Annotated in this window: 114 protein-coding genes, 2 tRNA genes, 1 other RNA gene and 3 other annotated features; of the genes, 96 read left to right on the top strand and 21 right to left on the bottom strand. The window is 46.3% G+C overall.

Going from position 1 to position 112727, the window contains the following annotated elements:
- Positions 1-228 precede the first annotated feature (228 nt).
- Positions 229-301, bottom strand: a tRNA-Glu gene (locus QOS03_RS01945).
- 72 nt (positions 302-373) lie between these two features.
- A complete protein-coding gene (locus QOS03_RS01940; RefSeq protein ID WP_169461203.1) occupies positions 374-703 on the bottom strand; it encodes a hypothetical protein in 330 nt (109 codons plus the stop codon).
- Positions 704-885: 182 nt separating this feature from the next.
- Between QOS03_RS01940 and QOS03_RS01935 the strand changes: the two genes are divergently transcribed.
- A tRNA-Gln gene (locus QOS03_RS01935) sits at positions 886-957 on the top strand.
- A 169-nt stretch (positions 958-1126) separates the two neighbouring features.
- On the opposite strand, the gene QOS03_RS01930 is transcribed toward QOS03_RS01935, so the two are convergent.
- Both QOS03_RS01930 and QOS03_RS01925 read right to left on the bottom strand, forming a co-directional pair.
- Positions 1127-1918 (bottom strand): hypothetical protein, encoded by a 792-nt coding sequence (locus QOS03_RS01930; protein ID WP_283575175.1) that lies wholly within the window; start codon positions 1916-1918, stop codon positions 1127-1129.
- A gap of 18 nt (positions 1919-1936) precedes the next feature.
- Positions 1937-3103, bottom strand: a complete 1167-nt coding sequence (locus tag QOS03_RS01925; RefSeq protein ID WP_240936838.1) for a Y-family DNA polymerase — start codon at positions 3101-3103, stop codon at positions 1937-1939.
- A 193-nt stretch (positions 3104-3296) separates the two neighbouring features.
- On the opposite strand from QOS03_RS01925, the gene QOS03_RS01920 reads away from it, so the two are divergent.
- The 6 genes from QOS03_RS01920 (at position 3297) to QOS03_RS01895 (ending at position 10445) form a co-directional block, all read left to right on the top strand.
- On the top strand, positions 3297-3911 hold the full coding sequence (locus QOS03_RS01920) for a hypothetical protein (protein ID WP_283575174.1): 615 nt from the start codon (positions 3297-3299) through the stop codon (positions 3909-3911).
- A gap of 213 nt (positions 3912-4124) precedes the next feature.
- Positions 4125-4574 carry a MarR family winged helix-turn-helix transcriptional regulator gene (locus tag QOS03_RS01915; protein WP_283575173.1) on the top strand — a complete coding sequence of 150 codons (450 nt, stop codon included), beginning with the start codon at positions 4125-4127 and terminating at the stop codon, positions 4572-4574.
- The gene (locus QOS03_RS01910) at positions 4567-6309 is read left to right on the top strand and encodes an ABC transporter ATP-binding protein (RefSeq protein WP_283575172.1); all 1743 of its coding nucleotides are present in this window, start codon (positions 4567-4569) and stop codon (positions 6307-6309) included. The genes QOS03_RS01915 and QOS03_RS01910 overlap by 8 nt, the downstream gene beginning before the upstream one ends.
- Positions 6293-8143 (top strand): ABC transporter ATP-binding protein, encoded by a 1851-nt coding sequence (locus tag QOS03_RS01905; RefSeq protein ID WP_283575171.1) that lies wholly within the window; start codon positions 6293-6295, stop codon positions 8141-8143. Before QOS03_RS01910 ends, QOS03_RS01905 begins: the two co-directional genes overlap by 17 nt.
- A gap of 371 nt (positions 8144-8514) precedes the next feature.
- Entirely contained in the window at positions 8515-9357 is an 843-nt protein-coding gene (locus QOS03_RS01900; RefSeq protein WP_283575170.1) for a homoserine O-acetyltransferase/O-succinyltransferase family protein, read from the top strand.
- A 68-nt stretch (positions 9358-9425) separates the two neighbouring features.
- Entirely contained in the window at positions 9426-10445 is a 1020-nt protein-coding gene (locus QOS03_RS01895) for a serine hydrolase domain-containing protein (RefSeq protein WP_283575169.1), read from the top strand.
- Positions 10446-10490: 45 nt separating this feature from the next.
- Here QOS03_RS01895 and QOS03_RS01890 read toward each other — a convergent pair whose 3' ends face one another.
- Genes QOS03_RS01890 through QOS03_RS01880 form a run of 3 tightly spaced genes read right to left on the bottom strand, consistent with a single transcriptional unit; the run spans position 10491 to position 12861 of the window.
- A complete protein-coding gene (locus QOS03_RS01890; RefSeq protein WP_169461195.1) occupies positions 10491-10796 on the bottom strand; it encodes a hypothetical protein in 306 nt (101 codons plus the stop codon).
- 20 nt (positions 10797-10816) lie between these two features.
- Positions 10817-11524, bottom strand: coding sequence for a type 1 glutamine amidotransferase (locus QOS03_RS01885; RefSeq protein WP_283575168.1), 708 nt, complete (start codon positions 11522-11524; stop codon positions 10817-10819).
- Complete coding sequence (locus QOS03_RS01880) at positions 11524-12861, bottom strand: Mur ligase family protein (protein ID WP_283575167.1); 1338 nt, start codon at positions 12859-12861, stop codon at positions 11524-11526. Before QOS03_RS01880 ends, QOS03_RS01885 begins: the two co-directional genes overlap by 1 nt.
- 237 nt (positions 12862-13098) lie before the next feature.
- Here QOS03_RS01880 and QOS03_RS01875 point away from each other — a divergent pair, with 237 nt between their 5' ends.
- From QOS03_RS01875 to QOS03_RS01725, 31 genes are all read left to right on the top strand, one after another.
- The gene (locus tag QOS03_RS01875; RefSeq protein ID WP_283575166.1) at positions 13099-13686 is read left to right on the top strand and encodes a thymidine kinase; all 588 of its coding nucleotides are present in this window, start codon (positions 13099-13101) and stop codon (positions 13684-13686) included.
- 8 nt (positions 13687-13694) lie between these two features.
- Positions 13695-14777, top strand: a complete 1083-nt coding sequence (gene prfA / locus QOS03_RS01870) for a peptide chain release factor 1 (protein WP_283575179.1) — start codon at positions 13695-13697, stop codon at positions 14775-14777.
- The gene (gene prmC, locus QOS03_RS01865; RefSeq protein WP_283575165.1) at positions 14770-15630 is read left to right on the top strand and encodes a peptide chain release factor N(5)-glutamine methyltransferase; all 861 of its coding nucleotides are present in this window, start codon (positions 14770-14772) and stop codon (positions 15628-15630) included. Before prfA ends, prmC begins: the two co-directional genes overlap by 8 nt.
- Positions 15631-15651: 21 nt before the next feature.
- A complete protein-coding gene (locus tag QOS03_RS01860) occupies positions 15652-16677 on the top strand; it encodes an L-threonylcarbamoyladenylate synthase (RefSeq protein ID WP_283575164.1) in 1026 nt (341 codons plus the stop codon).
- Between the two features lie 83 nt (positions 16678-16760).
- Complete coding sequence (gene upp, locus QOS03_RS01855) at positions 16761-17396, top strand: uracil phosphoribosyltransferase (RefSeq protein WP_283575163.1); 636 nt, start codon at positions 16761-16763, stop codon at positions 17394-17396.
- A 158-nt stretch (positions 17397-17554) separates the two neighbouring features.
- A complete protein-coding gene (locus QOS03_RS01850; protein WP_283575162.1) occupies positions 17555-18670 on the top strand; it encodes a YibE/F family protein in 1116 nt (371 codons plus the stop codon).
- Complete coding sequence (locus QOS03_RS01845; protein WP_272216439.1) at positions 18667-19440, top strand: YibE/F family protein; 774 nt, start codon at positions 18667-18669, stop codon at positions 19438-19440. The genes QOS03_RS01850 and QOS03_RS01845 overlap by 4 nt, the downstream gene beginning before the upstream one ends.
- A 156-nt stretch (positions 19441-19596) precedes the next feature.
- The gene (locus QOS03_RS01840; protein WP_283575161.1) at positions 19597-20874 is read left to right on the top strand and encodes a solute carrier family 23 protein; all 1278 of its coding nucleotides are present in this window, start codon (positions 19597-19599) and stop codon (positions 20872-20874) included.
- 313 nt (positions 20875-21187) lie between these two features.
- Positions 21188-21901 (top strand): F0F1 ATP synthase subunit A, encoded by a 714-nt coding sequence (gene atpB / locus QOS03_RS01835; RefSeq protein WP_169461184.1) that lies wholly within the window; start codon positions 21188-21190, stop codon positions 21899-21901.
- 24 nt (positions 21902-21925) lie between these two features.
- A complete protein-coding gene (gene atpE, locus QOS03_RS01830) occupies positions 21926-22138 on the top strand; it encodes a F0F1 ATP synthase subunit C (protein WP_006500291.1) in 213 nt (70 codons plus the stop codon).
- 43 nt (positions 22139-22181) lie between these two features.
- A complete protein-coding gene (atpF, locus tag QOS03_RS01825) occupies positions 22182-22697 on the top strand; it encodes a F0F1 ATP synthase subunit B (protein WP_169461183.1) in 516 nt (171 codons plus the stop codon).
- Positions 22687-23229, top strand: a complete 543-nt coding sequence (atpH, locus tag QOS03_RS01820; protein WP_283575160.1) for an ATP synthase F1 subunit delta — start codon at positions 22687-22689, stop codon at positions 23227-23229. Before atpF ends, atpH begins: the two co-directional genes overlap by 11 nt.
- Positions 23230-23255: 26 nt before the next feature.
- On the top strand, positions 23256-24788 hold the full coding sequence (atpA, locus tag QOS03_RS01815) for a F0F1 ATP synthase subunit alpha (RefSeq protein WP_283575159.1): 1533 nt from the start codon (positions 23256-23258) through the stop codon (positions 24786-24788).
- A 31-nt stretch (positions 24789-24819) separates the two neighbouring features.
- Positions 24820-25743 carry a F0F1 ATP synthase subunit gamma gene (locus tag QOS03_RS01810; RefSeq protein ID WP_283575158.1) on the top strand — a complete coding sequence of 308 codons (924 nt, stop codon included), beginning with the start codon at positions 24820-24822 and terminating at the stop codon, positions 25741-25743.
- 27 nt (positions 25744-25770) lie between these two features.
- Positions 25771-27195 (top strand): F0F1 ATP synthase subunit beta, encoded by a 1425-nt coding sequence (gene atpD, locus QOS03_RS01805; protein ID WP_169461179.1) that lies wholly within the window; start codon positions 25771-25773, stop codon positions 27193-27195.
- 11 nt (positions 27196-27206) lie between these two features.
- Positions 27207-27629 carry a F0F1 ATP synthase subunit epsilon gene (locus tag QOS03_RS01800; RefSeq protein ID WP_169461178.1) on the top strand — a complete coding sequence of 141 codons (423 nt, stop codon included), beginning with the start codon at positions 27207-27209 and terminating at the stop codon, positions 27627-27629.
- Positions 27630-27765: 136 nt separating this feature from the next.
- Entirely contained in the window at positions 27766-27996 is a 231-nt protein-coding gene (locus QOS03_RS01795) for a DUF1146 family protein (protein WP_169461177.1), read from the top strand.
- A gap of 22 nt (positions 27997-28018) precedes the next feature.
- Positions 28019-29236, top strand: coding sequence for a UDP-N-acetylglucosamine 1-carboxyvinyltransferase (locus QOS03_RS01790; RefSeq protein WP_283575157.1), 1218 nt, complete (start codon positions 28019-28021; stop codon positions 29234-29236).
- 114 nt (positions 29237-29350) lie between these two features.
- Positions 29351-30349, top strand: coding sequence for a rod shape-determining protein (gene mreB / locus QOS03_RS01785; RefSeq protein ID WP_169461175.1), 999 nt, complete (start codon positions 29351-29353; stop codon positions 30347-30349).
- A 5-nt stretch (positions 30350-30354) separates the two neighbouring features.
- Positions 30355-30606 (top strand): membrane protein insertion efficiency factor YidD, encoded by a 252-nt coding sequence (gene yidD / locus QOS03_RS01780; RefSeq protein ID WP_169461174.1) that lies wholly within the window; start codon positions 30355-30357, stop codon positions 30604-30606.
- A gap of 4 nt (positions 30607-30610) precedes the next feature.
- Positions 30611-30835: a DUF2969 domain-containing protein gene (locus QOS03_RS01775; protein ID WP_006500281.1), complete on the top strand. Its 225-nt coding sequence runs from the start codon at positions 30611-30613 to the stop codon at positions 30833-30835.
- A 67-nt stretch (positions 30836-30902) separates the two neighbouring features.
- Positions 30903-32096, top strand: coding sequence for an FtsW/RodA/SpoVE family cell cycle protein (locus QOS03_RS01770; protein WP_169461173.1), 1194 nt, complete (start codon positions 30903-30905; stop codon positions 32094-32096).
- Positions 32097-32108: 12 nt separating this feature from the next.
- Positions 32109-32399, top strand: coding sequence for a glycine cleavage system protein H (locus tag QOS03_RS01765; protein WP_283575156.1), 291 nt, complete (start codon positions 32109-32111; stop codon positions 32397-32399).
- Positions 32400-32533: 134 nt separating this feature from the next.
- Positions 32534-32768 (top strand) — a binding site (T-box leader).
- 129 nt (positions 32769-32897) lie between these two features.
- Positions 32898-33746, top strand: a complete 849-nt coding sequence (locus QOS03_RS01760; protein WP_283575155.1) for a MetQ/NlpA family ABC transporter substrate-binding protein — start codon at positions 32898-32900, stop codon at positions 33744-33746.
- A gap of 29 nt (positions 33747-33775) precedes the next feature.
- Positions 33776-34843, top strand: a complete 1068-nt coding sequence (locus tag QOS03_RS01755; RefSeq protein WP_283575154.1) for a methionine ABC transporter ATP-binding protein — start codon at positions 33776-33778, stop codon at positions 34841-34843.
- Positions 34836-35537 (top strand): methionine ABC transporter permease, encoded by a 702-nt coding sequence (locus QOS03_RS01750; RefSeq protein WP_205882230.1) that lies wholly within the window; start codon positions 34836-34838, stop codon positions 35535-35537. Before QOS03_RS01755 ends, QOS03_RS01750 begins: the two co-directional genes overlap by 8 nt.
- 68 nt (positions 35538-35605) lie before the next feature.
- Entirely contained in the window at positions 35606-36748 is a 1143-nt protein-coding gene (locus QOS03_RS01745) for an ArgE/DapE family deacylase (protein ID WP_283575153.1), read from the top strand.
- Positions 36749-36906: 158 nt separating this feature from the next.
- Positions 36907-37062, top strand: a complete 156-nt coding sequence (locus QOS03_RS01740) for a hypothetical protein (RefSeq protein WP_283575152.1) — start codon at positions 36907-36909, stop codon at positions 37060-37062.
- Positions 37063-37141: 79 nt separating this feature from the next.
- On the top strand, positions 37142-37867 hold the full coding sequence (locus QOS03_RS01735; RefSeq protein ID WP_283575151.1) for a DUF2785 domain-containing protein: 726 nt from the start codon (positions 37142-37144) through the stop codon (positions 37865-37867).
- Between the two features lie 86 nt (positions 37868-37953).
- Positions 37954-39087: a D-alanine--D-alanine ligase family protein gene (locus QOS03_RS01730; RefSeq protein ID WP_169461167.1), complete on the top strand. Its 1134-nt coding sequence runs from the start codon at positions 37954-37956 to the stop codon at positions 39085-39087.
- A 147-nt stretch (positions 39088-39234) separates the two neighbouring features.
- The gene (locus QOS03_RS01725) at positions 39235-40074 is read left to right on the top strand and encodes a helix-turn-helix domain-containing protein (protein WP_283575150.1); all 840 of its coding nucleotides are present in this window, start codon (positions 39235-39237) and stop codon (positions 40072-40074) included.
- Positions 40075-40138: 64 nt separating this feature from the next.
- On the opposite strand, the gene QOS03_RS01720 is transcribed toward QOS03_RS01725, so the two are convergent.
- The 7 genes from QOS03_RS01720 to QOS03_RS01690 form a co-directional block, all read right to left on the bottom strand.
- Complete coding sequence (locus QOS03_RS01720) at positions 40139-40621, bottom strand: universal stress protein (protein ID WP_033934412.1); 483 nt, start codon at positions 40619-40621, stop codon at positions 40139-40141.
- Between the two features lie 86 nt (positions 40622-40707).
- The gene (locus QOS03_RS01715) at positions 40708-40992 is read right to left on the bottom strand and encodes a hypothetical protein (protein WP_283575149.1); all 285 of its coding nucleotides are present in this window, start codon (positions 40990-40992) and stop codon (positions 40708-40710) included.
- Positions 40993-41079: 87 nt separating this feature from the next.
- Positions 41080-41268: non-coding RNA, 6S RNA (ssrS, locus tag QOS03_RS01710), on the bottom strand.
- Positions 41269-41310: 42 nt separating this feature from the next.
- Positions 41311-42570 (bottom strand): replication-associated recombination protein A, encoded by a 1260-nt coding sequence (locus QOS03_RS01705; protein WP_283575178.1) that lies wholly within the window; start codon positions 42568-42570, stop codon positions 41311-41313.
- A 36-nt stretch (positions 42571-42606) separates the two neighbouring features.
- Positions 42607-43077: a YueI family protein gene (locus QOS03_RS01700; protein WP_283575148.1), complete on the bottom strand. Its 471-nt coding sequence runs from the start codon at positions 43075-43077 to the stop codon at positions 42607-42609.
- Between the two features lie 95 nt (positions 43078-43172).
- On the bottom strand, positions 43173-43580 hold the full coding sequence (locus QOS03_RS01695) for a VOC family protein (protein WP_272216431.1): 408 nt from the start codon (positions 43578-43580) through the stop codon (positions 43173-43175).
- Positions 43581-43623: 43 nt separating this feature from the next.
- Positions 43624-44304: a fructose permease gene (locus QOS03_RS01690; protein ID WP_272208668.1), complete on the bottom strand. Its 681-nt coding sequence runs from the start codon at positions 44302-44304 to the stop codon at positions 43624-43626.
- Between the two features lie 648 nt (positions 44305-44952).
- Here QOS03_RS01690 and QOS03_RS01685 point away from each other — a divergent pair.
- Positions 44953-45705: a transaldolase family protein gene (locus QOS03_RS01685; RefSeq protein ID WP_283575147.1), complete on the top strand. Its 753-nt coding sequence runs from the start codon at positions 44953-44955 to the stop codon at positions 45703-45705.
- Entirely contained in the window at positions 45698-47713 is a 2016-nt protein-coding gene (gene tkt, locus QOS03_RS01680) for a transketolase (RefSeq protein WP_283575146.1), read from the top strand. The genes QOS03_RS01685 and tkt overlap by 8 nt, the downstream gene beginning before the upstream one ends.
- 205 nt (positions 47714-47918) lie before the next feature.
- On the opposite strand, the gene rpsD is transcribed toward tkt, so the two are convergent.
- Together rpsD and QOS03_RS01670 are read right to left on the bottom strand one after the other, a co-directional pair.
- Complete coding sequence (rpsD, locus tag QOS03_RS01675; protein WP_283575145.1) at positions 47919-48527, bottom strand: 30S ribosomal protein S4; 609 nt, start codon at positions 48525-48527, stop codon at positions 47919-47921.
- A 193-nt stretch (positions 48528-48720) separates the two neighbouring features.
- Complete coding sequence (locus QOS03_RS01670; RefSeq protein ID WP_283575144.1) at positions 48721-49176, bottom strand: GAF domain-containing protein; 456 nt, start codon at positions 49174-49176, stop codon at positions 48721-48723.
- A 128-nt stretch (positions 49177-49304) separates the two neighbouring features.
- Here QOS03_RS01670 and ezrA point away from each other — a divergent pair, with 128 nt between their 5' ends.
- From ezrA to trxA, 35 genes are all read left to right on the top strand, one after another.
- Positions 49305-51011, top strand: a complete 1707-nt coding sequence (gene ezrA, locus QOS03_RS01665) for a septation ring formation regulator EzrA (protein ID WP_283575143.1) — start codon at positions 49305-49307, stop codon at positions 51009-51011.
- 188 nt (positions 51012-51199) lie between these two features.
- Entirely contained in the window at positions 51200-52348 is a 1149-nt protein-coding gene (locus QOS03_RS01660) for a cysteine desulfurase family protein (RefSeq protein WP_283575142.1), read from the top strand.
- Positions 52349-52375: 27 nt separating this feature from the next.
- Entirely contained in the window at positions 52376-53596 is a 1221-nt protein-coding gene (gene thiI, locus QOS03_RS01655; protein WP_283575141.1) for a tRNA uracil 4-sulfurtransferase ThiI, read from the top strand.
- Positions 53597-53738: 142 nt separating this feature from the next.
- Positions 53739-54245, top strand: coding sequence for a thiol peroxidase (gene tpx / locus QOS03_RS01650; RefSeq protein WP_283575140.1), 507 nt, complete (start codon positions 53739-53741; stop codon positions 54243-54245).
- A gap of 57 nt (positions 54246-54302) precedes the next feature.
- Positions 54303-54521 (top strand) — a binding site (T-box leader).
- 72 nt (positions 54522-54593) lie between these two features.
- The gene (locus QOS03_RS01645) at positions 54594-57251 is read left to right on the top strand and encodes a valine--tRNA ligase (protein WP_283575139.1); all 2658 of its coding nucleotides are present in this window, start codon (positions 54594-54596) and stop codon (positions 57249-57251) included.
- A gap of 141 nt (positions 57252-57392) precedes the next feature.
- Positions 57393-58742, top strand: a complete 1350-nt coding sequence (locus QOS03_RS01640; RefSeq protein ID WP_283575138.1) for a bifunctional folylpolyglutamate synthase/dihydrofolate synthase — start codon at positions 57393-57395, stop codon at positions 58740-58742.
- A 74-nt stretch (positions 58743-58816) separates the two neighbouring features.
- Positions 58817-59455, top strand: a complete 639-nt coding sequence (locus QOS03_RS01635) for a JAB domain-containing protein (RefSeq protein ID WP_283575137.1) — start codon at positions 58817-58819, stop codon at positions 59453-59455.
- 170 nt (positions 59456-59625) lie between these two features.
- On the top strand, positions 59626-60633 hold the full coding sequence (locus QOS03_RS01630; RefSeq protein WP_006500252.1) for a rod shape-determining protein: 1008 nt from the start codon (positions 59626-59628) through the stop codon (positions 60631-60633).
- A gap of 116 nt (positions 60634-60749) precedes the next feature.
- Positions 60750-61601: a rod shape-determining protein MreC gene (mreC, locus tag QOS03_RS01625; protein ID WP_169461151.1), complete on the top strand. Its 852-nt coding sequence runs from the start codon at positions 60750-60752 to the stop codon at positions 61599-61601.
- A 12-nt stretch (positions 61602-61613) separates the two neighbouring features.
- A complete protein-coding gene (gene mreD, locus QOS03_RS01620; protein WP_283575136.1) occupies positions 61614-62150 on the top strand; it encodes a rod shape-determining protein MreD in 537 nt (178 codons plus the stop codon).
- Between the two features lie 68 nt (positions 62151-62218).
- Positions 62219-62449, top strand: a binding site (T-box leader).
- 175 nt (positions 62450-62624) lie between these two features.
- A complete protein-coding gene (locus QOS03_RS01615) occupies positions 62625-63266 on the top strand; it encodes an amino acid ABC transporter permease (RefSeq protein ID WP_283575177.1) in 642 nt (213 codons plus the stop codon).
- Between the two features lie 15 nt (positions 63267-63281).
- The gene (locus QOS03_RS01610) at positions 63282-63923 is read left to right on the top strand and encodes an amino acid ABC transporter ATP-binding protein (RefSeq protein WP_169461148.1); all 642 of its coding nucleotides are present in this window, start codon (positions 63282-63284) and stop codon (positions 63921-63923) included.
- A gap of 17 nt (positions 63924-63940) precedes the next feature.
- On the top strand, positions 63941-64786 hold the full coding sequence (locus tag QOS03_RS01605) for an amino acid ABC transporter substrate-binding protein (protein ID WP_169461147.1): 846 nt from the start codon (positions 63941-63943) through the stop codon (positions 64784-64786).
- Between the two features lie 143 nt (positions 64787-64929).
- Positions 64930-66186 carry an EF-P 5-aminopentanol modification-associated protein YfmF gene (yfmF, locus tag QOS03_RS01600; protein ID WP_272216419.1) on the top strand — a complete coding sequence of 419 codons (1257 nt, stop codon included), beginning with the start codon at positions 64930-64932 and terminating at the stop codon, positions 66184-66186.
- Positions 66186-67484 (top strand): EF-P 5-aminopentanol modification-associated protein YfmH, encoded by a 1299-nt coding sequence (gene yfmH, locus QOS03_RS01595; RefSeq protein WP_283575135.1) that lies wholly within the window; start codon positions 66186-66188, stop codon positions 67482-67484. Before yfmF ends, yfmH begins: the two co-directional genes overlap by 1 nt.
- A gap of 83 nt (positions 67485-67567) precedes the next feature.
- Positions 67568-68590, top strand: coding sequence for a helix-turn-helix domain-containing protein (locus QOS03_RS01590; RefSeq protein WP_283575134.1), 1023 nt, complete (start codon positions 67568-67570; stop codon positions 68588-68590).
- A 25-nt stretch (positions 68591-68615) separates the two neighbouring features.
- Entirely contained in the window at positions 68616-69200 is a 585-nt protein-coding gene (gene pgsA, locus QOS03_RS01585; protein WP_169461143.1) for a CDP-diacylglycerol--glycerol-3-phosphate 3-phosphatidyltransferase, read from the top strand.
- Positions 69201-69309: 109 nt separating this feature from the next.
- Positions 69310-70575: a competence/damage-inducible protein A gene (locus QOS03_RS01580; protein ID WP_283575133.1), complete on the top strand. Its 1266-nt coding sequence runs from the start codon at positions 69310-69312 to the stop codon at positions 70573-70575.
- A gap of 81 nt (positions 70576-70656) precedes the next feature.
- The gene (gene recA / locus QOS03_RS01575) at positions 70657-71751 is read left to right on the top strand and encodes a recombinase RecA (RefSeq protein WP_169461141.1); all 1095 of its coding nucleotides are present in this window, start codon (positions 70657-70659) and stop codon (positions 71749-71751) included.
- Between the two features lie 211 nt (positions 71752-71962).
- The gene (rny, locus tag QOS03_RS01570) at positions 71963-73522 is read left to right on the top strand and encodes a ribonuclease Y (RefSeq protein ID WP_169461140.1); all 1560 of its coding nucleotides are present in this window, start codon (positions 71963-71965) and stop codon (positions 73520-73522) included.
- 98 nt (positions 73523-73620) lie between these two features.
- Complete coding sequence (gene mutS / locus QOS03_RS01565; protein ID WP_283575132.1) at positions 73621-76311, top strand: DNA mismatch repair protein MutS; 2691 nt, start codon at positions 73621-73623, stop codon at positions 76309-76311.
- A gap of 11 nt (positions 76312-76322) precedes the next feature.
- Positions 76323-78314, top strand: a complete 1992-nt coding sequence (mutL, locus tag QOS03_RS01560; RefSeq protein WP_283575131.1) for a DNA mismatch repair endonuclease MutL — start codon at positions 76323-76325, stop codon at positions 78312-78314.
- Positions 78315-78369: 55 nt separating this feature from the next.
- Entirely contained in the window at positions 78370-78969 is a 600-nt protein-coding gene (gene ruvA, locus QOS03_RS01555; protein WP_169461137.1) for a Holliday junction branch migration protein RuvA, read from the top strand.
- Between the two features lie 37 nt (positions 78970-79006).
- Positions 79007-80002, top strand: coding sequence for a Holliday junction branch migration DNA helicase RuvB (ruvB, locus tag QOS03_RS01550; protein ID WP_408612055.1), 996 nt, complete (start codon positions 79007-79009; stop codon positions 80000-80002).
- Positions 80003-80050: 48 nt separating this feature from the next.
- Complete coding sequence (locus QOS03_RS01545) at positions 80051-81142, top strand: tRNA-ribosyltransferase family protein (protein ID WP_283575130.1); 1092 nt, start codon at positions 80051-80053, stop codon at positions 81140-81142.
- 127 nt (positions 81143-81269) lie between these two features.
- Positions 81270-81740 carry a preprotein translocase subunit YajC gene (gene yajC, locus QOS03_RS01540; RefSeq protein ID WP_169461134.1) on the top strand — a complete coding sequence of 157 codons (471 nt, stop codon included), beginning with the start codon at positions 81270-81272 and terminating at the stop codon, positions 81738-81740.
- A gap of 466 nt (positions 81741-82206) precedes the next feature.
- Positions 82207-83151 carry a DHH family phosphoesterase gene (locus QOS03_RS01535; protein WP_272216404.1) on the top strand — a complete coding sequence of 315 codons (945 nt, stop codon included), beginning with the start codon at positions 82207-82209 and terminating at the stop codon, positions 83149-83151.
- Positions 83152-83174: 23 nt separating this feature from the next.
- Entirely contained in the window at positions 83175-84551 is a 1377-nt protein-coding gene (locus QOS03_RS01530) for a DEAD/DEAH box helicase (RefSeq protein WP_283575129.1), read from the top strand.
- A gap of 262 nt (positions 84552-84813) precedes the next feature.
- Complete coding sequence (gene alaS / locus QOS03_RS01525) at positions 84814-87468, top strand: alanine--tRNA ligase (RefSeq protein ID WP_283575128.1); 2655 nt, start codon at positions 84814-84816, stop codon at positions 87466-87468.
- A 324-nt stretch (positions 87469-87792) separates the two neighbouring features.
- Positions 87793-88056, top strand: coding sequence for an IreB family regulatory phosphoprotein (locus QOS03_RS01520; RefSeq protein ID WP_169461130.1), 264 nt, complete (start codon positions 87793-87795; stop codon positions 88054-88056).
- Complete coding sequence (ruvX, locus tag QOS03_RS01515) at positions 88053-88490, top strand: Holliday junction resolvase RuvX (protein ID WP_169461129.1); 438 nt, start codon at positions 88053-88055, stop codon at positions 88488-88490. Before QOS03_RS01520 ends, ruvX begins: the two co-directional genes overlap by 4 nt.
- Before the next feature lie 19 nt (positions 88491-88509).
- Complete coding sequence (locus tag QOS03_RS01510) at positions 88510-88827, top strand: DUF1292 domain-containing protein (RefSeq protein WP_169461128.1); 318 nt, start codon at positions 88510-88512, stop codon at positions 88825-88827.
- 128 nt (positions 88828-88955) lie between these two features.
- Entirely contained in the window at positions 88956-89486 is a 531-nt protein-coding gene (locus QOS03_RS01505) for a CvpA family protein (RefSeq protein WP_283575127.1), read from the top strand.
- Positions 89487-89521: 35 nt separating this feature from the next.
- A complete protein-coding gene (locus QOS03_RS01500; RefSeq protein WP_283575126.1) occupies positions 89522-91900 on the top strand; it encodes an endonuclease MutS2 in 2379 nt (792 codons plus the stop codon).
- A 130-nt stretch (positions 91901-92030) separates the two neighbouring features.
- A complete protein-coding gene (gene trxA / locus QOS03_RS01495) occupies positions 92031-92342 on the top strand; it encodes a thioredoxin (protein ID WP_169461125.1) in 312 nt (103 codons plus the stop codon).
- A 35-nt stretch (positions 92343-92377) separates the two neighbouring features.
- On the opposite strand, the gene QOS03_RS01490 is transcribed toward trxA, so the two are convergent.
- Positions 92378-92941: a YslB family protein gene (locus tag QOS03_RS01490; protein WP_283575125.1), complete on the bottom strand. Its 564-nt coding sequence runs from the start codon at positions 92939-92941 to the stop codon at positions 92378-92380.
- Positions 92942-93182: 241 nt separating this feature from the next.
- Here QOS03_RS01490 and murI point away from each other — a divergent pair, with 241 nt between their 5' ends.
- From murI to cbpB, 4 genes are all read left to right on the top strand, one after another.
- Positions 93183-93980, top strand: coding sequence for a glutamate racemase (gene murI / locus QOS03_RS01485; RefSeq protein WP_272208644.1), 798 nt, complete (start codon positions 93183-93185; stop codon positions 93978-93980).
- A 15-nt stretch (positions 93981-93995) separates the two neighbouring features.
- Positions 93996-94589, top strand: a complete 594-nt coding sequence (locus tag QOS03_RS01480) for an XTP/dITP diphosphatase (RefSeq protein WP_283575124.1) — start codon at positions 93996-93998, stop codon at positions 94587-94589.
- Between the two features lie 47 nt (positions 94590-94636).
- A complete protein-coding gene (locus tag QOS03_RS01475) occupies positions 94637-95158 on the top strand; it encodes a YfcE family phosphodiesterase (protein ID WP_283575123.1) in 522 nt (173 codons plus the stop codon).
- A gap of 82 nt (positions 95159-95240) precedes the next feature.
- Positions 95241-95729 (top strand): cyclic-di-AMP-binding protein CbpB, encoded by a 489-nt coding sequence (cbpB, locus tag QOS03_RS01470; protein ID WP_169461120.1) that lies wholly within the window; start codon positions 95241-95243, stop codon positions 95727-95729.
- Positions 95730-95761: 32 nt separating this feature from the next.
- Here the strand turns inward: cbpB and QOS03_RS01465 are convergent, their stop codons facing one another.
- Positions 95762-96598 carry an HAD-IIB family hydrolase gene (locus QOS03_RS01465; RefSeq protein WP_283575122.1) on the bottom strand — a complete coding sequence of 279 codons (837 nt, stop codon included), beginning with the start codon at positions 96596-96598 and terminating at the stop codon, positions 95762-95764.
- A 23-nt stretch (positions 96599-96621) separates the two neighbouring features.
- Positions 96622-97464, bottom strand: coding sequence for a mechanosensitive ion channel family protein (locus QOS03_RS01460; protein ID WP_283575121.1), 843 nt, complete (start codon positions 97462-97464; stop codon positions 96622-96624).
- 118 nt (positions 97465-97582) lie between these two features.
- Here QOS03_RS01460 and QOS03_RS01455 point away from each other — a divergent pair, with 118 nt between their 5' ends.
- Together QOS03_RS01455 and QOS03_RS01450 are read left to right on the top strand one after the other, a co-directional pair.
- Positions 97583-97999, top strand: a complete 417-nt coding sequence (locus QOS03_RS01455; RefSeq protein WP_272216393.1) for a DUF948 domain-containing protein — start codon at positions 97583-97585, stop codon at positions 97997-97999.
- 21 nt (positions 98000-98020) lie between these two features.
- Positions 98021-98509, top strand: coding sequence for a hypothetical protein (locus QOS03_RS01450; protein ID WP_169461116.1), 489 nt, complete (start codon positions 98021-98023; stop codon positions 98507-98509).
- Between the two features lie 183 nt (positions 98510-98692).
- Here QOS03_RS01450 and QOS03_RS01445 read toward each other — a convergent pair whose 3' ends face one another.
- A complete protein-coding gene (locus QOS03_RS01445) occupies positions 98693-99793 on the bottom strand; it encodes a M24 family metallopeptidase (protein WP_283575120.1) in 1101 nt (366 codons plus the stop codon).
- A 169-nt stretch (positions 99794-99962) separates the two neighbouring features.
- On the opposite strand from QOS03_RS01445, the gene ccpA reads away from it, so the two are divergent.
- The 15 genes from ccpA (at position 99963) to QOS03_RS01370 (ending at position 111529) form a co-directional block, all read left to right on the top strand.
- A complete protein-coding gene (gene ccpA, locus QOS03_RS01440; protein WP_283575119.1) occupies positions 99963-100979 on the top strand; it encodes a catabolite control protein A in 1017 nt (338 codons plus the stop codon).
- 17 nt (positions 100980-100996) lie between these two features.
- Positions 100997-101830, top strand: a complete 834-nt coding sequence (locus QOS03_RS01435) for a hypothetical protein (protein WP_283575118.1) — start codon at positions 100997-100999, stop codon at positions 101828-101830.
- An 82-nt stretch (positions 101831-101912) separates the two neighbouring features.
- The gene (locus QOS03_RS01430; RefSeq protein ID WP_006500211.1) at positions 101913-102656 is read left to right on the top strand and encodes a YebC/PmpR family DNA-binding transcriptional regulator; all 744 of its coding nucleotides are present in this window, start codon (positions 101913-101915) and stop codon (positions 102654-102656) included.
- Between the two features lie 168 nt (positions 102657-102824).
- Positions 102825-103799: a competence type IV pilus ATPase ComGA gene (comGA, locus tag QOS03_RS01425; protein WP_272217770.1), complete on the top strand. Its 975-nt coding sequence runs from the start codon at positions 102825-102827 to the stop codon at positions 103797-103799.
- Positions 103717-104790, top strand: coding sequence for a type II secretion system F family protein (locus QOS03_RS01420; RefSeq protein WP_283575117.1), 1074 nt, complete (start codon positions 103717-103719; stop codon positions 104788-104790). Before comGA ends, QOS03_RS01420 begins: the two co-directional genes overlap by 83 nt.
- A gap of 1 nt (position 104791) precedes the next feature.
- Positions 104792-105100: a competence type IV pilus major pilin ComGC gene (gene comGC, locus QOS03_RS01415; RefSeq protein ID WP_205882227.1), complete on the top strand. Its 309-nt coding sequence runs from the start codon at positions 104792-104794 to the stop codon at positions 105098-105100.
- Complete coding sequence (locus QOS03_RS01410) at positions 105097-105549, top strand: type II secretion system protein (RefSeq protein ID WP_272216386.1); 453 nt, start codon at positions 105097-105099, stop codon at positions 105547-105549. The genes comGC and QOS03_RS01410 overlap by 4 nt, the downstream gene beginning before the upstream one ends.
- On the top strand, positions 105503-105805 hold the full coding sequence (locus QOS03_RS01405) for a hypothetical protein (RefSeq protein WP_169461109.1): 303 nt from the start codon (positions 105503-105505) through the stop codon (positions 105803-105805). Before QOS03_RS01410 ends, QOS03_RS01405 begins: the two co-directional genes overlap by 47 nt.
- Positions 105806-105809: 4 nt before the next feature.
- Positions 105810-106349, top strand: coding sequence for a competence type IV pilus minor pilin ComGF (locus QOS03_RS01400; RefSeq protein WP_283575116.1), 540 nt, complete (start codon positions 105810-105812; stop codon positions 106347-106349).
- Between the two features lie 216 nt (positions 106350-106565).
- Positions 106566-107573, top strand: a complete 1008-nt coding sequence (locus QOS03_RS01395; protein WP_326520882.1) for a class I SAM-dependent methyltransferase — start codon at positions 106566-106568, stop codon at positions 107571-107573.
- Between the two features lie 27 nt (positions 107574-107600).
- Positions 107601-108800 (top strand): acetate/propionate family kinase, encoded by a 1200-nt coding sequence (locus QOS03_RS01390; RefSeq protein WP_169461107.1) that lies wholly within the window; start codon positions 107601-107603, stop codon positions 108798-108800.
- Between the two features lie 63 nt (positions 108801-108863).
- Entirely contained in the window at positions 108864-109469 is a 606-nt protein-coding gene (locus tag QOS03_RS01385) for a metallophosphoesterase (protein ID WP_283575115.1), read from the top strand.
- 62 nt (positions 109470-109531) lie between these two features.
- Positions 109532-110122 (top strand): YutD family protein, encoded by a 591-nt coding sequence (locus QOS03_RS01380; protein WP_169461368.1) that lies wholly within the window; start codon positions 109532-109534, stop codon positions 110120-110122.
- Positions 110119-110904 (top strand): TIGR01457 family HAD-type hydrolase, encoded by a 786-nt coding sequence (locus tag QOS03_RS01375; RefSeq protein WP_169461105.1) that lies wholly within the window; start codon positions 110119-110121, stop codon positions 110902-110904. The genes QOS03_RS01380 and QOS03_RS01375 overlap by 4 nt, the downstream gene beginning before the upstream one ends.
- A complete protein-coding gene (locus QOS03_RS01370; protein ID WP_283575114.1) occupies positions 110873-111529 on the top strand; it encodes a TIGR01906 family membrane protein in 657 nt (218 codons plus the stop codon). The genes QOS03_RS01375 and QOS03_RS01370 overlap by 32 nt, the downstream gene beginning before the upstream one ends.
- On the opposite strand, the gene QOS03_RS01365 is transcribed toward QOS03_RS01370, so the two are convergent.
- Positions 111452-112150, bottom strand: coding sequence for a VTT domain-containing protein (locus tag QOS03_RS01365; RefSeq protein ID WP_283575113.1), 699 nt, complete (start codon positions 112148-112150; stop codon positions 111452-111454). The two genes, QOS03_RS01370 and QOS03_RS01365, sit on opposite strands and share 78 nt — an antisense overlap.
- Positions 112151-112727: the final 577 nt, after the last annotated feature.

Below are 112727 nucleotides of genomic sequence, written 5' to 3'. Positions count from 1 at the left end.
AGCGATTTAATCATACGGGGAAGGCTTTCCCTTTTTCAATTTAATTTAGAAATTTACACAAAATATTTTACACTCCCGATGTTTTGGTCAACAAATCACAAGTATCAATGGAATAGTCGAATCTCAGCTTATTTGGCAGCGTCAAAATAATGGCGCTGCTTTTTTGGTAATAAAAAACCTGACGCAATGCTATTTAAGACATGCGTCAGGTTTAACGTAGATATTGAATCACCCACACGGGGATCGAACCCGTAACTCCGCCTTGAGAGGGCGACGTCTTAACCAATTTGACCAGTGGGCAATAATGATAATGATAACGAACGATTATTAGTTTACGTTATCATTATTGGTTTTGTCAACCATTTACTAAAAATTATTCATAGGAAAGCTCAATTAAATAAACCGACTCGTGGGGGACGTGTGAAGTCGTGATCCAAACGTCATGATAGCCTGGAATGTCACCGCGTGTCTGCTGGTAAAAATAGTCAAGCAGCTCACCGTTTTTGGCAACAAATTCAGGTGCCAGACGATTAACCATCAGTTTACCGTCTGGAAAGTAAAAATCAGAATCGGCAATCTTTAATGAATCCGGAATCGTCATTGAGATCGCATTGGAATAAATTGGCATGCGAGATTTGATTAATTCCGGATGATGATTGATCTTGGATAAAACATAGTACAACGTATCAGAATTACTAGCCATCTTATCGCTTCCTCATCTTTTCTCTCTTAAATATATAGCTATAAAAATCTTTCACTCATTGCTTTCCATTTTAGCAGAAAGCGTCAAATAAGGTTAAATAAATTAATTTTGAAAAAACCATTGACGAAGATGGAGGTATTAGGTATACTAATAATCGTTGTTAAAAGCAATCAACTCTTTATTGGGTATTAGCCAAATGGTAAGGCAGTGGACTCTGAATCCATAATTTACAGGTTCGATCCCTGTATACCCAATCCTAACAACATTGTGCATCTATCAGCGATTCTTAGTCGTTGACAGATGCACTTTTTTTATTTCACAAGCAAAAACACTCAAAAACAAGGAAATTGGGTTGACTTAATGGGGCGAACAATAGCAAGTGAATTACTGATATAACAATGTTTAAGCGGTCTTTTTGTCTGTTTATTCCTGTTTGTCTTTAGTCAACAGCTCGCCATGACTGATCAGCTTGATTGGCAGTGCAAATTGATGCATTTTTTCTGGTTTGATAAATGCAGTCTGTTTGGTAGCACCTAACACTGTCCCGTTGATGCCATGACAGCGGCCACCAAACAGCATTTGTAGATGAACGGGCTGATGCTGTTCAATGGCCAGCTTTAAGAGGGATTGAATGGCCAGCTGACTTTGTCGATTTTGGGGAATCTCAAGCGGCAGTGTGGCAAATTCGTTTTCAACCTGATTTAATTCAACGGTTCGAAAGCCATGCCACTTGCCCATCCCATAGTCGACATACTCGTTTTTAAAAAAGGCGCCGGCAATTCTAGCGGCTTCTTGATCGTCATATTTAGGTAAACGAACGGGGGCATGCATAATCAGGGCGGGCTCGACAGGCTTAAAAGCGGCAGTTTGATTAAAATGCGGTGCCTGATAAGGATGAGCAATAATCCGTCGCTGACTGCCTGGCCAGCGCAGATTGTCAAAGCCACGAAAGTCAACGGTAATTTGTAGGCCTTCTTGTTTTTTTAACTGATGCAGCAGATTTTCCAACTGCCCCAGATCATTATTGGGCATGGAATAAAGCGGATAAGAGTGTGTACGAAAATGTGGCCGATAGATTTCAAAAAAGAAATTAAACTGGCCATCATATTGATCATTAACGACCAATATATGATAGATGGTTTTAGGCAGCCGCTTGAACAGGGGCCAGACCTGATCGGCAATTTGGTGTGCGGCCTTGCTTAATGAATCGTCCATAGATCTTTCCTTATTTGACTAAAAGAGTGCGATCTGCTGTGTATTGGCATCACTGAGGCGGCTGCATGCTACTGAAATATTACGAACGGCAGCACCTGCCCATGCTTGACGAAAAATTCCCAGCAGATGGTTGATCAAAACTTTCCGATCGGCGGTTGGCTCAATAGTAATTTCGTGGCTATAGCTGGTACGGCCATTGCTATCGGTAACGCCACTGGCATAACCGAGCCCTAAGCGCAGCCGGCCGGTCTTCTGATGGTGGCGGCTAAGGCGATCGATGACATCGTTGGCTACTTTAATAATGCCCTGCTCGATGTCTTTTGGCTGACTAAGATCCTTAGGCATAACTTGAGAACTGCTCCAGCTGGGGTTTTTAGGCGTTAAATGCACGGAAAGATCGGTTCGGTCAATGCCCCAGGCCAAGGCATAAAGATGAGTACCCGAAACGCCAAATTCGTGCTTGAGCCAGTGCGGATCAGTATGGGCTAGGTCACCAATTGAATTGATGCCCAAAAGATTCAATTTAGCAGCCGTTTTTTTACCGATGCTCCAGATATTGGTTAGATCATGGCGTGGCCAGATACGAGCGGCAAAATCATGATATGAGAGACGGCCTTGAAAATCAGCCGCATGCTTGGCAAACAAATCTAATGCCAGTTTGGCCTGCAGTGGGTTTTCACCAATCCCAACGGTCGTACGCAGTCCCAGCTCTTTAAAAACGGCTTTTTGGATTTGGGCAGCTGTCTGTTCAGGCGTTTGGCCAAAAAACTGCCAGGTATCGCTAAGGTCAAGAATACTTTCATCAATTGAATAAGGCCACCAGTGATCAGCATCGGCATAGCGGCGAAAAATCTGATTGATTTGCCGATTTTTCTGGCGATAAAGACTCAAACGCGGCGGTACGGTCAGCAACCTGGCATCGCTGGGGACCTTGTAGCCACGATCGACGTTGCGAATGCCAAAATGCTTTTTGGCAAGCGGTGAGGTGGCAACGACCAGGCCGCTGCCGTTATTTTCATGCTCGGCCATGACCAGTAAAACGGAGTCCAGTGGGTCGATGCCACGCTGTACGCTTTCGATGCTGGCAAAAAAAGATTTGTTGTCGATCATTAAATAAACGCCGTGCGGTTCATGGCGGTAGTCAAACATCTGCAGATCGTGTCCTTCCGTATGATTTTTAACCATTATACGAACGTGTGTTTTAAAATGCAAATCAAAGAGCGCTGCCAAGCAATTATCATTGACGAGTTATCATCACACATCCTGATTAAAGTCTGAACGATTGGAATGATCGAACCGAATCTTAAAAATTATTACATTATTGTTGCAAATGAGTTACAATGGTAATGAAAATTGAATTAGAAAAGGGGCGGTTGACATGATGAAGCAGTCGAAGCATTGGCTAACTGGATTGTTGATGACGGCAATGATGCTGAGTCTAACGGGCTGTGCATCACTCAGCGCTCCAACCAGTACGCAGGAAAGCATAAGCCGCTCGGCAGCGGTCTCAAGCAAGACTAAGGCGGCTAAAAAGCATAGTACCTCAGTTAAGGATCAATCTACCAGCGCCAGCAGCGAGGCAGCCCAGAGTTCTAGTACGACAGCTGAGTTGGCATCAGCTGATCAATTGACGGGGGCTTTGGCATCATCGGCTCAAGCAGCCAGTACCCAAAGCCAAACAGCTGCCAGCAACGCGATATCTGCCAGTGAAACAACAAGCAGCCCAGCCAGCAATAAGGTGTCCGCTGCAACATCTTCAACGGTCAACGATCAGGTTGTTGATGGGCTTAACCAGGCCGCCAATCTGCAGCCGGAAAATGGTGATCAGTATATGATTTCTCAGACCAGTGATGGCAACTGGCAAGTCGATATTCGAACCAGCAGTGGTGAAGGTCAGGATCCCAACGTCTCACATCTTAAGGGAATCTACATGTACAACCCAACAACCGGTCAATATCAGCAAATGGACCCAATGACCGGGGAGTTCAATTAAATATTGTCATTGCCAATGGTCATGAACGCTGGACGATTGGCAATGGTTTTTTGCTCAGTGAAGGCATCCGTTTTATGCGGGTGCCTTTTCTATCTCTAAAAAGGCCTCAAATCAGCTAAAAACTGCTTGACGATTCCAAGAATAAGAGTAGACTATAAAATCGTTAGGTACATAACTGTTATGTACCTAACGATTTTTATAGGAGGGAATGAAATGGCAATTAGCGATGAAATGCTGTTCGGACACATGTTTTTAGTGGGCATGGACATTCGAATGGCTTCCAAGCCCAAACAGCGCGGTTTTCATGGCCAAGGACGCGTCTTGTTTTTATTGTCAAAGCATGAGAATATCTCGCAGCGTGAACTGGCCAATCTAGCACAGATCAAACCGGGATCGATGACCGAGATTTTGGCTCGGATGGAAAGAGACGACTTGATCAAGCGCAAGCGAGACGAAAGTGATAAACGTGTTATTCATGTGCAGTTGACTAAAACCGGTGTTGAGCTGGCAAAAGAAAATCACCAACGCCATGAACGATTTTGTAATATGCTGTTCGGCACGCTGAACCCAGAAGAAAAAGAAGAGTTTAATAGACTGCTTTTAAAGATCGATCAAAACATCAAAACACAATTAACAAAAGAAGGTGAAAATTGTCATGATTAAGATTGCCAAACGCAACCTGCAATGGTGGGCCGTAGTCTTAGCATTTTTATTTATGGTCGGCCAGGTTGTCTGTGATTTGACGATTCCCACATTGACTTCAGAAATCATCAATCGTGGGGTGGTCAAACAGGATCTGCCGTTTATTACTCATGAAGGCTGGATTATGATGGGCGTTGCCTTGATTGGTTTGTTGATGGCCCTTGGCAATATTTATTTTGCGGCTACGCAGGCAATGAAGGTCGGCAAGAATCTGCGGGCCCAGATTTATCAGCGCGTCTTTCGTTTTTCGGAGCGTGAGATGTCAGAGCTGGGGACCTCATCTTTAATTACGCGTTCAACCAATGACGTGGTTCAGATTCAAAACGTGATCGTCCAGATGCTTCGAATGATGATTCAATCCCCAATCATGCTGGTAGCGGCTTGTTTTTTGGCCTACCAGCGTGAGCCAAGGCTGACCAAGATCTTTTTGATCAGTCTGCCGATTCTGGCGGTGGTTATCGTGATTATCATGTCGATGGCTACGCCGTTATTTAAGAGTATTCAAAAAAAGACTGACCGGATTAATTTGATTTTTAGAGAAGGTTTGACCGGTGTACGAGTAATTCGGGCCTTTAACCAAGATGATTACGAACAAGAACGCTTTAAACATGCCAATCGTGACTACACGGATACCGGGATCAAGGCCTTTACGCTGGTTTCACTGATGTTTCCGGTTATGACTTTGATTTTGAGCTTGACCAACGTCAGCATCATCTGGATGGGCAGTCATCTGATTGCAAACATGACGATGGAAGTCGGTGATTTAATCGCATTTTTAAGCTATGCCGTAATGATTTTGATCAGCTTCATGATGCTTTCGATGATTTTTGTCTTTGTTCCGCGGGCGCAGGCTTCTGCAGTCCGGGTCAATGAGGTCTTGGAAAAGCCAATCAGCATCCATGATGCACCAAAAGATCAGTTGCTGCCATTGGATCAGACCAAGCCAGCCTCATTGAGCTTTGATCATGTTGACTTTCGCTATCATGGGGCCGAAAGACTGGCATTGGCCGACCTCAATTTTAAGGTTAAGGCAGGACAGACGCTAGCGATCATTGGCGGAACAGGTTCAGGCAAGTCAACCTTGGTAAATCTGATTCCACGGCTCTTGGAGATTGAAAAAGGCGAGATCAAAGTCAATGATCAGCCAATTGAGCGGCTCAGCCAGCACGATTTACACAGTCTGATCTCGATCACGCAGCAAAAAGCCGTCTTGTTTACAGGAACGGTTCGCAGCAATCTGCAGTTTGGCAATGATCAGGCAGACGACGAACAGATGTGGCATGCTTTAGAGGTTGCGCGGGCGGCTGATTTCGTTAGAGAAGCCGGTGGTCTGGATGCCATCGTGGAGCAAAACGGGAGCAACTTCTCGGGTGGTCAGCGGCAGCGACTGGCGATCGCTCGAACAATCATCAAAAAAGCCTCAATTTATATTTTTGATGACTCATTTTCGGCTTTGGACTTTAAGACCGATGCTCAGCTGCGAATGGCATTAAAAGACGATCCTCAGATCAAGCAGGCCGTAACGGTAATCGTGGCTCAGCGAATCTCGACGGTTGCCGATGCCGACTTGATTTTAGTATTGGATGAAGGACACGTCGTTGGTCAAGGCACACATGCTGAATTAAAGGCCAACAACCCAACCTATCAACAGATTTTGCGCTCACAGATTCAGGAAGGGGATGGAGCTCATGCGTAGAGGATCACATGGCGGACCACGCGGCAAGGCTGCCAAGGCTCAGGATTTCTGGGGAACGACCGGTCGTCTGGTTTCTTATCTGCGACCTTGGGCATGGGGGATGATTGCTTCTATCATCTTAGCCATCATCTCAGTTGTTTTGTCGATTATCTCACCAAAGATTTTAGGTCAGGCAACTACGACGATCTATGAAGGAATGATGAAGGGCTATGCCCAAATGAAGGCCGGCCACCATCTGAGTGCTTTGCCAATTGACTTTGACAAGATTAAGCATATTGCCGTAATCGTTGTCTTGCTTTATTTGTTTTCAGGACTTTTCAGTCTGGCTCAACAGGTCATCATGACCAACATCTCGCAAAAGGTCGTCTACAATCTGCGCCGCGACGTTAAAGCCAAGATGAAAGTTGTCCCGGTTAAGTTTTACGATACCCACAGCAATGGTGATCTGATGAGTCGGATGGTCAATGATATGGATAACATTGCTACCACCCTGCAGCAGAGTCTGATTCAAATGATTACCAGTGTGATCACGTTTGTCGGGGTGCTGGCATTGATGCTGACCATCAGCTGGAAACTAACGATTGTGGCGTTGGTCATTGTACCTTTAAGTCTAGGTGTTGTCGGGCTGGTGGCACCGCGAGCTCAGCGATTGTTCAGCACGCAGCAAGAAGAACTTGGTAAGATCAATGCACAGGTTGAAGAAACGTTTGCTGGGCAGACCATCGTGCGCACGTTTAATCATGAGGCTGACGAAGAGGCCAAGTTTGCCCAGAAAAACGAGAAGTACTATCATTCTGCTTGGCTGGCTCAGTTCTTTTCAATTTTGATCTTCCCATTAATGAACTGCATTAAAAACGTTGGCTATCTGTTGGTTGCTGTCATCGGGGCCTTGCAGGTCATTCATGGTCAGATTACGCTGGGGAACGTACAGGCATTTTTGCAGTACACCAATCAGTTCTCCCAGCCCTTGACTCAGATTGCCAACTTAAGCAGCACGATTCAGCAGACGGTTGCTTCAGCTGAACGAATCTTTGAGGTATTGGACGCACCAGAAATGGATGAGCACCTGTTGGAGGATCAACCACTGCCTGGAACTGAACATCCTAAAATTGAATTTAAAGACGTGCAGTTCAGCTATAACGATGAGCCGCTGATCCAAGATTTTAATCTTAAGGCACCTGCCAATCACATGGTGGCAATTGTTGGTCCAACCGGGGCCGGTAAGTCAACGATCATCAACCTTTTGGAGCGTTTTTATGACGTCAAGGGCGGCCACATCTATCTTGATGGTCACGATACGCGCACGATGACCCGCAGTCAATTGCGAACGCACATCGCCATGGTGCTACAGGATACCTGGCTGTTTAAAGGGACGATCTTTGATAACATCAAATATGGCCGTGAAAACGCAACTGAAGAAGAAGTTTATCAAGCAGCCAAACTGGCATATGCCGACAGTTTTATTCGTGAGCTGCCAGATGGCTATCAGACGGTTTTGGATGAATCAGCCTCCAATATTTCACAAGGTCAGCGTCAGCTTTTGACGATTGCACGGGCATTTTTGGCCAACCCAGAGATTTTGATCTTGGATGAGGCCACCAGCTCGGTTGATACACGGACCGAATCATTGATTCAAAATGCGATGAACGATATCCAGCAAAATCGAACCAGCTTTGTCGTAGCTCACCGATTGTCAACGATTCGTAATGCTGAGCAGATTATCGTTATGAATCATGGTCGGATTATTGAAACTGGCAATCACAAGACTTTGATGGCCAAGAACGGCTTTTATGCTGATCTGTACAACAGTCAGTTTTTAGGTAATCAGATCTAGCGCTTAGTACTTGACTTTTGCTTAAAAGATGTTAAATTAATAATCGATTAAAAAATAACACAAAAAATTAGAACATTGATGAGAAGAGTAGATCAGGATGGGTCGTCAAAGAGAGTCCGGTTAGGTGAAAGCGGATCGATCAGTAATGATTGAAGATGAGCTCGGAGTTCGTTCAGGGGTCAAAAGGCTACCTGAGCCGGTAAGCGACCGATATCTCGCCCAGTATATTCGTACTGAATGAGGCTGTCATTGTGAAGTGGCAGTGAAATTGGGTGGTACCACGAAACGCCTTCGTCCCATGATTTCCTAGATTGACCAGGAAATCGGGATGAAGACGTTTTTTATTTACCAATGATTTAGGAGGCATCATCATGACAGTCAATGCACGCAATGGCTTATTAAAATTATCATCACGTTGGCATAATGAAGCAGTAATCAATCCAAAAGAAATTCTGATCTTGAATCTGATGCCGACTAAAGAGGCAACCGAATGGCAGTTTCTCCAGCGCTTGCGTGAAACGGGCATCGATTGCACGGTGACGTTTTTATATCCGGCCACGCATCGTTTTCGGCATGCCGATGGTCAAAAAATCAAGCAGCATTATGTCTGTTTGGATCAGATTCGCAAGCGCTGTTTTGATGGTTTGATTATTACGGGAGCTCCGGTTGAATGTTTGCCATTTGAGGCGGTCGACTACTGGGATGAGTTTAAACAGATCGTCAAATGGGCACATAGTCATGTTAAATCGATCATCTATGAGTGCTGGGCGGCTCAGGCGGGACTTTGGAACGATTTTGGTCTGCCAAAGCAAAAAATCGACCATAAGATTTTTGGCGTCTATCAAGGAATTGCGTGCAATCGTCAGTCGCCGCTTTTAAAGGATTTGGCAACGATCAAGATTCCCCAGTCACGTCATACTGAGGTTCAAATACCTAAAAAGCTGCCAAACGGTCTGCAAGTGCTGGTTGCCAACCAGACCATCGACCCTTTGATCTATCAAGCTGATCATGGTCGCTCGATTTATATTACTGGGCATCCTGAATACAGTGCCGATACCTTGGACAATGAATATCGGCGCGACCAGCAAAAGGGCTTGACGATTCAGCCACCCAAAAATTACTACATCGATCAAAAATGCCACGATATCGATTACTCCTGGCGCCAACCCGGTATTTTGCTTTATCGCAACTGGCTGAACGGCTTGGCCGGCTGATGATTCATTATTAATTGGCAGCTGATGTGTTAGAATAAAAGCCGAATCAAAGCAAAGGGGCTAAAAATATGCGCGCATATCAAAACACGATTCGATCCTTGAATACCATGGTTGAAAGTGGCATTGTGCCAGGCATCAGCTGGGCAATTTTTGAAGGACAGGAAACCTTAAAAAACGTGACTGGATTGGCTCAGCTGCAGCCTCAAAAAGAAGCTTTAAAAGATGGCATGCTCTATGACGTGGCCTCATTGACCAAAGTCGTTGGTACGATTCCCTTGATCATGCAGTTAAAGGATGAAGGACAGCTCGACTGGGATGATCCAGTTGTCAACTGGCTGCCAGAGCTCAATGACGATCGGGCTACGATTCGCAATTTGATTACGCATACGTCCAGCATCGAAGGCTACATTCCACGTCGTGATGAATTACCGGCCGATGAATTGACCAAAGAAATGCTTGATACGCTGCGGGTAGGTCCCAACTTAAACAAACAGATCCGCTATGCTGATGTGGGGCTGATCTATGTGGGCTGGATTGCTGAAAAGATTTTAGGCGAGCCGGTTCAAACTGCCATCACTGAACGAATCTTAAAGCCGTTGCAGCTAAAAAGTGCCACATTTGCTCCAGATCCAAAAAACTGCGTACCAACTGAAATCAAAAAAGATCGCGGACTGATTCGTGGGCAGACGCACGATCCCAAGGCCTATGTCTTAGGAAAACACTGTGGCAGTGCCGGTTTGTTTGCCACGCTGGACGATCTTTTGCAGTTTAGCCATGCACTGTTAGAAACCAATCTCAATGGTCTGGTCAAACCAGAAACGATCGCCAGCCTCTTTTACGATCAAACGCCAATGAATGGTGAACATCTACGCAGCTTTGGCTGGAAACTGTTTCATTCTAAAACCGACGATCGGCATTTTGTCATCTCGCATACCGGCTACACGGGGACATGGATGGTTTTGGACAAGCAGACTGATCAAGGGATGATTGTCTTGACCAATCGTGTGCATCCAAGTGCTGAGAATCAAGCCTTTTTAGATGCCCGAGATCGTCTGTTTGCTACGTATCTAAATGAAAAAGATCTTTAATCATAAAAAGCGCCACCCAGCCAAAAGTGCTGTGTGACGCTTTTTTTATTGGTTTTGCATGGTGCTTTTCAGATTATCCATTCGTTTGATGACCAGTGTCTCAAATAAGACTAAAAGACAGCCAAACGGGAGAACCCAACTGTCGGGGGCGATCAACAATAGAATGATCAAAAGCCAAGAGCCCCAGTTCCATTTGCTTTCAATGCGCATGGTGCTGGCAAGCCGCTGCTGCAGCTGAGGACTGCCAGCCAGGTTTTGGTTGCCGCGCAGCCAGGCGTACAAACGAAACTCCCAAAAGCTTTCAATGATAAAGATAATTGTGATCAAAGTTGCATAAAGATCGGCATTCATTGATTTCATCAGTCCTTTGACTAGAAGGTCGGCTTGATCTTTAGAGCCTCTGCTTGGCTGAGATCAGCTTCGGGATACTTGTGATGCAGAGCCGCCAGCAGAATCTTTTTAGCAATTTCGCCATTACGCGTCAAAATTGGTCCATGGAAATAAGAGCAGTAGACGTTTTTATAGATTGCGCCCTCACTGCCGTCTTCACCATTGTTGCCATGACCGGAAACGACCTTGCCAAGGGGACGCTCGCCTTTGCCCAGATAGGTCTTGCCATTGTGATTTTCAAAACCATGGTATTCTTGACCGGTTTCTTCATTTTTAATGGTAATGTCGCCGATAAAACGATTATGGTCCTGGCTTAAAGTATAGTGATCCAAAACACCCAGACCAGGAATCTTTTCGCCATTGGCCCCAACATAATAGTGCCCCAGCAGCTGATAGCCACCGCAGATTGCCAGCATTGGTTTGCCATCATTGATAAACTTGGCGATCCCAGCCTGTTTATTGGGTAGGTCTTTTGAAACTACCAGCTGTTCGTAGTCCTGTCCACCACCAAATAAGGCAATGTCAAACTCGCCAGGATTAAACTCATCGTCAATACTGATTACCTTAACGGCGATATCAGCATCCATTTGCTTGGCATAGTAGCGCAGGGCGATAATATTGCCAACGTCGCTGTAGGTATTGAGCAGGTCGCCATAAAGATGGGCCAGATTCAAATGGTACTTGGTCATTAGTCCATCCCTCCTTTAATGTATCCTTTTTCGGCCAACAGTTTGCGCAGCTGTAAGACGGCCGTATAGCTGGCTAAGATATAGACGTGCTCGGTTGGCAGATCCTTGATTTTAGTCAGTACGCTGGCAAGTTCTGGTTCTTTCCAGATATTGTCGACTCCGGCCATCGTCAGCCGCGTGGTGATGTCTTTGTAGCGTTCGCCGCCGGTCATGTACTGCTTGATGTCATGTTGAGTCAGCTTTTCAAAGTCGCCGTCCCAAATCCAGCTGGTGTCGATCCCATCTGCATAGTTGGCATTTAATAAGAAGGCAAAGCTGAATGGCTCGGGGTCAGTTTCAATCATGTCGAGTACTTGATTGAGTCCAACCGGGTTTTTAACCAAAATCAAGGTTGTCTTTTTACCATCGATATTAATCTCTTCTTGGCGGCCAAAGACGCGCTCATCAGATTCAAAGGCGTGTTTGATCTGAACCTGACTGATGCCTAAAAAGCGGCCTAAAGCATAGGCTGCCAAGGCATTGTAGATATTATAAAGGCCTCCGATGCCGATGCGGTATTCCTGACCATCGAGCTCAAACGTCGAGCTGGTTGGCGTCAGCTTGCCCAGCTTGGTAACGGCATAGTCAAGCTTGGGCCGCTTAAAGCCGCAGTGTGGACAGAAGTAGTCACCCAACCCAGCATAGGTGATCAAGTGGTAGTGCAGAATATGCTGACACTTAGGACACAGCAGGCCATCAGTATTGGCGGGAGCTCTTAGATCATCATGATGCTCATGATTAAAGCCATAGTAGATTACCGGATTGGGTAGGTCCTGCGTATTGAAGAGCTGTTCGTCGCCATTGGCAATGATCGTGGCCTTTGGTGCCATGCGCACGCCTTTGAGAATCTTTTCGTAGGTCGTATAGATTTCGCCATAACGATCCATTTGATCACGAAAAATATTGGTAAAGACAAATGCAATTGGCGTGATGTAAGAAGTAACGATAGCAACGTTGGCCTCATCGACTTCCAAGACAGCCAGGCCTTTTTGCTTTGGCTTGGGCGCGGTAATAAAAGTCGTGACAATTCCCTGCTTCATGTTCGATCCGGTAGGGTTGGTCAAGACATCATGGTATTTTTCGCGCAGAACGCGGACGCTCAGGGCAGTCGTCAAGGTCTTGCCATTGGTTCCAGTAACGATAACCAGATCATATTTTTTGGCAAATGACTGCAGAATATCAGGATCCAATTTTAAAGTAATCTTGCCAGGCAAAGAGCTGCCGCCGTGCATGAAGGTATGTAAAAACCAGTAGCTTGAGCGGCCAGCCAATTCAGCAAATGAGCTTTTCAGTGACATAAAAAATCCTTTCGAAAAATAATTTTTAACTTATTATAGTACCGGTCAATTTTAAACTTAGAAGGGAAAAAAAGAAAGCCATCCAGCCCAAATCAGCTAAAAGCCCCACAGCGATCATAATCTGTGATAAAATTTTATACTTGTGTCGACTGAATTGCAGCCAACGGTCAGACAGTTTAAAATAGATCTGATTTTCGGTATAATTTAGTTACTATTGCAAAGAAAAGGTGAAAGAGCGTGGCACAGTTATTCTTCAAGTATGGTGCGATGAATTCGGGCAAGTCGATCGACGTCTTAAAGGTAGCTCATAACTATGAGGAGCAGGGTAAGCCGGTTGTTTTATTGACTAGCGGCGTGGATACTCGTTCGGGGCGCGGAACCATCGCCAGTCGAATCGGTCTGGAGCGCAAGGTTTATCCGGTTATGAAAGATACTGACGTCTACGAATATGTCAAAAATATTGATCATCGTATCTACTGCGTCTTGATTGATGAGGCTCAGTTTCTGTCCAAAGAACATGTCTTACAGCTGACCCGGATCGTTGATGAGCTGAATATTCCCGTCATGACGTTTGGCTTGAAGAATGATTTTCGCAATGAGCTGTTTGAGGGCTCCAAGTATCTTTTAATCTATGCGGACAAGATTGAAGAGATGAAGACCATCTGCTGGTTCTGCCCTCATAAGGCAACCATGAACCTGCGCATGCTTGACGGTCATCCCGTTTATGAGGGAGAGCAGGTTCAGATCGGCGGCAACGAGTCTTATTACCCGGTTTGTCGCAAGCACTACTTTCACCCACTGCTGAACAAGAAACAGGAGAAATAATCATGGAAATGGAAGAAATCTTTGACAAGCTTCAAGCGGTTGCCGATCGCTATGATGAGCTCAACGAACTGATCAGTGACCCTGAAGTCATTGCCGACACGGCGCGGTTTATGAAATTGTCCAAGGAAGAGGGAAGTCTGCGTGAAACCGTTGAAAAATACAACGAGTACAAGCAGGTAACGCAAACCATTAAAGATGACGAAGAAATGCTTCGTGAAATTGATGATCCTGATCTAACGGTAATGACCAAAGATGAGATTGCCTCGTCTAAAGAACGTCAGGCTACGCTGGAAAAGGAATTGGAAGTTCTTTTGATTCCTAAAGACCCTAATGATGACAAAAACATTATCATGGAAATTCGTGGGGCTGCCGGTGGTGATGAGGCCAGTCTGTTTGCGGCCGATCTGTATGATATGTACCTGCGCTATGCCGAAAAACAGGGCTGGAAGGTTGAAGTTGTCGATAAAAATGAAACCGAAGTCGGCGGTTTTAAGGAACTCTCTTTGTTGATCACTGGCGATAAGGTTTACTCTAAGCTGAAGTTTGAAAACGGCGCTCACCGCGTACAGCGAGTACCAGTTACGGAATCAGCCGGTCGGGTGCACACGTCAACGGCAACGGTTGGGGTGATGCCAGAAGCTGAAGACGTTGAGATCGACATTGATCCAAAAGACATTCGGACCGACGTTTACCGTTCCTCTGGTGCCGGTGGTCAGCACATCAACAAGACCTCTTCAGCCGTTCGCATGACGCACCTGCCAACCGGGATCGTGGTTGCCATGCAAGATGAGCGTTCACAACAACAGAACCGAGCCAAGGCCATGCGCATCTTAAAGGCACGGGTCTATGACTACTACCAGCAAAAAGAACAGAATGCCTATGACCAAAAGCGTAAAGATGCGATTGGGACCGGGGATCGTTCCGAACGGATTCGGACCTACAACTACCCACAAAACCGGGTTACCGACCATCGTATCGGATTGACGCTTAACAAGCTGGATAAGATCATGGCTGGGGACCTAGATGAGATCATCGAAGCCTTGATCATTGCCGATCAGACCAAGAAACTGGAGCAGCTGCGCAATGAATAGGCCAACCGGCGAATCCTGGACCTACTTTCAGGCACAGCGTTGGGCAGCCGATTATCTCAAAGAGCGGGGACTTGATCCGCATACGCCAGAATTTATCCTCAAGATGATTCATGACTGGAACACCACGACGCTTTTGATGCATAATCGTGATCGTATGCCATCAGAAGAAGTGGTGCGGTTTCGTCGGGCAATTGAGCGCGTAGCTGACCACGAGCCGCCACAGTATGTCGTTGGCAAGGCACCATTTTACGGCCGCATGTTTATTGTCAGCCGCGACGTCTTGATTCCGGAAAGCGAAACTGAAGAACTAGTCGAGTGGGTGCTGGAAACAATGCCTAAAGACAAGCCACTGCGCGTTTTGGATCTGGGAACCGGCAGTGGGACAATCGGTATTACGCTGAAACTGGAGCGGCCGCTTTGGCAAGTGACGCTCAGCGACATCTCAGCTGGCGCCTTACGCGTAGCAACCGCCAATCAGCGTCTGCATGGTACCAATCTACCCGAAATCGAAAGCGACATGTTTGCTCGCCTGGCTGATCAAAAGTTTGATCTGATCGTAACCAATCCGCCATATATCGCGCCATCAGAGATTGCTCTAATGGATAAGGCGGTCTTGGACTATGAGCCGCCCGTTGCACTGTTTGCTGATGAGCACGGCCTTGGATTTTATCATCGCCTGTTTGAAAGGATTGGCGATCATCTAACACTAGGCGGTCAGCTGTTTGGCGAAACCGGTTTTGATCAGGAGCAGGGCATTCAAGATCTCTGCCATCAAGTTGCCCCCAATGCGCAAATCCAAACGCGTCATGATATGGCTGATCGCATGCGGATGATTCATGCATGGAATTTTTAAGTCTGGGAAGGAAGCACGATTTTGGAAACAAAGATTTTTAAGCTAAATGAGATTGATCAAGCGGCGCAGGCCATTAAAAATGGACAGCTGGTGGCTTTCCCAACTGAAACGGTCTATGGTCTGGGTGCTGATGCCACCAATGAAGACGCTGTTAAAAATGTCTACTTGGCCAAGGGACGTCCCAGTGACAATCCACTGATCGTTCACGTGGCCTCAATTGAGATGGTTGAGCGCTATGCAGTCGAGATTCCCGATAACGCACGGCAATTGATGAAGCAGTTTTGGCCTGGTTCATTGACGATCATTTTAAAAATCAAGCCAGGCTCACTTTCCAAAACAGTAACTGGTGGTCTGGAAACGGTGGCCTTTCGTTTTCCTGACTGTCAGCCAACCCTTGATTTAATCTTAAAAGCCGGTGTACCGATCGTGGGCCCATCTGCCAATACTTCTGGCAAGCCGAGTCCAACGACGGCTCAGCACGTCTATCATGACTTAAACGGCAAAATTGCGGGAATCTTGGACAATGGACCGACACGAGTTGGGGTTGAATCGACGGTGCTGGATCTTTCAACATCGCAACCGGCAATTCTGCGGCCCGGAGCTGTTACCAAGGCCCAGATCGAATTAGTAATTGGCTCGATTGATCTGGACCGGCACCACGTTGGCAAAAACGAAACGCCTAAGGCTCCAGGCATGAAGTATCGCCATTATGCACCAGGCGTCCCGGTTGCCATTGTTGATCCGCAAACCGACTGGCAGATGGTTGATAAATGGATTGCTGATCAGCCGTTTAAGGTAGGTGTAATGGCTGAAAAACAAATTTTAGATCAGATTGCCTGGAGTGATAATGCCGTCCTCTACTCGTTGGGGGATGATGTCAGTGATGCCAGTGCGCATCTGTTTGGCGGGCTGCGCTTTTTTGACGATCAAGCCGACGTCAAAGCAATTCTGGTACAGGGATTAAAAGCTGCTGGACTAGGTGCCGCCTATATGAATCGCTTGAATAAGTCAGCGGGCGGCCACCATTTTGATGCATCAGTCAAATAATTGATAAAATTAATTTTTTTGCCTAAGCATAAAGGCACGTTTTTGGTACAATAGTTGAGAAACATTTAAGGAGATATATATTCATGGGCAAGTTTGAAGTTATTGAACATCCATTGGTTCAACACAAATTAACGATGATCCGCGACAAAAACGTTGGGACCAAGTTTTTCCGCGAAACGGTCAAGGAAATCTCAACACTGATTGCTTACGAGGTTTCTAAGAACATGCCGCTCAAGGAAGTCGAGATCGAAACGCCAATCTGCAAGACCACGCAAAAGGAACTGGCTGGCAAGAAGGTTGCCATCGTGCCAATTCTGCGGGCTGGTTTGGGAATGGTCGAAGGCTTTACCGATCTGATTCCAGCTGCCAAGATCGGTTTTATTGGTATGTACCGTGATGAGGAAACGCTTAAGCCACATGAATATTTTGTTAAGCTGCCAAGCGACGTTTCAGAACGTCAATTATTCGTTGTTGATCCAATGCTGGCAACGGGTGGCTCAGCCGTTGATGCCATTGGCGCTTTAAAGAAGCGGGGCTGTGAGGAAAAGAATATCAAGTTTGCTTGTCTGGTTGCTGCTCCAGAAGGGGTTAAGGCAATCCAATCTGCTTATCCAGATGTTGACATCTATACGGCATCACTGGACGAATGCTTAAACGACCAAGGCTACATCGTTCCTGGTCTGGGCGATGCCGGTGACCGCCTGTTTGGTACCAAGTAATTAGCTGAATTAAAAATCCAGTCTGTGATCTAATCATGGACTGGATTTTTGATTTCTTAACATTTATTAATAACCGCACTCAAATGAAGTCAAGTTCGCCAAAAATAGTAAAATAGTAGCTGATTGTAAAAAATAAATCCAATAAAGGATCTGAAAAAATGCAGAAATTAAAGGTTTCATCCAGCTTTATCAGATGGCTGCTGATTTTGGTGGTCGTTGGGCTGGGGGCGATTCTGTTTACGTTTCATAATGAGTCGTTTTATCAGCGTCCCCTGGCCAGGGTCGAGCAGGTGAGGAACGAAAAGGCAGCCAAGCAGACTGACGAGTTTAAAAACGTTGACTGGCAGACTAAGCAATATCTAAAAATCAAGATGCTCAATGGTAAGTATCGTGGAAAAAAGCTGATGGTCACCAATACCTATTCTTATTCGGGTGCAATGGATCAAAGATATCGAGTCGGCAATGAGATCTTTTTAACGCGCGTGCATGAGAAAGATGGATTGCTGCATGCGACGATCGCGGGCTATAAGCGCGATACCGTCATTGTATTTCTGGTTTGGCTGGTAATTTTGCTTCTGCTTTTGATGATGAAAAAACAAGGCAATCTGGCATTACTCAGTGTAGTGGTCAACTCGATTCTATTTGTTTTGGCAATTGAGCTGGATCTTAAAATGCAGGCAGCCCATGTCTTGTTGATTTTTGGCACTTTGGCACTGATCTTTACGATTGTCAGCCTGATTCTGATTTTGGGCTTGACCAAACACATGCTGGCGACGCTGGGTGCAACCGTTTGTGGTACGTTGATTGCAATGCTGATCAGCCTGTTGGTTTTCCAATTAACGCAGGAGCGCGGCATTTACTATGAATCAATGCAGTACGTAACCCAGGTTCCCCGACCGTTGTTTTTGGCCGAGACCTTACTGGGATCACTGGGTGCCGTAATGGATGAATCAAGCGATATCGTGGCCACGATCTTTGAATTGAGACAGCTCGATCCCACCGTAACCAAAGGCCAGCTGTTTATGGCCGGCCGCAGCGTTGGCAAATCGATCATGGGACCCTTGATCAATGTTTTGTTTCTGATTTTTATGGTCGATACCTTTACCTCATCGCTGCTGTATCTTAAAAATGGCAATTCTTGGGGCTATACGTTTTCGATGAACATGTGTCTGGGAACCGTTCAGAGTCTGATCAGCGGTATTGGCATCGTCTTGGCCATTCCGATTGCCAGTGGTCTGGCGGCAATCCTGTTGGGAAAGAAGGGAAAAGCATGAGTACGATTACGGCACTGGGCCTGGTCTTGATGGTGTTGATGATTTTAGTTGGCGGTAAGCAAGGCTGGACCGCATTTTTAAGTCTGCTGCTAAATTTTGGCTTTTTGTACTTTGCCATCGTTTTAATTGCTTTTCATGTCCCGCCAATGTTTGTTACGTTGACGACAGGTACGATTATTTTGGCTGTAACGATTTTTATGGGCGAAGATGATTTGAAAACGACTGTAACGGCTTTTTATGCCTCACTGATCGTAATGGGGATTCTTTTGTTGTTGATTGTCGGTGTTGAGCATTGGGCAATGGTGCAAGGCTTTGGTCCCGAAGACAGCGAGGATTTGGAAGGAATGTCGCTTTTAATCGGCATCAGCTATCTGAAAGTAGCAGTTACGACGACGATTTTAAGTACGTTGGGGGCCATTGCTGAAGCAGCAATGGCCGTGTCGGCTGGACTGACCGAGATTTTAGATGCCCATCCTGATATTGACAATGCGCAGATCATGAAAAGCGGGATGGCAATTGGTGGCCAGATTATTGGTACGACCTTTAATACCTTGTTCTTTGGCTTTTTTGGCGGCTTCTTAACGCTGTTTATCTGGTTTGCGGGACTGCATTATTCGTTAGGCACGATCATGAACAACAAGATTTTCGTTGGTGAGATGATCATGGTATTGACCTCGTTTATCGGCGTTTTGCTGACGGTGCCGATTACGGCTTGGATCATGGGACTGCGAAAAAAGAGCGTGGTTGACAGTTTTGGTGAAAACAAGTAAGCTATTATCTGGTAACTTGAATATCGGTCCTTTAATCAAATTCAGAGAGGTTTGAAAGGATGCGTTAAAATAATCATCCAATTGCGGATTGTTTTAAGGTAGTCTTTGGGCCGGCGCTCAAGGGCTATTATTTTTATCTGCATAGGAGTGTTTTTTATGGCACATCGCGATGGCGTCGTTTTAGACGTTGATGAACGGCCAGAATTTGGTCAATGGGTTGGACTTTCATTGCAGCATATGTTCTCAATGTTTGGCTCAACTGTGCTGGTACCAATTCTGGTCGGATTAAATCCCGGCATTGCCCTTTTTAGTTCTGGGGTTGGGACCTTAATGTATCTGCTGATTACACGGCATAAGATTCCAGCCTACATGGGATCCAGCTTCAGTTTTATCGTGCCGATGATGGCATTGATGAAGTCAACTGGCTATCCCGGCATTGCTCAAGGAACGGTAGCAGTTGGCTGTGTATATCTGCTGGTATCTTTAATTGTAACGATGATCGGTTCGGACTGGATTGATCGAGTACTGCCGCCGATTGTGGTTGGCCCGATCGTGATGGTAATCGGTCTTTCTTTGGCCAGTACGGCTGCCAAGGATGCCACGATGAATGGTACGCACTATGATTTGCGCTACTTTGCCGTAGCTATGCTGACTCTGATCATTACGATTGCATTCAATATGTTTTTTAAGGGCTTTTTGGGACTGATTCCGATTCTGCTTGGGATTGTTTGTGGCTATGTGATCGCTTGTCTGTTTGGTATTGTTGATCTGGTTCCAGTTGCCAGCGCGCATTGGTTCAGTCTGCCAGACTTTCAAATTCCATTTGTAACATATAAGCCGCATTTTTACTGGGGAGCCATTTTAAGCATGGCACCAATTGCTTTTGTTACCATGACTGAGCACATGGGACACATCATGGTCTTAAATGAGCTGACTGAGCGCAACTACTTTAAAGATCCTGGCTTGAACCATACGCTGGCTGGTGACGGGACGGCTTCAATCATTGCTGGTTTCGTTGGGGGCCCGCCAGTAACCTCATATGGTGAAAATATAGGTGTCTTGGCCATCACGCGGGTTCACAGTGTCTACGTGCTGGCTGGAGCTGCACTGTTTGCCGTCTTCTTCAGTTTTGTCGGTAAGCTGAGTGCATTGATCGAATCAATTCCTGGACCTGTAATCGGTGGTATCTCCTTCTTATTATTTGGTGTGATTGCCTCCAGTGGTCTGCGGGTCATGATTGAAGATCAGATTGACTTCAATAAAAAGCGCAATTTGATGATCAGCTCAGTCATCTTGGTGATCGGGATTGGCAATGCCTATCTGAAGCTGGGACAGTACCAGTTCTCTGGCTTGGCAGTGGCTGCTGTTTTAGGAATTATTTTGAATCTGATTCTGCCCCAAGAAGCTGCCAGCGAACGAACCAAAGATAACTAGACCAATTAAAAATGAAACAAACGATGACGAACTATCTCAAATGTCATCGTTTTTTTATTTATGTCAACAATTAATTATTGAATTATAAACATTTTATCAAGTTGGTTTAAAGATTAGATTAACTCGTGACACCTGGTATACATGGCGTTTGGGCGATGATGGCGTTTTCTTTTGCTTCGATATTTTTTTGAAATTTTAATGAAATAATGCTATATTAATGATCGTAACTTGGGACAGTTCGTGGTTGTTTCAACGAGATGGAATCCAATTTACAAACCAAATTATTGTTATAAAGAAAAGAGGTGGAATATAAATGGGCGAGGAAGCTTATACTTTTAAGCTATTCGGCCTTACGTTCAATGCGACTAACGTAATTTCAGGCGCCATTATCTTTGTCTTGGTCTTCTTTGTATTGTTTGGCCTTTCACGGCATCTGCAAATGAAGCCCAAGGGTGGTCAGAACTTGATTGAATGGCTGATTGAATTCACAAACGGTATCGTGCGGGAACAGATGCCCGCATCAGAAGTTGGCAACTACAGCTTCTTGGCCTTCGTACTGTTTGCCTTCATCTTCTTCTCAAACCAGCTGGGTCTGATTTTCCAGATCGGATGGAATGGAAACGAGATTGTAAGAAGTCCCACTGCCGATCCAGTCGTAACGCTGACTTTCTCGTTAAGCATGATCATGCTGGCACACTTTGCCGGGATCAGCAAAAACGGTCTGAAGCACTATTTTGGCTCTTACCTCAAGCCATATGCCATTATGCTACCAATTAACTTGGTTGAGGAATTTGCCAACTTCTTGACGCTGGGTCTGCGGCTCTTTGGTAATATCTTTGCCGGGGAACTGCTGCTGAAGTTGCTTGGACAGATGGCCTTTTCACATGGTGTTCCAACGATTCTGGTCAGTCTGCCGCTTGAAATCGTTTGGCAAGGCTTCTCAGTCTTCATTGGGGCTATTCAGGCTTATGTCTTTGTAACATTAACTACGGTTTATATTTCTCAGAAGGTTTCTGCTGAGGAATAAGCATATCTTAAGGAGGATATAAAAATGGGTGCAATTGCTGCAGGTATCGCTGCTTTTGGTGCGGCACTGGGTGCCGGTATTGGTAACGGTTTTGTTATTAGCCACACGATCGATGGGATGGCCCGTCAACCAGAAATGTCTGGTGCACTGCGTGGTACGATGTTCATCGGTGTTGGTTTGATCGAAGCCATGCCTATCTTGGCCATCGTTATTGGCTTCCTTGTAATGAACAAGTAGTTTGAGTAACTAAAGCTATCAATTTACAAGGAGGTGTCAATAGATGTTGCAAGGTGTTCTGGCTCAATCCAATAGCTTATACGTCGGAGACATGCTGTTTTACATTGTTTCATTTATTATCTTGATGCTGCTGGTTAAGCACTATGCTTGGAAACCAGTTACGGATATGATGAACAAGCGGGCAGCCAAGATTTCCGATGACATCGACAATGCAGAAAAGTCGCGTGCTGAAGCTGAAAAGCTGGCGGCGCAGCGTCAAGCTGAATTGCAGAACTCTCACCAAGAAGCCGCCAACATTATCAGTACGGCCAAAAAGACTGGTGAAGCTCAACGGGACCAGATCGTTACGGATGCGCAAAAAGATGCGCAGATCGTAAAGGAGCAAGCCCAAAAGGATGCTGAGCAGGCACGTCGCGATGCTCTTAAAGGGGCACAAAATGACGTTGCCAACTTATCTATTGAGATTGCTTCCAAGCTCATCCACAAGGAATTAAATGCGGACGATCAAAAAGAACTGATCGATTCGTACATCGAAGGGTTGGTAAAACATGAGTCTTGATAAGAAGACGGTTGCTAACCGCTATGCGAAAGCAATTTTTGAGCTGGCTGAAGAAAACGACCAGCTTGATCAAACTTATCAAGAATTATCTGCTTTGCGTCAAGTCTTCGAGGAAAATGGCAGTTTGGCAGCGCTGTTGAGCGGTGTCGACCTGTCACTCGCTGAGAAAAAATCTTTGATTGATGCATTGAAAAAGGATGCTTCGCCATTCGTTTCCAATCTGATTCAAATGGTTTTTGATTACGGCCGTATGGATGATTTGGTCGCAATTATTGATGAGTTTGAACGGCGTTACGATGCATTTAACAAACGCATTCACGCCGAAGTAATCACAGCGGTGCAACTCGATACGAAGCAACGCGATCAACTGAAGGCTGGTCTGGCTAAGCGCTTGTCAGCCAACGAAATCGTATTGCACGAAACGGTTGATCCGTCAATTTTAGGTGGGGTTGTTATCCGAGCCAGCAATGAGACTTTGGATGGCAGCCTGCGCTCCAAGATTGAACAAATTCGTCGTTTACTTGTTAAATAATCAATTGTCAAAGAGGTGAGACCTTTATGAGCATTAAAACTGAGGAAATCAGTTCACTCATCAAGAAGCAGCTCGCCAACTATCAGGACCAAATTTCCGTTGAAGAAACTGGGACGGTTACCTATGTTGGTGACGGGGTTGCTCGTGCCGATGGCTTGGAAAATGCCATGGCTGGTGAGTTGCTCGAATTTAGCAACGGTGTCTACGGGATGGCCCAAAACCTCGAAAGTAACGATGTTGGTATCGTTATTTTAGGGGACTACACGGGAATCCGTGAAGGCGATACTGTTAAGCGGACGGGCCGGATTATGGAAGTACCCGTCGGCAAAGAACTGTTAGGTCGGGTCGTTGACCCACTGGGACGTCCAATTGACGGTCTTGGCGAAATCAAGACTGACAAGACGCGTCCCGTGGAAAAGAAGGCCCCTGGCGTTATGCAGCGTAAGAGCGTTAGCGTGCCACTGCAAACTGGTATCAAGGTTATCGATGCCTTGGTTCCAATTGGTCGTGGTCAACGTGAATTGATCATTGGTGACCGTAAGACTGGTAAGACTTCACTGGCCATCGACACGATCATCAACCAAAAAGACCAAAACATGATTTGTATCTATGTTGCCATTGGTCAAAAGGAATCCACGGTTCGGGCTCAAGTTGAAACGCTGCGTCAATACGGCGCTTTGGACTACACGATCGTCGTTTCAGCCAGTGCCTCCAACCCAGCACCTATGCTTTACCTGGCACCATATGCCGGGGCTGCAATGGGTGAAGAGTTCATGTACAATGGCCAAGACGTTTTGATCGTTTACGATGACTTGACGAAACAAGCCGATGCCTACCGTGAACTGTCACTGATTCTGCGGCGGCCACCAGGTCGTGAAGCCTACCCAGGTGACATTTTCTACACGCACTCACGTCTGTTGGAACGTGCAGCTCGGCTGTCCGATGACATGGGTGGCGGTTCAATGACTGCATTGCCAGTTATTCAAACCCAAGCCGGTGACGTTTCTGCCTACATTCCAACCAACGTTATCTCCATCACTGATGGTCAGATCTTCTTGGATTCTGACTCCTTCTATGCTGGTCAACGTCCAGCCATCAACGCCGGTACGTCAGTTTCTCGTGTCGGTGGTGACGCTCAGATCAAGGCCATGAAGAAGGTTGCTGGTACGCTGCGTCTGGATATTTCTGCCTACAACGAACTGGCTGCCTTTGCGCAATTCGGTTCTGACCTGGATGAAAACACGCAGCGTCGTCTGGGACGTGGTGAACGGACGATGGAAATCTTAAAGCAGGGCCTGCATGAGCCACAACCAGTTGCTCAACAGGTTGTAACGCTTTTTGCTCTGTCACATGGCTATGTTGACAATATTCCGGTTCAAGACGTTCGTCGCTTTGAACAAGAACTGGCTGCCTACATGCGTGCCAACCACCAAGACGTTTACGACCAGATTGCCGAGACTGGCAAACTGCCAGAAGGCGATGTCATCGACAAGGCAATCAAGGACTTTAAGGAAACGTCATTTCAAACCAGCGACAGCAACAAAGCTGCCAGAAACTAAGCATGACTAGTCGAAAGGACGGTGAGATTTAGTGCCAGCTTCACTTGCTACTGTTAAACGCAAGATTCAGTCAACCAAGAGCACGCGTCAGATCACTTCTGCCATGCAAATGGTTTCTACGGCTAAGCTTAACCAGATTCAGCACCATACCAAGGCTTATGAAGCCTATGCTGCTACGGTTCGTGAAGTCCTGTCCAGCATGGTCAAATCTCACAGTACGACGGACGCTGACAGTAAGGATCAGTTTACGTCGCTGTTTGACAAACGACCAGTACAACAGACTGGCATCTTAGTTATTACATCTGACCGGGGTTTGGTAGGAAGCTATAACAGCAACGTTATCAAAGAAACCCTGGAAACGATGAAAAAACATCATTTGAATAAGGGCAACACGGTTTTCCTGACGATTGGGCGAACCGGGACCGAGTTCTTTAAGAAACGCGGGATGAATGTTGTCTATGAATATACTGGTGTTAGTGACGTGCCAACGTACAAGGAAGTGCGTGGGATCGTTAAGACCACGGTTCAAATGTACAATGATGGAGTGTTTGATGAGCTTTTCCTGTCATATAACCACTACGTCAACCGAATCACGTCACACGTTCGAGTTCAAAAAATGATGCCGGTATCAGAAGATTCCATGACCGACGATCAGCCGACCGTAAGCAGCGAATCAACTGATAAGACCCGGATTTCACCTGAATTCGAGTTCGAACCTTCCGCTAACGATATCGTTTCGGTAATCGTTTCACAATATGCGGAAAGTTTAGTTTATGGAGCGATTTTGGATGCCAAGACATCCGAACACTCCTCAAGTGCCAATGCAATGAGCTCTGCTTCCGACAATGCCGATGAAATCATTTCGGATTTGGAGCTTCAATACAACCGGGCACGGCAGGCTGCCATTACCACGGAAATTACCGAAATTACCGGTGGTATGACGGCCCAAGAATAATCATTCTAGTAAGTAGGAGGAAACAGCATGAGTGCTACTGGTAAAGTTGTACAGGTTATCGGTCCAGTTGTCGATGTTGAATTCCCCTTGGACGACAAGCTGCCAGAAATCAATGACGCGCTGAAGATCGACAAAGGCGATGGCACGACGCTGACTACTGAAGTTTCCCTGGAATTGGGTGACGGTGTGGTACGGACGGTTGCCATGGACGGTACTGATGGTCTGCAACGTGGCATGAAAGTCGAAAACACGGGCGCTTCAATCAGCGTTCCAGTTGGTGACGATACTCTGGGTCGTGTCTTCAATGTCCTGGGTGAACCAATCGACAATGGTCCAGAATTCGGCCCAGATGCCAAGCGGATGCCAATTCACCGTGAAGCACCTAAGTATGAAGATTTGAACAACACTACGGAAATTTTGGAAACGGGGATCAAGGTTATTGACCTGCTGGCTCCATACGTTCGTGGTGGTAAGATTGGTCTTTTCGGCGGTGCCGGTGTCGGCAAGACCGTCTTGATTCAAGAACTGATTCACAACATTGCCCAAGGCCACAACGGTATTTCTGTATTTACCGGTGTTGGTGAACGGACCCGTGAAGGTAACGACATGTACTTCGAAATGAAGGCTTCTGGGGTTCTGAACAAGACGGCCATGGTTTATGGTCAAATGAACGAGCCACCTGGTGCCCGGATGCGGGTTGCCTTGACTGGTTTGACGATTGCGGAATACTTCCGTGACGTTAAGGGTCAAGACGTGCTGCTGTTTATCGACAACATCTTCCGGTTTACCCAAGCCGGTTCAGAAGTTTCAGCCCTGCTGGGTCGGATTCCATCAGCCGTTGGTTACCAACCTACGCTGGCTACTGAAATGGGTCAGCTGCAGGAACGGATCACCTCGACGAAAAAGGGTTCCATCACGTCGATTCAAGCCGTTTACGTTCCTGCCGATGACTATACCGACCCTGCTCCAGCAACGACTTTTGCCCACTTGGATGCCACGACCAACCTGGAACGTCGGCTGACTCAAATGGGTATCTACCCAGCCGTTGACCCACTGGCTTCAACGTCAACTGCCTTGACGCCAGAAGTCGTTGGTAAGGAACACTATGAGGTTGCTACGCGGGTACAACACGTTCTGCAACGTTACCGTGAATTGCAAGACATCATTGCCATCCTGGGTATGGATGAGCTTTCTGATGAAGAAAAGACGATTGTTGCTCGGGCACGGCGGATTCAATTCTTCTTGTCACAGAGTTTCAACGTTGCTTCACAATTTACGGGGATGCCAGGTCGTTACGTTCCATTGAAGGACACGATTAAAGGCTTCAAGGAAATCCTGGATGGTAAGTACGATGACTTGCCAGAGGATGCCTTCCGTTTGGTCGGACCAATCGAGGATGTCGTTGAAAAAGCTAAGCAGATGAAAGCTGATGCCGAAAAAGCTGAAAACTAGGAGGGATGATCATGGCTGATAGTACTTTTAAGGTCACCATTATCACTCCTGATGGCACCGTCTATGAGAACAAAGACGCTACGATGCTAGTTATGGATACGCGTGGTGGTCAAATGGGGATCATGGCGAACCACGTGCCCCTGGTTGCAGCGTTGCAGATCAGTGCCTTGCGCGTCAAGCACAACTCCGCTAAAGACGATGTGATCGCCGTTAACGGTGGTTTCATGGAATTCAACGAAAATACCGCAATGGTGGTTGCCGACAGTGCTGAGCTGCCAACGACCATTGATGTTGCCCGGGCTGAAAAGGCCAAGGAACGCTCTGAAAAATGGGTTGAAGAAGCTAAGCAAAAGCACAGCAAGAATGAGCTTGCGCGTGCCGAAGTTCACTTGCGTCGGGCTATTAACCGACTCAACGTTTCTCAGATGCGTTAATTCGTTTGAAAAAACGTCATGCCAATTATTGGCATGGCGTTTTTTTTAAATTCTTTGTAAACATTGATCTTCAATTAGAAGGCTTGGTGCAGAGTATGGTAAGATGATAAATGATTGCTTACTGGGAGGATGTTTAATGGAACTGACAGGGCTGCAGGCTTTGATTACGATCGTGATTCAACTTGGTTTTATTTGGATTGCCTTTTATGCTCTGCAAGGGCTGCATATGGAACGCTGGTTTCGGCGCCCACCCAAGACACTGCCTTTGCTGACAGTGATGTTGGCGACTGCACTGGGCTATTTGAATGCCAGTTTTTTATTAACGGTGCTAAAGGCAATTCATAATCTGATTTATCTGGCACGGTAAATCAATGCTGGAGGAAAATCGAATGAAAAAGATTCTGATTCAAGGAGGACAGCGTCTGCAAGGAAACGCAGCGGTTGCTGGCTCGACTGAGTTGGCACTTTCAATGCAGGCGGCAGCTCTTTTGGCTTCAACCGGCGAATTTAAGCTGACTAATGTAGCGGATACGGCAATGGTTGATTCGATGAGCGAATGTCTGCAAAAGATTGGCTTAGGCATTGGTGCCGTCAAGCCAATGCATCAACTGAATGTTCAAGCTCAAGCTGAATTAACGTTTGATGACCTAACGACGATTGATTCCTCAACATCAGCTGCTTTGATGGTTGGACCGCTATTGGCACGAACTGGCAGCATTAAGCTGAATAAGGATCAGTTATCGGATGAGCTGCTTGATGGCCTAAGTCGCTTAGGTGCAACCGTATCAAGTGATGATCAGACTTTAAAGGTTAGTGTTGATCAGCTAGCGGGCAGCCACTTGATGATCCACTCGGCTGATTGTCTAATTACACAGAGCTTGATTTTAGCAGCAGTATTGGCGAATGGCATTACCGTGATTGAAAATGCTGCCTGTGATTTTGAAGTTATCGCCCTGGCCAATCTCTTAAACAAGATGGGTGCGCGTGTTCATGGCGCGGGGACTAAGACCATCCGCATCCAGGGGGTAACCTTTGTGCATGGCTGTGACTTTGAGATTTCTGGCGACCATTTGGAGGCCACGGCATTGATGCTGGCGACGGCGATTACTAATGGTGACGTTATCGTAGAAAATATTCATGCGCAGGCCGTTCAAGGTGCAATTGATCAGCTTGAACGAATGGGCTGCACGGTGATCGTACAGCAAAATGGGATCCGCGTCTTGGGAACTGCCGTTTTGCTGCCCAGTGATCCGGTAGCGCTTTTTCCTAAAACGATGAGGCCCGAATTAGCAGTACTGCAGCTATTAGCCAATGGCAACAGCGTAAGTGCCAAGATAGATTCCAAACTGCTTGATCAGTTTCAAAAGATGCAGGCTGACGTACAGGTACAAAACGATGGACTGGTTTTAAAAGGTCCTTGTCGGCTGACCGGAACCAGCGTTAAGGCTACCGATGCTGTCAGTGCCTTGACGTTGACCTTGGCAGGGCTGGCAGCACGAGGAATGACGATCGTTGAAAATGGCGCTTATCTTGGGATTGAGTACGAGGACTTGCCAAGCAAGCTGCAAAGTCTGGGGGCCAGTCTGCAGCTAAAAGACATTGATTGATCTTAAGTATCGCAATAAAAATTTAAGTATGGTAGATTCTTATCAATTCAGCGGTTAAAAGCTGGTTGTGGTATAATATCGTTCGAATTGAGTAAAAATCGGAAGGAGAAAAACATGGCTAAGGATATCGGAATTGACCTTGGAACAGCCAATGTTCTGATTTACGTACAAGGAAAGGGTATCGTATTAAACGAACCATCCGTAGTGGCAATTGATACTCGTACTAACAAGGTGCTGGCAGTCGGCTCAGAGGCCTATCGAATGGTTGGTCGGACGCCAAGCAACATTCGCGCGATTCGGCCACTGAAAAATGGGGTAATTTCCGACTTTGATATGACCCAGGAAATGCTTTCCTACTTTATCAGCAAGCTTAGTGTCAAGGGCTTCATGTCAAAACCTGATATTATGATCTGTGCGCCAACCAACATTACCGAAATTGAGCGCAAAGCCATTATTCAAGCTGCCGAACAATCCGGCGGCGGCAAGGTCTACTTGGAATATGAGCCTAAGGTAGCTGCAATCGGTGCTGGATTGGACATCTTCAAGCCACGCGGCAATATGGTAATTGACATGGGTGGCGGTACCAGCGACATCGCCGTCCTTTCATTGGGCGATATCGTAGCCAGTGAATCAGTCCGCTTGGCTGGTGACCAGCTGAACAGCGATATTGCTGAATATATCAAGGATCACCATGGCCTGATCATTGGTGAGCATACCGCTGAGCGCATCAAGATCAAGCTTGGGACGGCTCAAAAGATGGCTGAGCCTCAGACTATGGAAGTACGTGGTCGTGACGTTGCCAGTGGCATGCCAAAGCAGATCGAAACCAATGAGAATGAAATTGCGGATGCTCTGCACGACACGCTGGAACAGATTGTACGGGCTTCGGTTACCGTTTTGGAAACCATACCACCAGAGCTGGCCAGCGATATTATCGATCGCGGTATCATGCTGACGGGTGGGACCGCAATGCTGCATGGTCTCGATAAGCTGTTTAGTGATCGATTGAAGGTCCCGGTAGTCGTTTCTCAAGATCCGCTGGATAACGTTGCCAAGGGCGCCGGCGAACTGCTGGAACGTATGCAGGCTGATGGCGGTAAAAGTCGCAAGTAGAAGCAATGTTTAGGAAAATGGTGATCATGCTGATCAAGGGTTATCAGCGCGGCATTTCAGCACGTCGTCCCTATCGTGTGTGTCGCTATGAGCCAACCTGCTCGCAGTATATGCTGGAAGCCGTTCAGCGATTTGGCCTAAAAGGAATCATTATGGGCAGTGCCAGGATTCTGCGCTGTCATCCTTGGGCCAGGGGCGGTTTTGATCCAGTGCCGGATCACTTTACAATCCGACGAACACATCATAGACAAGGGTGAAAACGTGTCAAAAAAAGAAAAGACGGTTGCTGTTAGCGTCAAAGATATTGAACGCAATGGCCAGCCGGTAGAACAGATTTTTGTTGGAAAGCGACTGATCGGTGAGGTCGTGGCTGATAAGGAGCGTTTTAAAGCAATCCTTTTGAAAGGGGAGCAGGCATTTTACGTTCGCTCTCAAGAAGAGGGACTCGAAACGATTCTGCAGCAGTATCATCTTCACCAAGGTTGATTGGTGGATAAAAGGGGGTTGGGGGACATCCCGAACCCTTTTTAGTTTTAATTAAGGAGAAATTTTAATGCAACGTTCGCAAAATGATAATGAATCGCGGATTGACTGGGGCATTATCTTCTGTGTGCTTTTGCTGGCTTTGATTGGTTTGGCTTCAATCTATGTTGCTGCCGTTAACGATACGACGCCAACCAGTGTTGCACGCCAGGTAGTATCGCAGCTGGTTTGGTACATCATCGGGACGATTCTGATCATTGTTATCATGCAGTTTGATGCCGAACAGCTCTGGAAGATCGCCCCAATCGTCTATTGGCTGGGTGTCTTCTTGATGTTTGCCATTCTGGTGTTCTACAGTCGATCATACTATGCCAGTACTGGTGCCAAAAGCTGGTTTGCAATTGGTCCATTCACCTTCCAGCCTTCCGAGGTTATGAAACCAGCCTACATTCTGATGATGGGGCGCGTAATTACCACGCACAACAGTCAGTACAGCACACATACCGTGGAATCGGACTGGCGCTTGATCGGGAAGATGCTTTTGTGGCTGATGCCGATCATGATCTCTTTGCACTTCCAAAACGACTTTGGGACGTCGCTGGTTTTCTTTGCCATCTTCTGCGGCATGTTGCTGGTTGGTGGCGTAACCTGGCGCATCATCGCTCCGGTAGCGACGGTATTAATCGTGATTGGTGGTTCAGCTTTGGCAATGGTTACCAGTACGACCGGTCGCCGGATCTTGGAACATATCGGCTTTCAATCGTATCAGTTTGACCGTGTCGACACTTGGCTGAATCCTCAAGCTGATACGACCAATCAAGGCTACCAGCTTTGGCAAAGTATCAAAGCGGTCGGTAGTGGTGGCATTACCGGGACTGGCTTTAACCATACGCACGTTTATGTGCCGGTGCGTGAATCGGACATGATCTTTTCGGTGATTGGTGAGAACTTTGGCTTTATCGGTGGCGTTTTATTGATCCTGCTGTACCTATTGTTGATCTATCTGATGATTCGGGTGACGTTTGATACTCGAAATGAGTTTTATGCCTACATTTCAACCGGCGTAATTATGATGATTCTTTTTCACGTCTTTGAAAATATCGGGATGAATATTGGTCTTTTGCCATTGACCGGGATTCCGTTGCCATTTATCAGTGCTGGGGGTTCGTCTTTGATCGGAAATCTGATCGGGGTCGGTATGGTCATGTCAATGCGGTATCATCATCATTCCTACATGTTCAGCAACAATCAAGAATTTCACTAGAGGTGATATAAAATGGAGCAGCCATGGTGGATTGATCATCAGGCTCGTGACCTGGCCGCGATTGGTTTGACTGAGTCGGCATTGCAGGAACTAGGACGGCTGCTGTTTGTCGATCTTGCACTGGTTGGTACGCAGCTTAAGACCAATGACAGTTTGGCAACGATTGAAGGACAGCAGATGATTACCGATTTAAAAAGTCCAATTGATGGTGTGATCGTGGCGGTCAATCCAGCCTTAAAGGGATGGGTGGCTGCTGATGTCGATAATGGACAATGGCTGATTAAGGTACAGCCATTTAGCTGAATGAATTTCTCTGACTACTGAGATCGGCAATATTAAGCCAGTCTCAGTTTTTTTATGAAATTTATGAAAAAGTGTTGACGGAAATTAAAATTGCATTATAATAACTGCATAATCAATTAATCGAACGAACAAATCTAAACATACAGAAAAGCAGAGTAGATTGTGGCGCGTGCTCAGAGAGTTTCCGGTTGGTGCGAGGAAATTCGTTAAGCAGTCGAAGATGGGCTTGGAATGGTACTGGCGATATTTAGCCGGTAACGGGGTTGCAGCCGTTATCAATGCAAGGTGATTTTTTCAAGTCACCTACCGAGGTCTGGTTTGTGAGAATCAGACAAAAAAAGGTGGTACCGCGAAACACTCGTCCTTTTTCTTAGGACGAGTGTTTTTTGTTTGTTTCGATTGATGATAATCAGACAATTGGCTGCTGGCGGGCTGTTGTTTAGTAAAAAGCTATTATTCAAAGGGATTATTCAACTGAGATTGAGAGGAGACATCATTATGAATAAACGTAAGAAGAAAACACTGATTTGGGTTGTTGTAGCACTGGTTGTCGTTATTGCTGGGATTTTTAGCTTCGGCAACTTTGGCAAGCAAAAAGAACAAACCGTAACGGTCGGGGTCGTTTCCCCATCCAAGCAGGATGAAGCTGTTTGGAATCAGGTTAAGAAGACGGCGAAGAGCAAGTACAACGTTGACATTAAGTTGAAGACGTTTACCGACTACAACCAGCCAAACAAGGCTCTGCAAAGTGGCAGCATTGATCTGAACGCATTCCAGCACAAGGCATTCTTGAATGCTTGGAACAAGGCCAACCATGGTACGCTGGTTTCCATCGGTAAGACGTTTATCACGCCAATTCACCTGTACTCCAACAACTACAAGAGCGTTAAGAGTCTGCCAGATGGCGCAACGATTGCTATTCCAAACGATGCATCCAACGAAAGCCGGGCACTGTACGTTCTGCAAAGTGCTGGCTTGATTACCTTGAAGAAGAACACTAGTGCATTGGCAACGATCAGCTCAATTGCCAAGAACCCAAAAAACCTGAAGATTAAAGAAGTTGCTGCTGACCAAGCTGCCCGGACTTTGGGCAGTGTCGATGCTGCAGTGGTTAACACCAACTACGCCGTGGCTGCCAAGATCTCAACCAAGAAGTCCATCTTTACTGAACCAGTTGACAAGAACTCTGAACAATGGATCAACTTGATTGCCGCTCAAAAGAAGGATCGCAACAAGGAAGCCTACAAGGATGTCGTTAAGGCATACCAAACTGAAAAGGTTAAGAAGGTTATTAACGAACAATACAAGGGCATGGAAAAGCCAGCTTGGGACATTAAGCTGAAGTAATTCCGACTAGACAGAAGGAGAAGAGATATATGGGGACAAACATTATTGATTTGGAACACATCGACGTTACGTTCCAGACTGGCAAAAACGAAACTGTTCAAGCCGTTAAGGATGTCACCCTGCAAGTCGAAAAAGGCGACATCTATGGGGTAGTTGGCTACTCTGGTGCCGGTAAGTCTACGCTGGTTCGTACGATCAACCTGCTGCAAAAGCCAACTGCAGGTAAGATTACGGTTGAAGGTGAGGTACTGTTTGCCGATCACAAGCAGCAGATCAGCAATGCCAAACTGCAGGAAAAGCGACGCAATATCGGTATGATCTTTCAGCACTTTAATCTGCTGAACGAAACGACGGTGCTCGACAACGTCATGTTTGCCCTCAAGCACAGTAAACTCAGTGATGACGAGGTCGAACAAAAGTCACTCAAGCTCTTGGATCTGGTCGGCTTAAAGGACAAGGCTGATGCTTATCCAGTTCAGCTGTCCGGCGGTGAGCAGCAGCGGGTTGCGATTGCCCGTGCACTGGCCAACGACCCTGAGATTTTGATTTCAGATGAAGCAACGTCGGCATTGGATCCACGCAATACCAATCAAATTCTGGATCTGCTCAAGGACCTGAATGAAAAGCTGGGCTTGACGATTATTTTGATCACGCACGAAATGGATGCCGTTAAGCGTGTTGCCAACAAGATTGCAGTAATGCAGCATGGGGTTATCATCGAAAAAGGCGAGTTGCGCAAGATTTTCCTGCAGCCACAGCAGGAACTGACGCGCCAATTCGTTGGTGGTTCACTGGCTGCCATGGATACGCTGCGCTCAATGGATCTGGGAACGCTAAAAGATGATGAAGAGCTCTATCAACTGGTCTACAGCGGCAATTCAGTCGTTGAGCCACTGATTATCGGACTCTATAAGCAGACCGGCGTTGAGGCCAGCATGATTTACGGTAACGTTGAGGTATTAGGCAACGTGCCGATCGGAATGCTGTTTGTCATCGTTAAAGGTACACCTGAGCAACGCGATGCTGCTGTAAAGTTCTTTAAGGATCAAGACGTTGAAGTAACCAAGATTGATGATCGGGGGATTTGGCATGACTGAGTTTTTTGCAAAATATTTTCCTAATGTCGTCCAACTAGGCTGGAGCGGTGACAGTGGCTGGGGCACCTCAATTGGTCAGACACTGTACATGACTTTTTGGCCAGCTGTCTTTGGTGGCATTCTTGGTATGCTGTTCGGGGTAATTTTGGTTGTCACCAAGCCTGGTGGCATTATGGAAAATCGGACGCTGTTTAGTATTTCCGACAAGATCGTCTCACTGTTTCGGGCCATTCCGTTCATCATCCTGCTGGCCTTCATTGCACCAGTAACGCAATTGATCGTTGGGACGCAGATTGGGACGACGGCAGCTTTGGTACCATTGTCGTTAGGATTTTTCCCATTCTATGCGCGTCAGGTACAAGTTGCCTTAGAAAGCGTAAACTACGGTAAGATCGAAGCAGCTCAGGCAATCGGTGCTACCAACAGCGACATCATCTTTGACGTTTACTTGCGTGAAGCACGCTCTGAGCTGGTGCGGGTAACGACGGTTTCTCTGATCAGTCTGGTTGGCCTGACTGCAATGGCTGGTGCAGTTGGTGCCGGTGGGCTTGGTAACACGGCTATTGCCTACGGGTACGATCGTTTCTGCAATGACATTACGATCGTAGCCACGCTGCTGGTCTTGGTACTGGTTATCATTATTCAGTTGGTTGGTGACGTTTTGGCAAAGGCCGTTAACCACCAAAACCGCTAATCTGTTTAAATTATGGAAACGGCTTTTTCGGGCCGTTTCTTTTTTTAGAAATTCTGGAGGGCATTAAAATGGATAAGGAGAAACAGGCAAAAATATTAAAAGATCTGATTCAAATCAATTCGGTCAATGGCAATGAGATTGATGTTGCAGCATACTTAGCCAAACTTTTTGAACAATACGGCTTTAAGACTGAAATTGATGCGTTTGGCGATCGGCGGGCCAATCTGATCGTTGAGTTTGGGTCTGACAGCTCAAAACGGGTATTGGGCGTTACCGGCCACATGGATACCGTTGCAATCGGTAATCGCAATAATTGGCATCATGATCCGTTTGGGGCCGAAACGCAAGGGGATCGATTATATGGCCGTGGGGCTGCTGATATGAAAAGCGGTTTGGCAGCGCAGGTTATTGCCTTGATCGAGCTAAAGGAAAGTGGCTGGCAGCCTGATGGTAAGATTCGCTTTATTGCTACCGCTGGTGAAGAATATGGGACGCCGGGTGCCAATCGTCTGGAAGAAAGAGGTATTGCAAAAGATCTGGATGCTTTGATCGTTGGTGAGCCAACGGGCGGCAACATCGTTTATGCCACGTCGGGAAGCTACAACTATCAGGTTATCTGTAAAGGACGCTCAGCTCACAGCTCCATGCCAGAACGTGGCGTCAATGCCGTTAGTGGTCTGGCTCGGTTTATTGAACTGGAGGATCGGCTTTTTGACAATGTCCCACTTGATCAGTATCTGGGCAGTGTTAAGCATTCAATCACGATTCTAAAGGCGGGCGATCAAGTCAATACGATTCCAGATCATGCTGAATTGCGCGGCAACATTCGACCTACGCGGGCCTTTGATAATCAAAAGGTTACGCAGCGCCTCAATCAGGCCATCGACTATCTGAATCAGACCACGGACTATCAGTTGTCGCTTAACATTTTAAATGACTGGTGGCCAATTGCGACCGATCCACAAAATGAGTTGGTGAAACTGGCATTGACAGCATCGAAAAACAGCTATCAAAAAGATCCAGAGCTAACGATTATCAATGGGGCTACCGATGCCAGCGTATTTGTCAAGCATCGTCCGGAGCTGCCGGTTATCGTATTAGGTGCCGATGAGTGGTCGCGGGCCCATCAGGTTGATGAGTATACGACCTGGTCGAGCTATTTTGCCACAATCAGTGCCTATCAGACGATCATGCGCGACTTTTTTGCATAGTACTTAACTCAACCTCTTAACTACGTATAATAATACCTCAGCGCAGTAGCTGGCTGGCGGTTCAGACTCCGTAAATCGGTCTCAGGCTGATTTGCGGAGCTTTTTCTCACTCTCTTTTAATGTGATAAAATTAAATGACTAGTAAAAGGGGGATGTCTATGGCCAAATCAATTGCCAGCTTGGGAAGCCAGCTGGCGAAACTGCATCAGCGCGTTGATAATGCAGAAATCTTTCAGTCACTGTACCATCGCGTTGGTGAGCTTACAGAGCAGGTTCCCATTCAAAAAAAAGACCAGCTATGCACCACCAGCTGATGATCGGATATTTATCAGACAAGCATTACCGGTAATCGAAGCTCAAATCAAAGCCCAGCACCCGCTTGACCAGGATCAGATGCAGTCTTTGATTTATCATTTGGCTTCTGTCAGTCGCTCGGCAAGAGAACGGTCACGCCAGGCGATTAATGATCTGTTGGCTGACCAGCTGATCGACCCAACTGAGACCGCCGGCTGGACTGATTACCTGCTGCAAGATGAGATTTTGTATGCGCATGTTTTGGAACCTAAGAATCAGGCTGTGTTCTTGCGCTCTTCAGCAGTCAGCATGCTGCGCTCCTTATTAATGGCCGATCGTTATGGATACTTTTTTCTGACTGATGAAGATCTGCGAAAGATTATTGATAAGATTGCTTTGCTGGTTCTTTTAGAAAAAGACACGCGTGGTTTTGTCGGCAGACAGGGCTGGGCGCATATGTTTTATGAGCTGCCCAGCCTTTTTAATGAGTTGACTGAGCGCAATGAGCTTTTAAGAGGCGATCACATTTTTATGATGACGGTTTTATTGGAACGTTATCGGCGTTTGAAGACGCCTTTGGAAATGGGAGAGCAAAATGAGGTGGCCGATTATTTAGCACGACTGATGAAGCGTCATCGGCTGTATCAGGATTATTTTTTGATGGAGCTCAGAGACTGGCGACAATGGCTGGATCAACAGGAAAACGTTGTCAATGAAGGCGATTGGCACCTGTTCTTCAACTATCAGCGCTTGATGAACGCACTTTTGATTACCAAGGATCTGCCACTTAAGGTTGCTTCAGAGATTTATAAAAAGGAAATCTAGTTGTCAACGGTTACAGATAGTGTTATACTGTAGTTTCTAATAAAAACGGTTTAAGTACATTTAAAAATTAGATAGGTGGTATTTACATGACGAACAAAAAGCTGCACGTAGCATTGCTGTTCGGGGGCAATTCTTCGGAACATGATGTCTCTAAGCGGAGCGCTCACAATGTATTTGACGCGATGGACAAGAACAAATATGACGTCAGCCTGTTTATGTTCACTAAAGATGGCATTCTGCTGAACAATGAATACTCTCAGCGGATCTTTGATGGCGAGCCGGAAGACGCCGTTGTCAAGGAAGCCTATGCCAACATGGATCTGGATGCACCATTAGCACCAATCCAAGCCTTGAGTACGGTTGATCAGATTGATTTCTTCATTCCGGTCATTCACGGTAATCTTGGTGAAGACGGTACGGTGCAGGGATTATTCCGTCTGCTCAAGAAGCCTTACATCGGTTCAGGCATCGCAGCCAGTGCAATGTCATTTGATAAGGATCTTACCAAGAAGATCATCACCCAAGCCGGTATTCGCAACACGCCATACATCCTGTTGACGCCGGAAAATCGTGATCAATACGACTGGCATGCCATTCAAGAAGAGCTGGGCAATCTGGTATTCGTTAAGCCGGCCAAGCAAGGCTCTTCAGTCGGCATTCACAAGGTCGAAAACGAAGCTGAGCTTAAGGCAGCCTTAGATGACGCCTTCAAGTACGACTTCAAGGTTTTAGTTGAGCAAGGAATTGACCATCCTCGTGAAATTGAAATCTCGATTCTGGGTAATGAGCATCCAATCGCATCCAAGCTTGGTGGGATTCGGGTTCCAAGCGATGATCCATTCTATGACTATGAAAACAAGTTCGTCGATGCCAGCGGAGTTGTCTTTGATCTGCCAGTAATCTTGCCAGATGACCTGACCCAAGAAATTACGGACATGGCATTGAAAGCTTACAAAGCACTTGGTATGAAGGGACTTTGCCGCATCGACTTCCTGGTTGATAAGAATAACGTGCCATATCTTAGCGAGCCGAATACTCTGCCTGGCTTTACCAACATCAGCCTTTATCCGCAGATGTGGGAGGTTTCTGGCATTAAGTACTCAGATTTGATCGACCGGTTGATCAAGTTGGGGCTTGAAGAATTCGAGCATCAAGAACAAATCAAGTATGACTTCCAATCACTGGGTGAAGAAAAAGTCGGTAAAAAAGAATATCACTAAAATGATGAAAAAGGTGCCTGCTTGGGCATCTTTTTTATTTGCAAAACAAAGGCAACCGTCTAATTATTGATAAATTTATGATAGAATAATAATATACATATTTTATTGGTTTATCGGTTTTACTATACATATTAAGAAGGAATATGAATGAAGCTTCGAGGTGATATCTTTAAACAGATTCGCCGCAAACGGGGGCTGTCGCAGACGGCATTGGCGGAAGGAATCTGTACGCAGGCCACGATCAGCCTGATGGAAAAGCAGAATCGAATTCCGAAGATGAATATTCTGACCGCGCTTTGTTCGCGGCTGGATATTACTACGGATGAGATTATTGAAAATGATGATGTTTCGATGACCGCAATTTTCGATCAGATTGGGCAGCTGCTGGCCGAAAGACAATTTGAGGCAGCTCAAGATGCCATGCAAAAAATCAAGGTCAAAAATCTGCAAAATGAGTTTGATAAGCAGCGCTATTATTATCTGTTGGGGATGCTGCAGGTTCAAAAGCATCAGTTTGATGAGGCAATCTTTAATTTTGAGCTGGTATTGACCCAGTTTTCAACGACCAGCGCCAACATCTATCTGGCCATGACTACGATTGGCATGGCAATGGCCTATGAAAAGATTGGCAGCCAAAGTCGCGCGCTGCGCCTGGTTGAACGGGCAATGCGATTGATTGATGAGAAAAAACTGACGGGCGGCCAAATGCAGTGGATCGTCGTCTATGAATATATTGCGGGACTCTATCTGACACTTGGTCAACCGCGAGTCGCCTTGAATGCAGCTCAGCGTGGCATCGATATCTGTCGTCAAATGCGGTCGATGTTTTTGCTTGATCGTTATTATCTATATGCAGGCAAGGCACAATTGGCATTGGCTAACCAGGCAGTTGCCAAGCAGGATCTTGAAATTGCCCATAGTCTGGCCCTGGTTAATCAACATCCAGAATTGGTCAAGGAGTCGGTAAAGGCTCTGGCAACAGCATGATTTATACATACAAAAAGCGATGGCCAAAATATGGCCATCGCTTTTTAGCATACTTATTAATGCATTAGTGCTTTTTTTGAACTGGAATTGGCTGATTGTCCAGGTCGGTACGTACGACCAGAACATCACAGATTGCAGTCCGAGTAACAAATTCAGTAACCGAACCAATTAGAATCCGTTCAACGGCATTTAAACCAGTGGCACCGATCATAATTAGATCAGCATGCATTTCTTTTGGCACTTCGCGGGCAATGATCGTCTTAGGCGCGCCATATTCAATCGTGTAGCTGACATTGGCAACGCCTTGTTTTTTAGCGTAGTCAACGTATTGATCCAGCGTCTTCTTGGCAGTTGCGGTTACTTGTTCAACCATTGAGCTGTCGAAACTGGAGATATTTTGGAAAGCACGAGTGTCAACAACGTGCAGCAAGCGCAATTCCGTGTCAGCGCCATTCCGTTTAGCAACAGCAACAGCTTTCTTAAAAGCCAGTTCAGCTTCCTTTGATCCATCTACAGGAACCAAAATGTGTTGGTATTGTTGAGTCATATCAAGTACCCCCTTAATGCTTAAGCTTCTTTGTTTATTTATATTTTACAACATTGTAAAGGCTTTCGCAAAAAATGTTTAAAAGTTTAGTGTTTCTTGAACACTAATGAGCTGGTTGCCAGTGCCATTACCATGTCGGTCAGACAGCCAATTACCAGTACTGTAGCTACCAGACCGATATGATTCGGGAAAAATGCAGCAATCAAGCAGACAATGCCCCAGATCAGCATTACCCAGCCCCAGATGTTGCAGTGGCGAATACTGCGCTCAGTTGGGGCCTGACCAAAGATACCGGTATTGCGATGACTTAAAAGATACCAGCCCTCAATCAGCATGATGGCGGCAAAAAAGATCATTAATACAGTAATCAAAAAAATCAAAACTCCTTTCTCTGTCAAAATACCATAAAAGCGGGACTGAAACCAGTAATGATTTCAATCCCGCTTTTTACGATATGTATCGGCTCCGTTCATGCCGTTAATTGTCTTTCAGTGTTGACCTGTGGATAAGACAGGTGGGCCATGGCCGACAAAGTTTCAACTACCAAGTGAAAAGGCATGTCGTCCCAGTGTCGAGGCACTAGTCCCAAAGTAACGAAACTGTAAGGCAAGACTGCGAATTAGACAACACGCACACTACAGAACCTCTATTAGTATGTTAGCATTTTTTTTAAATAAATGCAATCGTTTTCAACTTCTTGGTCGTCGTTGTGCTTTTAACAGCCGTAGATACTGACTTCCCATAGCTTTTTCAAATTCACCGTTTGGTTTGGGACGGTAGTACTCATCGTTTTTAATTTGATCGGGCAGGTACTGTTGACGAACCCAGTCCTGTGGAAAATTATGTGGATACTGATAGTCAACGCCATGACCAAGTTCTTTGGCGCCCTTATAATGGGCATCTTTGAGCCAGGCAGGGATGTCACCAAAATTGCCCTGATTGATGCGTTTCAGTGCGGCATCAATTGCCAAAATGCCGGAATTTGATTTGGGCGACAAGGCGAGCTCGACTACGGCATCGGCTAGTGGAATGCGTGCTTCAGGCAGGCCGATTTTTTCAGCTGCTTGGATTGCGGTAACTGCTCGCTGAACCGCTGGCGGATTTGCCAGACCAATATCTTCATAGGCAATTACGGTCAATCGTCGTGCAATGCTGGGTAAGTCGCCAGCAGCAATCAAACGTGCCAGGTAGTGTAGAGAGGCATCAACGTCACTGCCGCGAATTGACTTTTGAAAGGCCGAGATGACGTTATAGTGAGCATCGCCATCTTTATCAGCAGTTAAGGCTTTTTTCTGTACGCATTCCTCAATGATTGGAAGCGTCAAATGAATCGTACCGTCATCGTTGGGGTCGGTCGATCTGGCAGCCAGTTCCAAAGCGTTTAATGCACTGCGCAGATCGCCATTGACAGCCTGAATCAATTGATCGCGAGCATCGTCGTCCAATTTTAATGATAATTTTCCCAGACCACGTTCGGAATCGATCAAAGCACGATCGATGGCTTGGCTGATGTCTGTTTTGGTCAATGGATAGACCGGAAAGATTTGGGTTCGGCTGCGAATGGCCGGATTGATCGCGAGATATGGATTCTCGGTTGTTGCGCCAATCAAAACGATATGCCCATTTTCGAGGTGAGGAAGCAAAAAATCCTGCTTGGTCTTATCGAGTCGATGGATTTCATCAAGCAATAGGATTACGGTGCCGCTCATCTTGGCTTCTTCGGCTACGATCTGCAAATCTTTTTTAGAATCGGTAGCGGCGTTTAGCATGCGAAATGCATACTTGGTTGAGCCGGCAATGGCACTGGCGATGCTGGTCTTACCCGTGCCAGGCGGGCCATAGAGAATCATCGAGCTGAGCATTTTGGCCTTGACCATGCGATTGATGATCTTGCCAGGACCAACCAAATGCTGCTGACCAACGACTTCGTCTAAATTGCGTGGTCGCATGCGATAGGCTAATGGCTGCAATCAAAAGGCCTCCTTTTATTTAGAATGAAACAATCGTTGCCAAAAACTCAGCTTGGCGGGCTCTTTAATTGGAGCAGCCGGGGTCTTCAGATCGGCATAGCGCTTTTCTACGTCAACTGGTGATTGATGAACTGCCGTTTTAGCCGCCACCACAACGGCCATTTTTTCAGGGGCCGTTGAGAATTCGGGATCGGTTTTTAAAGTGAAGCTGGCGTGTTCTTGAACGGCTGCACGCATGTAAGGTCGTAATTCCTCATCAGAAAGGTTGCCATTTAAAAAGACCAGGTTGCCAATTCCTTTTTTAAGTTCTTGTTTCAATGCATCAGACCAGTCACGCTCTTTTAGCTGCGCCACGCTGATCGTCAAGCAGACCCGTTCACGAAAGGTTCCTAGATAGCGGCGCTGTTCATCAGGGTTGATTTTTGGCGTACCATAGACCGCATTTTGCAGTCGCTGGTCAACCGCGCTTTTTTCTTCATTCGCCATGTCTGATCCTCCTTGAGTGTTTCCTATTATTGTATCATTGATTGCGCTGGGCCAATAAGAAAACGCCACTGCAGCAGGCAGTGACGTTGATCAGACTATTTAACGATTTCGCAGAATTCAATGGTTTCAGCATTTGGCCCTTCAATGTTGAAGAACTTGATGCCATGCTGCCAGAAGTCAAGGTGCTGGACCTCATCTTCTTTCATCGTAAAGCCGGCTTCCTTAGCCGCCTTGTAGGCTGCATCGGCATCAGAGGTATTCAGTGAGATATGATTGATAGCCCCAGTCTTACGAACGGCACCATCACCAGTCCAGATTTCCAACGTCAGATGAGCGTATTGCATGAAGACGACTTCATTGCCCTGGTCGTCGGTGTCAAAGTTTCCCAACATCTTAAAGCCGAGTTTTTCCCAGAAGGCAACCGTTTTTGACAGGTCGTCGGTTGGAATGCCAATGTGCTGCAGGTCGTCGAAGTAGCCAGCTAAACTTTTGTTGAATGCCATGATTTGCTCCTTTAATAAAACATAATTTGTAAAAGTGAAGAATCTAAACATCTAAAGCTTGATGCTTGAGCTTGGGGAAAATAATTCGATCGGCAAGTCCCGTAATACCACCCTGGAAAAGCAGGGCAAAGATCGTCCCTAAGCCGAAATTGGCCAGTCCCATCTTAGGCAATGCAGCCAGAGCCATGATCGTAGGCGGAATATATGAGGCCCACATTGACAAAGTTGCATTACCCTTGAAATAACGGAAACGCAAAATCTGGAATAGGTCATCAGCTGGGTGCAAAACCAGGTTGACCCGCTGATAAATTGAAATGGCCACACCAATGAAAGTGACACCCAAAAAGTTGATCAAGACATACAAGGCCACCACTGGTAAGGAATGAGCGTCAGGCATGATACGGTTGAAGATATCCGAGAACCATTGAATGAAGATCGAAAATGGCAGCATGAACAAGAAGTTGCCAAAGATTCGTTTCCATTCCCATTTGTGCATCAAGATGGCATTTAAAACCGAGGTAAGCATTCCTAAAACCATAAAGGCCCAAAATAGAGTCATTGAATTGTTGCCTAATACGGCAATGCCAAGGTTGTTTTCAGCCGCCGTCCAATAGGCAGAACCAAGAAACTGCGGATGAATGTGTGAACTTGTTACCAGCGTTAAGACGTTGCCCATCGAATTGATTACGATTGACAGGGCAAAGTAGGCGATGCTGGCCTGCATTGAAATGGTCCGCTTAGGGACTGTGGTGATATTGTTTGAACTTGCTTGATCCAAATTAATTCCCTTCTTCCTGACAAGATATCAATCTTAAAATTGGTGATAGATTTCACTTGCTACGATAAAGATACCGCCAGCATCGCTCGGTGTCAACCGGTTGACAGAAAAATAAAGATTGATGTCACGGGGTCATCCAGTTTTAGGAACCGTTTTCTTTAACGCGGTGACTGGCAACTGCAAAAGAAAGTTCAGTAATAAAAAAATTAGTGATTTTATCGTGAGTTTGCTCTTTGATTCACAGTATTGCTTGGAGAAAGCTTGTTTATTTCTAAATTGGTATAGCAATCCCAACGAGGCACTTATGAACATAAAATCATATATATCTAAAAAAGATTAAGTTTTGCGCAATCGATTGCTTAACAATATAAAGTCAAGATTTATATGTGGTCCATATGTGAATAAACGTTGATAAACCAATAATCTTGTTAAAAAATAGCTGATAAATCGTGCACAAATAAAAATTGGTATTGTCAATCGATTAGCAAAAATAATTCAAAAAATCAATTGACGATGCGCTCAAATTGGACCATGATACGAGTCATGAATTAATTGTTAATCAAAATTGGTATATTTAACAAAGGAGCAAGAGAAATGCAATCAACTGAGCAAAAAACGATTGCCATCTATGCTGACGGTGCCGTCATTGACGATATGCGTCAAATGGCCAAACTGCCAGAAGTAACCGGCTTTACAACCAATCCTTCACTGATGAAGCGAGCAGGCGTCACCAACTACCTAACGTTTGCCAAGCAGGTGGTCAGTGAGTTTCCTGAAGCTTCCCTGTCTTTTGAGGTTTTTTCACAAGATCCCCAAGAAATGCAGCAGGAAGCAGAGATTTTGAGTTCATTAGGAAATCATGTCTACGTTAAGATTCCAATCCTCAATCTTAGTGGTCAGCCCAACACTGATCTGATTCAACAACTGTCTCATGCCGGCATCAAGCTGAATATTACCGCAGTAACGACCAGCGAGCAGGTTCGTTTGGCACTGGAAGCATTGGATGAACAGACGCCGGCAATTATTTCATTGTTTGTTGGACGCGTTGCCGATACGGGGGCTGACCCAACTTCTTTTGTCAATGCCAGCGTTGCAATGTCGCATTTGCATCCTAATGTTGATCTGCTTTGGGCTTCAACGCGCGAGGTCGATAATATCCGCCAGGCCAAACAGGCAGGAATCGATATTATCACGGTACCACCGGCAATTCTTGAAAAATGGCTGGCTCGGCGAAAGTCTACTCCCGAAGACGTTGCCTTAGATACGGTCCGCGGCTTTGATAAAGATATCAGTACGCTGGGCTTTAGTATTCTTGATGATGTTAAGGAGGCGGCCGCTAATGAATAGTCAACACTCCAATCTGGATCAGTTGTCCGTTACGGCTGCTCGCATGCTGGGGGTCGAAATGATCGAAGCCTCACGCAGCGGACATCCAGGTATTGTTTTGGATGCGGCGCCAATGGCCTATACGCTGTTTGAGTATCACATGCGTTTTAATCCAAAGCAGCCCAAGTGGATCAACCGAGATCGCTTTGTATTGTCGGCTGGTCATGGCTCGGCACTGCTTTACAGTCTGCTGCATCTAAATGGCTTTGATCTGACGATTGATGACTTAAAGGCATTTCGTCAGATGGGTTCCAAAACGCCGGGGCATCCCGAATATGGGTGGACGCCAGGCGTTGATGCTTCAACGGGTCCCTTGGGTCAGGGCCTGGGCATGGCAGTCGGTATGGCGATTGCTGAAAAGCATCTAGCCGCTCAATGCAATCGGCCTGGCTTGTCAGTAATTGATCACTATACGTATGCTTTGGCCGGCGATGGTGACCTGATGGAAGGCATCAGTCAAGAAGCCTTGGACATTGCGGGCAATCTGCAGCTTAATAAGCTGATTGTGCTTTACGATTCAAATGACGTTTCGTTAGACGGACCATTATCGATGAGTACTCATGACAACGTTGAGCAACGCGTCAAAGCAGCCTCGTGGAATTATGAACGTGTTGAGGACGGCAACGACTTGGCCCAGATTGATGCAGCCTTGTGGCGGGCTAAATGCTCTAGTAAGCCAACCTTGATTGAGGTCAAGACCGTAATTGGCTATGGTGCTCCTAAACAGGGGACTAATAAAGTGCATGGCACGCCGGTTGGTCAAGATGGCCTGATGACGCTGCGAGAAAAGTTTGATTGGCATGAGCCGTCTTTTACCGTGCCACAGGCAGTCTATGATCACTTTAAGGAACTGACGGCAGCTAAGGAAAAACAGTATCAGCACTGGTTGGAAATGTGGGCTTCCTACCAGCAGCAGTATCCACAACTGGCAGCACAGTTGATGAGCGACCAGTTCAAGCTTAATGATGCTGAACTGAACTATCAACCGGGTGAAAAAATTGCCACGCGGTTGGTATGTGATGATGCACTGCAAGAGATTGCTCGTCAAAATCCAATGTTTTGGGGCGGGGCAGCCGATCTGGCCAGTTCCAACAAAACGCTGCTTAAACAAGACGACAATTTTGCCGCCGATAATCCTTTAGGACGCAATCTGCGGTTTGGCGTGCGTGAGTTTGGCATGGCCGCGGCTTTGAACGGCATTACGCTGCATGGTGGTACACGGGCGTTTGGCAGTACGTTTTTGGTATTTAGCGACTACCTCAAGGCGGCAGTACGACTGGCAGCTTTAATGAAAGTACCAACGACTTTTGTCTTCTCACACGATTCCTTAGCAGTTGGCGAGGACGGACCAACGCATGAGCCGGTTGAACAGCTGGCGGCACTGCGTTCGATGCCAGGCGTTGATGTCTTTCGGCCGGCTGATGCCAATGAAACGATTGCATCATGGCAGATAATTGGCAAAACCAGCGATCGACCAAGCGTTATCGTTACCTCTCGCCAAGGTCTGCCGGTTCTGGCGGCTGCCAAGCATGCACCGGTAGAACGTGGGGCTTACGTTTTAGCACCAGCCAAGACCAATCATCCAGCTGGAATTTTGATTGCCAGCGGTTCGGAAGTCTCCTTGGCGCTGCAGGCTAGAGAAAAACTGGCAAAAGAGGGCATTGACGTGCAGGTCGTCTCGATGCCATGTCAAGAACGCTTCTTGCGGCAGTCCAAACAGTATCAAGACATGGTACTGCCGTCACGACTGGATAAACGTCTGGCAATTGAAATGGGCAGCTCAATGTGCTGGCATCGGTTTGTTGGCTTAAATGGCATGGTAATGGGCGTTGACGAGTTTGGTACCAGCGCGCCGGGAAATCAGGTTATTGAAAAGTATGGCTTTACGCCTGAGCACGTGGCTGCAGCCTTTAAACAAACCGCTGGACTTACGGCAGAAACGTCAGAACAGGCAGCCGTTAATGGCTAGCCATTATCACTCCAAAATCTATGATTCGCATTATAAATCTTAATCTCTAAACCTCAAAATACTCCAAAAATCCCTAAAAGAAAAAGGCATGATCGATTTCCCATCCTGATCGATCATGTCTTTTTGATTTTGATTATAAATACTTACAGTAAAAAAGCCCTGTGACTTAACATCACAAGGCTTTTTATGAAGCAGCAATCAATGATTACAGCTTGTTGTAGAATTCGACAATCAGCGATTCGTCGATGTCGGCGTTCATGTCTTCACGTTCTGGCAGGCGAACCAGCTTACCTTCGAGCTTGTCAGCGTCGAATTCAACGTAAGATGGACGAGCAACAACGGCTTCAACAGCGTTCTTGATAACGTCCAGGTTCTTGGACTTGTCGCGAACGGAGATGACTTGACCAACCTTAACTTCGAAGGAAGGAATGTCAACACGCTTGCCATCTACGGTAATGTGACCGTGGTTAACCAATTGACGAGCTTGACGACGAGTAGTAGCCAGACCCAGACGGTAAACCATGTTGTCCAGACGACGTTCCAACAGAACCATGAAGTTGGTACCGTGAGTACCTTCCTTGATCTTGCCGGCACGCTTGAACAGGTTACGGAATTGACGTTCAGTCATACCGTACATGTAACGCAGCTTTTGCTTTTCGCGCAGTTGCATACCGTATTCAGACAGGCGGCCACGACGGTCATTACCGTGATCACCAGGTGCGTAGTTGCGGCGAGCCAGTTCCTTACCGGTACCGGACAGAGACATGCCAAGACGGCGAGATACACGCCAGCTAGGGCCAGTGTAACGAGACATATTAGAATTCCTCCAATAAAATTATTTGGAGTAAAATAATCCGATGTGAGCTTGACATTCGTGCAGGCCAATTGGATCGTTCACCCTTGCAGCTGGGTTACTGGAAACACCATGCGGCATTGGTCTGTTGACGAGCTTGCCCCTCACTGCTGCATTATTTTACACAAAGAGTACTTTAACGCGAAAAACCGGCTTAGTCAAGATGTTTGATCAGTTCATCGACAAAAGATTTGATGCCGATCTGTAATTTTGCATCAAAACGGTTCTTGACTGGTGCATCCAAATCTAAGACGCCCACCAGTCGCTGATGATTAATCAACGGAACGACCAGCTCAGATTGAGCAGCCGCATCGCATGAAATGTAGCCGGGAAAAGTGGTGACGTCATCGACTGCCAGGGTTTGCTTCTGAGCTGCTGCCTGGCCGCAGACGCCCTTGTTCATTGCGATATGCATGCAGGCGGGATGACCTTGGAATGGGCCTAAGACCAGTTCATCGCCTTTAGGATCATAAAGATAAAAGCCGGTCCAGTTTAATTGATCGACGCTGTCGTTTAACAGTGCTGAGGCATTGGCCAGGTTGGCAATCAGATTGGTCTCATTTGCCAACAAGGCGGCCAGTTGGGCATTGATAAGCTTAAAATCTGGCAATGTAAAAATCCCTCCGATAAATAATAAGTTGTCAAGTATAGATATGATATAATTTTAATTAGTAGAATTTTAAATTAAACGGTGAAAAAAACAAAGCATAAACCGTGCAAAATTTAGGTGGGATATAGATGTTTCAAGTGTTGATCGGAATTTTAATTATTGCTGCATTGGTAATCATCGGTGTTTACGTCTATCAAAAAAGAACGCTCAATGCTGTTGATGCGATGCTGAATCAAAAAGCCGCCGCCTTGGCAGCTCATTTAGACGAGCGATTCGCTGAAGATGCGCGCCCAGAGCTGAGTGGTGATTCACTAAAGGATTTTAATCAGCTTAAAGAAGAATACCAAGACGAATTTTTGACAGCTGCCAGTCGAGTAGATGACCTAGCCGATCAAATTGCTCAGGATCTGCATGGTTTTAATCTGTTAAGAGTCAAGCCAGATCTACGCAAGCTTCAAGATGCTACGGCCAAGCTGATCAGTGAGCAGCAAAGCTTGGAGAATGGCTTGAAAAAAATCGACGATGCCAAGGCTGAGCACCAAAAGGCAATTGGTCAGCTGAAAAAACAGTATCAGCAGTTCCGTAGCGAGCTGGAAGAAAACAGTTATCGTTATGGCAAGAGCAGTACGGCTCTGCGTCAACGCTTGGCTGATCTGGAAACGCGCTTTACCACGTTTACCACGCTTACGGCCAAGGGCGATTATGAGGCCGCTCAAGACGTGCTCAGCGAACTGCAGGAAGATACTGCTAAGCTGGATCAATTGATTCAAAAGGTTCCAGATGTTTATAAGCCGCTGCTGACTGAATTTCCCACCCAGCTGCAGGAGCTTAAAGAAGGCTATGACCAGCTGAAAAGACATCATTACAACTTTGCCGATGACCAGATCGATCAGGAAATCGACCAGCTCAATCAGCTTTGTGAACGGTCGGCTGCAGATCTGGAGGCTTTAAAGGTTGATGAGGCAGCAACGGCTAACGACCAATTAACGCAGCACATTGATCAACTCTATGACGTTATGCAACGCGAACTTGATGCCCGACCAAAAGTTTCACCGTTGATGCGTGATGTTGGTCGGCATCTGAGTCATGCCAAGCAGCAGAATCGTGAACTGATTGATGAACTGGAACGTCTCAGTCTCAACTATACGCTCAATAATGATGAGTTGGCCAATGCACGTGGCCTGGATGAACAATTGCGGCAGCTGCAGGCGTCATATGATCAAGACCAAGAAGCTTTGGCGATCGAAGAGGCTATTGACAGTCAGGTTGTTGCTCGACAAACCGACAACGAAAAGATGCTGACGGCAATTGAGGAACAACAGCAGCAAATCAACGACAGCGTAGCGGATCTGCAGTCCGATGAGACCCGAGCCAAAAAGACGCTGCGAAAGTTCTCAGTTGAGATTCGGACAATCAAACGGCGAGTTGAGTCATTGAATCTGCCTGGCATTCCAAAAGACTATCTGGACTACTTTTTCTTGGTTAGCGATGAGATCGGTAAACTGGCAGACGCCATTAATCAAGTTAAAATCGATATGGAAGACATTACCAAGCAGCTCTTGATCGTACAAGACGATCTGACCACACTGCAGGAAAAAACTGATGACTTAAGAGATAGTGCCGAACTGACCGAACGGCTGATTCAATATGCCAACCGGCTCAGTATTGATCATGAAGAGATTAATGATGCAATTGCTCAGGCACAAAATGAATTCAATCGTTATAATTATCCAGGCAGTCTGGAAATCTTGGAAAAAGCCGTTGAAAAAGTTGAGCCGGGTTCCTATAAGCAAATGGAGCAGCGATATTACGCTGAGCTTAAGCGAAATTCTTAATAAAAAACGCGTCATTTCGTTGACGCGTTTTTTATTTTCGGACGTCAATCATGGTTAAAAGATTCATGATCTGTTATAATGTAGCGTTGTTTTAGGAGCCGAACCTTCGTCGCGGATGTGATCCATCGGCGGCAATATCTTGCGAGGAAAAACTTTTTTCCCGCGTGCATTAAAGGAGCAAGCACAGTATGATTTATTTTGACAATAGTGCCACGACACAGATCTGGCCAGAAGTTTTGGATACGTATAATCAAGTCTGCCAAAAGATTTGGGGCAACCCTTCTAGTCTGCACAAGGTTGGCGAGACGGCTTGGAATCTTCAAGAGCAGGCACGTAAGCAGATCGCGGACCTGTTTAGCGTTTTGCCAAGTGAGATTGTTTTTACCAGTGGCGGTTCAGAAGGCGACAACTGGGTCATTAAAGGAACAGCAATTGAAAAGCGTCAATATGGCAAGCACATCATTACGACCAGTGTTGAGCATGCTGCGGTACGTAATTCAATGGAGCGATTAGCCGACCTTGGCTTTGAGATTACCTATCTGCCAGTCGATGACCAGGGACGCATCAATCCTGAAGACGTAAAAAAGGCACTGCGGCCAGATACGATTTTGGTTGAGTCGATGGTGGTCAACAACGAGATTGGTACGATTCAGCCAATCAAGGAAATCGGTGAGATCTTAAAAGACTACCCAAAGGTTCATTTCATGGTCGATGCAGTTCAAGCAATTGGCAAGGGAATCGATGACATTGTCTTTTCGGACCGAGTCGATTTTGCAGTCTTTTCTGGTCATAAGTTCCATGCACCGCGCGGGACCGGCTTTGTATATGCCAAAGCCGGCCGCAAGCTGGCCCCGCTGATCGATGGTGGTGGTCAGGAACGCGGCCGTCGCAACGGGACTGAAAATACGGCCGGCTTTGTTGCCATGGCGCGGGCTTTACGAATGGTCAAACAAGAGGAAAAAGAGGTTGTTGAACGCGAAAAAGCCGTTAAGACGCGGATTTATAATCACATTAAAGACTTTGATCACGTTCAGATCATTTCTAAAAACGATGACTCATTTGCACCGCATATTCTGACGTTTGCAATCGTCGGCGTTCGCGGCGAAACAATCGTACATGCTTTTGAAGAGCATGACATTTATATTTCTACGACCAGTGCCTGCTCATCCAAAAAGCATGTAGAGGCCGGGACGTTAGCAGCAATGAAGGTACCGGATTCGATTGCTACCAGTGCGGTCCGAATCAGTCTGGGTGACCAAAACACCTTGGCCGAAGCTGATGAGTTCAACCGGGTCTTTGATGAGCTGTATGCTGGCTTTAAAAAGATTATCGACTAGTTTTGAAAGGAAAATTTTGTTCTAACAATGCAATATGATGAAATCATGGTGCGCTATGGTGAGCTTTCAACCAAAGGGCGCAATCAAAAGAACTTCATTGACCGATTGGGAGCCAACGTCACTAAGGCGCTGCATGGCTTTGATCAGGTTAAGATTCATCCGCAAAGAGACCGGATGCATATTGATTTAAACGGTGCTGACAGTGATCAAGTGATGGACCGCCTAAAGCAGGTCTTTGGCATTCAGACCTTCTCGCCGTCGCTGCGTGTTGATAGTGACTTTGAGGCCGTTAAAAAAGCGGCTGCCAAGATGATTAGAGAACAGGTTAAAAAGCCGGCAACGTTTAAGATCAGTACTCGGCATGCTGACCATGGCTTCCCAATGGGTACATTTGAGATGAATCGTGAGCTGGGGGCCTACCTGCTGAAAGAATTTCCCAACCTTTTGACGGTTGACGTCCATCATCCAGATATTGATCTGATGGTTGAAATTCGCAAGAGCGGGATTTATTTGACCAGTGAAAAGATCAAAGGTGCCGGTGGCCTGCCAGTTGGGACAGCGGGTAAGGGCATGATGATGCTCTCTGGTGGAATCGATTCGCCGGTAGCTGCCTATCTGGCCATGAAGCGTGGGGTCTCCTTGGAAATGGTGCACTTTTATAGTCCACCATACACCAGCGAACAAGCACTGGCCAAGTCAAAGGAGCTGACCAGCAAGCTGGCTAAGTACTGTGGCAGCATCAAGTTTATCCAGGTCCCATTTACCGAGATTCAGGAAACGGTTAAAGAAAAAGTACCTGAAGGCTATCTGATGACCGTTCAGCGCCGATTGATGCTTAGACTGGCTGCAGCGCTGGCCATGAAGCGACACGGCCTGGCCATCTTCAATGGTGAGAGCCTTGGGCAGGTAGCCTCGCAGACGATGGAGAGCATGGTGGCCATTAACGATGTAACGACGTGGCCGGTTCTGCGTCCGGTGTTGTCGTTTGATAAGACTGAAATCATCAAGATCGCTGAAGAAATCGATACCTACGAGCTGTCGATTCTGCCATATGAGGACTGCTGCACGGTCTTTACGCCACCTTCGCCAAAGACCAAGCCAAACCTGAAACGGGCACGATCCTACGAGGCACGGTTGGACGTCGAGGGCTTGATGCAGCGAGCACTGGACAATATCAAGATTACAGAGATTCATGCCGGTGACGAATTCCTAAACCAAAATCAGGACGTTTTTGCTGAATTGCTGTAAAATTTAAGCTGATGCAAGACTTTTTAATGCATCAGCTTTTTTATTTCAAACACCGGATTTGGCTATTCGAATGGTGCTAAATTTGGTATACTGTTCCCACACAAAATTAAAAAACGCTGTGAAACTGAAAGGAGCGTTCATCGTGGAAGTTACTGTCAATGGTGAGAAGATGCAGCTGGTCGGCAATCCGCCAGAAGTAGGTACGGAAATTCCTCACTTTAAGCTGTTTGATGCTCAGAATCAACGGGTTAAGACTCGTGAGCTGCTGGGCAAGCCAACTTTATTTTCAGTCGTACCAGACATCAATACATCGGTTTGCTCGCTGCAGTCACGCAAATTCAACAAGGCAATGGCTGAATATCCTGACGTCCGCTTGATTACGGTCTCCACCAATCCAATTAACGAACAGAAGGGCTGGTGCGCGGCCAATGATATCCCAAATGCTGAGCTTTTATCTGATTATGAACAGTCATTTGGCTATGCAATGAAACTTTTGATTCCTGATGAAGGGGTCTTGGCGCGCTCAATCTTCCTCATTGATGCTGACGGTCAGATCGTCTATTCACAGATTGTTCCTGAAATGACGCATGAACCAGACTATCTGGCAGCATTGAACGCAGTTGAGAAACTTAGCAAGTCAGCCGAATAATTAAAAAATTATTTGAATCGACTTGACGTTATCAAAAATTTCTTTTATCATTACGCTATTCAAGCATTGAACGAGAGAGTAGATTCGACAAGACCGTTCAGAGAGACTCGGTTGCTGAAAAAGAGTCCCGTCAGTCGAATTGAAGGTAGCTCGCGAGCAGAAGCACTGAAACCAAGTAGGTGATTCCGGTTCATGGCCGATATCCCATGTTAGAGCGGAAACTTTCATCAGTAGAGTTTCAATTTAGGTGGTACCGCGAGCAGACTCGTCCTAATTTATTAGGACGGGTCTTTTTAGTTTAATGCCGATCAATCAACAACAACTGTAAATCTGAAAGGGGAACTTGCCATGTCAGAAAAGAACATGTCCACCAAGTTCAACCCAGCTTCAATTGAAGAAGGGCGCTATCAATGGTGGATCGATGAAGGGTTCTTTAAGCCAAGCGGCGATAAGAAAGCCAAACCATATTCAATCGTTATTCCACCTCCTAACGTTACCGGTAAGCTGCACTTGGGTCACGCCTGGGACACGACGCTGCAGGATATGGTCATTCGTCAAAAACGGATGCAGGGCTACGATGTTTTATGGCTGCCAGGGATGGATCATGCCGGAATCGCAACGCAGGCCAAGGTTGAAGCTCGTCTGCGCGAACAAGGCATTTCACGCTATGACTTGGGTCGTGAAAAGTTTGTTCAGCAGGTCTGGGACTGGAAAGACGAATATGCCGATATTATTCACAAGCAATGGGCCAAGATGGGGATCTCGGTAGACTACGATCGTGAGCGCTTTACCCTTGATGAAGGGCTGAATAAGGCTGTGCGCAAGGTCTTTGTTGATCTGTACAACAAGGGTCTAATCTACCGGGCAACCTACATCATCAACTGGGACCCACAGGCACGGACGGCGCTTTCTGACATGGAGGTTATCCATAAAGACGACAAGGGTGCCTTCTACCATGTCAAGTACCCATTCACGGATGGTACGACGTTTAATGGCAAGGATTACATTGAAGTTGCCACGACGCGTCCTGAAACCATGTTTGGTGATGAAGCCGTTGCCGTAAACCCAAATGATGAACGTTACAAGGAACTGGTCGGCAAGCATGTCATGGTACCACTGGTCAACCGTGAGATCGAAATCATTGCCGATGATTACGTAACGCCAGACTTTGGTACTGGGATGGTTAAAATCACGCCGGCACATGACCCCAACGACTTCTTGGTCGGCAAGCGTCATAATCTGCCAGAGCTCAACACGATGAATGAGGATGCCTCGTTAAACGAAAATGCCGGCAAATACTGCGGCATGGATCGTTTCGAGGCTCGTAAGGCAATCGTCAAAGATTTGGAAGACGGCGGCTACATGCTTAAGATTGACCCAATCGTGCACTCAGTTGGCCATTCTGAACGAACGGGCGTACAGGTTGAGTCGCGTCTTTCCACGCAATGGTTCGTTAAGATGAAGCCACTGGCCGAAAAAGCATTGGCCAACCAAAAGACGGCTGATCGGGTCAACTTTGTCCCAGAACGGTTCGAGCATACTTTCAACCAATGGATGGAAAACGTTCATGACTGGGTCATCTCACGTCAATTATGGTGGGGCCACCGCATTCCAGCCTGGTACAACAAGCAGACTGGTGAAATGTACGTTGGTATGGAAGCACCAAAGGACGCCGAAAACTGGGAACAGGATAAAGATGTGCTGGATACCTGGTTCAGCTCGGCTTTGTGGCCATTTTCAACGATGGGCTGGCCAGATACGGATTCTGCTGACTTTAAGCGCTACTTCCCAACCAACACGCTAGTTAGCGGCTATGACATCATCTTCTTCTGGGTTGCCCGGATGATCTTCCAGTCACTTGAGTTTACTGGCAAGGCACCATTCCACAACGTCTTGTTGCACGGATTGATTCGTGACGAGCAAGGTCGTAAGATGAGCAAGTCATTGGGCAACGGGATTGACCCAATGGACGTCATTGAAAAGTATGGTACGGATGCATTGCGCTGGTTCCTGGTTACGGGTTCCACGCCTGGTCAAGATATTCGTTTCTCTTACAAGAAGATGGATGCGGCCTGGAACTTTATTAACAAGATCTGGAATGCCAGCCGTTACGTAATCATGAACCTTGGCGACATGCAAGGTGCACCAAAGCTGCCGGCCCAAGATAAGTGGGATCTGGCTGACCGTTGGATTTTGAGTCGTTTGAACGCAACGGTCAAGCAGGTTACTGAACAGTTTGAATCGTTTGATTTTGGTGAGGCCTGCCGCTGTCTGTACAACTTCATCTGGAACGACTTCTGTGACTGGTACATTGAAATGACTAAGGAAAAGCTCAACAATGGTACTGAAGCAGAAAAGGCCGACACTAAGAACATCTTGGGCTACGTGCTCGACCAAACGCTTAAACTGATGCACCCAATCATGCCATTCGTTACTGAAGCACTGTGGCAAGACATGCCTCATGAAGGCAAGTCGATCATGATTGCCGACTACCCAGTCGTTCATGATGAGTTCACCGATGAGAAATCCGAAGAACAGATGAAACGTCTGATCGAATTGATCACTGCTGTCCGCAACATCCGTAACGAAGCCAATGCACCAATGTCCAAGCCGGTTGACCTGCTGATCAAGACTGATGACCAAGCTGATGCTGACATGCTTTTGGCTAATGAGGACTACATCAAGCGCTTCTGCCACCCAGCCAATCTGCAGATTGCTACCGATACGCAAGCACCAAAGCTGGCCATGAGCGGGATCGTAACCGGTGCTGAAGTCTACATTCCAATGGCTGAGCTGGTTGATCTTAAAGAAGAGCAAGCCCGGATGGAAAAAGAAATTGCCAAGTTGGAAAAAGAGGTTCAACGCTCGGAAAAGAAGCTTGGCAACGAGAAATTTGTCAACAATGCTCCAGAAGCCGTTGTTGCTGAAGAACGGACTAAGGCTGCCGAATGGAAACAAAAGCTGGAGGCAGCTCAGACTCGTCTTGAATCACTCAAGAATGCTTAAAACGAGGGTTGCTAATCCCGACTTTTTAACCTAGTTTAAATTAAATACGTTGGCATCCCCAGGGTTCATCTGAGCTTTGGGGATGTTTTTTTAAAATCAATTCGACTTTTGCGAACAATTGTTCTATAATGAGCAGTAAAAATGAAAGGATTCATCATGACCAACATTCAAAACTATGATGACGCGTTGGCGTTTATTCACGGTCGTACCAAGTTCAAAAAAATTCCTACACTCAAGCGTATGCGGCGATTTTTACAAGAGTTGGGCAATCCGCAGGAAAACCTTGATTATCTGCATATTACGGGAACCAACGGCAAAGGGTCGACAACGGCTATGCTGAGATCAATGCTGATGGCAGACGGCCTGAGCGTAGGGACGTTTACTTCACCGTTTATCGTTCGTTTTAATGAGCGTATTTCATTAAATGGTCAACCGATTCCTGATGATGAGCTGGTTAAGACGGTTCAAAAAGTTGCGCCGGTTGTTGACTATCTGGATGAGGTTTTGCCAGAGGGTGGTCCAACTGAATTTGAGATTGATACGGCAATTATGTTTACCTGGTTTGCCAAAATGCGGCCAGACGTCGTCATTCTTGAAGTGGGGATTGGCGGTCTGTTTGACTCGACCAACGTCATCGTACCCAAGGTCAGTGGCATCGTCTCTGTTGGTTACGATCATATGCATGTTTTGGGCGATACACTGGGCGAGATTGCTGCTCAAAAAGCTGGGATCATCAAGCCTAAGGTTCCGGTCGTAATCGGCAGACTGCCCAAAGCCGCACGTCAGGTGATCATAGAGGCTGCTCAAGACAAGCAGGCACCATTGTATGAAAATGGTCGCCAATTTACGGCCAAAAAGCTAAATGACCATCAATTGAAAAATGAGATTGAATATGATGGCTTGATGATCCACCGTCAAAGATTTCAGTTGGGACTGTTGGGTGAGTATCAAGTTGACAATGCTGCCGTTGCGATTACCATGGCTCAGCTTTATTTAAAGCAGCAAGGACTGCAGATTGACGTTAGGTCGTTTCGGCAGGGACTGGCTGATACGCGTTGGCCAGGTCGCTTGGAGGTCGTTAACGACTCGCCGCTGGTAGTCTTGGATGGAGCACATAATCTCCCTGGGATGCAGGCTTTAACGACGACAATCAAAGACGATTTTAAAAACATGGAGATTTATGTTTTGGTAGCCATTTTGGCAGATAAGCAGTATCAGTTGATGTTGGGTGAGATTGCCAGCTTGCCTAACGTACATTTAATGCTGACCAATTTTGCCGGACCAGGTCCCAAGCGACCAAGTGCCGACTTAAAAAAAGCGGCTCAAGACATTGAGACGCGTTGGCCAATCAAAACAGCTGCCAGCTGGCAGGAAGGACTGCTAAAAATTTCTAAGGAGGCTTCGGCAGACGATGCTATTTTGATTACCGGCTCTTTGTATTTCATCTCAGAAGTGCGCAGTTTTTTCGTTAATTCGGTTGCTGAAAATTAAGGTTATTTGATTTTTAACCGAAAAAATACTATCTGCTCTAGTCTGCATATAGTATTGGCAGGGGAGGTAATCAAATGATCGAAAAAACTTGTCAGCAGCGTTATGTCACACTGGTCAACATGGTATTTAGCAAGGAAGAGGATCTGGCCAATCATTTTTTAGAACTGTTTCCAACGCCGGCAGTTTTTCGCTGCATGACTATGGAAGAGCAGGATGCCTTTTTAGGTTATGATCGGAAACGACTCAAGCCGGTTTTGGCGGCTATTGAGCTGGGCAGTTTGATTCTAACCTGTCCGCACGAGATTTTAGGGCATGCCTATTCCAGCAATGAAGTTGGTCAGTTTTTAATGGACGAGATGGCTGATCAGACACAAGAATCAGTCGAGATTCTCTGTACGGACGTGCATAACGAAATTATTGCTCGGCACTGTTTGTTTAAAGGAGGGCAAGCCGAATGCATGCTCTATCCTGATCAGATTTTTCGCTATGCGCTTCACTGGAACTCATTTGGCCTGATCATGGTACACAATCATCCTTCAGGTGATCCTGCGCCATCCAGACAGGATTTGAGCTTTATGAGTCGATTGGAGCAGGGCTGCCAGCTTTTGGGACTGCATTTATTGGACTGTCTGGTGATTGGCAGTCAAGACTACTACAGCTGGCGTGAAAGTCAGGAAAGTCATGCGACATTTAATGGTCAAATTGCGAATTGAATTTTAAAATTCGGTTAAGGAACTCCCAATGATGAATAGCAATGCTGTTTTTCTTTAGCGTTTGGTGTATAGTAATGTCTGTTAATTTAACGTTCGGCTATGGTATAATATCAACGCTATTGTATTATGAAAAAGAACGACTACTTTTGTATACGAAGGGAAGAAACAGATTGCTAGGAATTGGAGCAAAAAATATTGGCATCGACCTTGGGACGGCCAATACTATTGTTTACATTGAAGGCAAGGGCATCGTTTTGCGTGAACCATCCGTAGTTGCTCGCAACAAAAAGAGCGGCGAGGTCATTGCGGTTGGCGAAGAAGCACGCGACATGATCGGCCGTACGCCAGCAAGCATCGTGGCAATTCGCCCAATGAAAGACGGCGTAATTGCTGATTATGACACGACGGTTGCCATGATGAAGCACTACATGGAAAAGGCCTTGGGTAAAAACGGCGGCAAGCCATATGTAATGGTCTGCGTACCAAGCGGCGTTACGGAAGTTGAAAAGCGTGCCGTAATTGACGCGACGCGGGTTGCCGGTGCTCGAGATGCCTATGTGATCGAAGAGCCTTTTGCAGCTGCAATTGGTGCTGGTCTGCCGGTTATGGACCCAACTGGCAGCATGGTTGTTGATATTGGTGGTGGTACGACCGATGTTGCTACGATCTCGCTTGGTGGGATTGTTTCCAGCCGCTCGATTCGAATGGCTGGGGACAAGATGAACGATGCAATTGCTCAATTCGTTCGTCAAAACAAGAACCTGCTGATCGGTGAACGGACGGCCGAAAAGCTCAAGTGGGATATCGGCTCAGCTTCGGTTGAAGCAGCTAAGGAAATGGGCACGACTGAGGTTCGCGGTCGTGACCTGGTAACCGGTCTGCCACAAACCAAGGAAGTTTCGGCGGTTGACGTCTCCAATGCTTTGCAAGACGTTGTGGAAGCCATCATTGAAGCCATCAAGGGAACGTTGGAAGAAACCTCGCCTGAAATTGCGGCTGATGTCATTGATCATGGGATCGTCCTGACTGGTGGCGGTGCCTTGCTTAAGCATTTGCCAGAGGTTATTGCCGACGCTACCAAAGTACCGGTATTTATCGCCAATGATCCATTAGACTGCGTTGCTATCGGGACTGGTGAGTCACTGAAGAGCATCGACGTGATGAAAAAGAGCAAGTAGTCACGATTCAGAGTAAAGAGAATAACTGATATACAGTTAACAGGGCGGGGCTGGTCGCAAAACGATTTGTTTTGCCCAGCCCCGTTAAATGTATCTGGATGCATTGGAGGATAAAAATGCAGAAGTTTTTTTCGAATCGCCGCTTGGTAATTACAGTGGTAATTCTGGTGGCCTGCTTTGGCTTGATGGGTGGCTCGGTTGCCATGCGCAATCGTCGTTCGACACCGCCACTGATTCAGCAGTTTGGCAATGACATCGTTGGTTTTGCTGATGACATTGTGGCCTATCCGGTTAATGCAGTCCAAAGTGGCGTCAGCTCAGTTTCTGAATTGATGAATGCCTACACGGAAAATCGTGAACTCAAGCAAAAAGTTTCTGAACTGGCGCAGGTTAAGGTTCGCGATCAAACGCTGGCCAAAGAAAATAAGGAGCTTAAAGCTGAACTGAAGCTTAAAAGCTCACTAACGGACTATTCAACCGTCAGTGCGGCCGTAATGTCAAGAACACCTTCGTCATGGCAGCAACAGTTGGTCATCAATAAGGGACAGACCAGCGGCATTAAGAAAAATATGCCAGTGCTTTCTGGTGGTGGCTTGATTGGTCGCGTCTCTGAGGTTAACAAGACCAACAGTAAGGTTGAACTGCTCAGTGATACCAGCGAGTCATCCAACCGTTTTTCAATAGTGATTAATGGCTCGGATGGCAAAAACGTTAACGGGATTATTACCGGCTACAATGCCAGAACCAATGAATTGATCATGGGTCAGGTAACCTCAACGGCTAAAATCAAAAAAGGCGCCAAGGTCATGACCAACGGAATGGGCGGGATTACGCCTAAAGGGCTCTATGTCGGTAAGGTCTCTCGCATCGGTAAGGACGATTATGGTTTGGCTAAGAAAGTCTACATCAAGCCAGCCACCAACTTTAATGAGATCAATATCGTTACGGTAGCGGAATTAAACGATTAGAGGCGGTGCGACATGTATAGATTATCCCGGTTGAAATACGTATTTCCCTTGGGCCTGTTTGTTGCACTGTTTCTGGATGGCTCTTTAAGCAGGGTCTTTGCGGACTTTTTCTTTCATTACCCATACGCAATGGTTAGCCAGCTGGTGATTGTCTGGCTGGTCTGCGCCTATTTTTTTGAAGGCGACGTGCAAATTCCGCTAATGGGCTTTGCAGTGGCAGCAGGGATTGTCTGCGACCTTTATTATTCTGGAATCTTGGGCCTATTTATGTTTCTTTATCCGATGGTTGTTGGCTTAACCAAATTACTGGCTAAATATATGACACCGAGCTTTCCGATAATTATTTTGATTTTCTTGATTGATCTGGTGGTTTTTGAGTTTTTTAATTATTGGGCCTATGCAGCGATTGGCATTGCCAAGGTTGGCTTGACTGGCTTTTTGCTGGACACGCTCTTGCCGACTTTAGCATTGAACCTGGTTTACTTGATAGTTTTGTACCTGCCGTTGCAAAAGCTGATTACCTGGGCTGCCGATACAGAGCGGCGCTAAATTTACACAGAAGTATTGACAAGATCGCAGGATGATAGTAAGATACTGACAATTATTAAAAAACGATAACAAAAACAAAGAACAGACTAGTAGCTGTTTAGTCATCTGCTCAGCGAGTCGCGGTTGATGGGAAGCGACCAGAGGACAACAGTGAATCACATCTGCGAGTTGGGCGATTGAATCGAGTAAGTCGCTCCGGGGAAGCCCGTTACAGCACAGAGTTTAAATTTGAACTCGCTGAGGCAGCCTGGCGTGAGCCGGCTGCAATGATGAGGTGGAACCGCGGCAACGCCCTCTGAGCCATGTGCTCGGGGGCGTTTTTGCTTTCCTTGAAGATTTGAACTTGATGAGGCACTGGCTGTGAAGCCTTTGTAAATCCGAGGTGGGATCACGCTACGGCGTCCTCGACAGTCAAGGTGACTGTTGGGGACGTTTTTTGTTATCGAAGCATTTGAGGGAGGTTTTATTATGTCAATGCACTACGTTATGGAGATTCTGCCGTCGCTTTTGCAGGGCGCCGGCATGACCTTGAAGCTTTTTTTCTGGACGCTGATTGGCTCATTGCCTTTGGGAATTTTGGTCAGCTTGGGGTTAACGTCTAAGTTCCGGCCGCTGCAGTGGATCCTTGAGATCTATGTCTGGCTGATGCGAGGAACGCCACTTTTGCTGCAGCTGATCTTTGTCTTTTACGGTTTGCCGATTGTCGGAATTGTCTTTCAACGCTATGATGCGGCTTTGTTTGCCTTTATTCTTAACTATGGTGCCTACTTTGCTGAAATTTTCCGTGGCGGCTTTCAATCCATTGATCAAGGCCAATACGAAGCTGCACGAGTACTGCGCTTGAGCTATGGTCAGACGCTGCGCAAGATTGTGATCCCACAGGTGGTCAAGATCGTGATTCCTTCGATTGGTAATGAAGTCATCAACTTGGTCAAAGACTCATCCTTGGTATACGTAATTGGACTTGGCGATCTGCTGCGGGCCGGCAACGTTGCCACGGCACGAGACGTAACGCTGGTACCATTGCTTTTGGTCGGCTTGATCTATCTGATTTTGATTGGGATCTGCACGTTTATCCTAAACAAGGTTGAAAAGCGCTACTCATACTTTAGATAAAAGGAGGCCATGAATATGCTGGAAGTACAGGAACTGAAAAAAAGTTTTGGCGGTCGTCAAATTTTGGACGGTGTCAATCTAACGGTTAAAGATGGCGAGATTTTATGCATCGTTGGTCCATCCGGTGCCGGTAAGACGACGCTTTTGCGCTGCATTACCGGGTTGGAAGCAGCCGACAGCGGTAAATTCTTGATTGATGGCCGTCCTTTTGATCCTCAAGGAACGGAACGCTCTGACAGTGTAATTGGCGTTGTTTTTCAAGACTTTAATCTCTTTCCGAATCTGTCGGTGCTTGAAAACGTCACCTTGGCACCAACCTTGGTTTTGAAAAAGTCCAAAGATGAGGCTCAAAAAGATGCTGAAGAGCTTTTAAAAGAACTTGGTCTGGACGGCAAAGGTGATCTTTATCCATACCAGCTGTCAGGTGGTCAAAAGCAGCGGGTGGCGATTGCACGGGCCCTGGCAATGAAGCCCAAAATTCTTTGCTATGACGAGCCGACCTCAGCACTTGACCCCAATTTGCGAGATGAAGTGGCCAAATTGATTCTTGGCTTGAAAAAAGACGGCATGACGCAACTGGTGGTTACGCACGATATGGACTTTGCTCAAAAAGTTGCTGACGATATTTTGCAGGTTAAGGCCTTGGATCAGCAATAAAAATGGGGGCAGGAAAATTGAAGAAGTTTAAGTATTGGCTGCTGTTGCTGCTGATCTTGCCGGTCATGCTGCTGAGCGGCTGCGAAAACGTAACGCAGCGTGCCAACACACAGGATACCTGGAAGCAGATTCAGCGACGCGGCAAGGTAGTGATTGGCCTTGATGATAGTTTCGTGCCAATGGGCTTTCGCCAAAAAAACGGCAAGTTGGTGGGCTATGACATCGATCTGGCCAAGGCAGTGTTTAAGCAGTATGGCATCAAGGTTGATTTTCAAACGATCGACTGGTCGATGAAAGAAACCGAACTGAAAAACGGGACCATTGATCTATTATGGAATGGTTATTCAGTGACTCCGCAACGAGCCAAAAAGGTTGCCTTTAGCCGAGTCTACTTGCTTAACAAGCAGGTCTTGGTTACCAAGAAAAAAGATCACATCAATAATTTCAGTGATATGAAAGGCAAGAGCTTGGGGGTTCAAAATGGTTCAACGGGGGCTGCGGTCTTGGATGAATACCCTAAGCTGCTGAAAGACCGCATTAAAAATCACAAAGCCGTGCTCTATGATACCTTCCCTGATGCATTTATCGATTTGAATGCCAACCGAATTCAAGGGATCTTGATGGATGAGGTCTATGCCGACTACTACATCAAGCACCAAAAAGACAGTTCGGCCTATCAAGTCTATACTGACTCGAAGATGCCGCAAGACTATTTTGCCGTGGGCATGCGCAAGGGTGATAAGACGCTGCAAAAGAAGGTCAATGAAGGCCTGGCCAAACTGCAAAAGAATGGCGAACTGCGTCGGATCAATAAGAAATGGTTTGGCATCAGCAGCAATTACCTGGGGCCAGTTAAAAAATAAAATCATTTATCAACGAGGACGTGCACCAGCGCGTCCTCGTTTGTAATTTATCGTAGAATCAAGTAAGATGAAATATTGTATCTATCAGCAAGAATGAAACATGACGATTGCAATTCGTCAATTAATTTGGAAATGAGGGTAATATGGTGGATTTTAATCTGCAGCCAGGCGTCAGACTGCATGTCAAGCCGACGTCACGGTTTCACGTTAATCGAATCCTGGTCAACTTTGCTACGCCGCAAACCGTTGACAATCCGGCATCACGCAACCTATTGGCTAATCTTTTGGAGACCAGCACGGCCAAATATCCAACACAGACGGCATTTGCCAAGGCACTAAATCATCTGTATGGTGCCGATGCCAGTGCCAGCGTCGGTCGCATTGGCTATGCGCATACGCTACGAGTCCGTGCTGAGGCAGTCGATGATCGGTTTGCACAGCCGGGCGTTTTTGCCAGCCTGGTTGAGATTTTATATCAGATGATCTTTTGTCCACTGATTAAAGATGGTGCTTTTGATGAGGCAACCTTTAAGACACAGCGGCAAAATGTCGTTAACGAATTAGCCTCAATCAAGGAAAATAAGCAATATTATGCAGCCTGGCAATTGGATCGTCTTTATTATGATCAGAGCTCTTTGATGCGCATTCCCAGCTATGGCCGTTTAAAAGATCTAGAAAAGATTACGCCATCATCACTGGTTTCAACCTATCATGATATGCTTGATCATGATCAGGTTGATATCTTCGTTTATGGCAACGTGGATCCGCAAATGGTATTTGATTTGTTTAGTCAGTGGCCATTAAAGCCACGTCAGTCACCATTGCCACAAGATGTCTGCTATCGTCAGCCATTTCATCATCGCGTGCGTGAATTGACTGAGCATCAAGACGTTAACCAGGCCAAATTGAATCTGGCCTATCATTTTCCGGTTTTTTATCGTGATGAGAACTACTATGCAGCCTTGGTCATGAATGGAATCCTGGGCGGCACGCCATATTCCAAGCTGTTTGCCAATGTGCGTGAAAAAGCCAGCCTGGCTTATTATGCCTCTAGTCAATTACGATTGTTCAGCAGTCATTTGGCAATTCAAACCGGGATTGATGCACAAAACCGATCCCAAGCCCAGCAACTAATCGAAGCTCAGGTCAAAGCAGTTCAAGCAGGTGACTTTACCGAAATGGTTATGCAAGAAGTTAAGGATGCCTTGATCAACCAGTATCAAACCGGTCTGGATGCACCTGGCGGTATCGTTGAACACTGGCTGGTTGACTGTATGAGCAACCACCTGCCGGCTGAAAACGTCGTTGAGTCGTTGCAGCAGGTTAGTCACGACCAGGTTGCTAAATTGGCTCAAAAGCTTCAGCTGCAGGCAGTCTATTTTTTGGATGGTGAAGAATAATGCAGCAGTTTAAATATCCAAAATTTAATCAAACCGTGTATCAACAACGCCTGACAAATGGTCTTTTAGTAACCATGCTGCCAATGGAAAGCTTTCACAAGACCTATGCCGTTTTGTCGACTGAGTTTGGCTCAATCGACAATGCATTTGTGCCGGTTGGAAAAGATGAGCTGTTGACGCTTCCAGACGGCGTAGCGCATTTTTTGGAACATAAGATGTTTGAAAAGGCTGATCATGATGCCTTTGATCTGTTTGGCAGGCTGGGAGCCGATGCCAATGCATTTACCAGCTTCACGCAGACGCGCTACCTGTTTTCAACAACTTCACATCTGCATGAAAATCTAGATGTATTACTGGATTTTGTACAGGATCCATATTTTACTGAGCAGACTGTGGCAAAAGAAAAGGGGATCATTGGTCAAGAAATCACTATGTACAATGACGATCCTGGCTGGCGACTGTATTTGGGGATGCTGGGCAATCTGTATCCTAATGATCCGATGCGCATTGATATTGCTGGTACGCAGGAATCAATTCAAAAAATTACGGCTGAAATGCTTTATGATGCCTATCGAACGTTTTATCAGCCAGCCAATATGAATCTGTTTATTGCTGGCAAGCTTGACATTGATCAGACCTTAGCGTGGGTTGAGCAGAATCAGGCCCAAAAGCATTTCGATACACCTAGTCTGCCTAAGCGCCTGGCTGTGATCAGCGATCCAGATGCCAATGACGTGATTCCATTTCGTACGCTGACGATGGCGGTTGAACGTCCCAAGGTCATGGTTGGATTGCGTGGTATTCAGCAGCTTGACGATGGCAAACAGCGGCTGCTTTATAAGTGGCGGATCAATCTGCTTTTGGCAATGCTGTTTGACGAGACCTCGGCCAATTTTTTGCGATTATATGATGCGGGTATTATTGATGACTCGTTTAACTATAATTTTGAGATTCAGCGCGGCTTTCATCTGGCAACGTTCAGCACGGATACGGATCAGATGGAGCAATTTAGCGATGCCATGATTCAGATTTTAAAAGAAGCTCCTAAACAGCTAGAAGCAGTCAAGAATCAGTTTGAAGACATTAAGCATGCGATGCTGGGCCGTTTAATCAATCAGTTGGACTCACCAGAAAACATAGCGGTGCTTTATGGCGGCGGCTACTTTGATCATGCTACGCTGCTTGATGAGATCGAGATTTTGCGTGGTATTGAATATGATGAATTGACGACTGCAATCGATCAGTTTATTAAGCCTGAACGACTCTCGGTCTATCAGATTGTGCCACCGACGAAATAAGCGTTTCTTAAAATTTGTCGTGGTGATAGTATGCTATACTGGTCTAGGTTATGGACAAATTTAATAAAGAATGAGGATTAGGTATGAGTGAAAACGAAGAAAAACGACCAGAAGTTGGTAAAAAGCTTCATGATGCTCGGGTAGCCAAGGGATTGACCCTCGATGACCTGCAGCAGGCAACCAAGATTCAAAAGCGCTACTTGATTGCCATCGAAGACGAAAAATTTGATGAGCTGCCTGGTGACTTTTACGTACGGGCGTTTGTCAAGCAGTATGCCGATACGGTTGGCCTGGACGGCGAGGACTTGTTAAAGGAATACGATGACGATCTGCCTAAAGCCAAGACTGATGAATATTCAGAACATATTGCTCAAGCCGTTGAGACCCGGGCTACTTCAAAACGCAAGCTTACCAAGGTCAACGATGCCAGAAAGTATCTGCCAACACTGATTGCAATTATTGTCGTTATCGTGGTTTTGGCTGCTATCTGGCTGACGGCAATCGTCCGCAGCCACAAGGATTCATCAACTAAGATTGACAACAGCTCGGTTAAGGTTTCCGGTGAATCAAGCAAGAAGTCTTCCAGCTCAAGTAAAAAGAAGTCTTCATCAAGCTCAAAGAAAACGTCAAGTAATATTAAGCTGACGGCAACGAATCGGACCAGCAGTGCCGTTACGTTTACCGGCGATGCCTTGAGCAAGGACACGGCGCTGACGATCAAGACTTCCGGCCAGGCTTGGAATGCCGTAACGGTAGACAACTCACAGCGTCTAAGCAAGACGATGAGTGCCAACCAAACGGAAACGATCAAGATTGCCAAGAGCGCGCAAACAATCGTCTTAACGCTTGGCAATGCCAGTGCAACGACGGTCAAGCTCGGCAATACTACGCTTGATCTGACGCAAAGCAACACTTATCCAAACACGCGGACGGTCACGATCAAGCTTGGCAATACCACGCAATCGTCCTCAGCCTCATCGACTTCTTCATCGACGACGGCAACCAGCTCATCACAAAGCACTTCATCAACGACTAGTGCAAGCAACTTGAGTTCAAGTTCGACGACTGCTTCGTCAACGCAGACGACCGCATCCAGTACGCGTTAATTCAATCAAATAGGGGGAAGTTTCGTTGAATCTACCAAACAAATTAACCATCGTCCGGCTGATTATTATTCCGTTTTTCTTAATCTTAATGGTCGTACCATTTGGCTGGGGAAGCGTAACTTTTTGGGGTGCCACGATTCCGGTTGCCGAACTGATTGCGGCAATTTTATTTATCGCAGCTACGATTACCGATAATCTAGATGGTCGGATTGCGCGGCGCGATCATTTGGTAACCAATTTTGGTAAGTTTGCAGATCCATTGGCTGACAAGCTGCTGGTCATGACGGCATTTATCGTTTTGACTGGTCAAGGCGTTGTACCTTCTTGGGTAACGACTATCATTATCTGGCGTGAGCTTTCGGTAACGGGATTACGATTGCTTTTGGTTGAGCAAAACGGGACGGTATTGGCTGCCAAGATGCCAGGCAAGATCAAGACGACTACGCAGTTTATCGCTATTATCTTCTTGTTGATGCATAATGTGATCTTTGCCATTTGGAATATTCCATTTGGCCAGATCATGCTCTACATCTGCCTGTTCTTTACGATTTACTCAGGAATCGACTACTTCGTTAAGGGGCGGGGCGTTTTTGCGGATGGTTTTAAATAAAAGCAAAGAAGCAGTCTTCTAAGGCAAATGAGCTTTAGCGGCTGCTTTTTTTGATTTTTTAAATGCATTAGCCGATAATCGGCATATATTAAGTTGAGGGGGATGACTTATGGAAGCAGAAATTATCTCAATCGGAACCGAAATTATCTTGGGGCAGATTGTCAATACCAATGCCCGCTTTTTGGCTGATCAATTGCGACGGCTCGATATAAATGCATATTGGCAGACGACGACTGATGATGATCCCAAGCACATTCAAGCAGCCATCAGACAGGCACAAAAGCGGGCTCAGCTGATCTTTGTCTGCGGCGGTCTGGGACCAACGCCTGATGATCAGACCATGGCCAGTACGGCAAAGGCAATTGGTGTTGAATTAGCTTTAGATGATAATCAGTGGCAAAAAATTCAAGCTGATTTTACAGCCCGACAGACGCAAATGACGCCAGAAAATATTAAAATGGCCTACTATCTAAAAGGGGGCCAACCGTTATCCAATCCAACCGGCATGGCAATTGGGGCCTATTTGAATCATCAAGATCACACCTATGTCGTTTTGCCAGGACCACCACGTGAATTCAAGCCAATGGTCACGCAAAGTCTCATACCGCTTTTAAAGCAGCAATTTGGCAGCGGGCGGGCTATTTACGGCCACAATCTGCATTTTTTGGGCCAACCAGAATCGCTTTTGATGGATGAGATTAATCAGATATTGGTCGATGCCAGGATTGATGGCGTCTTAGCAACCTCATACGTTCAACCTGGTGAGATTCAGGTACGACTGACGATTCATGATGTCACTGAAGATCAGGCACTTTTGCGACTAACGGCCGCTGAACAGGCAATTTTTAAACAACTTGGCCAATACTGTTTTGGGATTGGCGAGCATGTCACGCTGGCTGCACAGGTTGTCAAATTACTCCAGGAGCATCACTGGACGATCACCAGTGCCGAAAGCTTAACGGGTGGCATGTTCCAGAGTACGATCTGCAGCGTACCAGGCGCCTCGAAAGTCTTTAATGGTGGTTTTGTAACCTATGCTGCTCAGGCTAAGGAACAGCTGCTGGGCGTTTCTCCAAGCATTATCGATCGGTATGGTGTTGTCAGTGCTCAAACCGCTAAGGCAATGGCTGAAGGCTGTCAACAAAAGATGAATGCGAAAGTCGGGGTCTCGTTTACCGGTGTTGCGGGTCCCGATGCTTTGGAAAACCAGCCGGCAGGGACGGTTTGGATCGGGATTGCAATCAAAGGTCAGCCAACTCAGACCAGGCTGCTGCATCTGTCACCGAAAATGGCAACGCGCCAATGGATTCGGCAGCGCAGTGTTCAAATGGGATTATTGTACGTCTACTGGGCACTGCAAAATAAAACGAACTAATGTTCACTTTTTGCTTGTCTTTTACCCTCGATTACTGATAAGATAGTTACAGACAACTTCGGACATAAGGAGGAAAACATTTTGGCTGATCAACGACAGGCAGCGCTGGAAAATGCACTGCGCAAGATCGAAAAAAACTTCGGTAAGGGTTCCATCATGCGAATGGGCGATGCTGCCGACACCAAGATTGCAACGGTCTCCAGTGGCTCATTGGCAATTGACGAGGCATTGGGGGTAGGTGGCTATCCACGTGGCCGAATCATTGAAATGTATGGTCCAGAAAGTTCTGGTAAGACGACGGTAGCGCTGCATGCCGTTGCTGAAGTGCAAAAACGCGGCGGTACGGCAGCCTACATTGATGCCGAAAACGCATTGGATCCTCAATATGCTCAGGCATTGGGGGTTAATGTCAAGGATCTGTTGCTCTCTCAGCCCGATACCGGTGAAGAGGGACTGGAGATTGCGGATGCCTTGATTGCCAGTGGGGCGGTCGACATCGTTATTGTCGACTCAGTAGCCGCACTGGTTCCACGAGCCGAAATTGAAGGTGAGATGGGTGATACTCACGTTGGTCTGCAGGCACGTCTGATGTCGCAGGCTTTGCGGAAGCTTTCTGGTGAGATTAATAAGACCAAGACGATTGCCATCTTTATCAATCAGATTCGTGAAAAAGTCGGTGTGATGTTTGGGAATCCAGAAACGACGCCGGGTGGCCGAGCCCTTAAATTCTACTCCACGATTCGAATGGAGATTCGGCGTGGTGAGCAGCTAAAAGATGGAACCGAGGTAATCGGTAACCGTGCCAAGATTAAGGTCGTCAAAAATAAGGTTGCACCGCCATTTAGAAAGGCTGAGGTCGACATCATGTACGGTCAGGGAATCTCTAAGACGGGTGAGGTTTTGGATATGGCCGTTGAAAAAGATCTGGTTAAAAAGAGTGGCGCATGGTATTCCTACGGCAATGAGCGAATTGGTCAAGGTCGTGAGAACGCCAAAAAGTGGTTTGAAGAACATCCAGAAGCGATGGCTGAGCTGACCAATAAGGTTCGAGTGGCCTATGGCATGGAACCGGATGCTTCATTAACGGCAGCTGCCAACAGCGAAAAAGACACTGCCAAGGACAAGAAACCACAGCAAGAAAGCCTGGATATGGCAACTGAAACCAAAGAAAAATAATTCATAAAACTCAGGTCTGATAATGATTGGCCTGGGTTTTATTTAGATTTGAACAATCTTTGTCAAGACATTAGGATTTGTTTAACTCGAATTGTTGACACCATTCTTAAGCACGATTAAAATTACTTTGTGTGCAAATTTTCATTTGTTCACTATTAATTAATTGTTAATTCAACCAACAACATAAAATAGTTGATGCGGAGGTGAAACGATGAGTGCTTTCGGCTTGTTAATCGCCGCGCTCGCTATGGTTGTCGGTATTATTGTCGGCTATGTAATTCGAAAAGTCTCTTATGAGAAACAAATTGCACAGGCGCACAATAGCGCCGAGGGAATTATCGCTGCTGCGAAAAAAGATGCTGCGACGGCCAAAAAAGAAGCTGTTTTAGAGGCTAAAGAAGAAAGTCACAGATATCGGGAAAGCGTGGAACAAGAGCTGAAAAAGCGCCGGGATGAGGTTCAGCGTCAAGAGGACCGCATGCTGCAGCGCGAAACCACGCTTGATCGCAAGGATAATGCCCTTGAAAAAAGAGAAAATGCAGTCAGTTCCCGCGAACGCAAGCTGGATCAAAGGAATGAGCAGATTCAAAAAAGTCAACAACATGTAACGCAATTGATTGAACAGCGTCAGGCTGAACTGGAAAAAGTAGCTCAGATGTCGCATGAAGATGCCAAAGAGCTGCTTTTGAAGCAGATCAAGAATGAATTGAAGACGGAACGAGAAGTCATGATCCGTGATAGTGAGCAGGCGGCAGAACTGACGGCTGATAAAAAGGCCAAGCAGCTGATTGTGGAAGCTATTCAGCGTAGTGCTGCCGACACGGTTTCAGAAGCAACGGTTTCCGTTGTTACCTTGCCAAATGATGATATGAAGGGTCGTATCATCGGACGTGAGGGACGCAACATTCGTACTTTGGAAACTTTAACCGGCATCGATCTGATTATCGACGATACGCCACAGGCAGTCGTTTTAAGCGGTTTTGATCCGGTGCGGCGTGAAATTGCCAAGATGGCTTTAGAGCGTCTGATCCAAGATGGTCGCATTCATCCAGCCAGAATCGAAGAAGCAGTTGAAAAAGCCCGTAAGGATATGGATGCTCAACTGCGTGAAACTGGTGAGCAGACCGTGTTTGATCTGGGACTGCATGCAATGCATCCAGATCTGATCAAGACGATTGGTCGGATGAAGTATCGGACTAGCTATGGCCAAAATGTTTTGGACCATTCAATTGAAGTTGCCAAGCTGGCAGGAATTATGGCTGCCGAGCTGGGCGAAGACGTTACCCTAGCGAAACGCGCTGGTTTATTGCATGATATCGGTAAAGCTGTTGACCATGAGGTTGATGGCTCACATGTCGAATTGGGGGTCGAGTTGACTCGCAAGTATAAAGAAAATCCGGTTGTAATCAACACAATTGCATCGCACCACGGCGACGTACCGGCAGAGTCAATCATTGCCGTATTGGTTCAAGCTGCCGATGCAATTTCAGGTGCTCGTCCAGGTGCACGCAGCGAGTCACTTGAGCAATACATTCAACGGCTCAAGAAACTAGAAGAGATCGCCAACCGTAATTCGGGCGTCGATCACAGCTATGCCATCCAAGCTGGTCGTGAGGTTCGTGTAATCGTCAAGCCAGATAAGATTACCGACTTACAGGCAACGGCTCTGGCACATGATATTAAAAAGGAAATCGAAGGACAGCTTGAATATCCTGGCCATATCAAGGTTACGGTTATTCGTGAAGTACGGGCCGTCGATTATGCCAAATAGTAAATAGGGATTGGAGAAGCGGTTCTTCAGTCCCTGTTTTGCGTTTTAGACGCAAAGTCATTAAAATTAAGAAATCAAAGATAAGCAGGTGAAAATTTTTGGCTAAAAAGCTTACGCCAATGATGGCACAATACCAACAAGTTAAAGACCAATATCCAGATGCTTTTTTGTTTTATCGATTAGGCGATTTTTATGAACTGTTTAATGATGATGCGGTCAAAGGCGCGCAAATCCTTGAATTGACGCTGACGACGCGCAATCACAGTGCTGCCAACCCGATTCCGATGTGTGGCGTTCCCCATAAGGCGGTTGATGGCTATGTCGATATTTTAATTGAAAAGGGCTATAAGGTAGCAATCTGTGAACAAATGGAGGATCCCAAAAAAGCCAAGGGAATGGTCAAGCGTGCCGTGACGCGTTTGATTACGCCAGGAACGCAGATGGATCAAAGTGGGGATGCAGCCCGCAGCAATAACTACCTGGCTGCTTTAAGACAGCAGGATCAGACTTTTGAGTTGGCTTATGCCGATTTGGCAACCGGTGAATTAAAAACGACCACGCTGCAAGGGAGCAATGCAGCACTTAACGAATTGATCAATCTGCAAACCAAGGAAATTGTCGTTGACGACTCATTGGTTGATGGACTTAAGCAGCAATTGACCAAGCGCAACATTCTGCTTTCAAAACAGCCCGAAATCTTAAAAAATGCTGAAGTCAGCTATTTAACCCAAGATCTGGAGCAAGCAGGTGAAAAGCAGGTCGTGGCTCAGCTGGTCTCTTATCTGCTGACAACGCAAAAACGCTCGCTTGATCATCTGCAAAAAGCTATTTCATATCAGCCAAGCTCATATATGAAGATCGATCATTATTCTAAGACCAATCTGGAATTAATGACCAATATGCGCAGTGGCAAGCGTCAAGGAACCTTGGCCTGGCTTTTGGATGAAACCAAGACGGCAATGGGTAGTCGACTGCTCAAACGCTGGCTGGATCGGCCATTGATTGACCAAGAGCAGATCGTTCAGCGGCAAGACAAGGTTCAGGTACTGCTTGACAACTATTTTGAAAGAAGCAATCTGCAGCAGGAACTGACTCAGGTATACGATCTGGAGCGTCTAGCCGGTCGAGTAGCCTATGGCAGCGTAAATGGCCGTGACTTGATTCAATTAAAGACCTCGCTTTTGCGGGTACCAAAGATTAAATATATCTTAGAAACGCTGGATGCACCGGTTTTTGACGATCTGGTAGCCAAGCTGGATCCACTGGCAGATATTGCTGATCTGATTCAGCGCGCAATTGCTGAAGAACCGCCGATCTCGGTAACAGATGGCGGCGTAATCAAATCCGGATACAATGATCAGTTAGACCAATATCGTGATGCTATGGACAACGGCAAGCAATGGATTGCTCAGCTGCAGGCTAAAGAGCGTGAGGCAACCGGTATCAGCAACCTTAAGATTGGCTACAACCATGTCTTTGGCTACTATATCGAAGTTACCAAGGCTAATTTGAGCAAGCTGCCAACCGATCGTTATGAACGCAAGCAGACGCTGACGAACGCTGAGCGCTTCAGCACGCCGGAGCTAAAGGAAAAAGAAGCCTTGATTTTAGGCGCACAGGAAAAATCAACGGCCCTGGAATACGACTTGTTCGTTGGCGTGCGCGAAACCGTCAAACAGGCAATCAATCGCCTGCAGTCACTGGCTAAGGCATTATCGGAACTGGATGTGCTGCAGAGCTTTGCCGTGGTGAGTGAGGACTATCATTTTGTACGACCAAAACTAAACCAGGAGCATCGTTTGATAATTAAAAACGGTCGCCATCCAGTAGTTGAAAAAGTAATGGGCTATCAAAAATACGTCCCCAATGACGTTTTGATGGATCCAAAGACTTCAATTCTGTTGATTACCGGGCCCAATATGTCGGGTAAAAGCACGTATATGCGCCAATTGGCCTTAACGGCGGTGATGGCGCAGATGGGCTGTTTTGTACCGGCTGACCAGGCAGATCTGCCGATTTTCGATCAGATCTTTACGCGAATCGGTGCAGCTGATGACCTGATTGCGGGCGAAAGTACGTTTATGGTCGAGATGATGGAAGCCAACAATGCCTTGCAGCACGCTACTGCCAATAGTTTGATTCTGTTTGACGAGATTGGGCGGGGAACGGCAACTTATGATGGAATGGCACTGGCTCAAGCGATCATTGAATACGTTCATGATCATATCGGCGCTAAGACGCTTTTTTCTACGCACTATCACGAACTGACCGATCTGGAGCAGACATTAAATCATCTGCACAACGTTCATGTAGGTGCCACTGAGGAAAATGGCGAGCTGGTCTTTTTGCATAAGATTGAAGACGGTCCTGCCGACAAGTCGTATGGGATTCATGTTGCCAAGCTGGCTGGGATGCCGACTGATCTGTTAAAACGTGCTGCCCAGATTCTCAGTCAGTTGGAGAGTCAAGACGAGATCAAGCTGACTGCGCTGAATCCGACTGAAGCACAAGCACAAAAAGCGACTGCAGTCGATACGGCACCAAGCGTTGAATCATCAGCTGCGCCAGTCAATGCCGTAGCTGAAAAAACGTTTCCGGCACCGCTTGTCTCAGAACCCGACGGTCAATTAGAACTGTTTGCTCCAGCGCCAGCAGTTAAAAAATCGCTTGCGGGTCTGGAAGAAAAGGTGATTCGCCAGCTTAAGAATCTGAATCTGATGGGGATGACGCCAATGGAAATCATGAATCAGGTTTATGAATGGCAGACCAGACTGGCAAAACAAAAGTGAGTTGAGACTTAATGGGAAAAATTCATCAATTAAGCAGCGTATTGGCTAATCAGATTGCAGCCGGTGAGGTAATTGAGCGACCTTCATCGATCGTCAAAGAACTGGTCGAAAATTCTTTGGATGCTCACAGTCAGCGTATCGACGTTGTGGTAACCGAGTCGGGACTGGGCAGTATTCGCGTGATCGATGATGGCGATGGAATTGCCAGAAGTGACGTGCCAATGGCTTTTAAGCGTCACGCTACCAGCAAGATTGAAACGGCTGGCGATCTATTTCGTGTTCAGACAATGGGCTTTCGTGGCGAAGCGCTGCCAAGTATTGCTTCGGTTGCTGATGTAATCATGACAACGGCGGTATCGGGGCAGGAAGGAACGTCTTATCATATTCGCGGCGGCGAGGAAAAAGCGCTGAAGCCGGCTATTGCACGGAAAGGAACGGATATTCTGGTGACGGAGCTGTTTTACAATACGCCAGCCCGCTTGAAGTATCTAAAGTCGCCTAAAACCGAGCTGAGTCACTTGATCGACATCGTTAATCGGCTGGCTCTGGCTAATCCAGCTGTAGCCATCTCGTTTACGCATGATGGCCGAGAAGTATTTCGTTCTGCCGGCAACGGTAAGCTGCAGCAAGTGATTGCAGCTATCGATGGGGTCAACGTTGGTCGCATGATGATTCCGATTCATGGTGAAAATCCCGACTTCAGCATCTCCGGTTATATCTCAAAGCCAGAGCTGACGCGAGCGCAGCGAAGTCACATCACGCTAACGATCAATCATCGCTATGTACGCAGTTACGCACTAACCAAGGCAATTATTGCCGGCTATCGGTCAAAGCTGATGGTGGGACGGTTTCCGTTTGCCGTGATCAATATCGATCTGGATCCGGTATTGGTCGATGTCAATGTTCATCCAGCCAAGCGCGAGGTGCGACTGAGCAAGGAGGAACAATTGGCCAGCCTTTTGGAACAGGCGGTCTTTCATGGCCTGGCCAATCAGAATCTGATTCCAGACGTTGGTTCTCAGGCTCAGCAGCTAAAAGCCAAGTCAAGCGCAGAGTCAAGTCAGTTTGGTGAAGCGGCGTCGGTCTATCAGCCAGCCGCAACACCGGCACCGACTCAAGCGGCAGCCTCGGTTGAAAAAAAGGCCCAAGAAGATGATCATCTGGCTGCCCAACCAGTGGTAATCAAACAACGAGACGATCTTAATCAACCAGCACTGCAGGCCTTTGATCAGCGCTACCAAGATGAGGAGCAGGCAGCTCCATTTGAGCAGTCAATATCAGATCAGTCAACTATGATTGGGCAATCGGACTCACCAGACGTTAAGACCGAAGAGCTGACCTTGGATATCGACGATGCCGGCAGTCAGGCTGAACAGCGCTTTCCGGATCTGCAATATCTGGCGCAATATCACGGGACGTTTTTGCTGGCAGAGGCTTCAGATGGTTTGTATCTGGTCGATCAGCATGCAGCCCAAGAACGGATTAATTTTGAGCGTTTTCGGCATGAAATCGGTGAAGTCGGTCATGATCAGCAGGCTTTTTTGACGCCGATGGTTTTAAGCTATTCAACGGCTGAGGCGCTAAAGATCAGCGAGCATTTAGACGTCTTACGTGGCGTTGGCTTAAACCTGGAACCGTTTGGGCAAAACAGCTTTGTTTTATCAGAGCATCCCACCTGGTTTGTTGAGGGACAAGAAGAGGCAACGGCCAAAGAAATGATTGATTGGATTTTGAATGATGCAGAACTGAACGTCGCGCATTTTCGTTTGAAAACGGCCATGATGATGAGCTGTAAACGAGCAATTAAGGCCAATCATTATCTGGATGATCAACAGGCCAAAGCGCTGCTGAAAAAACTGCCACAGTGTCAAAATCCATTCAACTGCCCACATGGTCGGCCAGTAACGATCCATTTTACCGATACGGATCTGGAAAAACTCTTTAAACGAATTCAAGATCATCACCAGGCCTATTCGCGTGATTTCGATGCCCATTCATTCTAAAAGCGAACGCATGTGTGCTATAATGAAAACAACCTTAAAAAGTGAGGAATAAAAATTGTTTGAATATCTTACTGGAGCAATCGTTCAGACCGCACCGACCTATATCGTGCTCGACGTTAATGGCGTTGGTTATCGGCTGGCCTGTGCCAATCCATATCGCTGGTCGGTCAACGTCAGCGACAAGGTCAAGGTATTTGTCTATCAGGCGGTCAGAGAAGATGCCATTACCCTGTATGGTTTTGTCAGTGCTGAAGAAAAGCAGCTTTTCATGCAGCTGATCAACGTATCGGGAATTGGTCCCAAAAGCGCATTGGCAATTCTGGCCAATCCTGATCATCAAGGATTAATTGATGCCATTGCCAACGATAATGTCAGCTATCTGACTAAGTTTCCCGGCATCGGTAAGAAAACGGCCGGTCAAATCGTCTTGGATCTGCATGATAAAATTGATCAATTGCGTGCCAATGAGCCACTGGACTTCAATGTGCCAGCCAGTGATACAGATCTAACGCCAGAGCTGCGGGATGCCTTGGCGGCGCTGAGTGCGCTGGGCTATCCCGAACGGTCGGTTAAAAAGGTACAAAAAGCGCTTAGCAAGGAGTCGGCAATGTCGACCGATGACTATCTGCGTCAGGGACTGCGCTTGTTAAGCTAGTAAAGGAGGGATTTTCTTGGAGGATGATCAGCACTTGATGTCGGCTCAGGTTGAAAATGAGGCGGAAAGTGCCGGTGAAACGAGCCTGCGTCCCCAGTGGCTTGCCGAATATATTGGTCAAGAACAAATCAAAAAGAAACTGTCTGTCTACGTCCAAGCCGCCCGCAGTCGTGAAGAAGCGCTCGACCACGTGCTTTTGTATGGACCACCGGGGCTGGGAAAAACGACCTTGGCGATGGTGATTGCTCATGAGATGAACGTTGGCATCAAGACGACCAGTGGCCCAGCCATTGAAAAGCCAGGTGATCTGGTAGCCATGCTAAACGAGCTGCATCCTGGCGATGTCTTGTTTATTGATGAGATCCATCGACTGCCCAAAACGGTTGAAGAAATGCTCTATTCGGCAATGGAGGATTTTTATATCGATATTGTCGTTGGCGAAGGTCCAACAGCACATCCGATTCATTTTCCGTTGCCACCGTTTACCCTAATTGGTGCGACGACACGGGCTGGGGTCTTATCGGCACCATTGCGGGACCGGTTTGGCATTATCGAGCATATGGCCTATTACAGCCAAGATGAGCTGGAAAGAATCATCTTTCGTTCAGCCAAGATTTTTGCCATGCCAATTGAACCGACCGGCGCTAAGGAACTGGCCATGCGTTCAAGAGGTACGCCGCGAATTGCCAATCGTCTTTTAAAACGGGTCCGCGACTTTGCCCAAGTGGCTGGCAATGATGCTATTGATGCGGCAACCGTGGCCAAGGCTCTGCAGCTTTTGCAAGTCGACGAGCGTGGACTGGATGAGATCGATCGACGGATTTTGCATACCATGATCGATTACTATCATGGCGGTCCGGTTGGTCTAAAGACGATTGCTGCCAATGTCGGTGAGGAAATGGGTACGATCGAGGAAATGTATGAACCCTATCTGCTGCAGATTGGCTTTATCGCCCGTACGCCAAGGGGACGCGTTGCTACGCCGGCTGCCTATCAGCATCTAGGAATCCCGCTGCCTGGTGAAGGAAAATAGGCTTACCGTGCGACGATAGGGCAGGCCAAAATGAAAGGGTAAATAGTTTTGAAGCTAGATTTTAAATTACAAAAAACTTACGGATCAATGCGGGCAGCCAGGTTAAAGGTCGGTCAACAAACGATTGCTACGCCAGCCTTGATCGTTTCGGCACCTGCATTGACAATTCATGATCTGGCACCGATCGAGGCTGAACAGTCTCAGGTTAAAGGACTCAGCGTTGATGCAAGCATCATCTCACAAAACCCAGGAACTGAAATCGTTCAGGCATCAGGTGGACTGCACCGACTAATGGATTGGGATGGACTGGTGATTGCTCAGCCTGGCGACTTTTCGCATCTGCCACGGGTTAAGAAAAATCATCTGACCAAAGACGGCGTTCGCTTTCATGACGTTAAGACCGGTGCGGTGCGTTTGATGACGCCGCAGTCTGTAATCGAATCACAAACCAAGATGCAGCCCGATATTATGCTGATGCTTAGTCAAACGCCGCCTTACTATGCCACGCACGACTATATCGAAAAAGCCGTTGCCATTAATTCAGCCTGGGCCAAAGCAGCTAAAGCAGCCCTGACGCCAGATTCGCCGGCTGTGCTTGGCGTGATGCAGGGAGCGGGTTTTGCTCAGCTGCGAGCACAAAGCATCGCATCCTTATTAGAGCTTGGCTTTGATGGTTACGTGATTGGTGGGATCAGTGATATTGACGATGATGATGAGTATGATCGGATTTTAAAGGCCAGCATCGATTGTCTGCCTAAAAATCAACTCCGGATGGTTAGTGATGTTCAATCGCCGGCTCAACTGATCAGTGCATTGCAAAATGGCGTTGATCTGATTGAAACCTCTTTACCAACGCACTGGGGACATTATGGTAAAGCCCTGAGTGATCAAGGACTGTTGCCGATTAAAAAAGAACGCTTTGCCAAAGATCTGCAGCCACTGGCAAAAGATTGTGACTGTCAGGTTTGCCGACACTACTCAAGAGCCTATCTTAGACATCTGCTTCATATGGGTGATCCAGTGGGGACGCGTCTGATCGGCCAGCATAATCTTTGGTACCTGCAAAAGATGTTTGTTCAAACTCGTCAGTCCATTATGCATGATCAGTCACCAGCAATCGTTTTTAATGGGTTGGCCTAGAATGAACAATCGGTATTCGATTTGGTCAGAAATGCTGGTTTTTAGTTGAACCAGTGGTATTTGACCCGTTTTTTTGGTAAAGTTATTTATTGATCATATAATTATCAAATCAAATAAGAGAGGATGAATGGCAGTGGGAATTTTAGCTGCAAGCAGTAGTACCGGATCCGGCATGTCCAGCATCATCATTATCGTCTTGATGATTGCTTTTATGTACTTCTTCATGATTCGGCCACAACAAAAACAACGCAAAGAGCACCAATCAATGGTAAATCACTTAAAGAAGGGTGATCAGGTCGTTATGATCAGTCGTTTGCATGGTGTGATCGATGAAATCAACACCACGGATCAAACGGTAACGATCGACTGTGAAGGGGTCTACTTGACTTTTGACCTCTCAGCAATTGCACGGGTAATTCCAAGCAAGACGCAAGAAACTGCTGAAACGCCAGCCAGCGAGTCAGCTGCGGCCAGTCAAGAACCGGCTAAAGAAGCCAGTGAAGCACCAGCAAGTCAAGAAGCTGCGCCAGCCAGTGAATCAGCAGCTGCTGATGATCAAAAGCCTGCCCAAAGCGACAGTGCCGACGCTGATAAGTAGTTTAATTATGTCTAGCCGGAAATCCCGTGACTTTAGTCATGGGATGGATAGGCTTGCTATGATCTAATCCTTGTAGATAGTAATTAACTTAGTAGCTGCATCACTGAGAATCAAAGTGAGTATTACAGCATTATAAGACTGACTATCTAACAACTATCGATATATCGTCCCTATGGCAACCTGGGGACGTAAAAGGCATTGGTAATTAGATGATCACTGCTCAAGCAACTGCGGCTGTTTGAGTAAATCGTCCGTATCTACGCAAATTGTGGTTTAGACACTCAATATCGGGGTGTTTGCCCACAAGCCATCGACTTTAGCCGATGGTGGTTGACTGTAAAAAATCCTGATGAGTAGGTTACTCATCAGGATTTTTGAGTCTAATGGACAAGCCAAAAACGCCAATTGCTGATATACTTGGAAATGGTTTTAAAATAGCATAATACGTGCAAGGAGGAATTGATCAATGGACGAGTTAGCGTCAATTCTTGAACAGATTAAAAAATACAACAAGATCATAATTCATCGTCATCAGCGCCCGGATCCCGATGCAATCGGTTCTCAGGTTGGGCTGGCTGAGATTTTAAAGGCTTCGTTTCCTTACAAGCAGGTCTATGTCGTTGGTAAGCATATTCCGGGATTTGACTGGATCGGTACCATGGACGAAATTGAAGGCGATGCATATGATGATGCCCTGGTGATCGTTACCGATACGGCCAATGCGCCACGAATTGATGATCGGCGCTTTAATAATGGTGATGAGCTGATCAAGATCGATCATCATCCCAATGACGAGCCGTATGGTGATCTGATGTGGGTCAGAGACGATGCATCCAGCTGCTCGGAGATGATTTATGAGTTTTACGAGCATTTCAAAAAAGAACTGACTTTGCCCAAAAAGGCAGCTCACGCTTTGTATGCTGGTATCGTTGGTGATACGGGCCGCTTTTTATATCCAGCTACTACGCCTAATACCATGCGCATTGCTGGTGAGCTGATGGCAGCAGGGGCCGATGCGTCCGCTATTTGTCAGCGTGAGGATACGATTACGCTGCCACTTGCGCGCTTGTCGGCTTATGTCTATGAAAACATGACGCTGCTTGAAAGCGGTGCAGCCTATGTGATTTTGACCAATGAGATTCTTAAGCGCTACGGACTGACTGAAGCGGGTACTTCGGCCGTTGTGCCTTTACCAGGCAAGATTCAAGGCGTTAAGGCCTGGGCGATCTTTGTCCAACAAGAAGATGGTCACTACCGAATTCGGCTGCGCTCCAAGGGTCCATTTATCAATGAACTGGCCAAAAAGCATCAAGGCGGCGGTCATCCACTGGCCAGTGGAGCTAAGGCACGCGATGAACAAGAAATCAAAGCAGTGGTCAGCCAGCTGGATGAGTTGGCTGCCAATGCCTGACCAAGAAAGGAAATCCAACCTCAATGACTGAAACATTTGCTGACTTTCATTTTCAACCATTCTTAATGGAGGCCTTAAAAGATCTCCATTTCACTAAGCCGACCCCAGTTCAGGAAAAAGTAATTCCAATCGTGCTAACCAATAAGAGCGTGGTTGGTCAGTCACAAACCGGTAGTGGTAAGACGCATGCGTTTTTACTGCCGATTTTTGAACAGTTAGATCCCAATGACCAAAACGTGCAGGTTGTAATCACTACCCCCAGCCGGGAACTGGCCTACCAGATTTATAATGCAGCCAAGCAGCTGAACAAATTTGCTCCCCAGAAATTTACAATTCATAATTATGTTGGTGGTACTGACAAACAGCATCAAATTGAGCAGCTGCAGCGTAAGCAGCCACAGCTGGTCATTGGAACGCCTGGGCGAATCTTGGATCTCATCAACTCGCAAGCCCTGGATATTCACACGGCTCATCGCTTTGTTGTTGATGAAGCAGATATGACGCTTGACATGGGCTTTTTGGAACAGGTTGACGGTATTGCTGGTCATTTTCCAGAAGATCTGCAGATGATGGTCTTTTCGGCCACGATTCCCCAAGGACTGCGGCCATTTTTGAAAAAATACATGGAAAATCCGGTCGTCGAAGAAATTCCAACCGAAACGGTGATCAACCCCAATGTCGACAACTGGCTGATGTCAACCAAAGGCCGGGACAAAAATGAGATGATCTATCAGCTCTTAACGCTGGGGGATCCATACCTGGCACTGGTATTTGCCAATACGCGGCAACGGGCTGAAGAAATTACCAATTATCTGCAGCAGCAAGGACTAAAAGTGGCGCTGCTGCATGGCGGTCTTGAGCCACGGGCACGGAAACGCATTATGCGTCAGATTCACAACCTCGACTACCAATATGTCGTTGCGACTGACCTGGCAGCGCGAGGAATTGATATTGATGGTGTGTCGCTGGTAATCAATGATGACATTCCAAGCGATCTGGAATACTTCGTGCACCGGGTTGGTCGAACGGGACGGGCCAACATGAAAGGAACAGCCATTACGCTTTATGCACCAGCTGAAGACGAGATGATCGCCAAACTTGAGGAGCGCGGCATCAAGTTTACGCCTAAAACGTTCAAGAATGGCCATATCGTAACGACCTATGATCGCAACCGCCGCAAGAACTACCACCGCCGCAGAGAAAGTCTTGATACGACGCTGCGCGGTTTTGTCAAAAAGACTAAGAAAAAGGTCAAGCCTGGCTACAAGAAACGGATCCAGCGGGCTATCAAAGAAGATGAGCAAGAAAAACGCAAGCTGGCCAAGCGTCATGAAATGCGCAAAGCCAAGCGTCAACGTCAGCGTCAGCATCGACGCGAGCGTGAGAATAATGGTCGTTGATTTTTAATGTCAGCTCGCTTATAATATGGACTGTTTGGGATATGCTTTTTGATGTGAGCTTTCAGAAACGTTTTGGCTGCTGTGAAAAACGACGATCATCATTAGGTGCTCCCCAGATCTACAATTCAACAATCAGCTTCCGAAATTCGGAAATTTAAAGAGGTAAACGAAATCCATCGTTGCAAGCAGAGTGGTACCGCGTCTAAGGGCGTCTCTGATTCGCAAGGATGGGTTTTTGTTTTTACCAGGAAAGGAAGATAACATGAGCAAGGAATTAAAGCACCTTAATAGTGCCCAAGTACGCCGCATGTACCTGGATTTCTTTATTCAACACGGTCATACCGAAATGCCAAGTGCCTCTTTGGTGCCGGTTGATGACCCAACGCTGCTCTGGATTAACTCTGGGGTTGCTACGATGAAAAAGTATTTTGATGGTGAGGTTGTACCCAAGAATCCGCGCATGACCAGCTCGCAAAAGAGTATTCGAACCAATGATATTGAAAACGTTGGTAAAACGGCGCGTCACCACACAATGTTTGAAATGCTGGGAAATTTCTCAGTTGGCGACTACTTTAAAAAAGAAGTTATTCCTTGGGCCTGGGAGCTGCTGACCAGTGACGAATGGTTCGGCTTTGATCCTGAAAAGCTGTATGTTACTTATTACCCAAAGGACAATGATGCTCACCGCTGCTGGCTGGAAGCTGGAGTTGCCGAAGATCACCTGCTGGCCAACCAAGACAACTTTTGGGATATTGGTCAAGGTCCATCTGGTCCCGACACGGAAATCTTTTATGACCGTGGCCAGGAAATGAACAATGTACCTGAAGATGATCCAGAAAACTACCCTGGTGGTGAAAACGAACGTTACCTTGAAATCTGGAACATTGTCTTTTCACAATTCAACCACACACCAGAAGATACCTACGAGCCGCTGCCACATAAAAACATCGATACTGGGATGGGACTGGAACGAGTCGTCTCCATTTTTGAAAATGCCCCAACCAATTTTGAGACCGATCTCTTTATGCCACTGATCAAGCAGGCCGAAGAATTCAGCGGCGTTAAAAAGTATGGCGAAAACAAGGATGATGACGTCTTCTTCAAGATTATTGCCGACCATATTCGGACGATCACGTTTGCAATTGGTGACGGCGCTCTGCCTTCTAACGTTGGTCGTGGCTACGTCATTCGTCGTCTGTTGCGGCGGGCAGTCGTTGCCGGCAAGAAGCTGGGCATCGACAAGCCATTCTTGTACAAGCTGGTGCCTACGGTTGGCAAGATTATGGAATCATACTATCCAGATGTCTTGAAGAATGCCGACTACATTGCTTCAGTCATCAAGTCGGAAGAAGAACGCTTCAACACGACTTTAAATGGTGGTCTGAATCTGCTCAATGATGTGATTGCTCGTGCCAAAGAAGACGGCAGCAACCGAATCGATGGTAAGACGGCCTTTAAGCTGTACGATACTTACGGCTTCCCAATCGAGCTGACCAAGGAATACGCTGCTGACGAAGGCCTTGAAGTTGATGAGGCCGGCTTTGAGGCTGCCATGACCGAACAGCAGAATCGAGCCCGCAAAGCACGTGATATCGATAATGGGATGGGCGTTCAAACCGACGTCTGGACTGAATTTAAGGAACCAAGCAAGTATGTCGGCTACACGGATCTGGAAGTCCAAAACGCTAAGGTGATTGGTCTGGCACAAGCTGGTCAGCATGTCGAAGAAGCACTGCCGGGTGATGAGGACGTTGAGGTAATCTTTGACGTAACGCCATTTTATGCCGAAATGGGTGGTCAAGTTGCCGACACTGGTGACATTATTGACAACTTTGGCAATCTGGTTGGTAAAGTCGTTGACGTTCAGCATGCACCAAATCAGCAGAATCTGCACCGCGTTGAACTGAAATCGCCATTAAAGAAAGGGGCGCGCTATGCCCTCAAGGTTGATCGTCTGCGTCACCTGAAGATCGAAAAGAACCATACCGCAACTCACCTTTTGGACCAGGCATTGCGCAACGTCTTGGGCGGTCACACGCAACAAGCCGGCTCATTGGTTGAACAGCACTACCTGCGCTTTGACTTCAACCACTTTGGCCAGGTTACGGATCAAGATCTGAAGGCCGTTGAAGATATGGTCAATGAACAGATCTGGAAAGAAATTCCGGTCACGACGGTTGAAACCGACCTGGAGGCAGCCAAGAAGATGGATGCCATTGCTCTGTTCTCCGACAAATATGGTGACAAGGTCCGGGTTGTTAAGATTGGTGATTACAACACCGAATTCTGTGGCGGTGATCATGTTAAGAATACCAACGAAATCGGTCTGTTCAAGATCGTTTCCGAAGGTGGGGTCGGTGCCGGTGTCCGGCGGATTGAAGCGGTTACCTCAAGCGATGCCTTCAAGTTTATGCAAAGCCATGATGATCTGTTAACGCAGACGGCTGGTGAATTGAAGGTTGCCCAACTTAAAGAGGTGCCACACCGTGTTGAAGAATTACAAAGTCAGCTTAAAGAAGCACAAAAGCAAAACGAGGCTCTGGAAGCCAAGCTGGCTGCTCAACAAGCCAATGCAGTCTTTGACAACGTTCAAGACACCAAACAAGGTACGCTGATTGCCGCTCAAGTCAATGTTGCTGGCATGGGTCAGCTACGGCAGCTTGCCGACAGTTGGCGCGCCAAGCAGCTGTCTGACGTGCTGGTTTTGGCAACCGGCAATGAAGGCAAGGCCAACATGCTGGTCGCCGTCAGTGATGACAAGATTAAAGACATCAAAGCCGGTGACATTATCAAGGCGATTGCACCTGCCATCAATGGTGGCGGCGGTGGCCGTCCTAACCTGGCTCAAGCCGGTGGCAAGAAGCCAGAGGGAATTCCAACCGCTTTGAAGCAGGCTGTTGAATATCTGAACAAGTAGTCAAAATCAGAGGAGACTGGGAATTAACTCAACCTCTTAACTACGTATAGATAACAATGCCTCAGCGCAGTAGCTGGTTGGCAGGTCAAATACTGATAAATCAGCATTTGACCGACCTAGCCCAGCCTTGCGGAGGTTCGAAGACAGACTCCGAAAATCGGTCGCAAGCTGATTTTCGGAGTTTTTTCTCACTCTCTTTTTTTATTGAATTTGTCGGGCAAGTTTGGCAGATTAAGGTCTGGTTAAGGAAAAGCTTGCTGATTGTGATTTGTTAAGTGGTATAGTAGAATTAAGTATTGATAAAGAAAGGTCGGGGGTGAAAAGATGGCAAGTGACAAGACCATGTTTTTTGACTTTGGCAAAGAAAAGCCAAAGGACGTCAAAGAAACCTTAAATACCGTATACCAAGCCTTAGAGGAAAAAGGCTATAATCCAATCAACCAGATCGTTGGCTACCTGCTTTCGGGCGATCCTGCCTATATTCCACGTTTGAACAATGCGCGCAATCTGATTCGCGAGCATGAGCGTGATGAAATTATCGAAGAACTGGTACGCTTTTATCTGCAGCATAATGGAGATGCCAAATGAGACTGCTTGGACTAGACGTTGGCTCTAAAACCGTTGGCGTTGCCGAAAGCGATCCATTAGGCTGGACGGCGCAGGCGGTCGAGATTATTCCGATTGATGAAGAGGCTGGCGAATTCGGTCTTGAGCGAGTGGCGCAGTTGGTTAAAAGTCGCTCGGTGGCCGGCTTCGTAATTGGTCTGCCTAAAAACATGAATAATACCGAAGGACCGCGCGTTGAGGCCTCACATCATTATGGCGATCTGCTGGTGGAAAAATTTGGTCTGCCAATCGATTTTCAAGATGAGCGCCTGACTACGGTTGAGGCACACCGAATGCTGGTTGAGCAGGCGGATATCTCCAGACGCAAACAAAAGAAAGTAATTGACGAGCTGGCTGCCACCTTGATTTTGCAAAACTACCTTGATCGACACGGCAAGCTGGTTCAAAAACTATAAAACATTAAAGGAGCGGCTTATGAGCGAAAATCAACCACGCGACAACGAAGAAATCTTTACGCTGGTCGACGAGAAGGGCAATGAAGAGCTCTACAAAGAGGCAATGCGCTTTAAATCCGATCAAAACGGCAAATGGTACATCTGCCTCTATCCATTGGATGAAGAAAATGCCGAAGAGGTTGATATTGAGGCCTTTTCATTTGAACCAGCCAACGACATGGATGGTGTTGACAGCGGCGATATTCAGCTGATGCCAATCGAAAGCGATGAAGAGTGGGCAATGGTTCAAGAAGTGCTCAATACGTTTATTGATGATGAAGGCAATTTCAATGCCTAAGTCCGATCCAAACTACTGAAGCCAGCATGTTTGGCTCAAGATCATCAAGACCTGGCGTGCGGTTTATCCGGATGCCGGGTCTTATTTATTATTAGATAAATTAGCGCCATAAACAAATGAGGCAATAAATGATTTTAACAACGGTAATTTTAGTAATTTTGATTGGCTGCTGGGTCAATGGGACCAATCGTGGCTTATTGGGCATGCTGATCTCAACGTGTACCTATCTGATTGGCTGGCTGGCTGCTAAGCTGGGCGCTCGGTTTTTAGGCGGAGCATTATCCGGATTCTTGCCGCAGCTGAACAGCAGCAGTGGGTCGGTTAGCAGCAGTTTGTTGAGCAGTATCAACCCCACCACGTTTTTTTATAATGGTCTGGCATTTATGACCATCTTTAGTACAATTTCTTTTTTGGGACACTGGCTGTTAAAAAGACTCAACTGGCTGAATCGACTGCCGGTGCTTGGATCGGCTAATCGATTGGCAGGTGGGACACTTGATGTTTTGATCGGTTATTTGATTATCTTTATGTTTTTGATGATCTTTCAGCTGTTTCCCAGTCAATGGTGGCAAAATCAGCTTGCTCAATCAGGGATTGCTCAGCTGATGATTAAAGACACCCCGGTTATGGCACAGGCAGCCTTGAATCTATTGGGATAGACAAGATCAGCTTTAAAAACTGAAAGGAGTTTTAAATGAACGAAAAGATTCTGGAAACGCTGGAATTTCAGCGGATTAAAGATCAATTGACAAAATATCTGGTATCAGCGGATGGCAAAAAGGAACTGGCTGAGCTGATGCCACAGTCTGATTATGAAACGGTCCGCTCTTGGCAGCAGGAAACAACGGATGGGGCTGATATTCTACGCTTAAAGGACGGTATGCCGATTCCTAAGCTGGCTGACGTTCGGCCTCAGATGAAACGCTTGAAAATCAAAGCCAGTTTGAATGGAGCTGAGCTGGCGCAGATTGCCAAGGTTTTGCGAGCCAGCATGAGCGTACAGCACTTCTTTGAAAGACTGCATGCCGAAAAAATAACGCTGCAGGTTCTGCCTAACGAAGTCGATGAGCTGGTAACGATCCCTTCGATCACCAAGCGTCTCCTACAGTCAATTGATCAAGACACCGGAGCCGTATTGGATGAAGCCTCCACCAAGCTGCATGGAATTCGCCAGCTGATTGCCAAAACAGAGGCCGAGATTCGTCAGCAGATGGAAAAATATACGCATGGCAAAATGGCCAAATATCTTAGTGAGCCAATTATCACAGTACGCAATGAGCGCTACGTTCTGCCGGTATTGAGTCGTGAGCGTAGCCGTTTTGGGGGCGTGGTCCATGACCAAAGTGCCAGTGGTCAGACGCTGTACATCGAGCCGGCCAGCACGGTTGATCTCAACAACCGCTTGCGGCAGTCACAGATTGAAGAACGCCAAGAAGTACGACGAGTATTAGCCGCACTTTCAACAATGCTGGCGCCTTATCGATTGGATATTCAAAACAATGCCAAGATTTTGGGACATCTGGACTTTGTTAATGCTAAGGCCAAGCTGGCGCACGATACCAAGGCAACGCTGCCACAGCTCAGTCAAGATGGGGTTGTGAATCTCAAGTACGCGCGTCATCCATTGATTGATCCTAAAAAGGCAGTTGCCAACGATATCAAGCTGGGCCAAGGCTACCATACTATCGTGATTACCGGTCCTAACACCGGTGGTAAGACGATTACCTTAAAGACATTGGGATTGATTCAGCTGATGGGACAGTCAGGGATGTTTGTTCCCGCCGCTGAGGGCAGCATGATCGCCATTTATGATGAGGTCTTTGCCGATATTGGTGATGAACAGTCATTGGAACAGAACCTGAGTACGTTTTCTGGTCATATGGAAAACGTCAAGGCAATCTTGGATCGGGCGACGGCTCGCAGTCTGGTCCTACTTGACGAGCTGGGTGCCGGTACCGATCCTAAAGAAGGAGCGGCCCTAGCAATGGCGATTTTAGACAAGCTTGCTGCATCAGACAGTGACGTGGTCGTTACGACACACTACCCAGAACTAAAAGCCTTTGCCTATGAGCGGCCAGCAACCATCAATGCCAGCATGGAGTTTGATCAGACAACGCTTAGACCGACTTATCGTTTATTGCTGGGCATTCCTGGTCAGTCAAATGGGATTGCGATTGCTAAACGGCTGGGAATCGGTGAGGATGTTATCATTGAGGCCAAGTCACTGGTCAGTGATGACAGTCAGGATCTCAATAAGATGATTGGTGACTTGGTTGAACAGCGCAAGCAGGCTCGTGAACGCAGCGAGGAGCTTGAAAAACTGCTGGAGAAAAATAAGGTTATCGAACAAGAACTCAACGGCAAGCTGACTCGTTTTGAAGAACAGCGTGACAAGCTTTATGAGGATGCACGATCCAAAGCCAATCATCAGGTTTCACAGGCTAAAAAGAAAGCTGACAAGATCATTCATCATTTACGACAGCTGGAGATTACCCAAGGTGCCAACGTCAAGGAAAACGAGCTGATTGATGCACAAGGCGCCTTAAATGCACTGCATCAAAATCCGCGCTTAAAGCACAACTCGGTTTTGAAAAAGGCCAAGCAAAAGCATGATCTGCATAAGGGTGATGCCGTTTTGGTCAAGTCATACGGACAAAAAGGCGAACTTTTGGAAAAACGCGGCAATCACAAATGGGAAGTACAATTGGGAATCTTACGGATGGAAATTGATGAAAATGACTTAGAGAAGATCTCCAAACAGCAGCTTGTCAAATCCGAAAAGGAACGAGAGCCAAAGCGCCGACCGGTACGGACCGTTCAGACCCGGCATACCTCGGCACGGCTGGATCTGCGTGGTCATCGCTACGAACAGGCAATGAGCGAATTGGCTCAGTTTATCGATCATGCCTTACTCAATAATCTTTCGCCGGTTACGGTAATTCATGGCAAGGGCACCGGGGCATTGCGCAAGGGTACCTGGGAGTATCTGCGCAGTAATCCACGCGTTAAGTCGTTTGCCCATGCTGCGTCTAATGCAGGTGGGGATGGGGCAACGATTGTCTACCTGCAGTAGTCAGATGATTGAGTTAAAATTATTTTGGCTAATTATTATTTGAAAGCTTATAAAAAGTAAGCATAATAAGTGACGAATGAATCTACTTCTGTTAACATAGGATCATCAATTAGTGAAGGGAGCCATTAAGATGGCAGTTAAAACTACAACTGATCAGACGTTTGAACAGGATACGCAGCAAGGAGTCGTTTTGATCGACTTTTGGGCAACCTGGTGTGGTCCTTGCCGTATGCAGTCACCAGTAGTTGAGGCATTATCTGAACAAATGCCAAACGTTGCCTTTTATAAGATGGACGTTGACGAGAATCCGGCAACGCCACAGCAGTTCCGCATCATGAGTATTCCAACGCTGATGATCAAAAAAGATGGTCAGGTGGTTGACCAATTGATCGGCTATCACTCTGCTGATCAGCTCAAGCAGGTTTTGAACCAATACCTGTAAACAAAAAGACATCACTCGTTTGGCGAGTGATGTCTTTATTTTTGGGCCTTTTTGTTTTTGCGCTTGAGGCGGCGATTTTTACTGGTATCACCTTCAGAAGCAGATTCCGTTTGAGGCTGTGGCTTTTCAATTTCAATGAATTCTGCCAGTTCAGTCCGTTCAGATCCAGCATCGGACTGTGGGTCATTTTGGGCTAGAATCTCAACGTAGCTATGCTTGTGCTCAATTACCTCGGCCTCGGTAACGGCACTGAGCTGAAATTCCAATTCCTGGGCTAAAAATCCGGCTTCTAGAGAAAATGAGGTTTCTTCTTTATCGACTGCCAAGCGTTCTTCAACGATCGGGCCGCTAAGCCGCCAAACGTGTTGAATTGAATTTTGCTGACGTAGCTCCAGTTTTCCCATTCCCAGCTGTTCGGTCAAAACAATCAGGTCCTCAATTGATGCGACCGGATATTCACGGGCCAGGTCTTTGCCAATCCAATAAAGAATGCCATCAGTTTCTTTACCAAGGATTGCTGGTAAAATCACATCACGCATGGTGCCGGCGATCAAGCCACGATGACTGTGTATCAAACGGTCGTAGGTTTTTTGACTCATCAGAAATACGATCCTTCCTTTTCGCAAATCATATTTTATTATAATAGAAAGTTAGGCGTTAGTTCCTTAAATATCGTTAAAAACTTATTTTATTGTGGGTTAAAAATGAAAGTCGCTCAGTTGGCAAGGCGGGATGCTGATTTAGTGGTTGTGAAAACAAGAAATCGCTGCAAAACTTGAAAAAGCCAGCAAATAAATAGATAATGGAGTTTCAAGTATTTGGAAGAAAGGTGTTGCAATTATGGATAACAGGCCGATTGGGATTATGGATTCCGGACTTGGCGGTTTATCAGTCATCCGGATCGTAAACCAGCAGCTGCCCCATGAAAAACTTATTTTTGTGGGCGATCAAGGACACTTTCCATATGGTACGCGCACGCAACAGGATGTCTGCCAGCTGGCATTAAACATCGCTCGCTTTTTTAAGCGCCAAAACGTCAAAATGATGATCGTAGCCTGCAATACGGCAACGGCAGCGGCTTTGCCAACCTTGCAAAAAGAAATGCCGTTTCCAGTAATCGGTATGATTGTTCCCGGCGTCAAAGGTGCTTTACAACAAAAACATCATCAATCAGTTGGCGTGATCGGTACGGCATCGACAATTGAAAGTCATGCCTATGAACACGAACTGCATCGACAGGATCGGAGCGTTCAAGTAGTCGAAAAAGCTGCTCAGCCATTGGTTCCAATTGTAGAGCATGGTCAAACCGGCACTGAACAGGCTTATCAGACGGTTGACGAACAGTTGAAGATTTTTGATCAGCAGCCAATTCAAACACTGATTTTAGGCTGTACGCATTTTCCGTTTTTGGCTGATGAGATTCAGCAAAAGCTTGGTTATCAAGTAGTACTGGTCGACCCAGCCAAAGAGGCAGTTAATGCTGCCAAAGAGTGGCTGACTCAGCACGACGCGTTAAATGATACTGAAATGATGCCACAAAGCAGGCTTTATTCAACCGGTGACGTTGAAATCTTAAAAGCAGGTGCTAAAAAGTGGCTGAGCAATCAGAACTATACGTGTGCCCATTTGGAACTGTAAGAAAGGAAGATGGCTATGGAAACGATTGTAGTTGCCACCAAAAATCCCGGTAAGGCGCGTGAATATGCAGAAATGCTGGCACCAAAAGGCATTGTGGTCAAAACGCTAGCTGATTTTCCAGCTTTTGAGATTGATGAAAATGGTCAAACGTTTGAAGAAAATGCATTGATCAAAGCTCAAGCTGCCGTCAAAAAGTTAGGCTTACCGGTTTTAGCTGATGATTCTGGATTGGTTGTTGACGCTTTAAATGGTGAGCCAGGAGTTCATTCAGCACGCTATGCCAAGGATCATGACGATGCAGCCAATAATGCCAAACTGTTGGAAAAAATGGTCGCGGTGCCTGATGAAAAAAGAACGGCACATTTTCATACAACGATTGTAGGTCTCAAGCCCAATGGTGCCAAACTGACGGCGCATGGCCGCGTCAATGGCCACATTCTCCATGAACCGACTGGTAAAAACGGTTTTGGCTATGATCCGCTTTTTTATGTTGATGAGCTGCATTGTGCCATGGCCGAGCTGAGCAGTGATCAAAAAAATGCCGTCAGTCACCGTGGTCGGGCACTGGAAGATTTTATGAGGCATTTTAATGAATGGTGGCAAGCGTAGTTTAAGACTGATGATGCGACATCAAAGTTTTTAGAGGAGGAACAGTCATGAAGGCATTATTTGTCAGTGACAACCACGGCGACCGTGATATTTTGCAACAGATTGCCGATCGCTTTAAAGGTGAAGTCAATGTGATGATGCATTGCGGTGATTCAAATCTTGAGCCCAGCGATCCAGTCATGCAGCCATTTAAGACCGTGATCGGTAATACCGACTGGGGACTGAACTATCCGAAAACACAGCTGGCAGTTGTTGATCACGAGCGCATTCTGGTCGTTCATGGTCATTTGTATCAGGTTAATTTTACCTTGACGCCTTTAATGCTTTTGGCCAAGGAAAATCGAGCAACGATTGCTGCCTATGGCCATACGCATCAATTGGCCGTTGAATGCAATCAAGGGATTCTTTATCTAAATCCTGGCAGCATCAGCCAGCCGCGCGGACAGTATCAAAAACTGGGCGGGACCTTTGCGATTGTTTCTGTTGATGCAGATCAATTTGACGTGCAGTATTATGATCGTAGTCTGCAGCCGGTTGACGATCTGCATTTTGTCTTTTCACGCCAATAGATGTCTTAACCTGGAATACCTGTCGCATTCAGCGGCTAAAAGCATTACAATAAAAGCAGGTCGATGAAGGGATGATTTTAAAATGATTAACCAACAGATTCGTCAACTGCTGATGGATCGACGTGAAAAATTTATGATTCCAGCCAGTCTGGTTGCCACAGTCAATGAAGACAATTCACTGTACCATGCGTTTTTGGTTCTAACCAAAGATCACTATGCCAAGATCGTTGTGGTTGATAATGAGAGTCATTATCGTGGCTTGCTGTCGCTTTCAATGATTACCGATGAGCTGCTGGAAACTGATCGTATCAATTTGGATAAGTTGCAGACAATGAAGGTTAGAGATGTGATGCAGACCGATGCGCCAGTGATTACCAATCCATATGACGTAGAGGAAAATCTGCACCTACTGATTGATCAATCGTTTTTGACGGTCGTTTCCGAGCATGGTGAGTTTACTGGTATCGTAACGCGCCGCGAATTGCTCAAGGCCGTTAACTATGCGGTTCATACGTTTGACCGTCATTATGAGGTACTTGATCTGCCAGAAACCGAAACTGAAGAAGTTTAAAAAGAGCAGTCTGCATGCGGCAGACTGCTCTTTTAGCGTTGGAAGTCAAAATAGCGCTCAATCGTATCCAAAACGCCGCTTTCCTGATTGGTCAGTCGCGTTACGTTGGCTGCAGCCAATCGAATCGGCAGAGCAGCGTTTTTCATAGCATAGCTGTGCGAGGTCATTGTCAGCATGCCCAGATCGTTTTCATTGTCGCCGAAAGTCATGATCTCGTTTGCTCGCAGGTTGAATTGATCGGCAATTGCCATTAAGGCGTTGCGCTTGGTGGCATGTGCATCACCAATCAGCTCGGTATTAAAGCCGGAGTTTTCCATGATCAGATTGGCCGGTAAAAGGCTATCCAGCTCACCGGTCACGTTGGTAATATCAATATGGTCGGCAAAGTTAACGGAGATCTTGGTCAGAGGCTCATTAAGCGGATAGTTGAAAGTATCAAGCAGATTGGGAACCCGCTTGACGTTTTCATAAAAAAGCCTGACGATGGCCAGATTTTTTTCATCCATGGATTGATCGACAAATGAGGTCGTTGGACCGGAAACGACCAGCTGATTGATATCATCATCGCCATACAGTCTGGTCAATGCAGCCAGGACCGCTTTTAAGTCGTCGTGATCTAATGGAAAACAGTCAATTAACTCATCGCCATAGTGAATTACGGATCCGTTTTGGGAGATAAAGATCATTTGATCAGCCACATCGGCAAATTCTCGGCGCAGGCGTGGATAAGAGGAGCCACTGGCGGCTACTAGCTGAATGCCGTTTTTGGCCAGTTTTTTAAAATCCTTTATAAAGCGCTGATGATCATAATCATGCTGATTATTTAAAAACGTGCCATCCATATCGGTAGCAATTAAACGAATAGACATAGTCAAAACCTTTCTTAAAGAAACTAGCTGAGTGAAACATGAGCATCATTTAAAGCCGTCAGATAGGCTGCCAGACAGTCACTGGTCAATTGATATTCAGCATCGTAGGTCGTTGTAAGAGCTACGCGATAGACCAGCGAGGCCTTGGTAGAAGCCGTAGCTGGAATCGTAACGGGACCAACGATCTTAGGTGCGGGATGCTTGCCAAACTTTCCCTGGGCAAGCAGTTTTTGGTTAACGTCTTCAATTACATTTTTAATCTCAGCCAATGGTGCGTTGGGGCCGATTGGAATATCAACGCTGGCATGCCAGGTTGAGCGGGAAAGATTGCTAACAGTAGTAATGTTGCGGTTGGGAATATAGTTGAGGGTGCCGTCCGCACTGGTAACGCGAGTGGTTCGCAGACCAATTCCCGAAACCGTACCCTTAACGGTGCCAATGACGACTACATCACCGACGTCAAGCTGTTTTTCCAATAGAATAAAAAACCCATTAACCATGTCGCTGACAAATCCCTGGGCACCAAGCCCCAAAGCAATACTGAAGATCCCAGCACTGGCGACCAAGGTTCCGACCGGCACGCCAATCAATGAAAGCAGGGCGTACAGCAGAAAGAAAAAGCACGTATACCGATAGATATTAAGCGTCAAGGTATGAAACGTGGCAATGCGATGAGCACCCAGCATCTTAAAGCGTTTGGTATGGCTAAAAGCGTAGTTGATGATCAGCTTGCCGGCCCACAAAATCACGAAGAAAACAACAATCGTCAGTAAAATCGAAAACAGACGATTGACGAGGTTTTGCGCAATCTTATCCAGATCAACGTTTGCAAATGATTGGGTCAGTTGTTGAATCTGCTTATTCATTAAAACTACTCCTTATCTAGATTCCAAACAACTATATCATAAGACAGTCACCAATAATAATTAACAAAAAAATATCCAATATGTTAAACTTGGTGTAACTACAAAGGAGGAGCTTTAAATGACTGCTGGACAAATTGCCGGCCTGATCGCGGCGATCGCGTTTGTAGTGCTGGTTTGCTTTATTGGAATGTTTTTGTCTCGTTTGGGAAAGACATTGGAAGAAACGACTAAAAGTATTGAAGGATTAAGCAAAGATGTTGATGCGCTGACGCATGAACTGGAAAACGTTTTAGGAAATACCAACGAATTGTTGGAAGATCTGAACAAGAAATCAACTGAACTGGATCCAGCGGTAAAAGCTATTGCTGATCTTGGTCAAAGTGCCAGTGACGTCAATGCGGCGGCGCGTCAGTTTACCGACAGGCTGAATGCACAGCATGAAAGTGCCAAGCAAAGCCGACATCTGCTGGCAGCAGCTGGTAAAAAAGCGGCGCTCAACGTATTGAGCAAGCTGCATCGTTCCAAGGAAGACTGATTTTGATAGGAGGTTGGACTTATGACGAAAAAAGTCTTAGCTGGTTTTTTGGTTGGCGGAGCCGCTGCTTTTGGTGCTTGGCAAGCTTTGAGTGCCGATAAGAAAAAGCAGATCAAACAGGCCGTGGCCGATAAGACTCATGAGGCAATGGACTACGCAACTGATTATGCTATTAACGCTTTGGATATTGCCGATGGAATGGTTCAAGATGCCAAAGAACAAGCTGTTGACAAGTTTGGCGATAAATTTAATGATTTAGCCGATTCCGTAAAAAAAGGGGCGGATGCGGTTAAAAAAAGTGCTGATCAAGCGGTCGATCATTTTACCAACGATGATTTTGACGAACAGACCGCTCAGATCAGAGACGAACTTGCCAAGGCTCAAGCCGACAGCTCAAACCAAGACGATATCGTAATCGATAAGACGTCAGACGAGCCCAAAGCAAATGATGATGTCAAGGCGGCTGAAGATGATCAAACGTCTCAGTCAACGCCGAATGATAAAAATTAATGTATAAAATATAGAGGTTGGAAAAAACGAATTTTTCTGACAAAATAAAACAACTTTAAAAATGGCCGAAGATCAACGTTTTAAGTAACGCAATCTTCAGCCATTTTTCTGTTTTGAAGCTTTATTCCCAGCCTCTTATATATTTGGCTAAAAAACCGTGATTTTAATTAATCTTGCCTGTCACTAGCGACCAACGTACTGCAGCTCTTTGGACGTGTGAGTAAACGGTTCGTTGCCGGTTTTGGTAATGTGGATACAGTCTTCGATCCGTACGCCGGCAAAGCCTGGAATGTAGATCCCTGGTTCAATCGAGAAACACATGCCTGGTTCAAGCAGCATATCGTTGCCTTCCATGATTGAAGGAAATTCATGATCAGTCATGCCCATACCGTGACCTAAGCGGTGAATGAAGTATTCGCCATAGCCGGCGTGATCGATAATATCGCGGGCAATCTTATCCAATTCGGCTGCCGTGATGCCAGGCTTAGCGGCATCTTGGGCGGCTAATTGAGCTTCCAGGCATACTTGATAGATATCTTTTTGCCTATCGTTAAGCGTACCAACAGCAACGGTTCTGGAAGCATCGCTGGTATAGCCATCAACATTGGTTCCCAGGTCAAACAATACCAGCTCGTTGTCTTGAATCTTGGTGTCGTTAGTAGCTCCATGTGGTTCAGCTGCGTGGGCACCAGCTTGAATCAGGGTATCAAAGCTCATGTGCATGACACCGTGTTTTTGCAGCGCATAGTGGATCTCTGCGGCAATCTGATTTTCGGTTGCGCCGATCTTGACGGCATCAAAACCAACCTTAAAAGCAAAATCGGCCCACTTGCCGTTTTCTTCCAAAATAGCAATCTCATCTGGTGACTTGATCAGACGCATGTGCTGAATCGTCGGCGTCATGTCGTAGTCAAAGCTGGCCTTAGGGAATTGTTCCTGCAGAGCTCTTAAGCGTGCAACGGTCAAAAAGCCCTGTTCAATCCCAAAGCGAGTTGGTGCGGCAACGCGCTTTTTAATTTGTTCGGCAATCATTGCATAAGGTTGCTCGTGGTCAAGGTAGCCGTAGACGTCAAATGGCCATCCCGTATCTTTGATGGCCTCAACTTCCAGTGCTGGTGCAAACAAGAAGGGATCATGGTCGGGAAATACCAGCAGGGCCAAGACCCGTTCGATCGGATCGCTGCCAAAGCCGGTTAGGTACTTGATAGTCATCGGATCACTGAGATAGGCAACATCAAGCTGGGCTTCATTGACAGCTTGTTGTAATTGTGTTAATTTATTCATTCGTCTTGCTCCTTACGCATAAGATGAGATTTTTTTAAATAATTGTTAATATTATAGCATATTTGTTTATCATTAAGTTTGCGCAAAACCGTTAATTTTGTTATATTGATTGCGGTTATGAAAAACCGATGAAAGCAACCAAAATCAACAAAGAAAGGGCTTATAAACTATGGAAAAACAATCAGTTACCATTTATACCGTGGCACGCGAAGCCCGCGTTTCCATGGCGACCGTTTCTCGAGTCGTTAACGGCAATCCCAATGTTAAACCAGAAACGCGTAAAAAAGTGCTTGATGTCATCAAGCAGCTGAACTACCGCCCTAATGCTGTGGCCCGTGGTCTGGCCAGCAAGAAGACGACTACGGTTGGTGTTGTGATCCCTGACGTTACCAATGCCTACTTTGCGGAACTGGCACTTGGGATTGACGACATTGCATCAATGTACAAGTACAATATGATCCTGACCAACTCGGATGCCGATGACCGCAAGGCACTGCAAGTGGTTCGTGGATTGATGGCCAAGCAGGTAGACGGCATCATCTTTATGGGTCATGACATTTCTGAAGAACTGCGCCAGGAATTCAGTTCGTCCAACGTTCCAGTCGTTGTTGCCGGTTCAGTTACCAATGATGACGAGTTGCCAACGGTCCGGATTGACTATCAGGAAGCTACCAAACAAGCCGTCAAGTACTTGATTGAACGCGTTGATGGTCCTGTGGCATTAGTAGTGGGCTCAAAGGATAGCACGATCAACAAGCGCTACCGAATTGAAGGCTACAAGCAGGCACTGCAGGAAGCCGGCAAGGAGTTTGATGAAAAGCTGATCTTTGAAACACATGATTCTTATGCTGAAGGCTACAAGCAATCACAAGCTATTGTTGACAGTGGTGCCAAGGCTGCTTTTGTCAGCGATGATGGCGTGGCGGCCGGCTTGATGAACGGTTTGACTGATCACGGCATTAAGGTTCCTGATGAGTTCCAGATTGTTGCCTCAAACAACACGAAGACCACCGAGATTACGCGCCCTAAGCTGACTACGATTACGCAGCCACTGTACGACTTGGGTGCGGTATCAATGCGGCTTTTGACGAAACTGATGAACAGCAAAGACGAAGACGGCGAAGAAGACGAATCCAAAGACGTTATTTTGGAACATGGTTTTGAGAAGCGTCAATCAACGCACTAGAAGGTGATTGACTCTTGATGTCTCGAGAAGAGATGCGGCGCCAGCAAAAACAGACTGCTGCTCCCGTTAAAAAACCTCATCCCCATCATTTTTGGGCATCGTTTTTGGGTGTTTTACTGACGCTGATCATAGCGGTTGGCCTATTGCTGAATGCAACCGTGCTGAATGCTGATTTTGCTGCCGATGAGCTGGCTGATTCACCAATCAGTACGCAGCTAAAAGAGCAGGTTAATAGTAGCTTAAGCGAGTATGGCGTCTCTGGTTCACTTTTGACGATCAAAGAAACCAAGCGACTGGTCAAACAAGCCGTTAAACAGGTTTATGCCGGTAAAAACATTAAGCTTGATCTGACCAATATCGAAAAAAGGCTGCAGTCAAAAGTCGATGATGAGTTGGGAGCATACGGTCTTTCAACTTCAATGCTGCCTGATTCGGCTACCAGTCAATTTAACAGTCAGCTGACAAATCAGGTCAATCAAAAACTGAATACCTCTGAGGTGCAAACGGCAGCCAAGACGATTACGACCATCAAGACCGTTGTCAATGTAATGCTGATTATAAGCGGGATTGCGCTAGCTGTTTTGATGGCCTGGAGTCTGTTTACCCATTGCTTTTTGCAGATTTTCAGCTGGTCAACGACTTGGACAGCTGGTCTGTACTTTGGCTTAGTCTGGTTGATCAAGCTTGGTACCGCCCAGGCTGCCCAGACTGAGCCGGACTATGCGTCAACGATTGTAAAAATCGGTAATGACGTTTTGGTCAAGGGATGGCAAATGGCGTGGCTGCTGTTGATCCTGGCTATAGTTTGGTGGCTTTGGCGCGGTATTTTACGAATTATTCGTCATTACTGATAAAGCCTTGAATTTACCAGCTTAATTTGGTAAAATTTCAATGTTTGTTATCTAAATCTATATAAGAAAAGAGGAGTTAGTAATGTCAGGACATTCAAAATGGCATAACATTCAAGGGCGTAAAAATGCCCAAGATGCCAAGCGTGGCAAGATTTTCCAAAAGATTTCTCGTGACTTGTACCAAGCCGCTAAAACAGGTGATCCTGATCCAGCAAACAACCCTCAACTGCGTCTGGTAATCGACAAGGCCCACGCAGCCAACATGCCTAAGAAGAACATTCAACGGGCAATTGAAAAGGCTACGGGTGCTGGCGGTGCCAAGTTTGAAGAAGTTACCTATGAAGGCTATGGCCCAGGTGGGGTTGCAGTAATGGTCTTTGCCCTGACTGACAACAAGAACCGGACGGCCGCCGCTGTACGTTCTGCATTTACGCATTCCGGTGGTTCACTGGGTGCCAGTGGTTCCGTTTCATACATGTTCGATCGCAAGGGTCTGATTGAAATCCTGCGTGATGGTCTGGACAAGAGCGAAGACGACATGCTGATGGATGCTCTGGATGCCGGTGCTGAAGACATGAAGGCTACTGACGACAAGTTCCAGATTTTCACGGCACCAAGCGACATGACCAGTGTTCGTGACGCTCTGCAAGAACAAGGCTACGAACTGGACACGGCCGAAGTAACCATGATCCCACAAAACACGACGGTTGTTCCTAGCGACAAAGTTAGTCAATACAAGCACTTGATTGATGAACTAACTGACAACGATGATGTTGCCGACATTTACGAAGCAGGGGTTATCGAAGACGATGATGATGCTGAATAATTTCGGCTTTTAAAGGCTCAAGCAGCAATGCTTGGGCTTTTTTTGATGAATAATTGCGCTCGCTTGGACTACGGTCTGAGGGGGCGCCTTTTATTTTAAGAAACTAAATTCAGATAAAAAATGCAATGTTTTATTTTTGGTATATAGCAATGATAAGGGGGGATAGTCTTGAAAAGTGAATTCTCACGAGATATTGCAGTTTTGATTCGCTACCGAGTTTCAGACCTCTATGTTCTACCATATCGCAGCTACTATCGACTGCTGATTATGCACGAAGGACAGCTGCAGCTTTATCAGCAATGGCCACGGCCACAGGGTCAGCGTTTGATTGCCTATTTAAAGTATCGGGCTGATATGTCAGTTAGTGAGCACCGCCGACCTCAGTCAGGATCGCTTTGCTGGCATGCACCAGCCGGAAAGGTTGACTTGAGGCTGTCGACGGTTGGGGACTGTCGTGGTCAGGAATCGTTGGTGGTTCGGTTTATCTATCGTTTATGCAATGACTACCGGATGCTGGTGCCGCCCCAATGGCAAAAATTGCAGCAGACTGCCAAAAAGCGTGGTCTGATGCTGTTTGCCGGACCGATGGGATCAGGAAAGACAACGACGATGTATCATTTGGCACGGCAATTTGTCAAACAGTGCATTGTGATGACGATTGAGGATCCGGTCGAAATTACCGAGCCGCTATTTGTTCAGCTGCAGGTTAATGAGTTGGCGGCAATGAGCTATCAAGAATTACTCAAGGTTGGCTTAAGACACCGTCCGCAGATTTTTATTATTGGTGAGATTCGTGATCCGCAGACGGCTCAAATGGCGATTCAAGCTGCCTTGAGCGGACATCTGGTTATGGCAACCGTTCATGCTCGCAGCGTTTATGGAGCATTGGCTCGCCTAAGACAGTTGAATGTTGACGAGTCTTATCTGCGGCAGGCCATCAGCGGGATTTTTTACCAGCGCCTTTTACCAACGGTGCAAAAACATCTGGCAGTACTGTTTGATTTGTTGATTGATGATGAACTGCAGGAAAGTTTTGTAAAGCAAAGGACGGGGATGACCGATGATTGGAATCAGCAGCTCAAAAATTGCGTGGCCAAGGGCTGGCTGGAAAAAAGCGTGGCCCAATCGTACCAAGCCGGCTAGTTTTAAAACGGCTCAGCAAGCTGATTGGTTTTTATTGATGCATGATCTATTGACAGTTGGTTTTTCATTGCAGCACGCTGTTCAATTTTCACAGCGTGCCTATCCTAAGCAAGCAAGCTTCTTTTCCGGCATTGATCGACAGCTTCAGTCTGGTCGTTTACTGGCTGATGCGCTGAAACCCTATGTAAAAATCGAGCTTTATTATCAGCTGTTATTGGCTGAGCAACACGGCAGCCTGTCCGTTACGCTAAAAGAGATTGGGCAGTTTTTACAAGTTCAGGCTCAGCAGCGACGTCAACTGAAGTCATTGCTGGAGTACCCATTGATTTTGCTGCTGATGCTGGGGATGATTTTGGGAGCACTATTGATTTTTGTCTTCCCGGAGCTTAGAAGCTGGCAGCAAGAAAATCGATTGAATAGCTCAGCACAATGGCCGCTTGGTGAAACACTCATAGTTGTTGGCAGCACTTTTTTAATCTATGGACTGTTGGGGATTAGGCACTGGCGACATATGACGACTTTAAAAAAGGTTCGTCGTCAGTGTCGTTGGCCGCTGTTTGGCAAGATTTTTCGCGACTACTATGACTATTATCTAACGTCGAATCTGGCTGTTTTGTTAAAGCATGGTTTTTCGCTGCATGAGATCTGTCAGTTGACCAGCCGTTTTGACGATGACTCATTGCTGCATCAGGTTGGTCAGATGGCATATGAGCTTGGCTCGCAAGGCAAGCAGCTCACTGATTTTATCTTAAGCATGCCTTTTTTGCCTGATGAACTGGCAATCTTTATTAATCGAGGCTTATCCAATGAGCAATTGGGGCAGGAGCTGACGATTTTTTCGCGGCTTAGGTTTAAAAAATTCCGGCAGTCAACAATGCATATTTTAGTACTGGTACAGCCTGTGTTGTTTATTCTGATTGCGGCTGGGATTGTTTCGATGTATCTAAGCATTTTACTGCCGATTTATTATTCATTGCAGGAGGTGTATTGAAATGCTGAATAAAACCCGCCGGCGTGCGTTTACATTGCTGGAAATGGCAATTGTTTTGTTTATCATCAGTCTGTTGGTATTGATTGTTTTGCCAAATCTCAGTACGCAACGTGAACATGCGACCAAGATTCACGAAAATGCAATGACCAATGTCGTTCAGACTCAGCTGGATCTTTATGAAAATGATACTGGTCAAAGAGCTCAAAGTATTGATCAGTTGGTTGAAAATCAGTATCTAACTGCGGCACAGGCTCAAAAAGCAACTAGTGAGCACATCAAGGTTGTTAACGGAAGGGCTGAGCGGAAATGAGACGCCAGCAGGCCTTTACATTGCTTGAAATGCTAATTGTCTTAGGAATCGTTGCGTTGACGCTATTGATTAGCTGGCCATCAATGCATCGAGCAGTTCAGAAAAATGCAGAGCGGCAGTTTTGGCAAATCTTTCGCCAAGCTTGGCAGGCAGCTCAGGTTCGATCTAAGACCAGCCAAGAATCAACCCGGGTTGTCTATTTAAGGCATCGCAATCTGATCGTCTTTAGCTGGCCAAATGACTCAGAACAGATCAGGGTTCCTGAAACACTATTTGTCAAACGCTTTAATGATATTGAAATGAAAAAGACCGGTTATGTAAGTCCGCAGACAGAAGAATTTATTTCAACTTTAGATGGTACGGATTATCAGATGCGGATTCAATTGGCATGGGGGAGCTATCATGTTCAGGCAATTCAAAAAGGGCCAGCCGGCAATCATACTAGGTGAAAGCATGATGGCTTTGGCAATTGCAGCTATCAGCGCGGTATTTTTAATGATCGGCCTGAATGGACTGAATCAGCAGCAAAAGCAGGCTGATGTGCGTCTAATGGCCTGTCGATTGGCAAAAGAAGCTGGTGATGAATTTAAAGAGCAAAAGCATCGCGTTAGCATCGTGCAAGCATCAATGACGGCAACTGCAGATCAAGATCAGGTTGTAGTTGAGCAAGCTGGAAGATGTATTCTAAAACTGGAAAGACGGTGATGTTTTGAAAAAAGCTGCATTTACACTGGCTGAGAGTTTAATGGCGCTGCTGATCAGCATGTTTGCAATCATTGTCTTGGGTCAGGTAGTTAAAACTACGGAGAAAATTGACCAGCGCTCATTGGATATGCCGACTGACTGGTATCTGTTCGTGACTGAACTGGAGTCATCAGATCGTCAGTTTGCTCTTTGTCACTGCCAGGATCGTCAACATGTGGTTTTATATGGCGCAGCGACCGACAAATATTATGAGCTGGTAGCTGAAAATGATCGCATCTATTTGAGGCTGCAGCATGGTGGCGGCTATTTACCGATGCTTTATCAGATTAAGGAAGCAAACTTTAGTCAGCTTAGCAAGCGGCGATTAAAGATGGAGGTGAAAAGAAGCAATGATCAACGGCAAACGGCGATCATCAGTCTGGCACCGTCACCAGAGCAGCACGCTTTTAGCAGCGATGATCGTAATGGGACTTACAGCTGCGACAATTCTGACACAGTATCGTTACCAAGCCAGTCAGGAAAAACTCATTCATCGTTTAAGTGATCGCTTCCTTGCTCAGACAATGGCAGATCTGGCGGGTAGACATGGCAGTTTTCGCTTTAATCTAGGGACGGTCAGTCATCAAGGTCAATCAACAATCGTTTTTCTAAATGATGGCTCATCCTTTAAGTTTCAAGAAGAGAGGGCGCTTCCTTGAATTTGTTGATGAAAATGGGTAAACTAATTTCGTACGACGAATGAGGATGGGAGTGACCAAAACTGGCAACACCAGAACAACTATTTGTACCATTTGATCGCGCAACGGAACTATTGCAGGCAGATCTGAACAGCTCTTATCTTGATGCTTTTCTTGAAAATGCTGAGAATCTGGTTGACAATGGCAAGGTTCGCATTGAGGATGGTTTGCCCAAACCAGGGACAGTTGCTGAGTTAAACAAGCTTTATCAGCAGCTGGATCTGTTGCATACCGATCGTGAAACCGTCCGTCGTCTTTTACAGCTGGATCTGTTAAAAGTAATTCGTAAGGATGCAATTCAGGCCAATCATCAAATGACGCCCGATACACTGGGCATTATGATGGCCTATCTGATTGAAAAAATCATTGATCGCAGTCATCCATATACGATTTTTGATCCGGCTGTAGGGACGGCCAACCTGTTGACGACGGTAATGAACCATCTGCGCGAGGCGATTGATCAGCCAATACAAGGATATGGAATCGACAACGATGATGAGCTGCTGGCCGTTGCCAGTGTCAGCGTATCATTGCAAAGAGAGCCGGTTGAGCTGTTCCATCAGGATGCCATTGAGGCTTTGGATATTCCGCAAAGTGATTTGGCCGTCTCGGATTTGCCGGTTGGATACTATCCACTTGATGAAAATACCAAAAATTATCAAACCCGCGCCCAAAAAGGTCATTCATACGTTCATCACCTGTTGATCGAACAATCGATGAACTATCTAAAACCGGGTGGCTTTGGTGTATTTTTGGTTCCTTCAAATCTTTTCCAGACCGAAGAAACGATGGGCTTTGTCAAATGGATTCATTCCGTAGCGCATTTCCAAGGATTGATTAATCTGCCAGCCGAGCTTTTCAAAAATCAGGCTGCTCAAAAATCAATTCTTCTTTTGCAGCGTCAAGGTGGTGGCAGTCAGCAAGCCAAACAGGTTTTGTTGGGAAGTTTTCCGTCAGTCAAGAAGCGTGCTGAGTTTGTAGCCTTTATGAATCAGATTGATGCATGGGTAGCTGCAAATCTTAAAAGTTGAGAGTTAATTAAAGGAGAGATTACGCCAATGTCAAAAACGATTGCTGTTAATGCCGGCAGTTCGACCGTTAAGTTCAAGCTGTTTGACATGCCAAGCGAAGAAGTAGTAGCAGAAGGTCAGATTGAACGAATCGGTCTGGAAGTCGGTCATGCCGAAATCAAGTATGGCGATGGTCAAAAGCTAAAGGAAGACAAGCCATTTGCCGACCATGAAGCCGCAGTTCAATATCTGCTCAAGCAGCTGCTGGACTTGAACATCGTTGCCAGCTACGATGAGATTACGGCTGTTGGTCACCGGATCGTTGCCGGTGGTGAGTACTTTAAGGACTCAGTAGTCATCGATGAAGACGTTATGAACAAGATCGATGCTCTGGCAGAATATGCACCACTGCATGATCCTGCTGAATTACAAGGAATTAAGGCATTTAAGGAAGTTTTGCCGGATGCATTTGCAGTTGCCGTTTTTGATACTGCTTTCCATGCCAACATGCCAAAGATGAACGCCCTTTACAGTGTTCCTTACGAATGGTACGAGAAGTATGGTGCCCGCAAATATGGTGCTCATGGTACCAGCCACCGCTACGTAGCGGCACGGGCTGCCGAAATGCTGGGTCGGCCACTGGAAGATCTGAAGCTGATCACTTGCCACATTGGTGCCGGGGCCTCAATTACTGCCATTAAAGGCGGTAAGTCATTTGATACGTCAATGGGCTTTTCACCATTAGCTGGGGTTACGATGGCTACTCGTTCTGGGGATGTTGACCCATCGTTGGTCGCCTTTGTTCAAAAGAAGCTGGGCGTTTCCAGTGATGAAATGGTTGATATGCTGAACCACAAGTCAGGTCTGCTGGGAATCTCTGGTGTCTCCAGCGATATGCGTGACGTTGAGCAGGCTAAAAATGAAGGTAACGAGCGTGCACAGCTGGCATGGGATATTTATGTCAACCGGATCGTTCGCTACATTGGCGCCTACATTGCTGAACTTGGCGGTGCTGATGCAATCGTCTTTACGGCTGGTGTTGGTGAAAACAGTATTACCGTTCGTCAAGCCGTAGCTGACAAGCTTGGCTACTTTGGGATTGCAATTGATCCTGAAAAGAATAACGTACGTGGCGTTGAACGTGATCTGTCAACTGATGACGCCAAGATCAAGACGCTGCTTATTCCTACCAACGAAGAATTAATGATCGTTCATGATATCGAACGACTTAAAAAGGCCAGCAAGTAGTTGCTGTTAAAATTAAAATGGGGCGCTTGCCAGCGTCCCATTTTTGTGTTTTGAGGTGATAAAATGCGTTTTGTGACATCGGATACTCATTTTTTGGATCAGCATTTGCTGGGAATTGACGACTTTGCCCCGCGTCCGTTTGCCAGTACCAAGCAGATGGATGAACAGATTATTGAGCACTGGAATGCCAAGGTTACTGAAAATGATATCGTGTATCATTTAGGCGATATTGCCGTCTATTTTGCCAAGCCAGCCAAACAAGCCGATGAGGCAGTTTTTGAGATCTTAAATGCTCTGCATGGTCATCTGGTATTAATCAAGGGCAATCATGATCGAAGAGAACTGTTTAAATATCTGGCTGCCCATAACTATGATTTAAATGGTGAGCCTAAGTTTAGGTTTCATGACGTTGGTGCATTGATCAAATATAACCATCGTCAGTACTACCTAACGCATTATCCGATGATGCTGGGGATTGCGCCACGGATCATAAATCTGCACGGTCACATCCATCATTATGCCATTCCGGTAAAAGAAAATGTCAACGTTGGCATCGATTCTCCTGAGCTTGATTATCTGAGTGTCCGGCCGGCATTTGGTGAGCCGCTGACTCTTGCCCAAGCCGAGGCAATTGCCATGGCAAAAGCCGAAAAGCTGACTCGACATTAAGTCTTGGCAATGAGTATAATAGTTTGGATCATTTGTTAAAAACCAAGAAAGGAGTGGCTAACATTAATCGCAGCAAAATCGAAGAGTACATTGAAAAACGCCAGCTGCAGCGGCAAGGAACCTACCGAGTTTTGATGCAGGATTCAGAGCATTTTTTGATCAATAATCATGCATATACTCTGGTTGTTGATTATAAAAATGCATTTGATGCAGAGGCACTTGCCGATCGTTTCAGCTCGATTCTGAGTAAGTATGACTATATTGTTGGCGATTGGGGGTATGGACAGCTGCGGCTGCATGGCTTCTACAGTTCGGATAATCCGCAATATAATCCCGAACAAGGCGTGCAGACCATTCAAGACTATCTGTATGAAGACTGCAACTTTGGCTGTGCGTATTTTATTGTCCACAATCAAGAAGTTCAGCAGCCAAGAAAACCGCATCGTTCTGGCAGACGATCCTCAAATCGACGCAAGCCTTCAGGAAATGGTAAAAAGCATCAGTCTGGTGCTGCTGTTAAAGAGGTTCGTCAATCACTTAGGCAGCCCCCTTTAAAAGAGCGTCGCAATCAAGAGGTACGGCGCGTTAAAACCGGCAAGCATCGCCAAAAACTAATCGTTAAAAATAAGAACAATAAGCGAGAGAAAGCATGAAACAATACCAAGGATTTTTTATTGATCTGGATGGAACGGTTTATCGCGGTAAGGATAAAATTCCAGCGGCGGCACGATTTGTCAGGCGTCTGCAACAAAATCAGCGGCAGATTCTGTTTGTAACCAATAACAGTACGCGCAGCCCACAAGAAGTTGCTGAAAATTTAAGAGTAAATCATGATATTGATGTCACTTCGGCTAACGTCTATACCTCGGCGATGGCAACGGCTGACTATTTAGATCAGCACGCGGGACAAAAGCGTCGGGTCTATGCGATTGGCGAAAGAGGACTTAAAGATGCACTGCTGAATAAGGGAATGAAGCTGACTGATCAGAGTCCGGATTATGTTGTGGTCGGACTTGACCGCAACGTAACTTATGAACAGTTTAAGATTGCCACACTGGCAATTCGCGCTGGTGCAACCTTTATTGGTACCAATGGCGATACCAACCTACCTAGTGAAGAGGGGATGATTCCAAGTGCTGGTGCCTTGGTTGAACTGGTTCGCTATGCTACACAACAAGAACCGATAATGATTGGCAAGCCGCAAAAGACGATTATTGAGATGGCATTAAAGGCAAGCGGGCTGAAAAAGTCAGAAGTCTTGATGGTTGGTGACAATTATCAAACTGACGTTAAGGCCGGTATCAATACAGGCGTTGATACGCTGCTGGTTTATACGGGTCTGTCAAAGCCAGCCGATATTAAACAAGAAAAAATCAAACCAACTTATACGGTGGATACGCTTGATGAATGGATCATTGAAAATACAAATAATTGATGCTGTAAGGACAATCCTTGTATTGCTGCTGTTGGTTACTGCAGTAGCAGGGCTTGCCCTTTTTTTGACGTTGTTGATCTCACCATTGCTCTTAAGAATTCCGGACCATTTTCTGCATCTTTCAAAAGCGCTGGTTTTAAGAGATTATGGTCACCTATTGCTATACTTGATCTTGCCTTGGCCTCAGCCGCCATTAACACTAGCTGGTATTCCAATGACTGATAATGCCGTGGCTCATTTTAGCGATGTTAGGCATTTGATCATTATGACTCTTTGGATGACTATAGTGGCATTGATTGGTGCTGGTCTGGCATTGAGATATGAAAAAAGGACCTGGCAGCTGTGGAAGCTGTCAGGTCCCTTGAAAAGCCTATTGGCACTGTTGATAATTGTAGGATTATTAGCGATTGCTGATTTTGATGATTTTTTCATCAGATTTCATTATCTGGCCTTTTCAAATATGAATTGGGTGTTTTCAGCGGCTGCCAATCCAATTATCAACTTGTTTCCTGATACGTTTTTTGCGACTCTCTTTGGAATTTGGTGGCTATTCACCATCTTGTTCCTGGCCTTGATTCAATGGTGTATCAATCGTTACTTGCGCCGCCTTATTCGAAAGCTTTGACTTGATAAAGCTGATTACGGCAGGTATTAAGGTAACCACGATGATTGCCAGGATGATAGCCGAGAAATGAGCCTGAACGAAAGGCAGGTTACCAAAGAAATAACCACATGAACAGCAGATCGTTACCCAGCTCACACAGCCGATGATGCTGTAGCGAATAAAGCGGCGGTATGGGAAGCCGGATCCAGCAGCGGCGAAAGGAGCAAAGGTACGAATAATTGGCATATAGCGGGCCAAGATGATGGCTGGTGCACCATGTTTTTCAAAAAAGGCCTCCGCTTTTTCAAGACTCTGCTTATCGATCAGTTTACCGAACCAGGAGTGATTTGAAAGACTCTTGCCGATTTTTTGACCAATCAAGAAATTAAGTGAGTCACCCAAAAGACAGGCAAACAAGAAACCAAATGCAAAGATCCAAATGTTCAGATGGTAGCTTGCGTTTGCTGCTAAGGCACTGGCGGCAAACAGCAATGAGTCACCAGGCAGAAATGGTAGGATTACTGCCCCAGTTTCGATAAAGATGATCAAAAACAAAATTGGATAGCTGATATCACCAAATTGATTAACGATCTGAATTAGATGAGTATCAATGTGAAGGATAAAATCGATTAAAGTCGACATACGAGACTCCTTTAGTTTTCTTAATATTCAATTACCGCTAAGATTTTAACAGCAATTATGAACTTTTTGAAGAATAATCCTTAAACTAAACAAAAACGTAAACAATTTTAAATCACCTCGTAACGTAATCGAAAAATACCAATTATTGAGAGAACTAAAGATAAGAATGATCGCTTTTTACGCTGGATATAAGATCAATTGCTAGTGATTGTATGTGATTGAAAAAAACGTTAAGAAAAATAGAAAATAGCATTGACTCAGGCTCTGATTATCGGTATAGTAGTTAACGTTGTCGATGAGGTAAACGTTGATTACAGTTAGCTTTTACTTCGATAGGTTGTTGGTGATTAAAAATGTTGTTGACAGCTAAATGACTTCATGATATATTATTTAAGTCGCTTGCTTAAAACATTTGAAAAAAGAAATCAAAAAGTTCTTGACAAATAATTTACAAGTGTTAAAATAATAAATGTTGTAACCGATCAAATGAGTCGGTTACATGGTAGACCTTTGAAAACTGAATACAGTTTCGACGAACACAAATGTGCAGGGTCATCAATCATTACGATTGATGCAA

This window comes from Limosilactobacillus pulli, assembly GCF_947381555.1.
GTDB classification, from domain to species: domain Bacteria; phylum Bacillota; class Bacilli; order Lactobacillales; family Lactobacillaceae; genus Limosilactobacillus; species Limosilactobacillus pulli.
The sequence above is the reverse complement of the archived record's forward strand: the minus strand, read 5'-3'. Positions and strand labels throughout refer to the sequence as shown.

What these genes read in the sequence shown, in the direction of transcription:
- atpE (WP_006500291.1), top strand. Translation starts at nt 21,926, where the DNA reads ATGGGTGCAATTGCTGCAGGTATCGCTGCTTTTGGTGCGGCACTGGGT.
- QOS03_RS01535 (WP_272216404.1), top strand. Translation starts at nt 82,207, where the DNA reads ATGGACGAGTTAGCGTCAATTCTTGAACAGATTAAAAAATACAACAAG.
- cbpB (WP_169461120.1), top strand. Translation starts at nt 95,241, where the DNA reads ATGATTAACCAACAGATTCGTCAACTGCTGATGGATCGACGTGAAAAA.
- QOS03_RS01520 (WP_169461130.1), top strand. Translation starts at nt 87,793, where the DNA reads ATGGCAAGTGACAAGACCATGTTTTTTGACTTTGGCAAAGAAAAGCCA.
- QOS03_RS01505 (WP_283575127.1), top strand. Translation starts at nt 88,956, where the DNA reads ATGATTTTAACAACGGTAATTTTAGTAATTTTGATTGGCTGCTGGGTC.
- QOS03_RS01435 (WP_283575118.1), top strand. Translation starts at nt 100,997, where the DNA reads ATGTCTCGAGAAGAGATGCGGCGCCAGCAAAAACAGACTGCTGCTCCC.
- QOS03_RS01500 (WP_283575126.1), top strand. Translation starts at nt 89,522, where the DNA reads ATGAACGAAAAGATTCTGGAAACGCTGGAATTTCAGCGGATTAAAGAT.
- QOS03_RS01905 (WP_283575171.1), top strand. Translation starts at nt 6,293, where the DNA reads ATGGAGCTCATGCGTAGAGGATCACATGGCGGACCACGCGGCAAGGCT.
- QOS03_RS01740 (WP_283575152.1), top strand. Translation starts at nt 36,907, where the DNA reads ATGGCCAAATCAATTGCCAGCTTGGGAAGCCAGCTGGCGAAACTGCAT.
- QOS03_RS01475 (WP_283575123.1), top strand. Translation starts at nt 94,637, where the DNA reads ATGAAGGCATTATTTGTCAGTGACAACCACGGCGACCGTGATATTTTG.
- QOS03_RS01430 (WP_006500211.1), top strand. Translation starts at nt 101,913, where the DNA reads ATGTCAGGACATTCAAAATGGCATAACATTCAAGGGCGTAAAAATGCC.
- QOS03_RS01645 (WP_283575139.1), top strand. Translation starts at nt 54,594, where the DNA reads ATGTCAGAAAAGAACATGTCCACCAAGTTCAACCCAGCTTCAATTGAA.
- atpF (WP_169461183.1), top strand. Translation starts at nt 22,182, where the DNA reads ATGTTGCAAGGTGTTCTGGCTCAATCCAATAGCTTATACGTCGGAGAC.
- ezrA (WP_283575143.1), top strand. Translation starts at nt 49,305, where the DNA reads ATGTTTCAAGTGTTGATCGGAATTTTAATTATTGCTGCATTGGTAATC.
- mreB (WP_169461175.1), top strand. Translation starts at nt 29,351, where the DNA reads ATGGCTAAGGATATCGGAATTGACCTTGGAACAGCCAATGTTCTGATT.
- thiI (WP_283575141.1), top strand. Translation starts at nt 52,376, where the DNA reads ATGCAATATGATGAAATCATGGTGCGCTATGGTGAGCTTTCAACCAAA.
- trxA (WP_169461125.1), top strand. Translation starts at nt 92,031, where the DNA reads ATGGCAGTTAAAACTACAACTGATCAGACGTTTGAACAGGATACGCAG.
- QOS03_RS01900 (WP_283575170.1), top strand. Translation starts at nt 8,515, where the DNA reads ATGACAGTCAATGCACGCAATGGCTTATTAAAATTATCATCACGTTGG.
- QOS03_RS01370 (WP_283575114.1), top strand. Translation starts at nt 110,873, where the DNA reads ATGAATGGATCATTGAAAATACAAATAATTGATGCTGTAAGGACAATC.
- QOS03_RS01895 (WP_283575169.1), top strand. Translation starts at nt 9,426, where the DNA reads ATGCGCGCATATCAAAACACGATTCGATCCTTGAATACCATGGTTGAA.
- QOS03_RS01685 (WP_283575147.1), top strand. Translation starts at nt 44,953, where the DNA reads ATGCAATCAACTGAGCAAAAAACGATTGCCATCTATGCTGACGGTGCC.
- QOS03_RS01640 (WP_283575138.1), top strand. Translation starts at nt 57,393, where the DNA reads ATGAAAGGATTCATCATGACCAACATTCAAAACTATGATGACGCGTTG.
- QOS03_RS01890 (WP_169461195.1), bottom strand. Translation starts at nt 10,796, where the DNA reads ATGAATGCCGATCTTTATGCAACTTTGATCACAATTATCTTTATCATT.
- QOS03_RS01920 (WP_283575174.1), top strand. Translation starts at nt 3,297, where the DNA reads ATGATGAAGCAGTCGAAGCATTGGCTAACTGGATTGTTGATGACGGCA.
- QOS03_RS01795 (WP_169461177.1), top strand. Translation starts at nt 27,766, where the DNA reads ATGGAACTGACAGGGCTGCAGGCTTTGATTACGATCGTGATTCAACTT.
- alaS (WP_283575128.1), top strand. Translation starts at nt 84,814, where the DNA reads ATGAGCAAGGAATTAAAGCACCTTAATAGTGCCCAAGTACGCCGCATG.
- QOS03_RS01405 (WP_169461109.1), top strand. Translation starts at nt 105,503, where the DNA reads ATGTTCAGGCAATTCAAAAAGGGCCAGCCGGCAATCATACTAGGTGAA.
- QOS03_RS01455 (WP_272216393.1), top strand. Translation starts at nt 97,583, where the DNA reads ATGACTGCTGGACAAATTGCCGGCCTGATCGCGGCGATCGCGTTTGTA.
- QOS03_RS01845 (WP_272216439.1), top strand. Translation starts at nt 18,667, where the DNA reads ATGAGTACGATTACGGCACTGGGCCTGGTCTTGATGGTGTTGATGATT.
- atpH (WP_283575160.1), top strand. Translation starts at nt 22,687, where the DNA reads ATGAGTCTTGATAAGAAGACGGTTGCTAACCGCTATGCGAAAGCAATT.
- QOS03_RS01940 (WP_169461203.1), bottom strand. Translation starts at nt 703, where the DNA reads ATGGCTAGTAATTCTGATACGTTGTACTATGTTTTATCCAAGATCAAT.
- QOS03_RS01590 (WP_283575134.1), top strand. Translation starts at nt 67,568, where the DNA reads ATGAGTGAAAACGAAGAAAAACGACCAGAAGTTGGTAAAAAGCTTCAT.
- QOS03_RS01385 (WP_283575115.1), top strand. Translation starts at nt 108,864, where the DNA reads ATGCGTTTTGTGACATCGGATACTCATTTTTTGGATCAGCATTTGCTG.
- QOS03_RS01735 (WP_283575151.1), top strand. Translation starts at nt 37,142, where the DNA reads ATGCAGTCTTTGATTTATCATTTGGCTTCTGTCAGTCGCTCGGCAAGA.
- QOS03_RS01580 (WP_283575133.1), top strand. Translation starts at nt 69,310, where the DNA reads ATGGAAGCAGAAATTATCTCAATCGGAACCGAAATTATCTTGGGGCAG.
- comGC (WP_205882227.1), top strand. Translation starts at nt 104,792, where the DNA reads ATGCTGAATAAAACCCGCCGGCGTGCGTTTACATTGCTGGAAATGGCA.
- QOS03_RS01410 (WP_272216386.1), top strand. Translation starts at nt 105,097, where the DNA reads ATGAGACGCCAGCAGGCCTTTACATTGCTTGAAATGCTAATTGTCTTA.
- tkt (WP_283575146.1), top strand. Translation starts at nt 45,698, where the DNA reads ATGAATAGTCAACACTCCAATCTGGATCAGTTGTCCGTTACGGCTGCT.
- QOS03_RS01445 (WP_283575120.1), bottom strand. Translation starts at nt 99,793, where the DNA reads ATGAATAAATTAACACAATTACAACAAGCTGTCAATGAAGCCCAGCTT.
- QOS03_RS01390 (WP_169461107.1), top strand. Translation starts at nt 107,601, where the DNA reads ATGTCAAAAACGATTGCTGTTAATGCCGGCAGTTCGACCGTTAAGTTC.
- QOS03_RS01660 (WP_283575142.1), top strand. Translation starts at nt 51,200, where the DNA reads ATGATTTATTTTGACAATAGTGCCACGACACAGATCTGGCCAGAAGTT.
- mutL (WP_283575131.1), top strand. Translation starts at nt 76,323, where the DNA reads ATGGGAAAAATTCATCAATTAAGCAGCGTATTGGCTAATCAGATTGCA.
- QOS03_RS01480 (WP_283575124.1), top strand. Translation starts at nt 93,996, where the DNA reads ATGGAAACGATTGTAGTTGCCACCAAAAATCCCGGTAAGGCGCGTGAA.
- QOS03_RS01765 (WP_283575156.1), top strand. Translation starts at nt 32,109, where the DNA reads ATGGAGCAGCCATGGTGGATTGATCATCAGGCTCGTGACCTGGCCGCG.
- QOS03_RS01770 (WP_169461173.1), top strand. Translation starts at nt 30,903, where the DNA reads ATGCAACGTTCGCAAAATGATAATGAATCGCGGATTGACTGGGGCATT.
- QOS03_RS01930 (WP_283575175.1), bottom strand. Translation starts at nt 1,918, where the DNA reads ATGGACGATTCATTAAGCAAGGCCGCACACCAAATTGCCGATCAGGTC.
- QOS03_RS01850 (WP_283575162.1), top strand. Translation starts at nt 17,555, where the DNA reads ATGCAGAAATTAAAGGTTTCATCCAGCTTTATCAGATGGCTGCTGATT.
- QOS03_RS01755 (WP_283575154.1), top strand. Translation starts at nt 33,776, where the DNA reads ATGGGGACAAACATTATTGATTTGGAACACATCGACGTTACGTTCCAG.
- QOS03_RS01880 (WP_283575167.1), bottom strand. Translation starts at nt 12,861, where the DNA reads ATGTCACTGAAAAGCTCATTTGCTGAATTGGCTGGCCGCTCAAGCTAC.
- QOS03_RS01635 (WP_283575137.1), top strand. Translation starts at nt 58,817, where the DNA reads ATGATCGAAAAAACTTGTCAGCAGCGTTATGTCACACTGGTCAACATG.
- QOS03_RS01790 (WP_283575157.1), top strand. Translation starts at nt 28,019, where the DNA reads ATGAAAAAGATTCTGATTCAAGGAGGACAGCGTCTGCAAGGAAACGCA.
- QOS03_RS01705 (WP_283575178.1), bottom strand. Translation starts at nt 42,570, where the DNA reads ATGCGACCACGCAATTTAGACGAAGTCGTTGGTCAGCAGCATTTGGTT.
- QOS03_RS01530 (WP_283575129.1), top strand. Translation starts at nt 83,175, where the DNA reads ATGACTGAAACATTTGCTGACTTTCATTTTCAACCATTCTTAATGGAG.
- QOS03_RS01725 (WP_283575150.1), top strand. Translation starts at nt 39,235, where the DNA reads ATGAAGCTTCGAGGTGATATCTTTAAACAGATTCGCCGCAAACGGGGG.
- ruvB (WP_408612055.1), top strand. Translation starts at nt 79,007, where the DNA reads ATGTCGGCTCAGGTTGAAAATGAGGCGGAAAGTGCCGGTGAAACGAGC.
- QOS03_RS01615 (WP_283575177.1), top strand. Translation starts at nt 62,625, where the DNA reads ATGCACTACGTTATGGAGATTCTGCCGTCGCTTTTGCAGGGCGCCGGC.
- QOS03_RS01450 (WP_169461116.1), top strand. Translation starts at nt 98,021, where the DNA reads ATGACGAAAAAAGTCTTAGCTGGTTTTTTGGTTGGCGGAGCCGCTGCT.
- QOS03_RS01840 (WP_283575161.1), top strand. Translation starts at nt 19,597, where the DNA reads ATGGCACATCGCGATGGCGTCGTTTTAGACGTTGATGAACGGCCAGAA.
- QOS03_RS01610 (WP_169461148.1), top strand. Translation starts at nt 63,282, where the DNA reads ATGCTGGAAGTACAGGAACTGAAAAAAAGTTTTGGCGGTCGTCAAATT.
- rpsD (WP_283575145.1), bottom strand. Translation starts at nt 48,527, where the DNA reads ATGTCTCGTTACACTGGCCCTAGCTGGCGTGTATCTCGCCGTCTTGGC.
- atpD (WP_169461179.1), top strand. Translation starts at nt 25,771, where the DNA reads ATGAGTGCTACTGGTAAAGTTGTACAGGTTATCGGTCCAGTTGTCGAT.
- prfA (WP_283575179.1), top strand. Translation starts at nt 13,695, where the DNA reads ATGGAAGAAATCTTTGACAAGCTTCAAGCGGTTGCCGATCGCTATGAT.
- QOS03_RS01420 (WP_283575117.1), top strand. Translation starts at nt 103,717, where the DNA reads ATGATTGGAATCAGCAGCTCAAAAATTGCGTGGCCAAGGGCTGGCTGG.
- QOS03_RS01745 (WP_283575153.1), top strand. Translation starts at nt 35,606, where the DNA reads ATGGATAAGGAGAAACAGGCAAAAATATTAAAAGATCTGATTCAAATC.
- QOS03_RS01800 (WP_169461178.1), top strand. Translation starts at nt 27,207, where the DNA reads ATGGCTGATAGTACTTTTAAGGTCACCATTATCACTCCTGATGGCACC.
- upp (WP_283575163.1), top strand. Translation starts at nt 16,761, where the DNA reads ATGGGCAAGTTTGAAGTTATTGAACATCCATTGGTTCAACACAAATTA.
- QOS03_RS01700 (WP_283575148.1), bottom strand. Translation starts at nt 43,077, where the DNA reads ATGGCGAATGAAGAAAAAAGCGCGGTTGACCAGCGACTGCAAAATGCG.
- QOS03_RS01885 (WP_283575168.1), bottom strand. Translation starts at nt 11,524, where the DNA reads ATGACCAAGTACCATTTGAATCTGGCCCATCTTTATGGCGACCTGCTC.
- ruvX (WP_169461129.1), top strand. Translation starts at nt 88,053, where the DNA reads ATGAGACTGCTTGGACTAGACGTTGGCTCTAAAACCGTTGGCGTTGCC.
- murI (WP_272208644.1), top strand. Translation starts at nt 93,183, where the DNA reads ATGGATAACAGGCCGATTGGGATTATGGATTCCGGACTTGGCGGTTTA.
- QOS03_RS01730 (WP_169461167.1), top strand. Translation starts at nt 37,954, where the DNA reads ATGACGAACAAAAAGCTGCACGTAGCATTGCTGTTCGGGGGCAATTCT.
- yfmH (WP_283575135.1), top strand. Translation starts at nt 66,186, where the DNA reads ATGCAGCAGTTTAAATATCCAAAATTTAATCAAACCGTGTATCAACAA.
- QOS03_RS01510 (WP_169461128.1), top strand. Translation starts at nt 88,510, where the DNA reads ATGAGCGAAAATCAACCACGCGACAACGAAGAAATCTTTACGCTGGTC.
- yfmF (WP_272216419.1), top strand. Translation starts at nt 64,930, where the DNA reads ATGGTGGATTTTAATCTGCAGCCAGGCGTCAGACTGCATGTCAAGCCG.
- ccpA (WP_283575119.1), top strand. Translation starts at nt 99,963, where the DNA reads ATGGAAAAACAATCAGTTACCATTTATACCGTGGCACGCGAAGCCCGC.
- QOS03_RS01465 (WP_283575122.1), bottom strand. Translation starts at nt 96,598, where the DNA reads ATGTCTATTCGTTTAATTGCTACCGATATGGATGGCACGTTTTTAAAT.
- QOS03_RS01375 (WP_169461105.1), top strand. Translation starts at nt 110,119, where the DNA reads ATGAAACAATACCAAGGATTTTTTATTGATCTGGATGGAACGGTTTAT.
- yajC (WP_169461134.1), top strand. Translation starts at nt 81,270, where the DNA reads ATGGCAGTGGGAATTTTAGCTGCAAGCAGTAGTACCGGATCCGGCATG.
- atpA (WP_283575159.1), top strand. Translation starts at nt 23,256, where the DNA reads ATGAGCATTAAAACTGAGGAAATCAGTTCACTCATCAAGAAGCAGCTC.
- QOS03_RS01925 (WP_240936838.1), bottom strand. Translation starts at nt 3,103, where the DNA reads ATGGTTAAAAATCATACGGAAGGACACGATCTGCAGATGTTTGACTAC.
- QOS03_RS01365 (WP_283575113.1), bottom strand. Translation starts at nt 112,150, where the DNA reads ATGTCGACTTTAATCGATTTTATCCTTCACATTGATACTCATCTAATT.
- QOS03_RS01915 (WP_283575173.1), top strand. Translation starts at nt 4,125, where the DNA reads ATGGCAATTAGCGATGAAATGCTGTTCGGACACATGTTTTTAGTGGGC.
- yidD (WP_169461174.1), top strand. Translation starts at nt 30,355, where the DNA reads ATGTTTAGGAAAATGGTGATCATGCTGATCAAGGGTTATCAGCGCGGC.
- QOS03_RS01695 (WP_272216431.1), bottom strand. Translation starts at nt 43,580, where the DNA reads ATGGCATTCAACAAAAGTTTAGCTGGCTACTTCGACGACCTGCAGCAC.
- mreC (WP_169461151.1), top strand. Translation starts at nt 60,750, where the DNA reads ATGCAGAAGTTTTTTTCGAATCGCCGCTTGGTAATTACAGTGGTAATT.
- QOS03_RS01690 (WP_272208668.1), bottom strand. Translation starts at nt 44,304, where the DNA reads ATGCAGGCCAGCATCGCCTACTTTGCCCTGTCAATCGTAATCAATTCG.
- mreD (WP_283575136.1), top strand. Translation starts at nt 61,614, where the DNA reads ATGTATAGATTATCCCGGTTGAAATACGTATTTCCCTTGGGCCTGTTT.
- QOS03_RS01460 (WP_283575121.1), bottom strand. Translation starts at nt 97,464, where the DNA reads ATGAATAAGCAGATTCAACAACTGACCCAATCATTTGCAAACGTTGAT.
- QOS03_RS01760 (WP_283575155.1), top strand. Translation starts at nt 32,898, where the DNA reads ATGAATAAACGTAAGAAGAAAACACTGATTTGGGTTGTTGTAGCACTG.
- QOS03_RS01720 (WP_033934412.1), bottom strand. Translation starts at nt 40,621, where the DNA reads ATGACTCAACAATACCAACACATTTTGGTTCCTGTAGATGGATCAAAG.
- rny (WP_169461140.1), top strand. Translation starts at nt 71,963, where the DNA reads ATGAGTGCTTTCGGCTTGTTAATCGCCGCGCTCGCTATGGTTGTCGGT.
- QOS03_RS01750 (WP_205882230.1), top strand. Translation starts at nt 34,836, where the DNA reads ATGACTGAGTTTTTTGCAAAATATTTTCCTAATGTCGTCCAACTAGGC.
- QOS03_RS01910 (WP_283575172.1), top strand. Translation starts at nt 4,567, where the DNA reads ATGATTAAGATTGCCAAACGCAACCTGCAATGGTGGGCCGTAGTCTTA.
- atpB (WP_169461184.1), top strand. Translation starts at nt 21,188, where the DNA reads ATGGGCGAGGAAGCTTATACTTTTAAGCTATTCGGCCTTACGTTCAAT.
- QOS03_RS01490 (WP_283575125.1), bottom strand. Translation starts at nt 92,941, where the DNA reads ATGAGTCAAAAAACCTACGACCGTTTGATACACAGTCATCGTGGCTTG.
- prmC (WP_283575165.1), top strand. Translation starts at nt 14,770, where the DNA reads ATGAATAGGCCAACCGGCGAATCCTGGACCTACTTTCAGGCACAGCGT.